The following is an 85,395-nucleotide window of genomic DNA, read 5'->3' on the forward strand; positions in this document are numbered from 1 at the left end:
GTGAAGAAGGAAAAAAAGAAGAAGTAAGCCGCGCGCGGCAATCGGAAAGAGCCACGGATCGACCGCCGTGGCTCTTTTTTATTCCGCGGCTGGTTTGTCTTCCTTCAGCGGCATGCGCACGACGAAGCGCGCGCCGCCCTCGGGCGCATCCTCGTAATGCACGGTGCCGCCGTGCAGCATCATGATGTCGTGAACGATCGCCAGCCCGAGACCGGCGCCGCCTTCCACGCTTTGTCCGTCGCCACGGAAAAAGCGCTTGAAGAGATCCGGCTGCTGATCCGGCGGCACGCCGGGCCCGTTGTCTTCCACGACCACCTCGCCGAAACGGCGGCCGTTCGCGTCGCTCCACTCCGTCACCGTCATCGTGATGCGCGCGCCTTCGTTGCGGAACGGCGGAATGTACTTGAGCGCGTTATCGATCAGATTCGCGAGCACTTCGCGCGAGAGCACGACGTTGCCGCGCACGATCATCGGATGCTCGTTCTCGGGATCGTCGAGCCGCTGGAAGCCGAGATCGACTTGCGCGGCGAGGGCGCGCGGCACCCATTCCGCGCCGGTTTCGAACGCGAGCGCGGCGAGGTCGAAATCGGCGAAACGCGCAGCCTGTTCGCCCGGCTCCGCGCGCGCGAGCGACAGCAACTGATTCGACAGACGCACCGCGCGATCCGCCGATGCGCGCAATTCCTTCACCGCTTCGATGGCCTTTGCGGGATCGCGTGAACTGAGCGCCTGCTCGGCGTGCAGCTTGACCGCGGTGAGCGGCGTGCGCAGTTGATGCGCGGCGTCGGCGATGAATTTGCGCTGCGCATCGAGCGCGGTTTGCAGGCGCACGAGCAGGCCGTTCATCGCGCTCGTGAGCGGGCGGATTTCGCTCGGCACATACGTCTCGTCGACGGGTTCGAGCGAGATATGCGTTTGCTGGTTGAGCGTGTCGGCGAGATCGGTGAGCGGATTCAACTGCTGGTTCACGACGCGCCACACGATCACCCATCCGGCGAGCAGCAGCAACAGCAGCGGCATCATGATCGCGATGAGGAACTCCACGGCGATCCGATAACGCGAACCGACGCGCTGCGCCACTTCGACGACGATCGGATTGCCGGTCGGCTGCGGCACGCGCACTTGCGCCGCGCGCACGGAGACGCCCTGAAAATGCGTCTCGAAGACATACGCGTAGTGGATGCGGCGCACGTTGGTGCCGGTCAGCGGCAGATCGGGCTCCCCGGCGATTTCCTCGTCGCCCGTGCTGATGCGGTAGATGAGCTGCTCGACGGGATCGGAGAACATCGCCTGCGCGAGCGGCGGGACGGTGACGGGCGCATCGACGCCCGCGAGCTGGATCTGCTTGGAGATGGCGGTGGCGAGATCCGCGAGCGAGCGGTCGACGACGTGCTGCGTGTACTGCCACGCGAGCCAGTACGCCATGAGCCCGCTCATCAGCGCGAGCAGCGACAGCGGTGCGGCGAGGCGGCGCAGCAGCGTGCGCCGCAGACTCGGAGGCACCGGCGTTTCGGTGGCTTTCGATCGCGCCAGATCGAGCCAGTCTTCGCGGGCGAAACGCTGATCGCCCGCGCGGCGGGTGGGAAATCGCAAGGCGGTCTACGGCAGAAGCATTACGCCGCTTGCCGGATCTCCTGAAGCAGATAGCCGAAGCCGCGCACCGTCACGATTTCCACGCGCGTGTTCTCGAGTTTCTTGCGCACGCGATGCACATACACTTCGATGGCCGTATCGCCGAGATCGCCGCCGAAGTGCGTCAGATGATCCTGCAACTGCGCCTTGCTCACCACGCGGCCATGACGCAGCAGCAGCATTTCGAGCACCGCGAATTCGCGCGGCGAGAGCTCCAGCGGACGTTCGTCGTTGAAGATGCGACGGTCGACGCCTGACAGGCGCAAGCCGCCCAGCGACACCTCGGGGCGGGGCACGTCGCCGTGCGGGCCGCTGCGACGCATCACGGCGCGGATGCGCGCTTCGAGCTCCTGCGGCTCGAAGGGCTTCAGCATGTAATCGTCGGCGCCGCTGTTCAGGCCCTGCACGCGGTCGTGCAACTCGTCGCGCGCGGTGAGGATGATCACCGGCGTGTGGCGATTGCCCTGGCGGAAACGCGAGAGCAGCGTCATGCCGTCGATGCCGGGCAGGCCCAGATCGAGAATGACGAGTTCGTGGCGGTTCTGCGCGAGAGCCTGCTCGGCGAAGATGCCGTCATGCACCATGTCGACCGTGAAGCCGGATTGTTCGAGGCTGCTTTGAATGCCGCGCGCGATGGGGCGGTCGTCTTCGATCAGAAGGATTCGCATGGAGTCGCTCAAGTACAATGGGTTGAGCTCAAGCGGGCGGGGCGGTCGGTGGCATGGTCACATGCACGACGGCGCGGCGCGGGCTCGAGCCGGTTCAAAACTCACATCTCATGCGGCGTTGCGCGACCGTATCCTGAAAGCCGCGAGCGGCCGTACACCGAATGTATTTCTGCCCGGACATGGCTGTCATCTCGATCAACGAACTCGAAGCCGCGATCAACTACTGGCGCGGCCGCTCCCCGTCTAGCGGCGACGAACTCAGCCTCTGCAAGGAGGCGAGCGCGCTGTCCAGGCCCTATGCGCTGCTGATTGTACAGCGTCAGTCCGGCCTGCCGCCCGAGCAACTGGACGACGAAGCGCGCGCCGCCTGGGAAGCTTACGAGCGCTTCAGGAATGGTAGTCCAGACTGAAAGCTAGCTGACACCAAAGCTTTCTTTTTGCTTTTCGAATGCTTCCATTTATCCCGATTTAGCGTATTCGCGTGTGATTTTCGCCTTTCGGCGATGTCATCATTGGTAACACGCAGGTTACCTTGTTTGCTACCGTAAGGAATTCGTCAAACACGCGTGAAACGGCCCTTTCGCGCGTGGGGTTTGTGAGCATGGCCGTGTGGTTGCGATAAAGTCGCATTTGTCCCGGCTCTCGCGCACGTCCGCCTCATGCTCGAACTCGATCATTTCGACCTCGCCCTCATCGATGTGCTGCAACGTTTCGGGCGCGCCACGCATCAGCAACTGGGCGAGCAGGTGCCGCTTTCGCCTTCGCAGATCGGGCGGCGTCTGCAGCGGCTGGAAGCGACCGGCGTGATCGAAGGGTATCGGGTGGTATTGCGGCCGGAGAAGCTCGGCCTGGGCGTGACGGCGTTCACGAGCCTGAAGCTGAAGCATCACGGCGATTCGATCATCGAACAGTTCCAGCAGCAGATCGAAATGCTGCCGGAAGTGCTCGAATGCCATGCGACGGTGGGCGACGCCGATTATCTGTTGCGCATCGTCGCACCGGATCTGAACGCGCTATCGGGCTTCGTAATGAAAAAGCTGATGCGCGTGCCGGGCGTCGACAGCGTGCGCTCGAACATCGTGCTGACGACGTTCAAGCGCAACGGCCCGCTGCCGCTGTCTCACCTGGCCGACGACGCCTCGGGGCTCAGCAGATCCACGTAGGCGAGCGGCACGAGGTCCGTGTGCGCGACGCCGAGACGCGCGAACATCGCGTGCGCTTCCTCTTCGCCGCCGGCTTCGTCGTCATCCTGGCCGAGCACCACTTCCAGCTCGATGAAATCGCCCAAGCCGTCCACGCGGTCTAGATGAATGCGCGTGCGCCCGACGAGATAGACATGCCGCTCTTTTGAGACGATGCCGCGCGTCGTCAGCGCCTGCGCGAGCAGCGCGTGCATCGCTTCGGGATTCGTCACCGGGCTGCGTGAGTAATACGACACTTTCGGGCCGTCGCGGTCGTCGCGCTGATAGAAGATCAGCTCGGACGGCGTGCCGTCGTCGAACTGGCGCAGCTTGAGGCGTCCCGTCGGGACGTCGTAGAAGAAGTCCTGCTGGCGGAAAACCAGCGGCGCGTCGGGGGCGAGCGCGGCCGCGCGTTCGCGCAGTTGCTCGAATTGATGCGCGCGCGCCTTGATTTCGATGTTGCGTGCCATGAAGACTCCTCGAACACAGTTGGATGGATGAGCGAGGGCTCAGCCTAGCAAACAATCGATGAAGCTCGCTTGAACGAAATGGCGCGCGGGCTCGGGATTTCCACTGAGATATCGTTTCAAACCGCCCATTGAGCGTCGATCAGTCGCAGCGCCGCCGCGATCGCCGGTTCTTCCCGGCGCTCCGCGAGCGCGACGAAGGACAACTGGGTCGGCACGGTGACGCCTTCGACGATCGTCAGCGCGTGCGCATGCGCCTCGCCGAGCGCGATCGAATCGCGAGCGAGCGAGAGGCCGACGCCCGATTTGACGAGATCGAGCATCGACGGCTCCTGATCCACTTCCGCGACGATCACGGGCGTCGCACCCGCCTCGCGGAAGATACGCGACAAAAGCCGGTGGTGCGCGGACTCCGGCGGCGTCCAGATCCACGGCAGCCTGGCGAGCGCCGCCCAGTTGCGCTTGCCCGTGTTGACGCGGTGATGCCAGCCGGCCGGCGCGAGCACGCGGTAGAGAAACGGCGTGAGCCTGACGACGTGAAAGCGCTCGCTGTCGCGCGTGCCGTCGATGGCCGGATCGCCGATGTAATAGCCGACGTCGAGATCGCGCGCCTTCACCCGCTCCAGCACCCATCCCGACATGCCGTGCCGCAACGACGTCTCGATGCGCGGATGCGTTTCCACGAGTTGCCGCAAGAAGCCGCCGAGACGCAGGAATTCGGGATCGAGAATCGTGCCGATGCGCAATGTGCCGCTAACTTCGTGTCGCAGCGCAGCAGCGGCGCGCTGGACGTCGGCGGCGGCCGCGAGTGCGCGTTCGGCGTGCGGCAGGAGCGCTTCGCCATCGCGCGTGAGCAAAAGCCCGTGCGATGTCCGCGAAAACAGCACGACGCCGAGCATCTCCTGCAGATTCTTGATCTGCAGGCTGACGGCCGGCTGCGTGAGGTGCAGCCGCGCCGCGGCACGCGTGAGATTGCCTTCGCGTGCGACGGTGAGAAAGGCGCGCAGGAGTGTGTAGTCCATCGGCTGATATTAAGGCTTCTTATATCCCAGTTGAACATATCTCATTGGATTCGGGGTGCATCCGGCAGTAGGCTCGGCCAATTACATACAAGAGAGACATCATGGGCGAGACACACCAGAGCGAAGCGCGAGTCAGTCAACTGACGCATTTCATCGGCGGCGCACGTGTCGAGGGCGAGAGCGAGCGCTTCGGCGACGTATTCAATCCCGCGACGGGCGCCGTCGCCGCGCGCGTGCCGCTCGCGGGCGCATCGGAAGTCGATGCCGCCGTCGCCGCCGCGAAAGCCGCGTTCGCCGAATGGAGCGAAACCGCGCCGATCAAGCGCGCCCGCGTGCTCTTCAAGTTCAAGCAACTGCTCGACGAACATCACGACGAACTCGCCGAAATCATCACGCGCGAGCACGGCAAGGTGTTCAGCGACGCGAAGGGCGAAGTGATGCGCGGCATCGAGATCGTCGAGTTCGCATGCGGCATTCCCAATCTCCTCAAGACCGATTTCACCGATCAGATCGGCGGCGGCATCGACAACTGGAATCTGCGTCAGCCGCTCGGCGTGGTCGCGGGCATCACGCCGTTCAATTTCCCGATGATGGTGCCGTGCTGGATGTTCCCCATCGCGATCGCGACCGGCAATACGTTCGTGTTGAAGCCATCGGAGCGCGATCCGTCGGCATCGATTCGCCTCGCGGAATTGCTGAAGGAAGCCGGCTTGCCCGATGGCGTGTTCAACGTCGTGCACGGCGATAAAGTCGCTGTCGATGCGCTGCTCGCACATCGGGATATCGAAGCGCTCTCGTTCGTCGGCTCGACGCCGATCGCCGAATACATCCACACCGAAGGCACGAAACACGGCAAGCGCGTGCAGGCGCTCGGCGGTGCGAAGAACCATCTCGTCGTGATGCCCGACGCGGATCTCGACCAGGCCGTCGATGCATTGATCGGTGCGGCATACGGTTCGGCTGGCGAGCGCTGCATGGCGATTTCGGTTGCGGTCGCGGTGGGCCACATCGCCGACGAACTGATCGAACGCCTCACGCCGCGCGTGAAATCGCTCGTCATCAAGAACGGCATGGAAAGCGATGCCGAAATGGGACCGCTCGTCACGGGCGCGCATCGCGCGAAGGTGGAGGGTTATATCGATGCGGGCGTCAAGTCGGGCGCGACGCTCGTCGTCGATGGACGCGGGCACACGGTCGATGGCCATGAAAACGGCTTCTTTCTCGGCGGCACGCTGTTCGACAACGTGAAGACCGACAGCACCATCTACAAGGAAGAGATCTTCGGCCCGGTGCTTTCCGTCGTGCGCGTGCCGGACTTCGCGAGCGCGGTCGAACTCATCAACCAGCACGAGTTCGCGAACGGCGTGTCGTGCTACACGAGCGATGGCGGCGTCGCGCGTGCCTTCTCGCGGCAGATCAAGGTGGGCATGGTCGGCATCAACGTGCCGATCCCGGTGCCGATGGCGTGGCATTCGTTCGGCGGCTGGAAGCGTTCGCTGTTCGGCGATCATCATGCATACGGCGAAGAAGGCGTGCGCTTCTATACGCGCTACAAGAGCGTGATGCAGCGTTGGCCGGACAGCATCGCGAAAGGCGCCGAGTTCACGATGCCGGTGGCGAAGTAAATTCGGTCATCGAAGGCCGCGCAAGACGGCACACAGGAGACAGCGATGAAACAGGACGCGCGCAAGCTGGAAGGCGAATTCGACTACATCATCGTCGGTGCGGGTACCGCGGGTTGCGTGCTCGCGAAGCGCCTCACCGAAGATCCCGACGTGAACGTGCTGCTGCTCGAAGCGGGCGGCAAGGACGACTATCACTGGATTCACATTCCGGTCGGCTATCTGTATTGCATCGGCAATCCGCGCACGGACTGGCTCTACAAGACGCAGGCGGAAGCGGGACTGAACGGCCGCAAGCTGTCGTATCCGCGCGGACGCGTGCTCGGCGGATGTTCGTCGATCAACGGAATGATCTACATGCGCGGCCAGCGTGAGGACTACGACGACTGGGCGCATATCAGCGGCGATCCGAACTGGTCCTGGGATTCGGTGCTGCCTGTCTTCAAACGCAGCGAGGATCATCACGGCGGCGGCAATCAGTGGCACGGCGCGGGCGGCGAATGGCGCGTCGAGAAGCAACGGCTGAAGTGGAAGATTCTCGAGACCTTCGCGCAAGCCGCGCAGCAAAGCGGCGTTCCCGCCACCGATGACTTCAATCGCGGCGACAACGCGGGCGTCGGTTATTTCGAAGTGAACCAGCGCAGCGGCATTCGCTGGAACGCGGCGAAGGCCTTTCTGCGCGAAGCGATGAAGCGTCCCAATCTCACGACGATCACCGGCGCGCATACGCAACGTCTCGTGTTCGAAGGCGCGCGTTGCGTCGGCGTGGAGTATCGCGGCGGCGATGTCGATTATCTCGCGCGAGCGCGTTGCGAAGTGATCCTCAGCGCGGGCGCGGTGAATTCGCCGCAGATCCTCGAACTCTCGGGCATCGGCAACGGCGCGCGTCTGCAGCGACTGGGCATCGACGTCGTGAAGAGCCTGCGCGGCGTCGGCGAAAATCTGCAGGACCACTTGCAATTGCGCATGGCCTACAAGGTCACCGGTGTGCGCACGCTCAACACGCTGTCGGCGCATTGGTGGGGCAAGCTGTACATCGGCATGCAATACGCGCTGATGCGCAGCGGCCCGATGTCGATGGCGCCGTCGCAACTCGGCGCATTCGCAAAATCCGATCCCGACGATGCGTCGATCACCCGGCCCGATGTTCAATACCACGTTCAGCCCTTGTCGCTCGAACGCTTCGGCGAGCCGCTGCATGCGTTCAACGCGTTCACGGCATCCGTGTGCAACTTGCGGCCGACATCGCGTGGCAGCGTCCATATCGAATCGCCGGATACGCGTGCAGCGCCGTTGATCGCGCCGAATTATCTGTCGACGGACCACGATCTCGAAGTCGCCGCGAATGCGCTGCGGCTCACGCGGCGCATCGTGAGCGCGCCCGCGCTGGCGCAGTACAAGCCCGAGGAGATTCTTCCGGGCGTCCGGTTCCAGACGCAGGAAGAGCTCGTCGAAGCGGCCGGCAATGTGGGCACGACGATCTTCCACCCGGTCGGCACATGCCGGATGGGCACGGACAACGATCCCGGCGCGGTGGTCGACAGCCGCTTGCGCGTGATCGGCGTGCGCGGGCTGCGCGTGGTCGATGCATCGGTGATGCCGACGATCACATCGGGCAACACGAATTCACCGACCTTGATGATCGCGGAGCGCGCGAGCGAGATGATCCGCGAGGACAGACGCAGCATCGAGGCGCAGGAAGTGATCGCAACCGCGCTTGCGTGACAGATCGATGAATCGCGCGCTTCACATGGTGAGATGACGCGTGCATGGCGTCTGCATGACGCGATTCATTCGATGCTTATATGCACAAAGAATAAACACGCTCCGTGCCCCGGTTGCGTGCATGCGCCGAGGCTCCAAGCAATTCGTTAGTTAGTGCAAATCCCAATGATTGCGCTGCATCATTGGCGCGACAATGGCCCCGGAATTAGTGATGCTCGGCATGCCACGTGCACACTTTGTGCGGCCGCAACAGCGGCCCGCGAAGCAAGGCAGTACCGGAATGGAGACAACGTTCGGGTGCGCGCGGAAAGAAATAATAAGGCGCAGGCGAACGGGGTTTGCCCAGCGTCTCACTTCGCATGGAAGGGGACATGATTCTCGGCGACACCATTCTCGAAACGCGAGGGCTCACGAAGGAATTCAAAGGCTTCACGGCCGTGAACGGCGTGAACCTGCGCGTTCGCCGCGGCTCGATCCATGCGCTGATCGGACCGAACGGCGCAGGCAAGACCACCTGCTTCAATCTGCTCACCAAGTTTCTCGAACCCACTGCGGGTCAGATCGTTTTCAACGGCGTGGACATCACGCGCGAACGCCCGGCGCATATCGCGCGGCGCGGCATCATCCGCTCGTTTCAGATTTCCGCCGTGTTTCCGCATTTGACGGTGCTGCAGAACGTGCGCATCGGCTTGCAGCGGCAACTCGGCACGTCGTTTCATTTCTGGCGCAGCGAGCATTCTCTCGACGCGCTCAACGACCGCGCGATGGATCTGCTTACGCAAGTCGGTCTCACCGATTTCGCCGATACGAAGACCGTCGAGCTTTCGTACGGCCGCAAGCGTGCACTGGAGATCGCGACCACGTTGTCGATGGAGCCTGAACTGATGCTCCTCGACGAACCGACGCAAGGCATGGGCCACGAGGACGTCGATCGCGTGACGGCGCTGATCAAGAAAGTGTCGGCTGGCCGCACCATCCTGATGGTCGAGCACAACATGAACGTGATCGCGGGCATCTCCGACACCATCACCGTGCTTCAGCGCGGCGAAGTGCTCGCCGAAGGCAGCTACGCGGAAGTGTCGAAGAATCCGCTCGTGATGGAAGCCTACATGGGCAGCGCCGATGCGGCGCTCACCGGAGCGCATGCATGAGTACGATCGTGGAGGAGCGCCGCTCGCGCGAGGCGAACGGCGCGGCGGGCAATGTGCCCGCGCTGGAAATTTCGGGTCTGCAGGCGTGGTACGGGGAGTCGCACATCCTGCACGGCGTGGATCTCAAGGTGAATCGCGGCGAAGTCGTCACGCTGCTGGGCCGCAACGGCGCTGGGCGCACGACCACCTTGCGCGCCATCATGGGTCTGACCGGGCGAAGGACGGGTTCGATTCGGATCGCGGGGCACGAGACCATTGGCCTCGCCACACACAAGATCGCGCATTACGGGGTCGGCTACTGTCCGGAGGAGCGCGGCATTTTTTCGAGCCTGTCCTGCGAGGAAAACCTTCTTTTGCCGCCGCTGATCGGCAGCGCGAAAGACGCGATGTCGCTCGACGAGCTCTATTCGATGTTCCCGAACCTGAAGGAGCGCCGCGCCAGCCAGGGCACGCGTCTTTCGGGCGGCGAGCAGCAGATGCTGGCCGTCGCGCGCATTCTGCGCACGGGCGCGAATCTGCTCCTGCTCGATGAAATCTCGGAAGGTCTCGCGCCGGTCATCGTGCAGACACTCGCGCGCATGATCCTGATGCTGAAGTCGCGCGGCTACACGATCGTCATGGTCGAACAGAATTTTCGTTTCGCGGCGCCGCTCGCGGACCGCTTCTACGTGATGGAGCACGGAAACATCGTCGAGCATTTCGGCGCGGGGGAACTCGAAGCGAAGATGCCGGTGCTGCACGAATTGCTCGGAGTGTAATCGATCCCGTGCGCGGCACATCGGAAGGGCAACACCAGTAACACCGCATCAAATCAAAACTCATGGAGACTGGAATGAAAAAGAAGACCCTCGCGCGCCTCTCTACTCTGTGCTTTGCGGCTGCGGCGGCGAGTGTGGCGGTGATGAGCAGCAGCGCCAACGCCGCCGACGGCAACAGCGTGAAGATCGGCTTCGTCACCGATCTGTCGGGCCTCTACGCGGACATCGACGGCCCGGGCGGGCTCGAAGCCATTCGCATGGCGATCGCGGATTTCGGCGGCAAGGTGAACGGCAAGCCCATCGAGCTGGTTTATGCGGATCACCAGAACAAGGCCGATATCGCGGCATCGCGCGCGCGCGAATGGATCGACCGTGACGGCGTGAACGTGATCATCGGCGGCACGAACTCGGCGACGGCGCTTTCCACCGCGCAGGTCGCGGCGGAAAAGAAGACGCCGTACATCAACATCGGCGCGGGCGCGGACAACCTGACCAACGAGCAATGCTCGCCGTACACGGTTCACTACGCGTACGACACGATGGCGCTCGCGAAAGGCACCGGTTCCGCGGTGACCAAGCAGGGCGGCAAGACCTGGTACTTCCTGACCGCCGACTATGCGTTCGGCAAGGCGCTCGAAAAGAACACGTCGGACGTCGTGAAGGCGAACGGCGGCCAGGTGCTGGGCGAAGTGCGTCATCCGTTGTCGGCGTCGGACTTCTCGTCGTTCCTGCTGCAGGCGCAGGGATCGAAGGCGCAGGTGCTCGGCCTCGCGAATGCGGGCGGCGACACGATCAACTCGATCAAGGCGGCAAAGGAATTCGGCATCACCAAGTCGATGAAGATCGCCGCGCTGCTCATCTTCATCAACGATATTCACAGCCTCGGGCTCGAGACGACGCAGGGCCTCGTCGCGACGGATAGCTGGTACTGGAACAAGGACGAAAACACGCGCAAGTGGGCGCAGCGCTACTTCGGCAAGATGAAGAAGATGCCGTCGAGCCTCCAGGCCGCGGACTACTCCGCCGTGACGACCTACCTGAAGGCCGTGCAGGCAGCGGGGACGACCGACAGCGACAAGGTGATGGCCCAGCTTCGCAAGACGAAGATCGACGATTTCTACGCGAAGGGGACGATCCGCGAAGACGGCGCGATGATTCACGACATGTACCTGATGGAAGTGAAGAAGCCGTCGGAATCGAAGGAGCCGTGGGATTACTACAAGATCACCGCGACGATTCCGGGCGATCAGGCGTTCGGCACGAAGGCGGAGTCGCGCTGCAAGCTCTGGAAGTAAGCGATCGGCAGTGCCTCATGGGGCAACAACGCGTTCGCGCGGCAGGCGGCTGAAGGGCCGCCTTGCCGTCGCAACCGCGTCAACACGTTTCTGACGGCAGGTTCAATGGAAATATTCGGCATTCCACTCGCCGCAATGATGAGCCAGCTGCTGCTCGGGCTGGTGAACGGCTCGTTCTACGCGATCCTGAGCCTCGGGCTCGCGGTGATCTTCGGCCTGCTCAACGTCATCAATTTCGCGCACGGTGCGCTCTTCATGCTGGGCGCGATGCTCGCGTGGATGGGCTACTCCTATCTCAACATCCCGTACTGGGCGATGCTCGTGCTCGCGCCGGTCATCGTCGGCGTGTTCGGGGTGCTCGTCGAGCGCTCGATGCTGCGCTGGCTCTACAAGCTCGATCATCTCTACGGGCTGTTGCTCACCTTCGGCCTCACGCTCGTGGTGGAAGGCGTGTTCCGCTCCGTCTACGGTTCGTCGGGGCAGCCTTACGACGTGCCGTCGCTGCTGTCGGGCGCGACCAATCTCGGCTTCATGTTCCTGCCGAACTATCGCGCCTGGGTGGTCGTCGCGTCGCTGGTCGTGTGCTTCGCGACGTGGTTCGTGATCGAGAAGACGCGCGTCGGCGCCTACCTGCGCGCGGGCACCGAGAACCCGAAGCTCGTCGAGGCGTTCGGCATCAACGTGCCGATGATGATCACGCTCACCTACGGCTTCGGTGTCGCGCTCGCGGCGTTCGCGGGCGTGCTCGCGGCGCCGGTGATCCAGGTGTCGCCGCTGATGGGCCAGTCGATGATCATCACCGTGTTCGCGGTGGTCGTGATCGGCGGCATGGGTTCGATCATGGGCTCGATTCTCACGGGCCTGCTGCTCGGCGTGATCGAAGGCTTCACGCGCGTGTTCTATCCGGAAGCGTCCGCGACGGTCGTCTTCGTCATCATGGCGATCGTATTGATGATTCGCCCGGCAGGACTCTTCGGCAAGGAAAAATGATGCAGAGAAAAGCGCTCTACGGCCTGTTGCTCATCGGCCTGATCGTGGCGCCGTTCGTCGGCGTATATCCGCTGTTCATGATGAAGGTGCTGTGCTTCGCGCTCTTCGCGGCCGCGTTCAATCTGCTGATCGGCTATACGGGATTGCTGTCGTTCGGGCACGCGATGTTCCTCGCGTCCGCGGGCTACATCACCGGCTATGCGATCCAGACGCTCAACTTCACGCCGGAACTCGGCGTGATCGCGGGCACGGCGGCGGCGACGCTGCTCGGCCTGGTCGCCGGTCTGATCGCGATTCGCCGGCAGGGCATCTACTTCGCGATGGTCACCCTCGCGCTTGCGCAGATGGTGTACTTCGTCTTTCTCCAGGCGCCGTTCACGCACGGCGAAGACGGCCTGCAGGGCGTGCCGCGCGGCAAGATGTTCAACGTGGTCGATCTCGGCAACGACATCACGCTCTACTACGTCGTGCTCGTCGTGATGCTGCTTGCGTTCGCGCTGATCGTGCGCATCGTGCATTCGCCGTTCGGACAAGTGCTGATCGCGATCAAGGAGAACGAGCCGCGCGCGATCTCCCTGGGCTACGACACATCGCGCTACAAGCTGCTCGCGTTCGTGCTCTCGGCGGGTCTCGCCGGCTTCGCGGGTGCGATGAAGACGCTCGTGCTCGGCTTCGAGACGCTCGGCGACGCCCACTGGACGATGTCCGGCCTCGTCGTCCTGATGACGCTCGTCGGCGGCATGAGCACGATGTTCGGGCCGCTGCTCGGCGCGGCGATCATCGTTGCGCTCGAAGACCGGCTCGGCGACATCGGTGCGGGCATCGCGCGGATAACGGGCGTGTCGTGGTTCAACTCGCTGGGCGAATCGGTGACGATCGTGACGGGTCTCATCTTCATCGCTTGCGTGCTGGTTTTCCGTCGCGGGATCGTTGGCGAGATCGTCGCGCGGGTCCGGCCGCTGCAAGGGTGATGCGATTTAGTTGGCGTTGCCAACGAATCGGCTTGTGGAAGATCGCCGCTGTATTGCAAGAAATACGCCCCGTTGAGGTGCTTTTGTGCACCACTAGGGTAAATGCTAGGTTGTCGCGCAATGTTTCGTTCTTTAACATGCGTCCTAGTTCTGTTGCACCCAGATTTTTTGAGGTGGAGAACGAGGAGACATGAGGCACGAAGTGCCCGACCGAAAAGCGCTGTTGGATGATTCCAACAGCGCTTTTTTATTTGCCTGTCGATAATACGAATAAATATTCGACGGCATTATAGGCGGGGTTTTCCCGAGAGTTTCGGGACTCGCGCGGCAGCGCTGCAAAAACGCTGAAAAAACAACGCTGAGGCGCGCCCAAAACCCTTCAAAATGCTTGCTGCACGATACTTTCGTCCGCTAAACTGCATTTCCCGACCCGCTGGTCGGCGATTCAGTCAAACGCGAATCACGGATTAGTCGCAAGCAATTCTTTAAGCAGAAACACGATTTACGGGGCGCAAATCGATGAAGTTGGCTTTACGCGGTAAGGCGGTCGCAATGGCCGTCGCGGCATTATCGGCGGTATTCAGCAATCAGGCTTCGGCAGACGTGAAAATCGGCGTGACGCTTTCGGCGACGGGCCCGGCGGCGTCGCTCGGCATTCCGGAAAAGAACACGGTCGCGTTGTTGCCCAAGGAAGTCGCGGGGCAGAAGGTGGAATACATCGTCCTCGACGACGCCACCGATTCCACTCAGGCCGTGAAGAACGCGCGCAAGCTGACGAGCGAAGATCACGTCGATGCGCTCGTCGGCTCCACCGTCGTACCCAATTCGCTCGCGATGATCGACATCGCCGCGGAAACGCATACGCCGATGATCTCGATGGCCGCCGCCGCGAGCATCGTCGAGCCAATGGACGGCAAGCGCGCGTGGGTCTTCAAGACGCCGCAAAACGACATCCTGATGGCTACGGCGATCGCGCAGCACATGTCGAATCACGGTGTGAAGACGGTCGCGTTCATCGGCTTCTCCGATGCTTACGGCGAGAGCTGGTTCAAGGAATTTTCGAAGGCGGCCGATCTCGCGAAGCTGAAGGTCGTCGCCAACGAGCGCTTCGCGCGCAACGACGCGTCGGTGACGGGCCAGGTGCTCAAGATGATGTCGCAGAACGCTGACGCGGTGCTGATCGCGGGCGCGGGCACGCCGGCGGCGCTGCCGCAGAAGACGCTCAAGGAGCGGGGTTACAAGGGCAAGATCTATCAGACGCACGGCGTCGCCAACAACGACTTCCTGCGCGTGTGCGGCAAGGATTGCGACGGCACGTTCCTGCCCGCGGGTCCGCTGCTCGTCGCGGAGCAGTTGCCCGACAGCAATCCGGTGAAGCAGGCTGCGCTCACGTACAAGAAGGCCTACGAAGGCGCGTACGGCGCCGGCTCGGTGTCGACCTTCGGCGGTCATGCGTGGGACGCGGGGCTCATCCTGCAGCGCGCGATTCCGGTCGCGTTGAAGAAGGGGCAGCCGGGCACGCCGGCGTTTCGCGAAGCACTGCGCGCGGCCATCGAAGAGACGAAGAATCTGCCTGCGTCGCATGGCATCTTCAACATGAGCCCCAACGATCACTCCGGACTGGACCAGCGCGCGCGCGTGATGGTGGAGATCGTCGGCGGCAAGTGGAAGCTCTCGGGCAACTGACGCAATCGCTTATGAGTTGATTCGGAAAACAAAGGCGCGTTAGCAAGACAACGCGCCTTTTTTTCTGCGCCGTGCAGTAGAAATCCGTAGCGAAGAAGAGGGCGCGAAGCCCTGCTCGCGGCGGCGCAACGGTCAGGGAAAACGAGCCTTGGCACGCAGTGACGCGGTAAATAGATTGGGGCGGCTCTTTGGCTAGCCCAGGGAAGCAGCATCGATAACAACTCGCAGCAGCGCACCGCACAGGTGCGTCTCAGCAAGTCGCGTTTGGAGACAAGCAATGAAAACGAAGAAGGCATGGATCAAGACGGGCATCGCGCTCGCCATCGCGGGCAGCGTGTTTGCAGGGGCGGGCGCGGCGTTCGCGCAAGTGAAGATCGGCGTGACGCTCTCGGCGACGGGGCCGGCCGCATCGCTCGGCATTCCGGAGAAAAATACCGTCGCGCTGTTGCCGAAGGAAATCGGCGGGAAGTCGGTCGAATGGATCGTGCTCGATGACGGTTCCGACACGAGCCGCGCCGTGCAGAACACGCGCAAGCTGATCGACGAGGATCATGTCGATGCAATCGTCGGCTCCACGGTGACGCCGAACTCGCTCGCGATGATCGATCCGGCCGCCGCGGGCAAGACGCCGATGATCTCGATGGCCGCATCGGCCGCGATCATCTCGCCGATGGACGCCAAGAAGGCGTGGGTCTTCAAGACGCCGCAGAACGACGCGCTCATGGCCGATGCGATCGCGAGCTACATGGAGAAGCACGGCGTGAAGACCGTGGGCTTCATCGGCTTCGCGGATGCCTATGGCGACGGCTGGTACAACGTGTTCAATACGGCGGCCGCGGCGCACAAGCTGAAGATCGTCACGAACGAACGCTATAACCGCACGGACACGTCCGTGACAGGGCAGGTGCTGAAAACGATGGGCGCGAACCCGGATGCGGTGCTGATCGCGGGCGCGGGCACGCCGTCGGCGCTGCCGGCGAAGGCGTTGAAGGAGCGCGGCTACAAGGGCAAGGTCTATCAGACGCACGGCGTCGCCAACAACGACTTCCTGCGCGTGTGCGGCAAGGATTGCGAGGGCGAGATCCTTCCCGCGGGTCCGGTGCTCGTGACCGAGCAACTGCCGGAAAGCAATCCGGTGAAGAAGTCGTCGGCAGCCTACAAGGAGGCCTATGAGAAAGCGTACGGCGCGGGCTCGCTGTCGACGTTCGGCGGCCATGCGTGGGATGCCGGCCAGATGCTTCAGCGCGCGATTCCCGAAGCGCTGAAGAAGGGTCAGCCGGGCACGCCGGAATTCCGCGAAGCGCTGCGCGCCGCGCTGGAAAACCTGAAGGATCTGCCGGTGTCGCACGGGATCATGAACATGACGCCGACCGACCACAACGGCTTCGACAATCGCGCGCGCGTGATGGTGCAGATCGTCGACGGCAAGTGGAAGCTGCTGAACGACTGAGCGTCGCCCGAACGCGCGTTTTCGTTTTCTATTTTCAAGACAGACGGCGCACCGGCAACGGCGCGCCGTTTGCCCATGTTTCACAGAAGCTTCGAAGAGGAAGTATGGACTTATCGATTGCGGCGATCCTCGCGCAGGACGGGATCACCACGGGTGCGATCTACGCTTTGCTCGCACTGGCTCTGGTGCTCGTGTTCTCCGTTACACGCGTCATTTTCATTCCGCAGGGCGAGTTCGTCGCGTACGGCGCGCTTACGCTGGCTGCGCTGCAAACGCAGAAGCTGCCGGCCACCTGCTATCTGCTGATCGCGATGGGCGTAGGCTGCTTCGTCGCCGAACTCGCCGGCATCGTACGGCATCCTGCGCGATATCATCAGGTCGGACGTGCGCTCGCCGTGCTGGCGGGCAAGTATCTGCTGTTTCCCGTCGCAGTCTGGGCGATCACCCAGGCGGTCTCTGCGCAACCTCTGCCGATGATCGCGCAGATCGCGCTGACGCTGCTGATCGTCGTGCCGATGGGGCCGTACGTCTACCGCCTCGCGTATGAGCCGATCGCGGAGGCGAGCACGCTGTTGCTGCTGATCGTCGCGGTGGCCGTGCACTTCGCGATGGTCGGTCTCGGGCTCGTGATGTTCGGCGCGGAGGGGTCGCGCACGACGGCCTTCTCCGACGCCACGTTCAATCTCGGCAGCGTGTCGATCTCTGGGCAGAGCTTGTGGGTCGTCGGCACGGCTGTCGTGCTGATCGTCGCGCTCTACTTCTACTTCGATCGCTCGATCTCCGGCAAGGCGTTGCGCGCGACCTCGGTGAATCGGTTGGGCGCGCGGCTGGTGGGCATCGGCACGACGCAGGCAGGGCGTCTCGCGTTCACGCTCGCGGCCGGCCTCGGCGCGCTCTGCGGCGTGCTCGTGGCGCCCATCACGACGATCTATTACGACTCGGGCTTCCTGATCGGCCTGAAGGGTTTCGTGGGCGCCATCGTCGGCGGTCTGGTGAGCTATCCGTTGGCGGCGGCGGGGTCGCTGCTGGTTGGCTTGCTCGAATCGTATTCGTCGTTCTGGGCGAGCGCGTACAAGGAGGTGATCGTTTTCACTTTGATTATTCCGGTCCTGCTGTGGCGAAGCCTGGCGAGCCCGCATTCGGATGAGGACGAGGAGTAAGCCGATGAAATTCCTGCATCGATATCGATTTTTCTGGGTGTTTCTGGTCATCGTCTTCGCGCTGCCGATCCTGCCCGGTCCGGTCGCCGTGCCCGAGTACTGGATCACGTTGCTCAACTACATCGGGCTTTATTCGATCGTCGCGATCGGGCTGGTGCTGCTGACTGGCATCGGCGGGATGACGAGCTTCGGACAGGCCGCGTTCGTCGGCGTGGGCGCATATGCGACTGCGTTTCTGACGACGCGCTACGGTGTCTCGCCGTGGCTCGCGTTGATCGCGGGCGTCGTGCTGACGGCGTTTATCGCGCTGCTGCTCGGCCTCATCACGATGCGCCTGTCCGGGCACTTTCTGCCGCTCGGAACGATCGCGTGGGGACTCTCGCTGTTCTATCTGTTCGGAAATATGGAGTTGCTCGGCAAGTACGACGGCATCAACGGCATTCCGGTACTCAGCGTGTTCGGTTGGGAGCTCGAATCGGGACGCAGCATTTACTACCTGATCTGGGTCGTCGTGCTGCTGGCGGTGATCTCCGTTCAGAATTTGCTTAATAGTCGGCCGGGCCGGGCGATTCGCGCGCTGCGTGGCGGCGGCACGATGGCGGAAGCAATGGGCGTCAATACCGCCTGGATGCGCGTGGTCATTTTCGTCTATGCAGCCGTTCTGGCGGCCATTTCCGGCTTTTTGTACGCCCACCTGCAACGTGCGGTGAATCCGACGCCGTTCGGGTTGAATCACGGCATCGAGTTCCTGTTCATGGCGGTGGTTGGAGGTGTCTCGCACGTGTGGGGTGCGATTCTTGGCGCGACGATCCTCACCGTTCTGCAAGACTATCTGCAGACGCTGCTGCCCAAGCTGATCGGTGCGAACGGCAATTTTGAGATCATCGTATTCGGCGTCGTGATGGTGCTGCTGTTGCAATATGCCCGGCAAGGAGTTTGGCCTTTCGTCGCGCGCATTTTTCCTCGCGGGCCGCGCGCGCACGTACCGGAGCATGGCGATTCTTTGCCGCAGCGCAGCAAGCCGGAGGCGGGAGAACGATTGCTGGTCGTCGAAAAGGCGCGGAAGCAATTCGGTGGACTCGTCGCAGTCAACGATGTGAGTTTCGAGGTGAAGGCGGGCGAGATCATCGGTTTGATCGGACCGAACGGCGCAGGGAAATCCACGACCTTCAATCTCGTAACGGGCGTGCTTCAAGCGACTAGCGGTGCGATCAGTTTTCACGGTGAACGCATCGAGAAGCTGACTTCGCGTGAGATCGTCAAGCGCGGCATCGGACGGACGTTTCAGCACGTCAAGATGCTTCCCGGGATGACTGTTCTAGAGAACGTCGCGATTGGTGCGCATCTGCGTGGCAACACGGGCGTCTGGCGCAGTGTCGTGCGTTTGAATGCGGCAGAGGAAGCGCGATTGATGGCCGAGGCTGCAAAGCAGATCAAGCGGGTCGGGCTGGAGAAACATATTTACAGCGAAGCCGGCAGCCTCGCGCTAGGCCAGCAGCGGATTCTTGAGATCGCGCGGGCGCTTTGTTGCGATCCAACGCTGCTGTTGCTCGACGAACCGGCCGCAGGCTTGCGTTATCAGGAGAAGCTGCAGCTTGCCGATCTGCTGCGAAAGCTGCGCGCTGAAGGCATGAGCATCCTTCTGGTCGAGCACGACATGGACTTCGTGATGAATCTCACGGATCGACTCGTGGTGATGGAGTTTGGCACGAAGATCGCGGAAGGATTGCCGACGGATGTGCAGAAGAATCCGGCGGTGCTCGAAGCCTATCTTGGCGGGGTGGAATGATGGTGAAGGAATCGAATGTAATCGGAAATCCGATTCTGCAGGTGGATGGCTTGTCGGTTCGCTACGGCAAGGTCGAAGCGTTACACGACGGAAAGCTCACTGTCGGCGCAGGGCAGATCGTCTCGGTGATCGGGCCGAACGGCGCAGGGAAGTCCACCTTGCTCAACGCGATCATGGGCGCGTTGCCGCAAACGGGTCATGCGAAGGGCGTCGTGCGCTATCTCGGCGAGGATGTATCGGCGCTGGCGATCGAGCGTCGCGTGTCACGTGGAATGTGCCTCGTCCCGGAGAAGCGCGAATTGTTCGCGACGATGGCGGTGGAGGACAACCTCGTGCTCGGGGCTTATCGACGCAAGAAGGCAGGCGAGCGGGATTACCTCGATCAACTCGATCATGTGTTTGCGCTGTTTCCGCGCCTGAAGGAGCGACGCAAGCAGGCGGCCGGAACGTTGTCGGGTGGAGAGCGGCAGATGTTGGCCGTGGGCCGTGCGTTGATGGGAAAGCCACAGCTTCTTATGCTCGATGAGCCAAGCCTCGGGCTCGCACCACTAATCGTGAAGGAGATTTTTCACATCATCAGCGCGCTGCGTCAGACGGGCGTTGCCACACTGCTGATCGAACAGAATGCGCGCGCCGCGCTTCAGATCTCCGATTACGGTTACGTCCTGGAAACGGGCGAATTCGCACTCGAAGGCAACGCGGACGCACTTCAGCACGATCCACAGGTCATCGAAACCTATCTTGGTCTGACGAAGAAGATCGCATAACCCAACGATTGCAGGGATTTCAGATGGCGTGTTTCACGTGAAACACGCCATTTTTTTCGCCATTGGCCAATCGGTCGAATTCGGGGGCGAGAAGAAACCGTTATAATTCAAAGCTATCTCCTCTTCAGGTTCGTGTCATTCGCACACGAGATCTCCGATGCTTTATCCCACAGAATTTGATGTGATCGTCGTTGGCGGCGGTCACGCGGGCACGGAGGCGGCGCTCGCGTCGGCCCGTATGGGCTGCAAAACGCTGCTTTTGACTCATAACATCGAAACGCTGGGCCAGATGAGCTGCAATCCGTCGATCGGCGGAATCGGCAAGGGCCATCTCGTCAAAGAAGTCGATGCTCTCGGCGGGGCAATGGCCGCAGCTACAGATGAGTCGGGAATTCAATTCCGTATTCTAAACTCGTCGAAGGGACCGGCCGTGCGTGCAACCCGTGCGCAGGCGGACCGTCTTCTGTACAAGCAGGCGATCCGTCATCGGCTCGAGAATCAGTCGAATTTGTGGCTGTTCCAGCAAGCCGTGGACGATTTGATGGTCGAAGGCGATCGCGTCGTCGGCGCTGTTACACAAGTTGGGCTCCGCTTTCGCTCTCGCGCTGTCGTGCTGACCGCTGGCACCTTCCTCGATGGCAAGATTCACGTCGGGCTTAATAACTACGTTGGGGGTCGCGCGGGCGATCCGGCAGCGGTGTCGCTTTCGGCACGCCTGAAGGAGTTGAAGCTGCCTCAAGGCCGCCTCAAAACCGGTACGCCGCCGCGTATCGACGGCCGCACCATCGATTTTTCGAAGCTCGAAGAACAGCCGGGCGATCTCGATCCGATTCCGGTTTTCTCGTTTCTCGGCCACGTTGAGCAGCATCCGCGTCAGATGCCATGCTGGGTCACGCATACGAACGCGCAGACGCATGACATCATCCGCTCCGGGCTCGATCGCTCGCCGATGTACACGGGCGTGATCGAGGGGGTGGGACCTCGGTATTGCCCGTCGATCGAAGACAAGATTCATCGGTTTGCCTCCAAGGACGCACATCAAATCTTCCTGGAGCCGGAAGGCCTGACCACGAACGAGTTTTATCCGAACGGCATTTCCACTAGCCTTCCGTTCGACGTCCAGCTTGATCTCGTCCGCTCGATGCGCGGTCTGGAGCACGCGCATATTCTTCGGCCGGGCTACGCGATCGAATACGACTACTTCGATCCGCGCGCGTTGAAGGCATCGCTCGAGACCAAGGCGATCGACGGTTTGTTCTTCGCAGGGCAGATCAACGGGACGACCGGCTATGAAGAAGCGGCCGCGCAGGGCTTGCTGGCGGGAATCAATGCCGGTCTGCAAGTGCAAGGGAAAGACGCGTGGTCGCCCCGTCGCGACCAGGCGTATCTTGGCGTCCTTGTCGATGATCTCGTGACGCGTGGCGTCTCGGAACCGTACCGGATGTTCACGAGTCGCGCGGAGTATCGCCTGTCGCTACGGGAAGACAACGCTGACATGCGTTTGACGGAAGTGGGCCGCGAACTGGGCGTCGTCGATGACATTCGCTGGGACGTTTTCAGCCGCAAGCGCGATGCTGTTTCACGTGAAACACAGCGCCTTCGCTCGACGTGGGTCAACCCGAAGATCTTGCCGGCGGAAGAGGCGACCGCTTTGCTTGGCAAGCCGATCGACCATGAATACAGTCTCGCAGATCTTTTACGTCGTCCGGGCGTCTTGTACGACGGAATCTGCGCACTTCGTGACGGCGCGTGCGGTCCTGAGTCGTCGCTCGCGGACGATCCGGTGCTGCTGGCCCAGATCAAGGAGCAAATTGAAATCGGTGTGAAGTATCAGGGCTACATCGATCGCCAGGCGGACGAAATCGTGCGGAACGGTGCGCAGGAAAATACGCGCTTGCCTGAAGGTCTCGACTATAACGAGGTTCGCGGTCTGTCCTTTGAAGCCCGGCAAAAGCTGGTTCAGCATCGGCCTGAGACGATCGGGCAGGCGTCGCGAATCTCCGGCATCACACCGGCCGCAATTTCGCTGCTGATGGTTCATCTGAAGCGCGGCGCGGGTCGTCGTGGCCGAAATTCACCGGGCGACGATACAGCCGCTGGTAATACATCGGTGGTTCAATGACGGAGCGCAATCCATCCTTGTCGACGACGCTCGAGAAGGGCGTCGCCGAACTCGGCCTTGCGCTGTCCTCGTCGCAAAGTCAAAAGCTGCTCGATTACGTCGCACTGCTCGGCAAATGGAATTCCGTCTATAACCTGACGGCGATCCGTGATCCGCAGCAGATGATGATCCAGCACATTCTCGACTCCCTTACGATTGTGCCGGCAGTTTCCGCGCGTAAGCCGGCCACGGCGCTGGATGTCGGCTCGGGAGGCGGGCTGCCCGGCATCGTGCTGGCGATCGCATTGCCGGATCTGCGTGTCACGTTGAACGATATTGTTCACAAGAAAACGGCTTTTCAGTCACAGGCTAAGGTGCAGTTAGGTCTGAATAATCTGTCGGTGGTGACGGGGCGTGTTGAAAGTTTATGTCCGGGCATCGAAGTGCCAGAAAAATTCGATGTAATCGTGTCGCGCGCATTCGCAGAGCTCTCCGATTTCGTTACACTTTCGCGTCACCTGGTTGCGGACAATGGGCGGATTCTGGCGATGAAGGGTGTGAAGCCCGACGCCGAAGCCGCACGCGTGCCGGCGGGCGCCACGGTGCTCAGCATCGAACGTCTGAATGTGCCCATGCTCGATGCAGAGCGGCATCTCGTCGAGATTGCCGTCGAGCCGACATGACGGTCCGACGGACGGTTTCTATTCGGCATTCCAGGCACGCTGATCTTCTGACAGCGAAGAAACGAGGACACTAAACGATGGCAAAAATCTTCTGCGTCGCAAATCAGAAGGGCGGCGTTGGAAAGACCACGACAGCGGTCAATCTCGCAGCGAGCCTAGCCGGGCTCGGGCAGCGTGTGTTGTTGATCGATCTGGATCCGCAGGGCAATGCGACGATGGGCAGCGGCGTCGACAAAGCGGCCTGCGAGAACACCGTCTATGAGGTACTCGTCGATGGCGTCACGCTGAGCGAGGCGCGCACCCGACCGGAGGCGGTCGGCTACGACGTGCTGCCGGCCAACCGCGAACTCGCGGGCGCCGAAGTCGAACTGGTGGAGATGGAGAATCGCGAGCGTATTCTTCGCGCCGCGATTGCCGAGGTAGTCGATGACTATGACTTCGTGCTGATCGATTGCCCCCCAGCGCTCTCGTTGCTGACGCTCAACGCGTTATGCGCAGCGCATGGCGTCGTGATTCCGATGCAGTGCGAATACTTCGCTCTGGAAGGTTTGTCCGACCTCGTGAACACGATCAAGCAAGTTCATGCGAACTTGAATCGTGACCTGAAGGTCATCGGCCTTCTGCGCGTCATGTTCGATCCCCGAATCACGCTGCAACAACAAGTGTCGGATCAATTGAAGGAACACTTCGGCAGCAAGCTGTTCGATGTCGTGATCCCGCGTAATGTGCGTCTTGCCGAGGCGCCGAGTTACGGATTGCCCGGTGTCGTGTTCGACAAGTCGTCGCGCGGCGCCCAGGCGTATATCCAGTTCGGCACGGAAATGATCGAGCGTCTGCGCACGCTCGACATCAATTAAGCAAACCCATTCGAAGCGGCCGGGAACGCCGATGGAGGAACCGAAATGAGCGCTGTGATGAAAAAAAAGGGTTTGGGCCGAGGCCTGGATGCATTGCTCGGCGGCAGCGTCGACATTACGGAAGCGGTACGCGGTGAGGGCACGCCCTCTGTGTTGCCGCTGGATAAACTGCAGGCCGGCAAATATCAGCCGCGGACGCGTATGGACGAGGGGGCGCTTCAGGAGCTCGCGGCAAGCATCCGCGCGCAAGGCCTGATGCAGCCGATTCTCGTGCGCTCCGTCGGCAACGAGCACTATGAAATCATTGCGGGCGAGCGACGTTTCCGCGCGGCGCGCCTTGCCGGTCTCGATGAAGTCCCAGTTCTCGTAAAAAACGTGCCAGATCAAGCCGCCGCGGCGATGGCGCTGATCGAAAATATCCAGCGCGAGGATCTGAACCCGCTGGAAGAGGCGCAGGGCATCCAGCGCTTGCTCGACGAATTCAGCTTCACGCACGAGCAGGCGGCCGAGTCGGTCGGACGCTCGCGCAGCGCGGTCTCGAACCTGCTACGTCTCTTGAATCTCGCGACGCCCGTTCAAACGATGCTGCTTGCGGGCGATCTCGACATGGGCCATGCGCGAGCGCTGCTCGCCGTCGATGCGGCCACCCAGATCCAGCTCGCCAACCACGTCGTCAACCGGCGATTGTCGGTGCGCGAAACCGAGCGCCTTGTCGCGGCGACGACGAAGGAAGCGCCTGCGACAAAAGCACGCGCCGCAAATGACGGCGGGCGTGATACGCGCCGGCTGGAAGAAGAGCTGTCGGACCTGCTCTCGGCGAACGTCAAGATCAAGCTGGGCGGCAGAGGGCGCGGTAAAGTCACGATCGATTTCGGCAACCTCGACTCGCTCGAGGGCATTCTGACGAAGCTGCGAGGCAGCATCGAAACGCCGGTACCGTCGGCCTGATTCGCACCCATCTTGTCTGAATTCAACGTCAAGCGCGCACGTTCCGACTTACGCTCGCGTGTCTGGAGAGCCGCCTCGAAAGAGCCGGTTCTCGCGATCCTCGTCGTCGCGCTCGTCGCGCTGCAGATCGCGCATCCTCGTCAGTGGACGTCGCTGCCGGGCCTCGTCGACTGGCAAACGGTGTTCACGCTCGCCGGACTCCTGATCCTGACAAAGGCGATCGAATTATCAGGATTCCTAATGTGGGCCGCGCATCGGCTCGTGCATCGCATTCATGGCGAGCGCACCCTCGCGCTCCTGCTCGTGGCGCTTGCCGCGGGCCTCTCGACGGTGCTGACCAACGACGTCGCGCTCTTCGCCGTCGTGCCGCTCGCCTTGTCGCTGCACAAGCTCGCGCCCTTGCCGATCAAGCGGCTCATTATCGTGATCGCGCTCTCGGTCAACGCGGGCTCGATTCTCACGCCGCTGGGCAATCCCCAGAACCTCTTTTTATGGCAGACGGGCGGCGTCGGCTTCCCTGCGTTCGTGTGGGCGATGCTGCCGCTCTGCGGCGCGCTGATGGCGCTGCTCGGCGTCGTCACGTTCGCGATGTTCCGCGCCGACCCGCTCGATCTGTCCGGCGATGTCGAAGAGCATCGCGTCGATGGCGTGCTGTGCGGCGTGAGCGTGCTCGCATTCGCCGCGTTCGTCGCGCTCGCCGACGCGCATCATCCCGGACCCGCGCTCGCCGTCCTCGCGGTTGCCTTCCTGTTGTGGCGTCGCGAGGTCGTCTTCAAGATCGACTGGCTCCTGCTGCTCATCTTCGTGTTGATGTTCATCGTGTTGCGTAGCGCGGCCGCATTGCCGTCGATCCACGCCGGCATCGCGCATATCGGTATCGAGACGCCGGTGCGCGCGTACGCGGCGGGCGCAGTGCTTTCCCAGGCGATCAGCAACGTCCCCGCTGCGATCGTGCTCGCGGAATTCTCCAAGGACTGGCGCGCGCTCACGTTCGGTGTCAGCGTCGGTGGTTTCGGCATCGCGATCGGTTCGCTGGCGAATCTCATCGCCGTGCGTCTGTCGGGTGAAAAGGGTATGTGGATGCCATTTCACATGGTGTCGATACCATTCTGGATCGTGGCAATGGTCATCGGTTGGGCGCTCATTTGACGCTCGGCGGATGCTTTGAAAGCGACTGAAAATCTCCTTGCAATTGCAAGAAAAGTCTCGCTTTTGAGACCGTTTTTTAAGGTTCGTCTGCTTGGCTTTTGACACACCTAAACTATTGAATCCGTGACAACAATCGCTTACAATCGCCCGGATTTATCAGCAAGGCCACCTCGAAAGCGCAGCGAAAGCGCAAGGTGATTTCCCCGGACTTTTGGTTGAAGGTTTGAAGACGGTGCGAGAGGAAAATCGAGCGCCGGACGCTCACGCAACCGGCGATGCAAAAGCCTCCGGAAATCAGCCGCGCAGTTCGTCGAGCGACTCGTGGGATGCCGAAGCGCAAGATAACAATATCGTTCCGCTCACGCGGGATCAGGCACAGAAGCTGTTTGGGCCCGAGGTGAGTCGTCCATCGCGTGTCACGCCGTTTAAGGTGGTGGCAGCGCAAATGGTTTTGTCCCTGGGTGCGACGCTGTTGTGGTGGCTGTTCTACAAGCCGCCGGGCGATGCTGCGCTGTCCGCATTTCTGGGGGGAGCAATCTGCTGGGTGCCGAGCGCTTTGTTCGCCGCGCGCCTGAAGTCGAAGAGCGGCGCGGAGACGATCATGAGCTGGATGATCGGCGAGGCGCTCAAGATGGGAGCGACGATCGCCATGTTCGTGGCGATCGCGTACTGGTACAAGAGCGCGTTGTGGTTGCCGCTGCTCGTCACGTACATCGTCGCGCTCAAGACTTACTGGATTGCAATGGCGCTACGGTGACGATTCTTGACGTCCCAGGTAAGTGCCTGCAGCACGAGTTGTAAGTAGCATCACATATGAACAGGTGCGGACCACGCTCCGCACTCGGGCCTCTCGACCCGAAGCCGCAACGCGAAGCGGCGGCTCGGAAGCGACAGGCGGCGAAAGATTTTTGACAATTTGGGTGGCTTTAACGATATGGCAGCTAGCGAAGGAACGCACGCTCTGGATCCGTCCGAGTACATTGCGCACCACTTGCAGAATCTTTCCACGCACGCACAGACGTCGATCTTCGATATTCACGTCTGGAATCTCGACACGCTGTTCTGGTCGATCTTGTGCGGTGTTGTGACCATCATCATTCTCGGTCTTGCTGCACGCAAGGCGACGTCCGGTGTTCCCGGCCGTTTCCAGTGCGCCATCGAGATGCTGGTCGAAATGGTCGAAGATCAGTCGAAGTCGATGATCCACGGCAGCCGCCGCTTCATCGCACCGCTCGCGCTGACCGTGTTCGTCTGGGTCGCCCTGATGAACTCGCTCGACTTCATCCCCGTGGATCTTCCCGGCCGCATCATTGGCTGGCTCGGTCTGTCGGAAGTGCTGCCCCATCATCGCATCGTGCCGACGGCCGACCTCAACGGCACCATCGGCATCGCGCTCGGCGTGTTCGTGCTGATGATCTATTACAACTTCAAGATCAAGGGCGCTGGCGGCTTCGTGCATGAACTGCTGTCCGCTCCGTTCGGCGCGCATCCGCTGCTGTGGATTCCGAACCTCGCGCTGAACATCATCGAGTTCGTCGCCAAGACGGTTTCGCTCGGCATGCGGCTTTTCGGCAACATGTACGCCGGCGAACTGCTGTTCCTCCTGATCGCCCTTCTGGGCAGCATGTGGACGTTCGGTGCGGACGCTTCTGTGCTCGGCTTCCTCGGCCATGTGGTCGCGGGCACGGTTTGGGCGATCTTCCACATTCTGATCGTGCTGTTGCAGGCGTTCATTTTCATGATGCTGACGCTGGTATATATCGGCCAGGCGCATGACTCTCACTGACGCGTTGCGGCACGTTCCGGAATCGTTCAGGTTTTAGCTTTTCGTTTTTTATAAATCCAGTTCCAAAGTCTTTAATCAAAGGAGTGATCATGCAAGCTTTCATCGCCAACATCCAGGGTCTGACCGCCATCGGTATCGGCATCATCATCGGCCTGGGTGCAATCGGCGCCTGTATCGGTATCGGTCTGATGGGCGGCAAGTACATCGAAGCATGCGCCCGCCAGCCGGAACTGATGAACCCGCTGCAGACCAAGATGTTCCTGCTGGCTGGTCTGATCGACGCGGCGTTCCTGATCGGCGTTGGTGTGGCAATGCTGTTTGCGTTCGCGAACCCGCTGCTCTCGAAGCTCGCAGGCTGAGGTTCCTCGGAAGTATGCGTCTGACTTTTTAAAGACGCTGAACGGAACGGGTGAGGCGCTGATCGAGCTCAACAAGCCGATGAGCGCCTTTTAACCGTTTCACCTCCGATCAAGCAACGTTTAAGGAAACACCGTGAATCTCAACGCAACCCTGTTTGCGCAAATGGTCGTGTTTCTGATCCTCGCGTGGTTCACGATGAAGTTCGTGTGGCCGCCGTTGATCAACGCCCTCGACGAGCGCTCGAAGAAGATTGCCGACGGCCTCGCCGCCGCCGACAAGGGCAAAGCGGAACTCGAAGCTGCTCACAAGCGCGTCGACCAGGAACTCGCGCAAGCGCGCAACGACGGCCAGCAACGCATCGCTGACGCTGAAAAGCGCGCCGCCGCTGTCGCGGAAGAAATCAAGGCCAACGCTCAAGCCGAAGCCGCGCGCATCGTCGCGCAAGCCAAGGCGGACGCCGACCAGCAAATCGTGAAGGCTCGCGAAGCGCTGCGTGGCGAAGTCGCGGCGCTGGCTGTGAAAGGCGCTGAGCAGATTCTGAAGCGCGAAGTCGATCAGAAGGCACATGCCGATCTGCTGAATCAACTCAAAACCGAGCTCTGATCATGGCCGAACTTGCAACCATCGCTCGTCCCTACGCAGAAGCGCTGTTCCGCGTGGCCGAAAGCGGCGATCTCGCGGGCTGGTCAACCTTCGTCGGAGAGCTGGCTCAGGTTGCGCGTCTGCCCGAAGTGGAATCGGTCGCCTCGAGCCCGAAGGTGAGCCGTCAGCAAGTGGTCGATCTCCTGCTCGCCGCGGTGAAGTCGCCGCTGGCGCAAGGCAATGCTCAGGCGAAGAACTTCGTCGGCATGCTGATCGAGAATCATCGCCTGCCGCTGCTGCCGGAAATCGCCGTCCAGTTCGACGAACTGAAGAACGCCCGTGAAGGTGCTGCCGATGCTCACATCGTGAGCGCGTTCCCCCTCGAAGGCGAACAGTTGAACGACCTGGTCGCCAGCCTCGAACGCAAGTTCCAGCGCAAGCTGAAACCGATCGTCTCAGTCGATCAGTCGCTGATCGGCGGCATTCGCGTGACGGTTGGCGACGAAGTGCTCGATACCTCGGTCCGCGCGCGCCTCGCCAGCATGCAGACGGCTCTGACCGCCTGACGCTTCCAGGAAGCGCCTAGCTGGCACGCAACAGAATTGACTATCAGGAGCGAATAATGCAACTCAATCCCTCTGAGATCAGCGAGCTGATCAAGAGCCGGATCCAGGGCCTTGAAGCGAGCGCGGACGTTCGCAACCAAGGCACCGTGATCTCCGTGACCGACGGTATCGTGCGTATCCACGGCCTGTCGGACGTGATGCAGGGCGAAATGCTCGAATTCCCGGGCAACACCTTCGGCCTCGCGCTGAACCTCGAGCGTGACTCGGTCGGCGCCGTTATTCTCGGTGAGTACGAGCACATCTCGGAAGGCGACATCGTCAAGACGACGGGCCGCATTCTCGAAGTGCCGGTCGGCCCGGAACTCATCGGCCGTGTGGTCGATGCGCTGGGCAACCCGATCGACGGCAAGGGCCCGATCAACGCGAAAGCAACCGACGCAATCGAAAAGATCGCACCGGGCGTGATCTGGCGTAAGTCGGTGTCGCAGCCGGTGCAGACGGGTCTGAAGTCGATCGACTCGATGGTGCCGATCGGCCGCGGCCAGCGCGAGCTGATCATCGGCGACCGTCAGTGCGGCAAGACCGCGGTGGCCGTCGACGCGATCATCAACCAGAAGGGCAAGGACCTCATCTGTATCTACGTCGCGATCGGCCAGAAGGCTTCGTCGATCATGAACGTGGTGCGCAAGCTCGAAGAAACCGGCGCGATGGCGTACACCATCGTCGTGGCCGCTTCGGCTTCGGAATCGGCCGCGATGCAATACCTCGCGCCGTACGCCGGCTGCACGATGGGCGAATACTTCCGCGATCGCGGCCAGGACGCGCTGATCGTCTATGACGACTTGACGAAGCAGGCTTGGGCTTATCGCCAGATTTCGCTGCTGCTGCGCCGCCCGCCGGGCCGTGAAGCGTATCCGGGTGACGTGTTCTATCTGCACTCGCGTCTGCTCGAGCGTGCTGCGCGCGTCTCGGAAGAGTACGTCGAGAAGTTCACCAACGGCGAAGTGAAAGGCAAGAGCGGCTCGCTGACGGCACTGCCGGTCATCGAAACGCAAGCCGGCGACGTGACCGCGTTCGTTCCGACGAACGTGATCTCGATTACCGACGGTCAGATCTTCCTCGAAACCGACCTGTTCAACGCGGGTATCCGTCCGGCAATCAACGCCGGCGTGTCCGTGTCGCGCGTCGGTGGTGCGGCTCAGACCAAGGTCGTGAAAAAGCTCTCGGGCGGTATCCGTACCGACCTCGCGCAGTATCGTGAGCTTGCAGCGTTCGCGCAGTTCGCATCCGACCTCGACGAAGCCACCCGCAAGCAGCTGGAGCGCGGCCGCCGCGTGACGGAACTGCTGAAGCAGCCGCAGTATCAGCCGCTGCAGGTGTGGGAACTGTCGGTGGCGCTCTTCGCGGCCAACAACGGCTACCTCGACGATCTGGAAGTTTCGCAAGTGCTGCCGTTCGAAAAGGGCCTGCGCGAATACCTGAAGACGAAGCACGCCGACCTGGTGAAGCGCATCGAAGACAACAAAGACTTGTCGAAGGACGACGAAGGCGCACTGCATGCCGCGCTGAAGGACTTCAAGAAGTCGGGCGCTTATTGATCGGGAATAAGAGGCAACGCGCGGCACTCGAACGCCGCGCGGCTTCGATCAAGGAGTAAGCAATGGCTGGAATGAAGGAAATTCGCGGCAAGATCAAGAGCGTGCAGAACACGCGCAAGATCACGAAAGCGATGGAAATGGTCGCCGCATCGAAGATGCGCCGCGCCCAGGAACGCATGCGTTCCGCCCGTCCGTATGCCGACAAGGTCCGCGCGATCGCATCGCACATGAGCAAGGCGAACCCGGAGTATCGCCATCCGTTCATGGTCGAGAACGAGGGCGTGAAGACGGCCGGCCTGATCCTGGTCACGACCGACAAGGGTCTGTGCGGCGGCATGAACACGAACATCCTGCGTGCGTCGCTGAACAAGATCAAGGAACTCGATCAGAGCGGTAACAAGGTCGAGGCATCGGCGATCGGCGGCAAGGGGCTTGGCTTCCTGAATCGCCTGAAGGTCAATGTCGTGTCGAATGTCACGCAACTGGGCGACACGCCGCATCTGGAAAAGCTGATCGGCGCGATCAAGGTGCAGCTCGACTTGTACTCGGAAGGCAAGATCAACGCGGTGTACCTGGCGTACACGCGCTTCATCAACACGATGAAGCAGGAAGCGGTGATCGAGCAGCTGCTGCCGTTGTCGGCGGAAGACCTGCACGCGAAGGACGAAAACGGCGAGACGCCGACGACCTCGTGGGATTACATCTACGAGCCGGACGCGCAAACCGTGGTGGACGAACTTCTGGTCCGCTACGTCGAAGCGCTCGTCTATCAGGCGGTCGCGGAAAACATGGCGTCGGAGCAATCGGCGCGCATGGTCGCAATGAAGGCCGCGTCGGACAACGCGAAGACCGTGATCAACGAACTGCAGCTCGTCTACAACAAGAGCCGCCAGGCCGCGATTACGAAAGAGTTGTCGGAAATCGTCGGCGGCGCCGCAGCGGTCTGACGGCCGCGTGAAAGAACACAGTATCTAAAGGAAATGCGATGAGTACTACTGCTTTGGTAGAAGGCAAGATCGTACAGTGCATCGGCGCCGTTATCGACGTGGAATTTCCGCGTGCGCAAATGCCGAAGATTTACGACGCGCTCATTCTGGAAGGCACCGAACTGACGCTCGAAGTCCAGCAGCAGCTGGGCGACGGCGTGGTCCGCACCATCTGTCTGGGTGCATCCGACGGCCTGCGCCGTGGCACGATCGTCAAGAACACGGGCAAGCCCATCAGCGTGCCGGTCGGCAAGCCGACGCTCGGCCGCATCATGGACGTGCTCGGCCGTCCGATCGACGAAGCGGGTCCGATCGAATCGGCCAACATGCGCTCGATCCACCAGCACGCGCCGTCGTTCGAAGACCTGTCGCCGTCGACGGAGCTGCTCGAAACCGGCATCAAGGTCATCGACCTGATCTGCCCGTTTGCGAAGGGCGGCAAGGTCGGTCTGTTCGGCGGTGCAGGCGTGGGCAAGACCGTGAACATGATGGAACTCATCAACAACATCGCGAAGGAGCACGGCGGTTACTCCGTGTTCGCCGGTGTGGGTGAGCGTACCCGTGAAGGGAACGACTTCTATCACGAAATGAAGGACTCGAACGTTCTGGACAAGGTCGCGCTGGTGTACGGCCAGATGAACGAGCCGCCGGGCAACCGTCTGCGCGTCGCGCTGACCGGTCTGACGATGGCCGAGCACTTCCGTGACGAAGGCCTCGACGTGCTGTTCTTCGTCGACAACATCTACCGTTTCACGCTGGCGGGTACGGAAGTGTCCGCACTGCTCGGCCGTATGCCTTCGGCAGTGGGTTATCAGCCGACGCTGGCTGAAGAAATGGGCAAGCTGCAAGAGCGTATTACGTCGACCAAGACCGGCTCGATTACGTCGGTTCAGGCCGTGTACGTCCCTGCGGATGACTTGACCGACCCGTCGCCGGCTACGACCTTCGGCCACTTGGACGCAACCGTCGTGTTGTCGCGCGATATCGCGTCGCTGGGTATCTATCCGGCCGTCGACCCGCTCGATTCGACCTCGCGTCAGATCGACCCGCACGTGATCGGCGAAGAGCACTACACCATCACGCGCGGTGTGCAGCAGACGCTGCAGCGCTACAAGGAACTGCGCGACATCATCGCGATTCTGGGCATGGACGAACTGTCGCCGGAAGACAAGCTGTCGGTCTCGCGTGCGCGCAAGATCCAGCGTTTCCTGTCGCAGCCGTTCCACGTCGCTGAAGTGTTCACGGGCTCGCCGGGCAAGTACGTGCCGCTGAAGGAAACTATCCGCGGCTTCAAGATGATCGTCGAAGGTGAGTGCGATCATCTGCCCGAGCAGGCGTTCTACATGGTCGGCACGATCGACGAAGCCTTCGAAAAGGCCAAGAAGATCCAGTAAGAGTCGCGTGTTTTTCAGGCGGACGCCTGCGCACGGCGCGGGTGTCCTCTAATGGCACAGACTCAGGAGTCGACATAAATGGCAACCATCAAGGTAGACGTCGTCAGCGCGGAAGAGCAGATCTTCTCGGGCCAGGCGAAGTTCGTCGCGCTGCCGGGCGAAGCGGGTGAGCTGGGCATTCTGCCGGGCCACACGCCGCTCATCACGCGCATTCGTCCGGGCGCGGTGCGCATCGAGGCGGAAGACGGCTCGGAAGAGTTCGTGTTCGTTGCAGGCGGGATTCTCGAAATCCAGCCGGGCATCGTAACCGTGCTCGCCGATACCGCCATCCGCGGCGCCGATCTCGACGAAGCGAAGGCGGAGCAGGCGAAGAAGCGTGCCGAGGAAGCGATTCAGAACAACACCTCGGAACTCGAGTACGCGACCGCGCAAGCGGAACTCGCATACGCGACGGCTCAACTCGCGGCGATCCAGCGTCTGCGTAAGGCGCATGCGAAGCACTGAGCGCATGACGTCGCAAGCGGCGTTCAGCGGTTCCAAGAAAAGCAGCCTTCGGGCTGCTTTTTTTATGCTCCAAATCGGCAAATCGCGCGGGCAAATCTGCATAACGGATATGCGGGTTGCCGGGAAATTTCCGTAAGTCATTGATTGAACGTCGATTTAATCGCCTGCCACCGTGGAGCATTGCGGGAAACACTCAATGCCGGTACGCGTCTTCGCGATGCACAATGGCCTCCAATTAGCCTTCATCGGGCGGCGATTTCACATTGGCGGAGACCATCGATGGCAACTGAACCGACGCAGGCCGGCGCGCAGATCACACCGCGCGACGGCGTTTCCTATGTCCGCGGCGCGACCGACATCCCGTTGAGCGACGCGACTGTTTCGCGTTTCCTTTTGCACACGGTGAATCAGTTTGCGGATCGGCCGGCCGTCGTGTTTCGCGAGCAAGACATCCGCTGGACGTGGCGCGAGTTCGCGCACGAAGTCGACGTGCTCGCGAGCGGACTGCTCGCGCTCGGCCTACGGGCGGGTGATCGCGTCGGCATCTGGTCGCCGAACCGCGCCGAATGGCTGCTCACGCAGTTCGCAACCGCGCGCATGGGCGCCGTGCTCGTGAACATCAATCCGGCGTACCGGCTCGCGGAACTCGAATACGCGCTGAACAAGGTCGGTTGCAAGGCCATCATCGCGGCCGAGCAGTTCAAGTCATCCAAATATCTGGAGATGCTGCAGGCACTCGCGCCCGAACTCGCGGACGCCGCGCCGAATGCGCTCGCCGCCGCGAAGCTTCCGGAATTGCGCGCCGTGATCCGCATGGGCGACGCAAAGACGCCCGGCATGCTGAATTTCGACGATGTGATGCGCAGCGGCCGCGAACAACTCGACGCGACCCGACTCGACGCACTCGAAGCGAAACTGAGTCCTGACGACCCGATCAACATCCAGTTCACGAGCGGCACGACCGGCAATCCGAAGGGCGCGACGCTCACACATCGGAACATCGTCAACAACGCGCGCTATATCGCGATGGCGATGCGCCTCTCCGAGCAAGATTCGCTGTGCATTCCGGTGCCGCTCTATCACTGCTTCGGCATGGTGCTCGCCGTGCTCGCGTGCGTGTCGACCGGATGCGCGATGGTGTTTCCGGGCGAAGCGTTCGATCCCGGCGCGACGCTCGCCGCCGTCCACGAGGAAGCGTGCACCGCGCTACACGGGGTGCCGACGATGTTCATCGCCGAACTCGATCACCCCGACTTCGCGAAGTACGATCTGAGCCGCCTGCGCACCGGCATCATGGCGGGTTCGCCGTGCCCGATCGAGACGATGAAGCGCGTCGTGTCGAAGATGCATCTGAGTGAGATCACGATCGCATACGGCATGACGGAGACAAGCCCCGTGTCCTTTCAAAGCTCGACGACCGATCCGCTCGACAAGCGCACGACGACCGTCGGGCGCATTCAGCCGCATCTGGAAGTGAAGATCGTCGACCCCTCGGGGAACATCGTGCCGGTCGGCGAGACGGGCGAACTCTGCACGCGCGGCTACTCGGTGATGAAAGGCTACTGGGGCGACGACGCCAAGACGCGCGAAGCGATCGTCGATGGCTGGATGCACACCGGCGACCTCGCGACGCTCGACTCGGAAGGCTATTGCAACATCGTCGGGCGCCTGAAGGACATGCTGATTAGGGGCGGCGAAAACATCTATCCGCGGGAGATCGAGGAATTCCTGTTTCGGCATCCAAAGGTGCAGTCGGTGCAGGTGTTCGGCGTGCCGGATCAGAAATACGGCGAGGAAGTGTGCGCGTGGATCGTCGTGCGCCCGGGCGAGCAGGCGAGCGAAGAGGAGATCCGCGAGTTTTGCCAGGGGCAGATCGCGCACTACAAGATTCCGCGCTATATCCGCTTCGTCGACGAATTGCCGATGACCGTCACCGGCAAGGCGCAGAAGTTCGTGATGCGGGCGCGCATGATCGACGAACTGAAGCTCGCCGAGGCGAAGACGGCCTGACTGCCCGCGCGGTCGAAGCCATGAAATGACAAAGGGAGCGCTGCGGCGCTCCCTTCTGTCGTGGGACGAAACGTTCGGGTCCTGACTTCCCATATAACGCAAACGTTTGTCCAGGCGAAAAAAAAGCGGGCCTGGAGCCCGCTAAAAACCACACGCTACGGGGTTAGCGCGAGGAGACCAAACGTGGGATGTTACGAATGCCTTACATTCGGATAACGACCCCAACACCGATGCCCCAAATATGAGAACTTCGGCCACAGCCTGTCACTGAACCACGCGGCTTTCGCACGACGCGGCCCAATACATCCGTGTTGAAACCGTTTGAACAGATTGTGGGCGAATTGATTCAGAGTCGCCGTAACAAAGTGTTTCAGGTTGTAACCCGCGCCGCATAAGGCTCAGAGGAAATTTTCTCGCGCGAATCTTCCGATTTTCATCGATATATTGTCTGTTATTCCGATGATTTATCCGATCGGCCTAACATGACCGACAAATACCGATTTTCGGGCTCGTGCGTTTATTCTGGTTTTTCGAGAAAATCGAACGTGCGGACGCATGAAATCGATGCGCACCTTCCCGATCCGGGGGCATCTATCAATCGAAACGCTATGGAGACATGCATGACCATTGACGCAGCCTTGCTCCGATACTATCGCGCCGTCGGCGAGGCTTTCCCTGCTCTGGGGCCGGATGCGGACGCGCGGGCGGTGCGCAATCGCTTCAGCGAGGTCGCTAAAGCTTACGCCAAAGACCGCGACGATCCCGTGACGGCGGAAAACATCGAGATCCCGCTGGAAGGCCGCACGCTCGCCGCGCGCATCTACAAGCCGAAAGCAGCGCGTGGCCCGCTGCCACTCGTCGTTTACTTTCACGGCGGCGGCTGGGTGGTCGGCGATCTCGATACGCACGATGGCCTCGTCGCGCGGCTTGTGCGGGATTCGCAATGCGCTGTGGCGAGCGTCGATTACCGGCTCGCGCCCGAGCACCCGTTTCCCGCGCCATGCGACGACGCGCTCGACGCGTTGATCTGGCTTGCGGAGCATCGTTCGCGGCTCGGATTTGCGACCGACCGTCTCGCGGCAGGCGGCGACAGCGCAGGGGCGCATCTGGCGGTCGTCGCGGCGCGCGGCGCGAACGAGCGCGTGGCCGGCCTCGTCAGTTTGCAGTTGCTGCTGTATCCGGTGATGCGCCGGCAGTTCGAGAGTCCGAGTTGCATCGCCAATGCAGACGGACCGGGCCTCACGAATGAAGAAATGAAGTGGTACTGGACTCAGTTCTTCTCGGGCGGAACGCCGCATGACCACGACGTTCGCGCTTTCCCGCTCTCCGAGCCATTCGAGCGCACGCCTGCACCCGCGATCGTCGTTGCGGCGGCCTACGATCCGCTCTATGACGACGCCGTCGAACTCAAGCGCTTTCTCGAAGCGAATGGCGGGCGCGTCGACATGATCGACGCGCCCGACATGACGCACGGTTTCGGGCGCATGCATTCGCAATCGGAGGCGGCGCTCGCCTGGCTGCGCAGAATCGGCGAGCGCTCGGGCGAACTCATCCGCGCGGAGCGTTGAGCGTTATTTGAGCCACTTGTCATAGACGGCCTGAAACTCGCCCGAGGAGCGGGCGAGGTGCAGCCACTGATCGACGTACTGCTGGAACGGCACGTCGCCGCGCGGCAGCAGATATGCCTTCTCGCCGAACTGAAACGGCTTGTCGGGATGGACCGAGCACAGGCCGGGATTGAGCTTCTGCTGCAGCAGCGTTTCGGAGGCGTCCGTCACCATCACGTCCGCTTTGCCGTCGAGGATCTGCTTGAAGATCGTCACGTTGTCCGGATACTCGATCAGTTGCGAGTGCGGAAAGAACTGCTTGGCGAAGCGCTCATTCGTGCCGCCCGGATTGACGATCGTGCGCACGTTCGGCTGATCGATCTGCGCGACCGTCTGATACTTTTCGACATCGTCGCAGCGCACGATGGGCGTCTTGCCGTCTTCCATGTACGGCGCAGTGAAGAACGCGCGTTTTTGCCGCTCGAGCGTGGTCGAGATGCCGCCCACGGCGATATCGCACTTGGCGACGAAGTCGTTCATAAGGTTCGACCAGGATGTCTTCACGTACTCGGCCTTTGCCCCGAGCGACTTCGCCAGACTCTCCGCGAGATCGATGTCGATGCCCTCGAACTGCCCGTCCGGGCGCAGAAACGAGTACGGCTTGTAGTCACCCGTCGTGCAGACGCGCAGCGTGTGGCGCGCGAGGACGTCGTCGAGGCGAGAAGGCGCCGCGACAGGCGCGACCACGGCGGGTTTCGCGCCGGCGACGGTGCCGGCCTGGACCGTTTGAGCGCGCGCGGCGTTCGTCAGCGCGAGCGACATAAAAAGGGCAGTAGCGGCGAGACAGACAGACGTGCGTTGCATCGATTCTCCTGGTTCTAGTTGTGTAAGCACATCGATCATAACGAGGCCGACTGCTGTCTGAAACCCGGCCAAACGACATAGGCCGCGCTGCATGAGACTTCCCGAATGGCCGGGCTCAGTCGACGAAAACGTCCTCCCCGTCCGGTAGAATGAACGATTCTTTGCCTTAAGCATCGAGCGACGTGGCACACACTCTTCTGAACGACACCTTCCTGCGCGCGCTCCTGCGCCAGCCGACCGACTACACGCCGATCTGGCTGATGCGTCAGGCAGGACGCTATCTGCCGGAGTACAACGCGACGCGCGCCCGCGCGGGCAGTTTTCTCGGCCTCGCGAAGAATCCGGACTACGCGACCGAAGTGACGCTTCAGCCGCTCGAACGCTTTCCGCTCGACGCCGCGATTCTCTTCTCCGACATCCTCACCGTGCCCGACGCAATGGGCCTCGGTCTGAACTTCGTGCAGGGCGAGGGTCCGCGGTTCGAGCGCACCGTCCGGACCGAGGACGATGTGAAGCGCCTTGCCGTGCCGGACATCGGTGCAACGCTCTCCTACGTCACCGACGCCGTGAGCCAGATCCGCCGCGCGCTCACCGACGCGCAAGGCCGCCAGAAAGTGCCGCTGATCGGTTTCTCCGGCAGTCCGTGGACGCTCGCGTGCTACATGGTCGAAGGCGGCGGCTCGGACGACCATCGCACGGTGAAATCGATGGCTTATGCGCGCCCGGATCTGATGCATCGCATCCTCGACGTGAACGCGCAAGCCGTGACCGCCTACCTGAACGCGCAGATCGAAGCCGGCGCGCAGGCCGTGATGATCTTCGACACATGGGGCGGCGCCCTTGCAGACGGCGCGTACCAACGCTTTTCGCTCGAATACGTCGCGAAAGTGGTGGCGGGCCTGAAGCGCGAGCACGACGGCGCGCGCGTGCCGGTCATCACATTCACGAAAGGCGGCGGCCTGTGGATCGAGGAGATCGCCGCGACGGGCGTCGATGCCGTCGGTCTCGACTGGACCATGAACCTCGGCCGCGCGCGGGAAAAGGTCGGGTCGCGTGTGGCGCTGCAGGGAAATATCGATCCGAGCGTGCTGTTCGCGCCGCCCGCGGCGATCCGCACGGAAGCGCGCGCCGTGCTCGAAAGCTTCGGGAATTTTCCGGGCCACGTTTTCAATCTGGGCCACGGCATCTCGCAATTCACGCCGCCGGAGCATGTCTCGGAATTGGTCGACGAAGTCCATCGCCACAGCCGGGCAATGCGCAGCGGGCAGGCCGCGCGCTAGAACGCGTTCGAGATCGAATAGCGAACGAATGCTGCAGTGCGATTTGGCTGCGTCGGAGCGCATATTCAGGGGCCGGAGCATATCGTCCGGATCGCCCGACTCAGGCGGCGTCCGACGATGTCAAGACTGAACTTATGCACATTTTGTTCGCTGCGGCGCGCCATCAGACGTATGGCCTCCGGCAATCAATAACGTGTCTCTATGTTTGCTTTAAGCCAGTGATTTATAACGAATTTCCGGAGCTTTGCCCGAAATGTGGGCTAACGCACATAAGGGTTTCGTGACATTGTTTGCAACGAGCTCGGACGCACTTCTCAACAAAGTTATCCACAGGCCTGTGGAAAGCATCGGAAATCCAAAAATAATCGGCGGTTTACAGGCGATTCTGATGTTTCACTTTAACTTCTTCCGGCTCAGGCACGTCGCAGTGTCGGCCCATTGCGCGCGGGGCCGTGCGCGGTGATTGATCTCTTCGTGCGCGTCGCTGTCGATCAGCCCATGCCGGTGCTGTACGACTATCGCTATGCGCTGGCGGACGCGCCCGCCATCGGCATGCTGGTGCAGGTGCCGTTCGGGCGGCGGGAAGTCGTCGGGCTGATCTGCGAAATCACCCGTACAAGCGACGTGCCCGCTGACAAATTGCGCCACGTCACAACAATCTGCAAAGGATGCGCGCCGCTGTCCGAAACCTGGATCGCACTGGCCAGCTTCGCCGCCGATTACTACCAACGCGGTTTGGGCGAAGTCGCGTTGCCGGCGCTGCCTCAGGCGTTGCGTGACGCGTCGCGCTGGGATCGTCTCTTCGCAATCGAGCCGCGGTTCAGGATCCTGCCGGAAGGGCGCGCGCAACTCCCCGATGCATTGCCCGCCCGCGCGAGCGCCCTGCGCAGTCTCGCCGAAGCGCTCGCGGAACAGCCATCGCTTGGTCTGTCCGAGGCGCGCGCGCTGCATCCCAAGGCAGGCGCGACGTTCGACGACTGGCTCGCACGCGGATGGATCGAAACGGTGACGGCGAGCGTCGCCGAGCCCGACGCGAGCGCGCAAGTGTACCCGACCGGCGCCGCGCCGCTACCCGTGCTGACGGACGAACAACGCGATGCCGTCGACGCGATTTCCGGCGTGGAAGGATTCGCGCCGTTCCTGCTTCACGGCGTGACGGGCAGCGGCAAGACCGAGGTCTATTTGCACGCGCTCGCCGCGCTGCTCGCCGCGCGGCCCGACGCCCAGGCGCTCGTTCTCGTTCCCGAAATCAACCTGACGCCGCAGTTCGAGGCGGCGTTCCGTGCACGATTCGCGGCGCTCGCCGACGGCGCCATCGTCGCGATGCACAGCGGTCTTGCCGAAGGCGAGCGCGCGCGCAACTGGCTCGCGGCACACACGGAAAGCGCGCGCATCGTGCTCGGGACGCGTCTCGCGATCCTCGCGTCGATGCCGAAGCTCGCGATCATCGTCGTCGATGAAGAGCACGATCCCGCCTACAAGCAACAGGAAGGGCTGCGCTACTCCGCGCGCGATCTGGCGATCTATCGTGCGAAGCAACTGGAAATTCCCGTCGTGCTCGGCTCGGCGACGCCCTCGCTCGAAACCTGGTGGCAAGCGGAGCAGGGCCGCTACACGCGGCTGCCGCTCACGCGCCGCGCCGTTGCAGAGGCCGCGTTGCCGAGCGTGAAACTCATCGATCTGGAAGAGGAGCGACGACGCGGCCGCGCATCGGTCGAAGGATTGGCGGGGCCGCTGATCGCGGCGCTGAAGACGCGCGTCGAGCGCGGCGAGCAGAGTCTCGTGTTCCTGAACCGGCGCGGCTATGCGCCGATCCTGTCCTGCGAAGCCTGCGGCTGGGTCGCGGGCTGTCCGCGCTGCAGCGCCTATGCCGTGCTGCATAAGCCGGAACGGGCGCTACGCTGCCATCACTGCGGTTGGGAATCGCGTATTCCGAAGTCGTGTCCGGAGTGCGGCAACATCGATATCGCGCCGATGGGCCGTGGCACCCAGCGCGTCGAGGAAACGCTCGCGAGCGTGGTGCCGGGTGCGCGCGTGCTGCGCATCGACGCCGACAGCACACGTCGCAAGGGCAGCGCGCAGGCGCTCTTCTCCGACGTTCACGCGGGCGAAGTCGACATTCTGGTCGGCACGCAGATGATCGCGAAGGGTCACGACTTCCGGCGCGTGACGCTCGTCGGCGTGCTCAATGCCGACACCGCGCTCTTTTCCCACGACTTTCGCGCGAGCGAGCGGCTCTTCGCGCAACTCACGCAAGTGAGCGGGCGCGCCGGACGCGCGGGCTTGCCCGGCGAAGTAATGATCCAGACGCGCTACCCGCGTCACGCGCTGTATCAGGCGCTGTCGCGGCAAGACTATGTGGGTTTCGCCAATTCGACGCTCGCCGAACGGCGCGATGCGCGCTTGCCGCCGTTCGTCTATCAGGCGATGCTGCGCGCCGAAGGGCGCACGCTCGAAGCGGCGCTCAGGTTTCTCGAAGAAGCGGCTGCGGCGTTCGCGCCTCTACCCGGCGCGGACCGCGTGACGGTCTACGACGCGGTGCCGCTCACCATCGTGAAAGTGTTCAATGTCCATCGGGCGCAATTGCTGCTGGAAAGCGCGTCGCGGGCGGCGCTACAGGCGTCGCTGCGCGCGTGGCAACCGGTGCTGCGCTCGCTCAAGGGCGTGCTGCGCTGGAACGTCGAAGTCGATCCGCTGGACGTCTGATTCAGACTTTCGCGCGTGAAACATCGCCGGCCGCGTGCCCGCCTTGATCTGAAGCGTCGTCGGACCGATGCACGTGCGGCGACGCGCCTCGCACGAACAACACGACGCAAACCGCAAACATCGCCCAAACGCCGGCTATCACCATCCAAGTGCTCATGCTCGTTTCTCCCCGAGACCGCGGCGCATCGGCCGCGAATGCGGCGCCTCAGACGGCGCTTTGCGTTTATATCGGCGGGGCCCGATGATTTACGTAGGGGTTGTCCCAAAAATATTTGAGTTAGGGAAACTACTAGGCGATAACCGCCGGCCACGATTCCGCGGTGCACCGCTGAGAGCCTTGTGCCACAAGGGTTTCATTGTGGTGCAACCTTAGCGAAAATCTCGGTTGCACCTTTTATATCAGCGGAGTACGATTCGCCAACTTTTTACGTCTCTGGCCGGCTGAGCACGACCGGCAAACGAAGGAAATATGGCGAGCACAACCCTAGGCGTCAAAGTCGACGATCTGCTGCGTTCCCGGCTCAAAGACGCCGCGACGCGTCTCGAGCGCACTCCCCACTGGCTGATCAAGCAGGCGATCTTCGCCTATCTGGAGCGCATCGAGCACGGCCAGCTTCCGCCCGAATTGTCTGGCGCGAACGGTTCGTCCGAAATGACCGATGCCGCGCCCGTCGACGGCGATGAAGACGGCGTGCCGCATCCCTTCCTCGATTTCGCGCAGAACGTGCAGCCGCAATCCGTGTTGCGCGCGGCGATCACGGCGGCGTATCGCCGGCCGGAGCCGGAGTGCGTGCCATTCCTGATCGGCCAGGCGCGTCTTTCTCCGAATGTCGCCGCCGATACCGAAAAGCTCGCCACCCGCCTCGTCGAAGCGCTGCGCGCGAAAAGCTCGGGCGGCGGGGTCGAAGGCCTGATTCACGAATTCTCGCTGTCGAGCCAGGAAGGCGTCGCGCTGATGTGCCTCGCCGAAGCGCTCCTGCGCATTCCCGACCGCGCGACGCGCGACGCGCTGATCCGCGACAAGATCAGCAAGGGCGACTGGAAATCGCACATGGGCCAGGCGCCGTCGCTGTTCGTGAACGCGGCGACGTGGGGCCTGATGATCACGGGCAAGCTCGTGACGACGAACAGCGAAGCGGGCTTGTCGTCGGCGTTGACGCGACTGATCGGCCGTGGCGGCGAGCCGCTGATCCGCAAGGGCGTCGACATGGCGATGCGCCTGATGGGCGAGCAGTTCGTGACTGGCGAGACGATTTCCGAGGCGCTCGCGAACAGTCGCAAGTACGAGGCGCGCGGTTTCCGCTACTCCTACGACATGCTCGGCGAAGCCGCGACGACGGAAGAAGATGCGCAGCGCTACTACGCGTCCTACGAGCAGGCGATCCACGCGATCGGCAAGGCTGCCGGCGGACGCGGCATTTACGAAGGCCCGGGCATCTCGATCAAGCTTTCCGCGCTGCATCCGCGTTACTCGCGCGCGCAACAGGAACGCACGATGAACGAGCTGCTGCCGCGCGTGCGTTCGCTCGCGCAACTGGCGCGCCGCTATGACATTGGCTTGAACATCGACGCGGAAGAAGCCGATCGCCTCGAAATCTCGCTCGATCTGCTCGAAGCGCTGTGCTTCGATCCCGAGCTTGCCGGCTGGAACGGCATCGGCTTCGTGGTGCAGGGTTACCAGAAGCGCTGCCCGTTCGTGATCGACTACCTGATCGATCTCGCGCGCCGCAGCCGTCATCGTTTGATGATTCGCCTCGTGAAGGGCGCGTACTGGGACACGGAAATCAAGCGCGCTCAGGTCGACGGCCTCGAAGGCTATCCGGTCTATACGCGCAAGATCTATACGGACATCTCGTATCTGGCGTGCGCGAAGAAGCTGCTCGGCGCGCCGGATGCCGTTTATCCGCAATTCGCGACGCACAACGCGTTCACGCTCTCGGCGATCTATCACCTCGCGGGGCAGAACTACTATCCGGGCCAGTACGAGTTCCAGTGCCTGCACGGCATGGGCGAGCCGCTCTACGAAGAAGTCACCGGCCGCGACAAGCTGAATCGTCCGTGCCGCGTGTATGCGCCGGTCGGCACGCATGAAACGCTGCTCGCGTATCTCGTGCGCCGTCTGCTGGAAAATGGCGCGAACACGTCGTTCGTGAACCGCATCGCCGACGAGTCGATTCCGGTGAAGGAGCTCGTGCGCGATCCGATCGACGAAGCGCAAGCCATCACGCCGCTCGGCGCGCCGCACGCGAAGATTGCGCTGCCGCGCCAGCTCTACGGAAACGAGCGCTCGAATTCGATGGGGCTCGACCTCTCGAACGAACATCGCCTGGCGTCGCTGTCGTCGGCGTTGCTGGCGAGCGCGAATCATTCGTGGCGCGCGGAGCCGATGCTCGAAGGCGGCGACATCGCCAATGGACCCCCACGCGACGTGCGCAATCCGTCGGACTTGCGCGATCTCGTCGGCACGGTCGTGGAAGCGTCGCCGGAGCAGGTGAGCGCCGCGATCGCCAACGCGGTCGCAGCCGCGCCGATCTGGCAGGCGACGCCCGTCGAAGACCGCGCCGATTGCCTCGCGCGCGCCGCCGACCTGCTCGAAGCGCAGATGCACACGCTGATGGGCCTCGTCGTGCGCGAAGCGGGCAAGTCGCTGCCGAACGCCATTGCGGAAATTCGCGAGGCCATCGATTTCCTGCGTTATTACGCGTCGCAGATTCGCGCGGAGTTCTCGAACGATACGCATCGCCCGCTCGGTCCGGTCGTGTGCATCAGCCCGTGGAATTTCCCGCTCGCGATTTTCATGGGTCAGGTCGCCGCCGCGCTCGCGGCAGGCAATCCGGTGCTCGCGAAGCCCGCGGAACAAACGCCGCTGATCGCCGCGCAAGCCGTGCGCCTTCTGCGCGAAGCGGGCGTGCCCGCGGGCGCAGTGCAATTGCTGCCGGGCAATGGCGAGACCGTGGGCGCGGCGCTGGTCGCCGATCCGCGCACGCGCGCCGTCATGTTCACCGGCTCGACGGAAGTCGCGCGCCTCATCAACAAGACGCTCTCCGAACGCCTCGATCCGGACGGCCGCCCGATTCCGCTGATCGCCGAGACCGGCGGGCAAAACGCGATGATCGTCGATTCGTCGGCGCTGGCGGAGCAAGTGGTCGCGGACGTGCTGCAGTCGTCGTTCGATTCGGCCGGACAGCGCTGCTCGGCGCTGCGCGTGCTGTGCCTGCAGGACGATGTCGCCGATCGCACGCTCGAAATGCTCACCGGCGCGATGAACCAGCTCGCGGTCGGCAATCCGGATCGCCTGTCGACGGACGTCGGCCCCGTGATCGACGCGGACGCGAAGCGCGGCATCGACGCGCATATCGCCGGGATGCGCGACAAGGGCCGCAATGTCACGCAACTGCCGCTGCCCGACAACTGCGCGCAAGGCACCTTCGTGCCGCCGACGCTGATCGAGCTCGACAGCATCGACGAACTCAAGCGCGAGGTGTTCGGCCCGGTGCTGCATGTGGTGCGATACCGCCGTTCGAACCTTGATAAACTCCTCGACCAAATTCGCTCGACGGGTTACGGCCTCACGCTCGGCATCCATACGCGTATCGACGAAACCATCGCGCATGTGATCGCGCGGGCGCACGTCGGCAACATTTATGTGAACCGGAATGTGATCGGCGCGGTGGTCGGCGTGCAGCCGTTCGGCGGCGAAGGCCTGTCGGGCACGGGTCCGAAGGCGGGCGGCGCATTGTATTTGCAGCGCTTGCTGGCGAAACGCCCGACCGGCTTGCCGAAATCGCTCGCGAGCACGCTCGTGGTCGATCAGGTCGCGTCGAAGGACACGCCCACCGCGGCGCTGACCGCATTGCGCGACTGGGCGATCGGCGAACGCGATCCGCAGACGGCCGCGCGCTGCGATGGTTATCTGCAGCACGTGATGGCGGGTGCGACGACGGTGCTGAACGGTCCGACCGGCGAGCGCAACACCTATACGCTCGGGGCGCGCGGCACGGTGCTGTGCGTGGCGGCGACGGCGAGCGGCGCGCGTGCGCAACTCGCGGCCGTGCTCGCGACGGGCAACAAGGCGTTGTTCTCGGGCTCGGCGGGCGAGCAACTGACGGCGTCGCTGCCGGCATCGCTCAAGCCTTTCGCGTTCGTGAAGAAGGCCGGCGATGCAGCCGCCGACTTCGACGCGGTCTTGTTCGAAGGCGACAGCGACGAGCTGCTGTCGCTCGTGAAGGAAGTCGCGAAGCGCCCGGGCCCGATCGTATCGGTGCAGGGCGTGGCTGCGGGAGCGTTCGCCGACGCTGGCCACGACGGCGAAGACTACGCGCTCGAACGTCTGCTGACGGAACGCTCGGTGAGCGTGAACACGGCGGCGGCGGGCGGCAATGCGAATTTGATGACGATCGGTTGAGGCACCCCTCGAGCGCTCGATTCAAGCGAATTCAAACAAGCGGCAGCAGGCACGGCGATCCCGGCACAAGCTGCCATCCACACTGGAACCAGGAGAAGCTATGAAGCACACGATGACCAAGCTGGCAGCAGCCATGACGCTCGCCGGCCTGTCGCTCGCGGGGACCGCAGTTGCACAGCAAGTCGAGGACGTGAAGGTCGGTTATGCCGGTCCGTTGACCGGTGCGCAGGCGCACTACGGCAAGGACATGCAAAACGGCATCACGCTCGCCGTCGAAGATTTCAACGCCACGAAGCCGATGATCGGCGGCAAGCCGGTTCGCATCGTGCTGAACTCGGCGGACGATCAGGCCGACCCGCGCACGGGCACGACCGTCGCGCAGCGCCTCGTCGACGATGGCATCAAGGGCATGCTCGGCCACTTCAATTCGGGCACGACGATCCCGGCATCGCGCATCTACGCGAACGCGGGCATTCCCGAAATCGCGATGGCGACGGCGCCCGAGTACACGACGCAAGGCTTCAAGACGGCCTTCCGCATGATGACCTCCGACACGCAGCAAGGCTCGGTCGCGGGTGAATTCGCGGTGAAGAACCTGAAGGTCAAGAAGATCGCGATCGTCGATGACCGCACGGCCTACGGCCAGGGTCTCGCCGACCAGTTCGAGAAGGCGGCGAAGGCCGCGGGCGGCACGATCGTCGACCGTGAATTCACGAACGACAAGGCCGTGGACTTCAAGGCGATTCTGACGAAGATCAAGTCGACGAACCCGGACCTCGTGTACTACGGCGGCGCTGATTCGCAAGCCGGCCCGATGGTCAAGCAGATGAAGACGCTCGGCTTCCGCGCGCCGCTGATGGCGGGCGAAATGGTGAAGACCGACACGTTCCTGAAGATCGCGGGCGACGCGTCCGACGGCACGGTGGCATCGCTCGCCGGCCTGCCGATGGACGAAATGCCTGGCGGCGCGGATTACTCGGCGAAGTACAAGAAGCGCTTCAACGAAGACGTGCAGACCTACTCGCCGTACGCCTATGACGGCGCGATGGCCATGTTCAACGCGATGAAGGCGGCGAACTCGACGGACCCGGCGAAGTACCTGCCGTTCCTCGCGAAGACCGACATGCAGGGCGTGACGGCGAAGCACCTGTCGTACGACTCGAAGGGCGATCTGAAGAACGGCGGGATCACGCTGTATAAGGTCGTCGGCGGGAAGTGGACGACGTTGCAGAGCGTGGGTGGGAAGTAAGGGCTTTTTGCTCTGAGTCGATGGAAAGCCTCGTGATTCAGGTCACGAGGCTTTTTTGTTTTTGGCGTCGCGTTTATTCCCCGTCAACATCGCCCGAATCAAATTCTCCCGCGTCCAGAAACTCATCAGCACGGCCGCCGCGACATGCACGCACACGCAAACCTCGACGGCAATCGCCAGCCACGCATGAATCTCCTGCGGCCAGTCCTCGCCCCAGAAAGCATCGAGCCGCATGATCCACCCCGACACCGCGAGCGCGAGAATCAGGAACCAGAGAAAAAGCGCCATCAATCCGCCGAGCGGATTATGTGACACGTGATGCATCGGCTTGCCCTTCGCAAGCGACGCCAGATATTCAAAGAGATGCGACCGCGTAGGCCACCACGCCGCAAACCGCGCATGACGCGACCCGGCGAAACCCCACACGATACGCGCGACCACGAGCCCCGCCGCGACATACCCGAGCAGCCGATGCGTGGAATCCGTCGGCCCGAACAGATTCCACAACACGATGCCCGCGACGGCCCAATGCGTGAGCCGAACCCAGATATCCCAGACTTTCACGGGCGTCGTCATCGACACATCGACGCTTACTCGACTTCCGATTTCACGACAGCCAGCGTTTTCGTGTCGTAATAGATCTCGACCTTCTTGCCATTCTTGTCATGGCCGTAGATCTCGTAGCAATTGCCGTCGACCTTGAACTTGCGGATCTTGTAGCCCTGCGCCTCGAGTTGCGCCTTGGCATCCGATTCCTTCATCCACTCGCTCTTCGGATGCGCCGTGCAGTCCGCCTTCGCGAACGCCGCGCCCGAAAAACCCAACGCCAACGACAAAGCCAGAATCTTAAGCATCGCTAACTCCCGGTGTTTTTGAACTGGCTACTCTACTGCCACCGGGAGCGCGCTGCAAGCGTGTTGAAAGTTTGTCCGTCAACGCTTGCCTTGCTGGCGAATTTGTTCGAGTGTCGCGCCCGGCGTGCTTTGATCCTGCGGAATGCGGATCTCGATGATCGCGGGCAAACCGGAATTCCGCGCGCGCTCGAACGCGGGCATGAACTGGTCCGTGGTTTCGACCAGTTCGCCGTGCGCCCCGAACGCGCGCGCAAACGCCGCGAAGTCCGGATTCGTGAGTCCCGTTCCGTGCACGCGATTCGGATAATGCCGCTCCTGATGCATGCGGATCGTCCCGTATTGCGCGTTGTTCACGACGATGAAAATCACCGCCAACCCATATTGCATCGCCGTGGCGATTTCCTGGCTCGACATCATGAAGCAGCCGTCGCCGGCGAACGCAATCACCGTGCGCTCCGGATACAGCGACTTCGCGGCGATCGCGGCGGGCACGCCGTAGCCCATCGCACCGCTCGTCGGCGCGCATTGCGACCGGAAATGCCGATATGAATAGTGCCGATGCAGCCACGTCGCGTAATTGCCCGCGCCGTTGGTGAGAATCGAGTCGGCCGGAATCGTCTCTGCGAGCTGACGCATGATCTCGCCGAGCTGTACGTCCCCCAGCATCGGGCGCGGCTTGCGCCATTCCAGATACGCGGCGTGCGCGGCTTCGGCCTCGCCGTTCCACGCGATGTTCGACGGCGGCTGAAGCGCGGCGAGCATCGACGCGATCTCCGGCATGCCCGAGACGATCGGCAGATCCGCGCTGTACACGCGCCCGAGTTCCTCCGCGCCCTGATGCACGTGGATGAGCGTCTGCTTCGTCTTCGGGATGTCGAGCAGCGTGTAGCCGCCCGTCGTCGATTCGCCCATGCGCGGGCCGAGCACGAAGAGCACGTCGGCATCGCGCACGCGCGCGGCCAGCGCCGGATTGATGCCGAGACCGACATCGCCCGCATAGTTCGGATGCTCGTTGGAGAGCGTGTCCTGATAGCGGAACGCGCAGCCCGCCGGCAGCTTCCATTGCTCGACGAAGCGCGCGAAGTCCTGCGTTGCCTCGGTCGTCCAGCCGCTGCCGCCCGCGATCACGAACGGCTTTTTCGCGTGGGCGAGCAACTCGCGCAAGCGCTCGATCTGCGCCGCCGAGGGCGATGCCGCCACGCGCTGATAACGCGGCGCGGGCGGTGCGGCGTCGACCGCTTCGGTGAGCATGTCCTCCGGCAGCGCCAGCACGACCGGACCCGGGCGGCCCGACGTCGCCGTGTGAAATGCGTGACTCATATATTCAGGCACGCGGCGCGGATCGTCGATCTGCGCGACCCACTTCGCCATCTGCCCGAACATGCGCCGATAGTCGATTTCCTGAAACGCCTCACGATCCATGTGATCCCGCGCGCACTGGCCGATGAGCAGGATCATCGGCGTGGAATCCTGAAATGCCGTATGCACGCCGATCGACGCATGGGTCGCGCCCGGCCCGCGCGTCACGATCGCGATGCCCGGTTTGCCCGTCAGCTTGCCGACCGCCTCGGCCATGTTCGCCGCGCCCGCCTCATGGCGGCAGACGATCGTCTGGATCTGCGAGGTTTCGTCGTGCAGGGAATCGAGCACGGCGAGAAAGCTCTCGCCGGGCACGCAGAACACGCGCTCGACGCCGTGATGAACGAGCGCATCGACGACGAGTCGCGCGCCGGTGGTTTGATCCTGTGAGGAAGAGACTGCGGACGCCATGCGAAGAGATCTCCTTTGATTGTCCGGCGCAGCCGGGATGCGCGCCGCTCTTGGGCGAATCGCCCTAGAGCTTACGCCCTCGCGCACGCGCGCGGAGTCGTGCGAAGCGGAATCTTTTTCCGGCGGACGCGCTCGCTCGCGCCGGGCCGCGCATTTCCATCAGCCGAAATACCCCTTTTTCTCACCGTTTATCCAGCGATGGACAAAAGACGAAGTTCGCAATAATGGCCTCACTGAAAAGCGGACACGGCCGAAGGCCCGGTGGCTCCGCCTTGCAAAGATCGCAGTCACACCTCATCGGGGGCAAGTTTGAACATTCGTAAATTCATCGGCGCGAACAGCCGCGACGCACTGCGCCAGGTTCGTGAAACGCTTGGCCCCGATGCAGTGGTGTTGTCCAATCGCACGCTGGACGACGGCTCCGTCGAGATCGTCGGTGTCGCGGACAGCGATATCGCGTCGATCTCGCCCGCCGCGAAGGAGCAGGCCGAGCGCTCGGCAGGCACGTCGCGCGCCGCGCTGGCCGCTGCCGCTGCCGCGCTGCCCGCGAAGCAGTCCGCCGCGAATCCCTACGCGAGCGGCGACGTGTTTTCGTCGGTCTTCGGCGCGAACACCGACGCCGACGATGAATTCCACGCCGAGCCGGAAGCTCGGGCAGACGACGAAGCGCCGCGCACGATGGCCGACTCGAATCCGTGGCTGATCGAGCATGCGAAGCGCATCGCGCAACAGGCATCGATGCCGTCGAACCGTCCTCTGACGGCATCGGCCGCGATCGCACGCGGCATGGGCGTGCCGGTTCCGGTCGCGGCGCAGGAAGCGCGCGCCGGGAAGACGCCCGAATCGGGCAAGTACGCGATGCACCAGCAAGCGAAGCGCGCCGAAGTACCCGTCGAACAGAAGGTCGCGACACCCGACTGGGCGCGCGAAGCCGCGCAAGTCGCCGCGCGCCGCGCCGCGCAGAAGATCAACGCCGGCGCGCCGCACGCCGATGCGCCGGCAGCGAACGCCGCGCCGGCCGCGCCGGAAGGCGCCTTCGAAGGTTTGCCCGCGAACGCGGCGGCCGTCGTCACTGAATCGATCCGCGCGCGCATGGAGCAGGTCGTCAACGAAACGGTGATGAACGAGCTCTCGTCGATGCGTTCGATGATGGAAGAGCACTTTTCCGGCCTTCTGTGGGGCGAGCGCCAGCGCCGCAATCCGACGGGCGGCCTGCTGACCAAGCGTCTTTTCGCCGCCGGTTTCTCCGCGCAGCTCGTCCGCATGATGGTGGACAACATGCCGGAGATGGAAAGCGTCGAAGGCGCGCTCGAGTGGGTGCAGCAAGTGCTCGAATCGAATATCCCGGTGATGGACAGCGAAGACGCGCTGATGGAGCGCGGCGGCGTGTTCGCACTGATGGGCCCGACAGGCGTCGGCAAGACGACCACGACGGCGAAGCTCGCGGCGCGCTGCGTGATGCGTTTCGGCGCCAGCAAGGTCGCGCTGCTCACGACCGACAGCTACCGTATCGGCGCGCACGAGCAACTGCGCATCTTCGGCAAGATTCTCGGCGTGTCGGTTCACGCGGTGAAGGACGCCGCCGACCTGCAGCTCGCGCTCTCGGAGTTGCGCAACAAACATATCGTGCTGATCGACACGATCGGCATGAGCCAGCGCGATCGCATGGTGTCGGATCAGATCGCGATGCTGTGCGGCGCGGGCCATCCGGTGCAGCGCATCCTGCTGCTCAACGCGACGAGCCACGGCGACACGCTCAACGAAGTCGTACAGGCCTACAAGAGCGCCGCGGATCAGCCGCCGCTCGCGGGCTGCATCCTGACCAAGCTCGACGAAGCGACCAATCTCGGCGGCGTGCTCGATACGGTCATCCGCTACAAGCTGCCCGTGCACTACGTGTCGACGGGCCAGAAGGTGCCGGAGAACCTGTACGTCGCGACCAAGCGTTTTCTCATCAAGAGCGCGTTCTGCATTCCGCGCGACAACTCGCCGTTCGTGCCGCAGGACGAAGAAGTGCCGGCGCTGCTCTCCGCATTGTCCGCGCGCGCGACGACCGAACTGCATGGGGTGCACTTTGGATAAGTTCGTGCTCGATCAGGCGGAAGGTCTGCGACGGCTCCTCACGCGCGCCGGTTCGCGCGTGGTGGCGGTCGCAGGCGGTCCGGCGGGCATCGGATGCACGTCGGCGGTGGTGAATCTCGGCGCGGCGCTGTCCGTGCACGGCAAGGATGTGCTCGTCATCGACGAGCATCGGAACGCGGAATCGGTGAGCCGCCTCGCGGGCATCGAAGGCGCGGGCGCGCTCGCCGCGGTGATGTCGGGCCGCCGCATGCTCGGCGATGCCGTCGAGCGCACGCCGTTCGGCTTCTCGCTGATCGCAGCGCCGCGCGACGAACGCATCGTTCACGATGCCGGTCAATGCCGCGCGTTGCTCGACGGCCCCGCGGACATCGTGCTGATCGATGCGCAACTCGATCGCCACGGCGCACTGTCGACGCTCGCGGCGCAGGCGCATGACTTTCTCATCGTGACGCGGGTGGCCGCGTCGGCGATCACCGAGGCGTATGCGTGCATGAAGCGTCTGCACTACGCCCATGCGATCGGCCAGTTCCGCGTGCTCGTCAATCACGTGCAGAACCCGGCCGACGCGGCGGTCGCGTTCGACAACCTGTCGGGGGTCGCGAGCCGGTATCTGGCCGTGTCGCTCGTGCAGGCAGGGTATGTGTCCGAGGATGCGCGCGTCACTCGGGCAAAGGAACTCTCACGCTGCGCAGTCGAAGCGTTCCCGGCCACGGCCGCGGCGCGCGACTACCGCGCGATCGCGGCGGAGCTCCTGCACTGGCCGATGCGTCCCGCGCCCTATGTGCGCGCGGCGGTCGGACAGGCAGACGCGCGAATTCCGGTTAGCGACTCTGTACAGGGCGCGCGGGAGGCGTCGCATCGTGCGGCTGCGCTTCACGACTTCGCAATGAGCAGCACGGCGTCGATGTGATCAACATAGGTGACCAAGATGTATAACGCCCAAGGCAAACTCTCACAGTCGGACGTGCTGACGAAATATGCACCGCTCGTTCGCCGGCTGGGGCTTCAGCTCGTCGCCAAGATGCCGGCGAGCGTCGATCTCGACGATCTGATTCAGGCCGGCATGATCGGCCTCCTGGATGCGGCGAGCCGCTACAAGGAAGATCAAGGCGCGCAGTTCGAGACCTACGCGAGCCAGCGCATTCGCGGCGCGATGCTTGACGAGCTGCGCGCCAACGACTGGCTGCCGCGCAGCATGCGCAAGACGTCGCGCGAAGTGGAATCGGCGGTGCACAAGGTCGAGCAGAACCTCGGCCGCTCGGCGAGCGAGACGGAAATCGCCGAGCACATGAACATGCCGCTGCCCGAGTATCAGTCGATGCTGCAGGACTTGCACGGCAGCCAGTTGATCTACTACGAAGACTTCGATCGCTCCGCCGACGACGAGCCGTTCCTCGACCGCTATTGCGTCGATCGTTCGGACCCGCTTTCGGCGCTGCTCGACGATAGCCTGCGCGGCGCGCTGATCGAAGCCATCGACAAGCTGCCCGAACGCGAGAAGCTGCTGATGAGCCTCTACTACGAACGCGGCCTGAACCTGCGCGAGATCGGCGCGGTAATGGAAGTGAGCGAATCGCGCGTGTGCCAGTTGCACAGCCAGGCGGTCGCGCGTCTGCGCGCGAAGCTGCGTGAGCAGGCGTGGACGAGCGTCGAGGCCTGACGACGCCTCCCGTTGTTCACTCAAGACAGGCAAGCGCGCGGGGTTCGGTATCCGACTCGCGCGCTTTGCTTTTTAGCGGCAGCCGGTGCTCAGCTCAGCGAATCGTTCAGCAACGTGAACCGTCCGCAACCTTCATCATCTGGTTGATGGGCCCGACCCGTTTTACCCAGAGCGAGTCATATTTCTTGCACGTAAGGGCGGTGTTTTCCCCGAGTTCCATTTCGGTCACGTTTGCCACCTCTTCATGTTGAACAGAAGTTGCCATAAGCGCGGCGACGTGCGACCGGTGACCGTACAGGCAAACGAGCGCGAGGAAGCCTTTCGTTGTCTTATTTTGTTGAAGTCGAAATCTGAGCGCGAGAGCAAGCCGGCATCAATGCAATTCGAAATCCCGAGGCTCCGCAAACACCGTCTTGCCCTGCCCCAGACTTTTCGCCCGATACATCGCGCGGTCGGCGGCGCGCAGCACGGCGGTCATGTCGGCCTGACGCGTGGTGGTCGCGCCGGGAAGCAGGCATGCGCCGATGCTCGCCGACACCGACACCGGCCGCTCCTGCACCGATGTCAGCGCGCCCAGTACCGAGTGAATGCCGTCGGCCACCAAGAGCACCGCCGCCCGGTCGCGCACCTGATGCGCGAGCACGACGAACTCGTCGCCGCCCAGACGCGCGATGGTGTCCGATTTGCGCATGCGCCTCGCGAGTTGTTGCGCGAAGGACTGCAGGAGCATGTCGCCGACGGCGTGGCCGTAGGTGTCGTTGACTTCCTTGAAGCCGTCGAGGTCGATCAGCAGGAGTGCGGTGGCGTTGTCGCCGCCTGCTGCGGGCGCGGCCATCGCGCGATTGACGATGTTCTCCAGCGCGTAGCGATTGGATAAGCCCGTGAGCGGATCGGTGGAAGCCTGGCGCGCGAGATCACGATTCGCGCTGCCGAGACGATCGACGAGCACGCTCAGATACACCGATGCCGCCAGCACGCTCAGCCCGAGCCCGATCGCGGCGGGCAGATTCGCGCGCCACCATGGCTGCCAGGTTCCAAGAGCGAGGACGACGATGAGCGCCGTCGAGCACGAGACCGCGAGCGTTTGCTTGCCGTAGCGGCATCCCGAGCCGATGAGAAACCAGAACATCACCCAGAGCATCGGCAGTGCGGTTGCGCCGCCGGCGGCGAGCGCGAGCCCGAGAATCGACTGGTCCGCGATGGTCGTGACGGTGAGCCGCGCAACGGACGGCGCACTCATGCGGCTGACGACAAGGAGCGAAAACGCGCCGTAACACACGTACAGCGCAATCACGCGCGTGAGCAGCGCGACATCGTGCGACGGATGAAACCATGCGAACGTGCCATAGGCCAGCAGAACCGCCGCTCCCATCCAGACGCGCAGCGTGGCCTGCTCGCGTTCGGGATTCCGGTGCCCGGACCATGCAAAGGCATAGGTCCGGCGTGCCGGTTGATGCGCCTGCTCCATACTGAACCCCTGGATGGTGATTTCTTGCTGTGGTCTCTTGGTCTTATGTCATGCGGCCCGTTCGCCTGGCATCGGTGGCAGGGCATTGCATCGAGTTGCACCGAAGCGAGCGAACGCTATTTTGCAACGTTTTGCGAAGACGCTGTGATTCGTGTAAGAACGGCTTTCGAACTTCTATTTCTGATTCACCGTGATGCGCGACGAATCTGTTTCTCTGGCTGGCGAATGGCTGCCGGTTTGCAATAGCGAGGACGTGCCCGAAGGCGGCGCGCGTGGTTTTGTCGTCGCCGATGAGCGGATCGTCGTGTGGCGCGACAGCATCGGCGCGGCGCACGCATGGCGTGATTACTGTCCGCATCGGGGCGCGCAGTTGTCGCTCGGGCATGTGATGCGCGACCAGATCGTGTGTCCGTATCATGGCTGGCGTTACGACATCGAAGGGCAGTGTTTGCGGATTCCGTCGAATCCGTCGCTGCGCCCTTCGAAGCGCGCCTGCGCGACGACTTTCATTTGCGAAGAGAAATACGGCGTTATCTGGATGTGCTTCGGCGAGCCCGCTCATGCGCTCGATTTCTTTCCCGAGGCCGCGATTCCCGGTGGCAGGCGCATCAATCTCGCGCCGCAGACGGTGAAGTCATCCGCGCCGCGTGTCGTCGAGAATTTTCTGGATATGGCGCACTTTTCGTTCGTGCACGAGGGCATTCTGGGCGAGCAGACGCATACGGAAGTGCCGGATTACGAAGTCGTCGCGAACGATGCCGGGCTGGAGGCACGTCAATGTCGATACTGGCAGCCCGCCGGGATGCCGGGGCAGGGCGGCGGCGCGATGATCGACTACGTGTATCGCGTGAAGCGGCCGTTGATCGCAACGTTGACGAAGATGGCGTCGGGCGGGCAGGGCGCGCTGCATATCATGCTGGCGGCGTCGCCGGTGACGCAGACGGAGACGCGCGCGTGGCTCGTTTCCATTCACGAGGATGATTCGACCCACTCCGATCAGCAGCTTTACGACTTCAATATGGAGATCCTGATGCAGGACACGCCGATTGTGGAGTCACAGTGGCCTCGACATTTGCCGCTCGATCTCGATGCGGAGTTGCATCAGCGGTGCGACCGGATGGCGGTGGCTTACAGGCGGTGGCTGGCGGGGATGGGGTTTGGATATGGCACGGTGACATCGCACAGCGATGGCGAGTGGCGATAGGACCGCCGCCGCCAAACTGCACCGAGTGAAAATTCTTGGCGCGCCCGGCTGGGATCGAACCAGCAACCCCTGCCTTCGGAGGGCAGTACTCTATCCATTGAGCTACGGGCGCATCTGAGAAGGGCTTGCGAAGGAAAATACGCCGAAAGACGGCTGCAAGGCCCATGCGAATCCGAGAGGATACCTGTTTTCCGTTACGTCGTCCATCGAGCGAGCCTGCGAGTCCTGCGCGGAAAGCGTCACGAAGCATCACACGATTCGGGTAAACGCCCGTTCCACCGCGCCGGCCACCTCGCGCCGTCAGTTAAGCGTTCCGTCTATAATCGACCGTGCCTTTCCCGAAGGCGCCTTAGCGCAATGCCCTGGCTGTCACGCTGTCACTGAACCGACTCACACCAAAAAACGGGAGACGAGACAAGCATGAGCGAAGCACCCCACGGAGCCCCGATCAAAACACCCGGCCAACTCATCGCCGCGGTCATCGCGGGATTCGGCATCCCGGTCGCCATCATCATTCTGCTCGCGGTGTACGTGAACAATTCCACGCGCACCGGCGCGGGCACGGACATCGAACAGTCGGTGAAGGAGCGCATCGCGCCCGCCGCGCAGGTCGATGTCCGCGACGCCAACGCGCCGCGCGTCTACAAGACCGGCGAGGAAGTCTTCAAGGCCGTGTGCTCCGCCTGTCACGCGGCGGGCACCGCGGGCGCGCCCAAATTCGGCGATGCCGGCGCGTGGGCACCGCGCATCGGCGAAGGCTACGACACGCTGCTGCATAACGCGCTCAACGGCAAGGGCGCCATGCCCGCACGCGGCGGCACCAGCCCCGACGATTACAGCGACTTCGAAATCGCCCGCGCGGTCGTCTATATGGCAAACGGCAGCGGCGGCAAGCTCGCGGAACCTGCGCAACCCGCGCCGGGCTCGGCTGCCAGCGCGGCCGCTCCGGCCGCCGCTCCCGCCGGTGCAAGCGCGAACGAAAACGCTCAGGCCGCAGCAGCCGTCGCGGCGCTCGCATCCGTGCCGCAGGCTGCTGCGCCGGCAGCGGGCGCGCAAAGCGCCGATGCCGCTCAGGCCGGCAAGGCGCTCTACGAGCAGGTGTGTCAGGCGTGTCACGCGGCGGGCGTGCTCGGCGCGCCGAAGTTCGGCGACAAGGCCGCATGGGCGCCGCGCCTGAAGGAGCCGATGGACACGGTCTACAACTACGCACTCAAGGGCAAGGGCGCGATGCCGCCGAAGGGTGGATCCAACGCATCGGATGCGGATGTCAAGGCCGCCGTCGATTACATGGCGAACGCGGCGAAGTAAGCCGGCCAGACGCAAAAAACCCCGCGCGAGCGGGGTTTTTCAATGGCGATGCCGAAACGCGTCAACCCTTCTGCAACATCGCCTTGAGCATCGCCATGCGATCCTTCGGCGACAAGGGCGCTTCTTCGGCCGTCGGCGGGGGCGCATCGTCGAGCAGCATCTCGGGGATGAACCGCGACGGCTCGCACACCACCGTCTCCCGCGCGCGCTTTCTCTTCTTGCACCAGTTCAGATGCAGACTGCGCTGCGCGCGCGTGATCGCGACATACATCAGCCGACGCTCTTCCTCGATACGTGAATCGTCGACCGGCGCGTCATCGTCCGAGCCGCCGCGATGCGGCATGATGCCTTCCTCCACGCCCACCAGAAACACGTGCGGATACTCCAGCCCCTTCGACGCATGCACCGTGGATAAACGCACCGCGTCCGGATCTTCCTCCTTGCCCTCGAGCATCGACATCAGCGCGACAGTCTGGATCAGGCCAAGCAGGTTCTTGCCTTCATCGGCGAAACCGTCGGCGGTGTCGAAGCCGGTCTGTTCCGTTCCGGGCGCGGCATCGGGTTTCGTGCCCTTGCGCTTCAGCCATTCGAGAAACTCGAGCACGTTTTGCCATTTGGACTGGGCCTGCCGCTCGTCGTACGCATCGTAGAGATACGACTCGTAGTGGATGGCTTCCATCATGTCGTCGAGGACTTCAGTCGCGGGATCGCGCGCGGCGCGGTCCGACAGGCGGCGAATCCATTCGCAGAACGTGCGCAACGGCTCGACCTGCCGCGCCGACAGCCGCGCCTCGATGCCGCCCATGAACACCGCCTCGAACAGCGACACCTTCGCCGCGCCGGCGAACGCGCCGAGCGCTTCGAGCGTCGTATTGCCGACACCGCGCCGAGGAGTCGTGATTGCGCGGATGAACGCGGGATCGTCGTCGGGATTCGCGATCAGACGCAGATACGCGATGAGGTCCTTGATCTCGGCTTTATCGAAGAACGACTGTCCGCCGGACAGCACATAAGGAATGCGCTCGCGTCTCAACACCTGTTCGAAGATGCGCGCCTGAAAGTTGCCGCGATAGAGAATCGCGTAATCGCGAAACTGCGTGCGCCGCTCGAACTTGTGCGCCGACAGCCGGAACACGACGGATTCCGCCTCGTGCTCTTCGTCGTTGCAGCCGGTGACGGTGATCGTGTCGCCCATGCCGTGCTCGGACCACAGCTTCTTCTCGAACAGCTTCGGATTGTTCGCGATGACGTTGTTCGCCGCCGTCAGAATGCGCACCGTCGAGCGATAGTTCTGCTCCAGCTTGATGACGTGCAGCCTCGGGAAATCCTTGCCGAGCTGCGCGAGATTTTCGATGGTCGCGCCGCGCCAGCCATAAATCGCCTGGTCGTCGTCGCCCACGGCTGTGAATGCCGCGCGCGGGCCGGCCAGCAGCTTCACCAGCTCGTACTGGCACGCGTTCGTGTCCTGGTACTCGTCGATCAACAGATAACGCAGACGGTTCTGCCACTTGTCGCGCACCTGTTCGTTCTGCGCGAAAAGCTGCGCGGGCCGCAGGATCAGATCGTCGAAATCGAGCGCCTGGTACGCGTGCAGCGTCGCCGCATAGCTGCGATAGACGATCGCCGCCTGATGCTCGTCTTCGTTGCTCGCGAGCACGGACGCCTGATCGGGCGACACCATCGCATTTTTCCACAGCGAGATGATCGACTGGATCTTCCGGATCAAGCCCTTGTCCGTCGTGCCGAGTTGCTCCTGCACCATGCCGAAGCAATCGTCGGCATCCATGATCGAGAACTGCGGCTTGAGCCCGACATGCTCCGCTTCCTGGCGCATGATCTGCACGCCGAGCGAATGGAACGTGCAGATCGTCAACTGATTGACGGGGATCTTGCGGCCTTCCTTGCCGGGCGTCGTGAGCGTCTTGCCTTCGAGGAGCTTCGCCGTGCGCTCGCGCATTTCGAGCGCGGCCTTGTTCGTGAAGGTGAGCGCGGCGATGTGCTTCGGCTCGAAGCCGCGCCCTTCGATCAGATGGGCGATCTTCTGCGTGATCACGCGCGTCTTGCCGCTGCCCGCACCGGCGAGCACGAGACAGGGACCATCGAGATAGCGCACGGCTTCGCTTTGCGCGGCGTTCAGACCTGCGGACATCGTTTTGGGCTTTTGGAGTTGGGGCGCGCTTAGCTGAAACCCGCGCGCGGAGGAGAGCGCGATGTTAACACGATCGTCGCGGCGCGGTTCCGGCCCTCGTTCGTGCCACAATATCCGATCGATTTCCCAACAGGACGATGCCCGCATGGAAACAGCACTGAAAGTCGGCGTAATGGGCTACGGACTCGCGGGCGCGACGTTTCACGCGCCCGTCATCGAGCACTGCGGCCGCGCCGAAGTGACCGCGATCGCGACGAGCCAGGCCGAGCGCGCGCAGGCCGATTATCCGAACGCACGGATCGTCGCGGATCTCGACGCCTTGCTCGCCGTCGACGAGCTCGAATGCGTCGTCGTCGCGACGCCGAACGACACGCACTTCGATCTCGCGCATCGGGCGTTGTCAGCGGGCAAGCACGTGGTCGTCGACAAGCCGGTTACGCTGTCCGCGCGCGATGCCCGCACGCTCGCCGATCTCGCCGCGCAACGCGGGCTAGTGTTCGCGCCGTTCCACAACCGCCGCTGGGACGGCGATTTCATGACGGTGCGCGCGCTCATCGAAAGCGGGCGGCTCGGGCGCGTCACGCATTACGAATCGCATTTCGACCGGTTCCGTCCCAAAGTGCCGCAACGCTGGCGCGAGGAAGCGGAGCGCGGCGGCGGCCTGCTTTTCGATTTGGGGCCGCATCTGATCGATCAGGCGCTGACGCTTTTCGGCGCGCCGCAGACGGTGACGGCGTTCGTGAAAGCGCATCGCGATCACGCGCACGCGCCGGATTACGTGCATCTCGTGCTCGGCTACGACGACAAGGAAGTGATCCTGCATGCGAGCGCGCTTGCGGCGCTGGAGCCGCCGCGTTTCGCGATCCACGGCACGCGGGGCAGTTATGTGAAGTACGGGCTCGATACGCAGGAAGATCAGTTGCGTTCCGGCATGCGGCCGGGCAATCCGGAATTCGCGAAGAATCCGCCGGGCGTGCTGCGCGAAGTCGATGGCGACCTCGATCTGCGTCACGAATTCGCCACGAAGGACGGCGCGTATGTCGAGTTTTACCGGGCGCTGGCGGCATCCATTCTGGATGGCAAGCCGTTTCCGGTGTCCCCGCAGGACGCGGTCGATACGATGACGGTCATCGAACTGGCGATAGAGAGCGAGAAGGAAGGGCGGCGGGTGGCGTTCCGGCGCATCGGCTGAACACGGTTCAGCGTTCTCGTGCGCTGTCCATCAGCCGTACCCGAATCCGTTTGACAACCCCAATTCGGTCGCGTAAATTCTGCCGCACGCGTCGGGAGAGCGCGTGGCCGCTGTTGTCTTCAGCATGGCCGCGCCGCCGAAGGGGCATACCCGCAAACTCTCAGGCAAAAGGACCGACGGCGTCGAGGAAAGCAATTTCCTCGCACTCTGGAGAGCGGCAGCGGCTTCATCGATGAAGCCAGTTGCCCACCGAAGGGGCGCGCGATGAACCGTCAGTCACGCTGAGGTTCGCGCAATCTCTCAGGTACCGAGGACAGAGGGGTCACGCATCGCAACCGCTACGCGGCATGGGCCTTGCGCGCTGCTTCCGGCAGCACGAAAGGCGCATTCGGCAGGCGAATTGTGCGCTGCGTGGCCTTTTTTGTTCTGCGAACCGAGGCCCCGATGACTTCTCTTCAACACACGCCCTTGCACGCTGCTCACCTCGCGCTCAATGCGCGCATGGTCGATTTCGGCGGCTGGGACATGCCCGTCAACTACGGTTCGCAGATCGACGAACACCGCGCGGTGCGCACCGACGCCGGCATGTTCGACGTGTCGCACATGCGCGTCGTCGATTTCGAGGGCGAAGCTGTCCGCGAATTCTTCAAGTACGCGATCGCCAACAACGTCGACAAGCTCACGACGCCCGGCAAGGCGCTCTACTCGTGCCTGCTCAACGGCGACGGCGGCGTGATCGACGATCTGATCGTCTACTACTTCTCCGAAACGAGCTTTCGCGTTGTCGTGAACGCGGGCACGGCCGAAAAGGACATCGCCTGGTTCGGGCAGTTGAATGCCGAAGGCGAATTCAATCTCGCCATTACGCCGCGCCGCGATCTCGCGATCATCGCCGTGCAGGGCCCGAACGCGCGCGAAAAGACCTGGCAAGTGCTGCCCGACACGCGCGCGCAGACTCAGGACATCAAACCCTTCAACGCAGTCGTTTTCCCGTCCACACACTATGGCGAGCTGATGCTCGCGCGCACCGGCTACACCGGCGAGGACGGCTTCGAGATCGTCGTCCCGGCGACGCACGTCGAAGCGCTGTGGAACGCATTGCGCGACGCGGGCGTGAAGCCTGCCGGACTCGGCGCGCGCGACACGCTGCGGCTGGAGGCCGGCATGAACCTCTACGGTCAGGACATGGACGAAACGGTCTCGCCGCTCGACGCCGGCCTCGCGTGGACCGTCGATCTGAAGGCGGAACGCGATTTCGTCGGCCGCAGCGCGCTGGAGGCGCACGGCTCGAAGGCGAACTTCGTCGGGCTCGTGCTCATCAAGGAAAACGGCAAGGCGGGCGGCGTGCTGCGCGCGCATCAGAAGGTCGTCACGGAACACGGCGACGGCGAGATCACGAGCGGCACGTTTTCTCCGTCGATGCAGGAATCGATCGCGTTCGCGCGCGTGCCGACGGCCGTTGCCGTCGGGGACACGGTGCAGGTCGTCATCCGCGACAAGCAACTTCCGGCGCGCGTGGTAAAACTTCCGTTCGTGCGCAACGGCAAGGTTTTAGTGGCTTTGTGAAGCCGTCGCGCCCGTTCCCTCCGATCAAGAACCTCACGAAAGAACCACGAAGGAGCATCCAATGAGCATCCCGGCCGATCTGAAATACACCGAATCGCACGAATGGGTCCGCACCGAATCCGATGGCACGCTGACCGTCGGCATCACCGATCACGCGCAGGAAGCGCTCGGCGACATCGTCTTCGTCGAACTGCCCGCGGCGGGCAAGACCGTCGCGGCGGGCGACGCGATCGCGGTGATCGAATCGGTGAAGGCCGCATCCGATATCTACGCGCCGGTCTCGGGCGAGATCGTCGCGGCGAACGACGCGCTGACGTCGTCGCCCGATCAGGTCAACGGCGCGCCGTACGAAAGCTGGCTCTTCAAGATCAAGCCGGCGGGCGACGCCGGTCTCGACAAGCTGCTCGACGCCGAAGGCTACGGCAAGTCGATCGGCGAATAACCTATCTCAATGACGATGGCGGCTCCTTCAAGCGAGCCGCATCGCAGGAATTCACATGAAGCTCGAACACCCGGATCGCCTGATGAACCGCACCTCCCTGTCACTCGCCGCGCTCGAATGCCACGACGCATTCGCCGAGCGGCACATCGGCCCCGATGAGGCGGACCAGCGCGCGATGCTCGACGCGCTCGGTTTCGCGTCGCGCGCGGCTTTCATCGACGCGGTGATTCCTGAATCGATCCGCCGCAAGGAAACGCTGCCGCTCGGCGCGTTCACGCAGCCGAAGAGCGAGGCGGAAGCGCTCGCGTCGCTGCGCAAGCTGGCGGACGAGAACCTGGTGTTTCGAACCTATATCGGCCAGGGTTACTACGGCACGCACACGCCGGCGGTGATCCTGCGCAACGTGCTCGAAAATCCGGCGTGGTACACGGCTTACACGCCGTATCAGCCGGAGATTTCGCAAGGGCGTCTCGAAGCGCTGCTCAATTTCCAGCAGATGGTGATGGACCTGACGGGCCTCGCGATGGCGAACGCGTCGCTGCTCGACGAAGCCACCGCCGCCGCCGAAGCGATGACGCTCCTGCAACGCGTCGGCAAGCCGAAGTCGAACGTCTTCTATGTCGCCGATGACGTGCTGCCGCAAACCATCGAAGTCGTGCAGACGCGCGCGAAGCCGGCGGGCATCGAGGTGAAGGTCGGTCCTGCCGCCGATGCCGCGAATGCAAACGCGTTCGGCGTGCTGCTGCAATATCCGGGCGCGAACGGCGATGTGCGCGACTATCGCGCGCTGGCCGAGGCGATCCATGCGGCGGGCGGCCACGTCGTCGCGGCGGCGGATCTGCTCGCGCTGACGCTCATCACGCCGCCGGGCGAGTGGGGCGCGGACGTCGCGATCGGCAATACGCAGCGGTTCGGCGTGCCGATCGGCTTCGGCGGTCCGCACGCGGCCTACATGGCCGTGCGCGATGAATTCAAGCGCCAGATGCCGGGCCGTCTCGTCGGCGTGACCGTCGACGCGCAAGGCCATTCCGCGCTGCGTCTCGCGCTGCAAACGCGCGAACAGCACATCCGTCGCGAGAAGGCGACGTCGAATGTCTGCACGGCGCAGGCGTTGCTCGCCATCATGGCGAGCATGTACGCGGTGTATCACGGCCCGCGCGGCCTGAAGACGATCGCGCTGCGTGTGAACCGCGTGGCGTCGGTGTTCGCGGCGGGCCTGAAGAAGCTCGGCTATGCGATCGCCAACGACAGCTTCTTCGACACCGTCACCGTCGACAGCGGCGCGAGCACGACCGCGCTGCATCAGGCCGCTTACGCCGCGCATATCAATCTGCGCCACGTGAGCGCGAGCCAGGTGGGCGTGTCGCTCGATGAAACCACCACGCGCGACGACTTGCTCAAGCTCTTCGCGCTGTTCGCCGAAGTGGCGGGCAAGACCGAAACGTTCGATATCGACGCGCTCGATCAGGCCGCCCCCGATTCGCTTCCGGCGGAACTGCACCGGACGAGCGATTACCTGACGCATCCGGTTTTCAATCGCCACCACTCGGAACACGAAATGCTGCGCTACCTGCGCAGCCTCGCCGACAAGGACCTCGCGCTCGACCGCACGATGATCCCGCTCGGCTCGTGCACGATGAAGCTCAACGCGACATCCGAAATGCTGCCGGTCACGTGGCCCGAGTTCGCGCAGATTCATCCGTTCGCGCCCGCCGAGCAGACGGTCGGCTATCGCACGATGATCGATCAGCTCGAACAGATGCTCGTCGCCTGCACGGGCTATGCGGCCGTGTCGCTGCAGCCGAATGCCGGCTCGCAGGGCGAGTACGCGGGCCTGCTGATCATTCACGCGTATCACGAGTCGCGCGGCGAAGGGCATCGCAACGTGTGTCTGATTCCGGCATCCGCGCACGGCACGAATCCGGCGTCAGCACAGATGGCGGGCATGCAGGTCGTCGTCGTCGCGTGCGATGCGAACGGCAACGTCGATATCGAAGATCTGAAGGCGAAAGCCGGCAAGCACTCGGCGAATCTCGCGGCGATCATGATCACGTACCCGTCGACGCACGGCGTGTTCGAGCGCAACGTCCGCGAAATCTGCGACATCGTGCATTCGCACGGCGGTCAGGTGTATGTCGACGGCGCGAACATGAACGCGATGGTCGGTCTCTGCGCGCCCGGCCAGTTCGGCGGCGACGTGTCGCATCTGAATCTGCACAAGACCTTCTGCATTCCGCACGGCGGCGGCGGGCCGGGCGTCGGCCCGGTCGCGGTCGGCGCGCATCTGGCGAAGTTCCTGCCGAATCAGGCGTCGACCGGTTACAAGCGCGACGAAGCGGGCATCGGCGCGGTGTCGTCGGCGCCGTACGGCTCGGCCGCGATCCTGCCGATCTCGTGGATGTACATCGCGATGATGGGCGCGCAAGGTCTCACGGCCGCCACCGAAAGCGCGATTCTCGCGGCGAACTATGTCGCGAAGCGCCTCGCGCCGCACTTTCCGGTGCTGTACAGCGGCGCGGGCGGCCTCGTCGCGCATGAATGCATTCTCGACGTCCGTCCGATCAAGGAATCGAGCGGCATCTCGGTGGAAGACGTCGCGAAGCGCCTGATCGACTACGGCTTCCACGCGCCGACGATGAGCTTCCCGGTTCCCGGCACGCTGATGGTCGAGCCGACGGAATCGGAATCGAAGGAGGAACTCGACCGCTTCATCGACGCGATGATCGCGATCCGCGAGGAAATCCGCGCAGTGGAAGAAGGCCGCGCGGACCGCGAGGACAACGTGCTGAAGCACGCGCCGCATACGGCGGCTGTCGTCGCATCGGACGACTGGGCGCACGCGTACACGCGCGAAGCGGCGGCATATCCGGTGAAGTCGCTGGTGGCGCGCAAGTACTGGTCGCCGGTGGGCCGCGCGGACAACGCTTACGGCGATCGCAACCTGATGTGCTCGTGCGTGCCGGTGTCGGAATACGCGGACGAGTAAGACGCCGAGCAGGAACCTGAGAGAGGGCCGCCCGAAAACGTAAAGCTTCGTCGGGCGGTTTTGCGGCACGTTCCAGAACAGCTAACATCTCACCCCGGACCAAAAAGCCAAAACAGGGAGTTCACATGGCGCTCAAGGTGCGAGAGGTGAAAGGGACGTACCGCGCGTGCGTGGCGCTGGCGATGCTCGGGGCGATGTCGATCGCTGCATCGCCCGCGCAGGCCGCGATGAATTTCTGCGCCGCGCCCGCGATGCAGACGAGCGAGCGCACCAACGCCGATCCCGGCGTGAAGGCGCTCGTGAAGATGGTGCAATCGCACGTGAACGATCAGCCGAAGCCGCGCGCGAGGCTGCACACCGAAGGCACGCTGCCGCACGAAGGCATCTACGACGAGAGCGTCGAAGCGGAGAAGGACCTCGGCCTGATGCGCGACGCCGCGCTCGCATGGCGCGCGACCGGCGACGAGCGCTATCTGCGCCTCGTCGACCGTTTCCTGTTCGCGTGGACGACGACCTATCAGCCGAGCTTCAATCCGATCGACGAAACGAATTTCGAGTCGCTGATCCTCGCGTACGACCTCACGGCGAGCGCCTTGCCGGTCAAGACGCGCAATGCGGCGAACGCGTTCATCACGAAGATGGTGAGCGGTTATATCGCCGATATGGACAAGCAGCCGCGCCCGCTCACGGGCAACTACCGGAACAACTGGCAGAGCCATCGCGTGAAGCTGGTGGCGATGGGCGCGTTCACGATCGATGACCGCAAGCTCGTCAACGCGGCGCAGCGGTTGTTCGTCGAGCATATCGGCGACAACATCGCGCCGGACGGATCGACGGTCGACTTCGCCGAACGCGACGCGCTGCGCTACGTCACCTACGATCTTCAACCGCTCGTGACGGCGGCGCTCGCCGCGCGGCGGCACAACCGCAACTGGCTGCCCGAGCGCGCGCAGTCGGGCGCGACGCTCGCCGAAGCGCTCAACTGGCTCACGCCGTATGCGCTCGGCACGAAGACGCACGATGAATTCGTGAAGTCTTCCGTGCCGTTCGACGCCAAGCGTCGCGAGGCAGGCTTGCCAGGATTCTCGGGTCAATGGGATCCGAAGAACGCGGCGGAACTCTTTCATCTGGCGGCGCGGCTTGACGGCCGCTACACGCCGGTGGCGCTGCGGCTCGCACCGACGCCGCCCGCGTGGCTCGCGGTGTGTCTGCCGCTGCCGGCGCGCTAACTTTCAAAGTCAGGAACCATCATGGCAGTCAGCGTATTCGACCTTTTCAAGATCGGCATCGGACCTTCGAGCTCGCACACCGTCGGACCGATGCGCGCGGCGTTGATGTTCGCGCAGGGGCTCGAGCGCGACGATCTGCTGGAATCTACGGCATCGGTGAAATGCGAGCTCTACGGTTCGCTCGGCGCGACGGGCAAGGGTCACGGCACCGACCGCGGCGTGATGCTCGGCCTGATGGGCGACGCGCCCGATACCGTCGATGCGTCGAGCATCGTGCCTCGTCTGGAGCAGGTGCGGACATCGAAGACGCTTGCGCTGCTCGGCGCGCACAAGATTCCGTTCACGCTCAAGGAGAACATCGCGTTCTACCGGCAGGCGCTGCCGGAGCATCCGAACGGCATGAAGCTTTACGCCTTCGATGCAAGCGGCGCGCTGCTGCGTGAGGCGACGTATCTGTCGGTCGGCGGCGGCTTCGTCGTGACGGCGGGCGCGGCGAACACGGCGGTTCTGACGGCGCACGAGCAATTGCCGTATCCGTTCCAGACGGGCGACGAACTGATGAAGATGTGCGCGGAGTCGGGCAAATCCATCGCGCAACTGATGTGGGAAAACGAGCGCGTCTGGCGCAGCGAAGAGGAGATTCGCGCCGGACTCTTGCGCATCTGGGACGTGATGCAGGACTGCGTCGCGCGCGGTTGCGGCATCGGCAATCCGGAAGCGGAGGGGCATTTGCCCGGGCCGTTCCAGGTGAAGCGTCGCGCGCCGCAGCTTTACAAGGCGTTGGCGGGCAAGCCGGAGCAGGCATTGCGCGATCCTTTGTCGATGATCGACTGGATCAATCTCTACGCGATCGCCGTGAACGAGGAGAACGCGATCGGCGGGCGCGTGGTCACGGCGCCGACCAACGGGGCGGCAGGGATCATTCCGGCAGTGCTGCATTACTACGACCGGTTCGTGCCGGGATCGAACACGCAGGGCGTGATCGATTTTCTGCTGACGGCCGCTGCGATCGGCATTCTGTACAAGATGAATGCGTCCATTTCGGGCGCGGAAGTGGGGTGTCAGGGCGAAGTCGGCGTCGCTTGTTCGATGGCGGCGGGCGCGCTGGCCGCGGTGCTCGGCGGGACGCCGGCGCAAGTCGAGAACGCCGCCGAGATCGGCATGGAGCACAACCTGGGGCTGACCTGCGACCCGGTCGGCGGGATGGTGCAGATTCCGTGCATCGAGCGCAACGCGATGGGTTCGGTGAAAGCCGTCAACGCGGCGCGCATGGCGATGCGCGGCGACGGATCACACTACGTTTCGCTCGATTCGGTCATCAAGACCATGAGAGAAACCGGCGCGGATATGAAGACGAAGTACAAGGAGACGTCGCGCGGCGGGTTGGCGGTGAATATCGTGGAGTGTTGAGGGATTGATGCCTTCGCGCAGACATCGCCACGACGACTGAAACATTCGGTGCATGGCGATCAAGGCGCTGAATGGAGCGGTTAGCATCGGTAGAACAAGAACGATTCTATCGATCGCTATCTCGAACCGGTGCGCTCGGTAGACATACCTGAGAGCATCGCTTTGGAACCGAAGGAACTTGTCGCGCATAGAAAGGTGCGCAAAACGCTGAACGGCGCACCGCAGTTCAAGCCAATGAACAAAAGCAGGTGGCCCAAGCCCTTCAACAGAATGGCGCGGCCGCGCGTTCATGCTACGGATCTCATTCGTGTCTCCTGCGACCATTCCGTGCTTTTCATGTGGCGCGATGGAGAGGAACTCGAAGATCGCTCGTTTTATGGGCATCTGATCTGTATGTTGCCGCGCGGCGAGATGTACCCGCTGTTCGAGTTTCACTACCATCCCAGTCACAAGGGTCTGCATTGCAAGATGCCCTGCCGGACTGACTTCGACTATCGGAATCGCTTGCTGCCCGGCGCGCCCGAGCTTAACCTCAAGTCTTCGAGACGCTTCGATCCGGCTGTAGCCGAAGACCGCGCCGCACTGATCGTGCTGTTCTGCCAGACGGCGGACATATCCATTTCAAACGAACATAACGGCCAAGGCGACCTGTTGTGCTGACCGACATTCTCAAGCGAACGATCTGCACGCTGTTCGAGGTGCATGCCGATGGCAATGGCGTGCAGCGCATTGTCACGCCGCTGCGGTATCCGGGAACGGGTGATCACGTGGTCGTTCGCATTCGCCCGCGCGACGACGGATGGGTCATAGACGAAAACGGAGAAGCCTGCTTTTCGGCGAGTTTGGCGGGGGCAGACGTCGAATCAGGCGTCGTCGAGCATTGGTCGCAGGAGCACGCACGACTCAGCCCCGCGCGGCTGTGCGAAGACGAAGTGATTCGCGCGGAAACCACCGACGAGCGGCTTCTTGCACCGTATGTGTTTCGCGTAGCCGAAGCAGCTCAGCAACTTTATGCTGTCGCGACTTCGAAGGTGGAACGTCAATCAACCAACGATTTCAAGGAACGACTGACTCGTACCATCGCCGAAATAGCTGCCGAGTTCGGTGTCGGATACCAGTCGGACGTCGAGTTGCCGATTTCGGGCGGCCTGACAGCGGATCACCTGATCGACACGCCCACGCCATCGATCATCATCGCCGCGACGAGCGCGAAGCGCCTGCTCGAGGGCGAGCTCATCCACTTGCAGTATCGCGCCGTGCACATGCCGGGACAGGTACTCGCCATCGCTGAAAATCAACAGGCAGTCGGCAAGACCGAGTTCGAACGCGCCAACTACTACACGTGGAAGACAGTCGTCTTCGACGCGCGAAACCTTCGGAGTCTCATCGGCTCCGTGCTTCACTGAAGCACACCATCACGCCCCGATCAAATTCACCACCTTCACGTTCCGCGTATCCGGCACTTCCGCGTAAGACAACACCTTCAACTGCGGCAAGCTCCTGCGCAGGAACCGCGCCAGCATCGCGCGCAGCGAATGCTGCACCAGCAACACCGGCGGCAAGCCCAGATTCTGCTGACGCATGATGGCGTTCTGCGTCGAGTTCATCAGCGTCTGCGCGAGGCCCGGCTCCAGCCCCGGATTCGCGCCCGTCGACAAAGCCTGCGATAGCACGCGCTCCAGCGTCGGATCGAGGCCCATCACCTGCAGATCGTCGGTGCCCGGATACCACTGCTGCGTGATCGCGCGTCCCAGCGCGAGACGCACCGCCGCCGTGAGATCGTGCGGATCGGACACGCGCGGCGCGTGTTCCTGCAAGGCGTCGAGGATCGTGCGCATATCGCGGATCGGCACGCTTTCGTCGAGCAGGTTTTGCAGCACCTTCTGCAGCGTCGTGAGCGACAGCACCTTGGGCACGAGATCGTCCGTGAGCGAGGGCGTGTCCTTGCCGATGCGTTCCAGCAGCGCCTGCACTTCCTGACGTCCGAGCAACTCGGCCGCGTGCGTCACGACGAGATGATTCAGATGCGTCGCGACCACCGTGCTCGCATCGACGACCGTGTAGCCGTAGACCTGAGCCTGCTCGCGCAGATTGGTATCGATCCACACGGCCGGCAGACCGAACGCCGGATCCTGCGTCTGCGCGCCGGGCAGCGCGGCCGACACCTGTCCCGGATTGATCGCGAGCCACTGCCCCGGAAACGCTTCGCCGACGCCGACTTCCACGCCCTTCAACGCAATGCGATACCCATTCGGCCGCAGTTCGAGATTGTCGCGGATGTGAATGACCGGCGGCAAAAAGCCGATTTCCTGCGCGAACTTCTTGCGAATGCCCTTGATGCGCTTGAGCAACTCGCCGTCGCTGTTGCGATCGACGAGCGGAATCAGGCGATACCCCACCTCCAGCCCGAGCGGATCGATGAGCGACACGTCTTCCCAGCTCGCCTCCGCATTCTCCGCCGACGCAGCCGCCGCGCTCGCCTGGAGCGGCGTGACATCGGTGACGGCGCTTTTCTTCTTCGCTTCGGCACGCTTGTTCATCGTGCGCGCGGCATAGACGAGGCCGCCGCCGAGCAGCATGAACGCGAAGTGCGGCATGCCCGGAATCAGACCCATCACGCCGATGATGACGCCCGTGATCATCAGCACGCGCGGGTTCTGGAACAACTGTCCGGTCAACTGCGTGCCGATGTCTTCCTCGGTCGCGACGCGCGACACGATCACGCCCGCCGCCGTCGAGATGATGAGCGACGGAATCTGCGCGACGAGGCCATCGCCGATCGTGAGCAGCGTGTAGTTGGTCGCCGCGTGCCCGAAGTCCATGTCGTGCTGGAGCATGCCGACGATCAGTCCGCCGACCACGTTGATCACCATGATCAGCAGGCCCGCGATCGCATCGCCGCGCACGAACTTGGAGGCGCCGTCCATCGATCCGTAGAACTCGGCTTCCTGCGCCACGCTCTGGCGGCGCTTTTTCGCGGTTTCCTCGTTGATGAGGCCGGCGTTCAGGTCGGCGTCGATGGCCATCTGCTTGCCGGGCATCGCGTCGAGGGTGAAGCGCGCGCCGACTTCCGCGATACGTCCCGCGCCCTTCGTGATCACCATGAAGTTGATGATCATCAGAATCACGAACACGACGATGCCGACCGCGAAATTCCCGCCGACGAGAAAGTGCCCGAACGATTCGATCACCTGACCCGCCGCGTCCGGGCCGGTGTGACCTTCGAGCAGCACGATACGCGTCGACGCGACATTCAGCGACAGGCGCAGCAGCGTCGAGAACAGCAGCACGCTCGGGAACGCCGCGAAATCGAGCGGCTTTTGCGTGTACATGCTGACGAGCAGCACCATCACCGACAGCGCGATGTTGAAGGTGAACAGCAGATCGAGCAGGAACGACGGCAAGGGCAGAATCATCATGCCCAGGATCATGCAGATCAGGATCGGGCCGGCGAGGGCTCGCAAGTTCTGCGTGCCCAGCGCGTCGGGCCGTTTGGCGAAAAATCCAGCGCGCGCGTTCATGCTGCGGCTCCATTGTCAGTGTTGTCGCCGGACAGAGCCTCTGCGGCTTCCCTGTCGGCGTCGGCGTCGGATACGCCGCCTTTGTCCAGTTCCTTCGGCACGTCGAGATCGGACGGTTCGTCCGGCTCGATGCCGCCATCTTCCCGGTAGCGCTTGAGCTGATAGACCCACGCCAGCACTTGCGCGACCGCGCCGTAGAGCGCGCCTGGAATCTCGCGGTTGATCTCGACGTTGTGATACAGCGCGCGCGCGAGCGGCGGCGCTTCGAGCAGCGGCACGTTGTTCTCCCGGCCCAGCTCGCGGATGCGCGCCGCGACCAGGTTCACACCCTTCGCGACGACCTTCGGCGCGCGCATCTGGCCGTCGGTGTATTTCAGCGCGACGGCGAAGTGCGTCGGGTTCGTGACGATCACATCGGCGGTCGGAATCGCCTGCATCATCCGGCGACGCGCCGCCGCGCGCTGCTGCTGGCGGATCTTGCCCTTGATGTGCGGATCGCCTTCGCTTTCCTTGTGCTCGCGCTTCACTTCTTCCTTGCTCATGCGCAGCTTCTTCGCATGCGAGTAGAGCTGATACGGCACGTCGACGGCGGCGACGAGAAACAGTCCGCCGATCGCCATGCCGCAGCACACGAAAATCAGATGCATCGCGTCGGCGAGCGCCAGACCGAGCGGCTTCGTCAGGAGACCAAGCACTTCGGCCTTGCGGCTCCAGATCGCCGAGCCCGCCATGCCGCCGACGACGATCGTCTTCAGCATCGACATGCCGAGCTGAACCGGCCCTTGCGCGGAGAAAATCTTGCCGAGGCCGCTGATTGGATTCAGGCGCCCGAAGTTCGGCGCGAGCGGCTTCGTCGTGATGAGCCAGCCGCCGAGGGCCATCGGTGCGGCGAGCGCGGCGAAACCGGCGAGCGCGAGGACCGGCAGCACGGCGAGCATGCCTTCCCTGCCCGCGTTCGCCGCGCCGATCATCATCTGGCGCGTGTCGAGCACGGTCGCGTGATCGAAGGTGAACGCGCCGCGCAGAATAGACTGCAAATGCTGGCTGATCGGCCCCGACAGACCCCACACGCCGAAAAATCCCGCCGCGAGCAGCGCGAAAGACGCGAGTTCCCGCGAACGCGCGACCTGACCTTCCTCACGCGCCTTTTCCAGGCGCTTGGGAGTCGCTGATTCGGTTTTTTCGAGATCGCTTTCTTCTGCCACCGGGCCTTGCTCCGTTGCTTCCGTCGTTTTCAGATGCGAGCGGCGCGAAGCCGCTTTTTGATGAAAGCGATTATTGCGGAATGCGTCGAGCAGCTATCGGCGGATAAAGCCGGAGAAAAGGGGGTTATTCGGCCGATGAAAGCGCGGCAAAGAAAAGCGGCGCGCGCCCCATGCGAAGCGCGCGCCGTGCGAGAGGCGAAATGTGGCGATCAGGCGCCCGGAACGCGGCCGTCCGGGCCGTAGAAGCCGCTCTTCGACGGAGCGACCTGCAAGGCGGCCAGGGCCTTCCGGTTGTATTCCATGCGGGTGCGGATCAGCACGCCGTTGTTGTTGTTGCCCTGCTTCGCGCGGCGGGCGGCGGCGGTGAGCAGCGCCCATTGCTCGGCGATCGCGTTGTCGTCCGCGGCCGCCGCTTCCATGCCCGCGAAACCGGCAGGGAAACCGAGCGCTTTCAACTGTTCGTCGCGCGCTTTTTCGAGGACGGAGATGCGCTCCGTGAGCGCGGTCTTGTTCTGAACGATCTCGGGCAGCGCCGGAAGCGGCTGCGCGGCGATCAGCGCTTTTTCCTCATCGGCGAGGAGAGTTTCGAAGGCCTGAACAGCGGCGACTTCTTCGGTGACAGTGGCAAGCAGGGCGTCTTTCATTGCATCGCTCATGAAGCAGAAGCGGTTTCAAAAAGCCGCCCGGTTTCGCGAACGCCCGCCGTCACGCGCTCATCGCACGCCAGGGAAGCGCTCAGCCGCCGGTCGGCGGGGTTCTCGTTTGCAGCAGATCGCGGGCGGTGCTCAGAATGCCGTCGGCGATCTTGCTGGTGTCCATCTTCAGGCTGCCGTCGCGGATCGCGGACTTGATCGACTCGACTTTCGCCGTGTCGATGTCCGATCCGTTCGACGCGCGCAGGTCGCTCGAAAGCGACGACAGGCTCACCGTCGAATTCTTCGCGGGGCTCGCGCCGGTTTGCGATTGCTGCACGGCGCCCCCGGCACCTTTTGCGTCGCTTTGCGACGCGCGTTGCAGGTTGTCTTGAAGGCCTGCCATGGAGGTGTTGCTATTCGTTTCGATCTTCACGATGTCCATTCCCGAACGTGTTGAGTCCTTTAACGGCGACGGGTCTTGAAAACTTTACCCTGCCGGAGAACCGCCAACCGCCGTTCGCTGCGCTTATTGCCTTCAAAGCCTTATCTGGCGGGCGTCAAGCGCATTTGCAACAAAATGAAACAAGTGTGGGGGACCGAACAAATGCCTTTTTACAGCGACACTTCCACCGTCTGACTGTCCTTCACGATGCCGCTGATGATCTGGCCACCGGCAGTTTTTACACGTATTTGCTGACCCGGCGACGCGTTGTTCATCGCGGTGCCTTCGGCCGAAATCGAAAAGCCGGAGCCGCCGGCGACCACGCGCACGTTTTGGCCGATCGACACCGAGCTCGCCGCGCGCAACATGTCGGTGCGCAGCGGCAGGCCGGCGGGCACGCGCGACAGCGCGACCGCGCCGACGGCCTGCGCCGGATCGGTGACGATGGCCTGCGGCATCGCGGTGATGTCGCCGTCGCGGGCGACCAGATCGGCGTTGCTCAGCACTTCGCCCGGCGCGATCGCGCGCGCGGCCGAATAGTAAGTGGCGTTGATCGACACCCGCGCCTGCACGTAGAGCGTCCACGGACGCTCGCCGACACAGCGCACGCCGACGGTCAGGCGGCCCCAGAGCCGCGCGCCCGTCGGCATGAACGGATCGAGCGCGGAGCAGGCGGCGAGGCCGCGCGGAAAAACCGGCGTGACGGTGATATCGACCTTGCCCGGCAACCCCGCGGCCTGCTGCTGCAGAAAGTTGAGCGCGGCGACGCGGATCGATTCGCCGTCCTGCGTCGTCGCGGACGCGCCAGCAGCGGGCGGCAACGTGGCGACCGCAGCGGCCGATGGATTGAAGCTCACGCGCCGCATCGGCGATGCGGCGACAGGCGTCGCTGGGCTGGCCGCGACGGGTCTCGCATTCGCGTTGCGGGCGACACCATCGTCGCGCGTCACGACGACGGGCATCACATCGCGGGAAGCGGAAGCAACCGGCGCTCTCTGGAGCACGGGCGCCGGCGCGGGAGCCGGTGCCGCCGCGGTCGCGCGCGCGGGCTTCGCTTCGCTCGGCCCGGGAATGACGATCATGCCGCTCGCGTCGTTCATCGAGTCGTCGGCGGCGTCGGCGCGGGCGTCTAGTTCGAGTGCGGCGTTGCGCATCGCGGCGTCGGCGGCGCGGGCAGCGGCGCGATATCCGCTCGGGCGCGCCGTGTCGGGCGCGGGCGTCGTCGCGACCGGCGCCGGCGCACGCGAAACGGGCGCATTCAGGCTTTTCGCCATGTCGGCCGCGGCGGCTGGATTGGTTTCCGCGTTCCCCGGAATGACGATCGGGCCGTCGCCCTGCTGCGCATGCGCGCCCGCGACGGCCATGAATAGCGACACGCCGGCCAGACCGCACAGCGTGCGGCGCGCGAACGTTGCTGCGGCGCGAGCCGTAGGGTTCGATGCACGCTTCGCGGACCTGCTCATGGACTTTCTCCGTACCTGATTCGATCGGGCCGCACACGATGCGGCGACTGCCTTGATCCGATGACGGCACGTAAGCGCACCCGCCATCGGCTACGAAACGAATTCTAGATATCGGCCCGCCGACGCAAGCGCCGAATAGAGGCCCCGTTTCCCGGTTATTCGTCGGATTAGTTATTGCGCGCCGCTCCTAAGATGCGTGTCATGCAAAAAGGCCTCGGCGCTGCCGACAGGAGAAACCGCAATGCTAGACAGACTCGACAAGGAATTCGCATTTGGCCGTGAGGCGCTCGATGTGCGCGCTTACCGGCAGGAATTGCTGTCGTCGAATATCGCCAACGCCGACACGCCCGGCTACAAGGCGCGCGACGTCGATTTCTCGAGCGCGCTCGCGGGCGCGCTCAAGCAGGGCGGCGGCGCCTCGAACAACGCGACGCTGAAGATGGCGCAACCCGTCAGCGTGAGCGTGAGCGGCGGCATGGCGGCGACGGCCAAGGGTCACATGAGCGGCACGTCGACGCTTTCCGCGTCGGGCGGCTCGAGCGACGACTACGGCAAGCTCGCCTATCGCGTGCCGAGCCAGCCGTCGCTCGACGGCAACACGGTCGACCTCGACGCCGAGCGCGTGCAGTTCGCGGACAACGCGCTGCACTTCGAGGCGGGCATGACTGTGCTGTCGTCGCAGATCAAATCGATGTTGTCGGCGATTACGTCGAATAGTTGAGCGCAGCAGGAGAACACATGCCCTCTTTGATGAACATCTTCAACGTCGCCGGCTCGGCGATGTCCGCTCAGGCGCAGCGCCTGAACGTCACCGCGTCGAACCTCGCGAACGCGGACAGCACGACCGGCCCGGACGGTCAGCCGTACAAGGCGAAGCAGGTCGTGTTCGCGGTCGATCCGCTCGGCGGCGCGCGCACCGCGTCCGGCCAGCAGGTCGGCGGCGTGCAGGTGACCGGCGTGATCGACGATCCGAGCCCGATGAAAACCAGCTACGACCCGAGCAACCCGGCGGCAAACGCGGACGGCTATGTGACGCTGCCCAATGTCGATCCGGTGCAGGAGATGGTCAACATGATTTCCGCGTCGCGTTCCTATCAGGCGAACGTCGAAACGCTCAACACCGCCAAGCAATTGATGCTCAAGACCCTGACCATCGGAACCTGATCAAGACATTCAAGGAACACAACGTGACGACCAGCACAACCATCGGCAGCAACGGCACCACGGTGTCGCAGACGCTGCTCGACACCATGAACGGCGCGTCGTCGAGTTCGTCGACGTCGTCGTCGAGCTCGGCGACGGGCACGCAATCGGCGTCGGATCTGCAGAACACCTTCCTCACGCTGCTCGTGACGCAGTTGAAGAATCAGGATCCGACCAACCCCGCCGACAGCTCGCAGATGACCTCGCAGCTCGCGCAGATCAACACGGTGACGGGCATCGGCCAGTTGAACACGTCGCTGTCCTCGCTCGCGACGCAGCTTTCCGCGGGCCAGCAGACGCAGGCCGCGCTGCTAATCGGCTCGAACGTGCTCGCGGCGGGCAACAGCGTGACGGTGTCGAACGGCGCGTCGTCGAGCTTCGGCGTGCAACTGGCGAACGACGTGAGCGATCTCCAGATCGTCGTGAAGAACGCGTCGGGCCAGATCGTCAACACGCTCGACCTCGGCGCGCAGGGCGCGGGCGTCGTGCCGGTGACGGGCTGGACGCCGGTCGATTCGAAGGGCGCCACGCTCGCCAACGGCAGCTACACGATCACCGCGCAGGGCACGATCAACGGCCAGCAGGCGACCGCGACGACCCTGTCGGCGGCGCAGGTGCAGAGCGTCGTGCAGATGTCGGGCGGCGCTCCGGGCCTCAAGCTCTCGAACGGCTCCACGGTAGCGCTGACGGGCGTCGCGTCCATCCTTTAATCACCCAATTTCAGGACGAGCGCGGACTCGTCACCGGAGAAAGACATGAGCTACCAACAAGCACTGAGCGGTCTGGGCGCCGCATCGAGCGACCTCGACGTCATCGGCAACAACATCGCGAACGCGAATACGGTCGGCTTCAAGCAGGGCGCCGCGCAATTCGCCGACATGTACGCGAACTCGATGGCCACCGCCGTGAGCAACCAGATCGGCATCGGCACGCAACTCGCCGAAGTGCAGCAGCAGTTCTCGCAAGGCACGATCACGACGACCAATCAGGCGCTCGACGTCGCGATCAACGGCAACGGCTTCTATCAGTTGTCGAACAACGGCTCGACCGTGTACTCGCGCAACGGCGTGTTCCACCTCGACAACCAGGGCCGCATCGTCAATTCGGCGGGCTTGCAGCTGATGGGTTACGCGGCGAACGCGAACGGCGTGGTCAACAGCGCGAGCACCGTGCCGCTGACGGTGCCGACGTCCAACGTCGCGCCGACCGCGACCAAGAACATCACGGCTGCGTTCAACCTGAACTCGCAGGACACCGCGCCGACGGGCACGTTCGATCCGACCGACTCGACCACCTTCAACCATTCGACTTCCGTCGACGTGTACGACTCGCTCGGCGGCACGCAGAAGGTGTCCGTGTACTTCGCGAAGAGCGCGACCGCGAATACCTGGCAGGCGTACGCGACCTACGGCGACCCGGCCGGCTCGCCGATTTCGCTCGGCACGATGACGTTCAACTCGTCCGGCACGCTGACCTCGACGACGGACTCGAGCGGCGCGGCGACGGCGGCATCGGGCAAGTTCACCTTCTCGATTCCCAACGGCGCGGACGGCGGCGCGACGCAGCAGGCGCTCACGATCGACCTCAACGGCACGACGCAGTACGGCGCGAAAGACGGCGTGACGAACATCGTGCAGGACGGCAACAGCACGGGCGAGCTGACGGGCTTCACGGTCGGCAGCGACGGCACCCTGACGGGCAACTACTCGAACGGCGAAACGAAGGCGCTCGGGCAGATCGCCATCGCCAACTTCAACAACCAGAACGGTTTGCAGGACCTCGGCGGCAACGTCTACGCGCAGACCGCGGCGTCGGGCGCGCCCCAGGTCGGCGTGCCGGGCTCGACCAACCACGGCACGCTGCAGGGTGGCGCGGTGGAGAACTCCAACGTCGACCTGACGAGCGAACTCGTGAATCTGATCACCGCGCAGCGCAACTATCAGGCGAACGCGCAGACGATCAAGACGCAGCAGACCGTCGATCAGACGCTGATCAATCTGTAATCGGCGTGCCCACGCGAATTTGACGCAAGAGAAGAAGGAAGCGATTCATGGACCGTCTGATCTACACCGCGATGACCGGCGCAAGCCAGGCGCTCGAGCAGCAGGCCGTCGTGGCGAACAACCTCGCGAACACGTCGACCACGGGTTTCAAGGCGCAGCTCGCGGCGTTCCGCCAGGTGCCGATGTCGTTCGAGAACCAGTCCGCCGATGGCACGACGCGCACCTTCGTGCTGTCGTCGACGCCGAACGCGGACTACTCGGCAGGCCCGATCCAGCAGACGGGCAATCCGCTCGACGTCGCGGTTCAGGGCCAGGGCTGGCTGTCGGTGCAGGCCGCGGACGGCAGCGAGGCGTACACGCGCGCGGGCAATCTGCATGTGGATCAGAACGGCCAGCTCGTCACGGCCAACAACCTGCCGGTGCTGGGCAACAGCGGGCCGCTGTCGATTCCGCCGGGCGCGGAAGTGACGGTCGGCAAGGACGGCACGATCTCCGCGCTGGTTCCGGGCGACCCGCCGACGGCCATCGCGGTCGTGGATCAGCTGAAGCTCGTGAATCCCGATCCGGCGACGCTCACGCGCGGCGATGACGGACTCTTTCGCACCGCGACGGGCGATCCCGCCGACGCGGACCCGAACGTCGTCGTGACCGGTGGCGCGCTCGAAGGCAGCAACGTGAATCCGGTCTCCGCGATGGTCTCGATGATCACCAACGCCCGGCAATTCCAGATGCAGACGAAGCTGATGGAATCGGCCGACCAGAACGAACAGTCGGCCAACAAGCTGCTCAACTTCTCTTAAGCGGCGAACGCCAGCAACACAGGATACGAAACAAGATGAATCGCTCTCTCTACATCGCCGCGACCGGCATGAATGCGCAGCAGGCGCAGATGGACACCATCTCGAACAACCTCGCCAACGTGAGCACGAACGGCTTCAAGGGCTCGCGCGCGGTGTTCGAGGATCTGCTGTATCAGACCACGCGCCAGCCGGGCGCGAATTCCACGCAGCAGACCGAGCTCGCCTCGGGCGTGCAGCTCGGCACCGGCGTGCAGCAGGTCGCGACCGAGCGCCTCTACACGCAGGGCAACCTGCAACAGACCGGCAACTCGAAGGATGTCGCGATCAACGGCCAGGGCTTCTTCCAGGTGACGATGCCCGACGGCACGACCGCCTACACGCGCGACGGCTCGTTCCAGACCAATTCGCAGGGCCAGCTCGTCACGTCGAGCGGCTATCAGGTCAACCCGGCGATCACGATTCCGCAGAACGCGACGGCGATCACCATCGGCTCGGACGGCACGGTGTCGGTGACGACCGCGAGCAGCTCGACGAGCACGACCGTCGGCCAGATCACGCTCGCGACGTTCATCAATCCGGCCGGCCTCGATGCGCGCGGCGAGAACCTGTTCTCGGAGACGAGCAGCTCGGGTGCGCCGAACGTCTCGCAGCCGGGGCTGAACGGCGCGGGCTCGCTGCAGCAGGGTTACGTGGAAGCGTCGAACGTGAACGTCGTGCAGGAGCTGGTCAACATGATCCAGACCCAGCGCGCGTACGAGATCAACAGCAAGGCCGTCACCACGTCCGACCAGATGCTGCAGACGCTTTCGCAGATGCAGGTTTGAAGTCACGCTCAACCAGAGTCACCACGATGTCGCCTACTCAAATTCTTTCGCGCGTTTCGATGGCCGCGCTCATTGCGGCGGTCGCCGCGTGCGGCCTCGTGCCGAAAGAGCCGATCATCCAGCAACCGATGACCGCGCGTCCGCCGCAGCCGCCCGTCGGCACGCGTTCGCCCGGCGCGATCTACAACGCGGGCTACGCCGGACGGCCGCTGTTCGAAGACCAGCGTCCGCGCAACGTGGGCGACATCCTGACCATCGTGATTTCGGAAAACGTCAACGCGACGAAGTCGTCGGCGGCGAACACCAATCGCGGCGGCAACGCGTCGTTCGCGGTGCCGACGGTGCCGGGCGTCTTCGGCGGCCTCTTCAACAACACGAACCTGTCGGCGACGGGCGCCAACAAGTTCACCGCGACGGGCGGCGCGAGCGCGGCCAATACGTTCAGCGGCACGCTGACCGTCACCGTCACGGACGTTCTGCCCAACGGGAATCTGATGGTGAGCGGCGAAAAGCAGATGCTCATCAACCAGGGCAACGAATTCGTGCGCTTCTCGGGCGTCGTCAATCCGACGACGATCTCGGGCAGCAACACCGTGTTCTCCACGCAAGTCGCCGACGCGAAGATCGAGTATTCGGCGAAGGGTTATATCGACGAAGCTGAAAACATGGGCTGGCTCCAACGCTTCTTCCTCAACGTCGCGCCGTTCTGATCATGAATCCGTTTCTCCGTTTCGTTTCGTTCTCGCTCGCAGCCGCGCTCGTCGCAATCGGTTCGGCGCAACATGCGCACGCCGAGCGCCTGAAAGACCTCGTCTCGTTCCAGGGCGTGCGGGACAATCCGCTGATCGGTTACGGTCTCGTCGTCGGTCTCGACGGCACCGGCGATCAGACCATGCAGACACCGTTCACGACGCAGTCGCTCACCAACATGCTCGGCAACCTGGGCATCACGGTGAACTCGGCGACGGCTTCGAACATGCAGTTGAAGAACGTCGCCGCCGTGATGGTGACGGCGACGCTGCCGCCGTTCGCGCGCCCCGGCGAAGCGATCGACGTGACCGTGTCTTCGCTCGGCAACGCGAAGAGCCTGCGTGGCGGCACGCTGCTGATGGCGCCGCTGAAGGGCGCCGACGGCCAGGTCTACGCGATGGCGCAGGGCAATCTCGTCGTCGGCGGAGCGGGCGCGAGCGCGAACGGCAGCAAGGTGCAGGTCAACCAGCTCGCGGTGGGCCGCATCTCGGCCGGCGCGATCGTCGAGCGCGGGGTGCCCTCGGCGCTGCAGCAGCAGGGCGGCGTCATGCAGATGGAACTGCGCGAGATGGACTTCGACACGACGCAGCGCATCGTCGCCGCGGTGAACAACCAGTTCGGCTCGGGCACGGCGCTCGCGCTCGACGGCCGCACCATTCAGCTGCGCGCGCCGCAGGACGCGAGCGAGCAGGTGTCGTTCATGGCGCAGTTGCAAAACATCGACGTGCGTCCGGCGCAGGCCGCCGCGAAGGTGATCCTGAACGCGCGCACCGGCTCCATCGTGATGAACCAGATGGTCACGCTGCAGAACTGCGCGGTCGCGCACGGCAATCTGTCGGTCGTCATCAACACGAAGACGGCGGTGAGCCAGCCGGGCGCGTTCTCGAACGGCCAGACGGTCGCGGCGAAGGAATCGTCGATTCAGCTCAAGCAGGACAGCGGTGCGCTCAAGATGCTGAGCGCGGGCGCGAATCTCGCGGATGTCGTGAAGGCGCTCAACGCGCTCGGCGCGACGCCGGCGGATCTCATCTCCATCCTTCAGTCGATGAAGGCCGCGGGGGCGCTGCGCGCAGACCTCGAAATCATCTAAGGAACAGGGCTCATGAACTCGAACACGACCGGCATCGCCAGCACCGCGTTGGCATCGACCGATACGACGAGCGGCTTGTCGAGCCTGTCGAACCGTTTCGCGCTCGATACGCAGGGCTTCGACGCGTTGCGCGCACAGGCCGGCGCGAACCCGCAGCAGGGACTCAAGGAAGCGGCCAAGCAGTTCGACGCCGTATTCACGCAGATGATGCTCAAGAGCATGCGCGACGCGACGCCGTCGGACAGCCCGTTCGAATCGAACGATTCGAAGTCGTTCACGTCGATGCTCGATCAACAGTTGTCACAGCAGATGTCGTCAAAGGGCATCGGCGTCGCGGACATGATGCTCAAGCAACTGATGCGCAATTCGGGCGCGCAGACCGGCGACAGCGCCAAGGCCGGCGGCACGATGAACGCGATGCAGGCGCTCGGCGGCATGGCGGGCGGCAGCGGCGATCTCGACGCGAACGCGGGCAATCTCGCCGCGATGAACGCGATGGCGAAGGCTTACGCCGCGGCGCAAGCCAACAAGAGCAGCGCGTCGCTGGCGGGCAAGGGTTATTCGGCGGCGGATTCGCTCGAAGCGCCCGCGCGTGGCAACGGCTCGGACAAGGTCAACGCGTTCGTCGACCGCCTGGCGGTGCCGGCGCAGGCCGCGAGCGCGGCGACGGGCATTCCGGCGCGCTTCATCATCGGACAGGCGGCGCTCGAATCGGGCTGGGGCAAGCGCGAGATCAAGAATTCGAACGGCTCGACGAGCCACAACATCTTCGGCATCAAGGCGAATAAGGACTGGACGGGCAAGACCGTCGATTCGGTCACGACGGAATACATCAACGGCCGTCCGCAGAAGGTCGTGGAACGCTTCCGCGCCTACGATTCGTACGAGGAAGCGCTCACCGATTACGCGAGCGTGATCAAGAACAATCCGCGCTATGCGCCGGTGATCCAGGCTTCGCGCGATGTCGCGGGCTTCGCGCACGGCATGCAGAAGGCGGGCTACGCGACCGATCCGCAGTACGCGAAGAAGCTCATCTCGATCATGCGTCAGATCGTCTGACGGCGATGCGCGGTCCGCGCGCGCAATCCGCCGATGTTTGCGGCCGCATTTTTGCTGGAAAGAGCATCGCGCGCGCATCTTTGCGATAGTCGGGCGCGCATTTGTTCGGATCTTTTACGGCAGCAAACGTTTTACGTTCGTAGGGACGGCGCACCACATACATTTTTCGCGCGGCGACCCTAAACTTTCGAAGAGGTATGCCGCTAACCTGAATAATCGAGGTGCCGGACCAATTCGGTTCGGACCGACGCGCGATGTTCGGGGATTTGAGCGGCGCGCGAGCACAATGAACACGGCTAGCACCATGAACACCAATCAAATGCATGACGTTGCCGACGAGGACATCGCGCCGATCGTGGATTTCGGCCGGCGTAATCCGCTTGAAATCGGCGTGGCTTTGCGCAATCTCGCCAATCGCGGCGACTTTCTGACGGCGCAATACGGCGACGGGCAAATCGTTACGCGTTTGCTCGACGTCGATGTGACCGCGCACCGTTTCACTTTCGACTGGGGCGGTCTCGAAGCGCAGAACCGCGGCGTGCTCGCGTCGCAGAGGCTGATTTTCAGCGCTGCGCCGGATGGCGTGCGCGTCGAGTTCACGACGCCGACGCCGCGCGAGACGATGTTCGACGGCCGCCCGGCGTTCGAAGCCGAGTTTCCGCCGGTGCTGTATTACATGCAGCGGCGCGAGTATTTCCGCGTCGAGGCGCCGGTGCTCGATCCTTACATTTGCACGGGCACGCTGCCGGATGGCGAACGGTTCCGCTTCGAGGTGCATGATCTGTCGTTGGGCGGCGTGGCGTTGCGCACGACCGACGAGCGCGTGGCGGACCTCGAAATGGGCATCGTGCTGCAGGATGCCGAATTGCATTTCAGCGCGAATGGCAGGGTGACGCTGGATATGAAGCTGGTGTCCCACCGGGAGTCGACGACGGCGAAGGGGGATCGTCGATATACCATCGGGTTCAAGTTTGTTTCCATGCCGGGGTCGGCGGAGAATACCCTCCAGCGGTTGATTACTCAGCTGGAGATGAAGCGGCGGTCTTTGGCGAAGTAGGGTTTTGCTTTTGCTTTTGCTGTTGCTTTCGCCGGATCCCATTTTCGCGTCGGTCTATTGGCACTGCCCCTGTGCGGGGCGGCAGTCACTTTCTTTGCTGCTGCAAAGAAAGTA

General features: G+C 63.2%; 73 protein-coding genes, 1 tRNA gene and 2 riboswitches (1 of these 76 cut by a window edge). Of the genes, 58 read left to right on the top strand and 16 right to left on the bottom strand.

Annotation, left to right across the window (positions count from 1 at the left end):
* A protein-coding gene (locus U4Y90_RS18380) for an SET domain-containing protein (RefSeq protein ID WP_321796608.1) crosses the window boundary here: on the top strand, window positions 1–27 show its 3' end. It extends 438 nt beyond the left edge of the window; only the last 27 of its 465 coding nucleotides appear in the window; the start codon falls outside the window, past its left edge; it ends in the stop codon at window positions 25–27.
* 51 nt (window positions 28–78) lie between these two features.
* Here the strand turns inward: U4Y90_RS18380 and U4Y90_RS18385 are convergent, their stop codons facing one another.
* Together U4Y90_RS18385 and U4Y90_RS18390 are read right to left on the bottom strand one after the other, a co-directional pair.
* The gene (locus U4Y90_RS18385; RefSeq protein ID WP_321796705.1) at window positions 79–1,533 is read right to left on the bottom strand and encodes a sensor histidine kinase; all 1,455 of its coding nucleotides are present in this window, start codon (window positions 1,531–1,533) and stop codon (window positions 79–81) included.
* Between the two features lie 80 nt (window positions 1,534–1,613).
* Window positions 1,614–2,300 (bottom strand): response regulator transcription factor, encoded by a 687-nt coding sequence (locus U4Y90_RS18390; RefSeq protein WP_008352418.1) that lies wholly within the window; start codon window positions 2,298–2,300, stop codon window positions 1,614–1,616.
* A 179-nt stretch (window positions 2,301–2,479) separates the two neighbouring features.
* Between U4Y90_RS18390 and U4Y90_RS18395 the strand changes: the two genes are divergently transcribed.
* On the top strand, window positions 2,480–2,710 hold the full coding sequence (locus tag U4Y90_RS18395; protein ID WP_321796707.1) for a DUF3717 domain-containing protein: 231 nt from the start codon (window positions 2,480–2,482) through the stop codon (window positions 2,708–2,710).
* A 249-nt stretch (window positions 2,711–2,959) separates the two neighbouring features.
* Window positions 2,960–3,463 carry an Lrp/AsnC family transcriptional regulator gene (locus U4Y90_RS18400; protein ID WP_321796611.1) on the top strand — a complete coding sequence of 168 codons (504 nt, stop codon included), beginning with the start codon at window positions 2,960–2,962 and terminating at the stop codon, window positions 3,461–3,463.
* Here U4Y90_RS18400 and U4Y90_RS18405 read toward each other — a convergent pair.
* On the bottom strand, window positions 3,421–3,951 hold the full coding sequence (locus U4Y90_RS18405) for a class IV adenylate cyclase (RefSeq protein ID WP_321796613.1): 531 nt from the start codon (window positions 3,949–3,951) through the stop codon (window positions 3,421–3,423). The genes U4Y90_RS18400 and U4Y90_RS18405 overlap by 43 nt on opposite strands.
* Before the next feature lie 116 nt (window positions 3,952–4,067).
* The gene (locus tag U4Y90_RS18410; protein ID WP_321796614.1) at window positions 4,068–4,970 is read right to left on the bottom strand and encodes a LysR family transcriptional regulator; all 903 of its coding nucleotides are present in this window, start codon (window positions 4,968–4,970) and stop codon (window positions 4,068–4,070) included.
* A 101-nt stretch (window positions 4,971–5,071) separates the two neighbouring features.
* Between U4Y90_RS18410 and U4Y90_RS18415 the strand changes: the two genes are divergently transcribed.
* From U4Y90_RS18415 to U4Y90_RS18550, 28 genes are all read left to right on the top strand, one after another.
* Window positions 5,072–6,595: a CoA-acylating methylmalonate-semialdehyde dehydrogenase gene (locus U4Y90_RS18415; protein ID WP_321796616.1), complete on the top strand. Its 1,524-nt coding sequence runs from the start codon at window positions 5,072–5,074 to the stop codon at window positions 6,593–6,595.
* Window positions 6,596–6,640: 45 nt separating this feature from the next.
* Window positions 6,641–8,317 carry a GMC family oxidoreductase gene (locus U4Y90_RS18420; RefSeq protein ID WP_321796618.1) on the top strand — a complete coding sequence of 559 codons (1,677 nt, stop codon included), beginning with the start codon at window positions 6,641–6,643 and terminating at the stop codon, window positions 8,315–8,317.
* A 371-nt stretch (window positions 8,318–8,688) separates the two neighbouring features.
* Entirely contained in the window at window positions 8,689–9,468 is a 780-nt protein-coding gene (locus tag U4Y90_RS18425; RefSeq protein WP_321796620.1) for an ABC transporter ATP-binding protein, read from the top strand.
* On the top strand, window positions 9,465–10,226 hold the full coding sequence (locus tag U4Y90_RS18430) for an ABC transporter ATP-binding protein (RefSeq protein ID WP_321796622.1): 762 nt from the start codon (window positions 9,465–9,467) through the stop codon (window positions 10,224–10,226). The genes U4Y90_RS18425 and U4Y90_RS18430 overlap by 4 nt, the downstream gene beginning before the upstream one ends.
* A 74-nt stretch (window positions 10,227–10,300) precedes the next feature.
* Entirely contained in the window at window positions 10,301–11,521 is a 1,221-nt protein-coding gene (locus tag U4Y90_RS18435) for an ABC transporter substrate-binding protein (RefSeq protein ID WP_321796623.1), read from the top strand.
* 105 nt (window positions 11,522–11,626) lie between these two features.
* Complete coding sequence (locus U4Y90_RS18440; RefSeq protein ID WP_321796625.1) at window positions 11,627–12,511, top strand: branched-chain amino acid ABC transporter permease; 885 nt, start codon at window positions 11,627–11,629, stop codon at window positions 12,509–12,511.
* Window positions 12,511–13,482 carry a branched-chain amino acid ABC transporter permease gene (locus U4Y90_RS18445; RefSeq protein ID WP_321796709.1) on the top strand — a complete coding sequence of 324 codons (972 nt, stop codon included), beginning with the start codon at window positions 12,511–12,513 and terminating at the stop codon, window positions 13,480–13,482. The genes U4Y90_RS18440 and U4Y90_RS18445 overlap by 1 nt, the downstream gene beginning before the upstream one ends.
* A gap of 519 nt (window positions 13,483–14,001) precedes the next feature.
* On the top strand, window positions 14,002–15,168 hold the full coding sequence (locus U4Y90_RS18450) for an ABC transporter substrate-binding protein (protein WP_321796627.1): 1,167 nt from the start codon (window positions 14,002–14,004) through the stop codon (window positions 15,166–15,168).
* Between the two features lie 277 nt (window positions 15,169–15,445).
* The gene (locus U4Y90_RS18455) at window positions 15,446–16,618 is read left to right on the top strand and encodes an ABC transporter substrate-binding protein (RefSeq protein ID WP_321796629.1); all 1,173 of its coding nucleotides are present in this window, start codon (window positions 15,446–15,448) and stop codon (window positions 16,616–16,618) included.
* 104 nt (window positions 16,619–16,722) lie between these two features.
* Window positions 16,723–17,778, top strand: coding sequence for a branched-chain amino acid ABC transporter permease (locus tag U4Y90_RS18460; protein ID WP_321796630.1), 1,056 nt, complete (start codon window positions 16,723–16,725; stop codon window positions 17,776–17,778).
* 4 nt (window positions 17,779–17,782) lie between these two features.
* Entirely contained in the window at window positions 17,783–19,567 is a 1,785-nt protein-coding gene (locus U4Y90_RS18465) for a branched-chain amino acid ABC transporter ATP-binding protein/permease (protein WP_321796632.1), read from the top strand.
* Window positions 19,567–20,334: an ABC transporter ATP-binding protein gene (locus U4Y90_RS18470; protein ID WP_321796711.1), complete on the top strand. Its 768-nt coding sequence runs from the start codon at window positions 19,567–19,569 to the stop codon at window positions 20,332–20,334. The genes U4Y90_RS18465 and U4Y90_RS18470 overlap by 1 nt, the downstream gene beginning before the upstream one ends.
* Window positions 20,335–20,491: 157 nt before the next feature.
* Entirely contained in the window at window positions 20,492–22,456 is a 1,965-nt protein-coding gene (gene mnmG / locus U4Y90_RS18475) for a tRNA uridine-5-carboxymethylaminomethyl(34) synthesis enzyme MnmG (protein ID WP_321796633.1), read from the top strand.
* Window positions 22,453–23,118, top strand: a complete 666-nt coding sequence (gene rsmG, locus U4Y90_RS18480) for a 16S rRNA (guanine(527)-N(7))-methyltransferase RsmG (RefSeq protein ID WP_321796634.1) — start codon at window positions 22,453–22,455, stop codon at window positions 23,116–23,118. The genes mnmG and rsmG overlap by 4 nt, the downstream gene beginning before the upstream one ends.
* A gap of 77 nt (window positions 23,119–23,195) precedes the next feature.
* Window positions 23,196–23,975, top strand: coding sequence for an AAA family ATPase (locus U4Y90_RS18485; RefSeq protein ID WP_321796635.1), 780 nt, complete (start codon window positions 23,196–23,198; stop codon window positions 23,973–23,975).
* A 45-nt stretch (window positions 23,976–24,020) separates the two neighbouring features.
* On the top strand, window positions 24,021–24,923 hold the full coding sequence (locus U4Y90_RS18490) for a ParB/RepB/Spo0J family partition protein (RefSeq protein ID WP_321796636.1): 903 nt from the start codon (window positions 24,021–24,023) through the stop codon (window positions 24,921–24,923).
* 12 nt (window positions 24,924–24,935) lie between these two features.
* The gene (locus tag U4Y90_RS18495) at window positions 24,936–26,072 is read left to right on the top strand and encodes an SLC13 family permease (RefSeq protein ID WP_321796637.1); all 1,137 of its coding nucleotides are present in this window, start codon (window positions 24,936–24,938) and stop codon (window positions 26,070–26,072) included.
* 211 nt (window positions 26,073–26,283) lie between these two features.
* On the top strand, window positions 26,284–26,829 hold the full coding sequence (locus U4Y90_RS18500) for an ATP synthase subunit I (RefSeq protein WP_415749380.1): 546 nt from the start codon (window positions 26,284–26,286) through the stop codon (window positions 26,827–26,829).
* Between the two features lie 177 nt (window positions 26,830–27,006).
* Window positions 27,007–27,858, top strand: a complete 852-nt coding sequence (gene atpB, locus U4Y90_RS18505) for a F0F1 ATP synthase subunit A (protein WP_321796639.1) — start codon at window positions 27,007–27,009, stop codon at window positions 27,856–27,858.
* An 89-nt stretch (window positions 27,859–27,947) separates the two neighbouring features.
* Window positions 27,948–28,217 carry a F0F1 ATP synthase subunit C gene (gene atpE / locus U4Y90_RS18510; protein WP_007180033.1) on the top strand — a complete coding sequence of 90 codons (270 nt, stop codon included), beginning with the start codon at window positions 27,948–27,950 and terminating at the stop codon, window positions 28,215–28,217.
* 133 nt (window positions 28,218–28,350) lie between these two features.
* Window positions 28,351–28,821, top strand: coding sequence for a F0F1 ATP synthase subunit B (locus U4Y90_RS18515; RefSeq protein WP_008352476.1), 471 nt, complete (start codon window positions 28,351–28,353; stop codon window positions 28,819–28,821).
* Window positions 28,822–28,823: 2 nt separating this feature from the next.
* Window positions 28,824–29,366, top strand: coding sequence for a F0F1 ATP synthase subunit delta (locus U4Y90_RS18520; RefSeq protein WP_321796641.1), 543 nt, complete (start codon window positions 28,824–28,826; stop codon window positions 29,364–29,366).
* Window positions 29,367–29,422: 56 nt separating this feature from the next.
* Window positions 29,423–30,964: a F0F1 ATP synthase subunit alpha gene (atpA, locus tag U4Y90_RS18525; RefSeq protein ID WP_321796643.1), complete on the top strand. Its 1,542-nt coding sequence runs from the start codon at window positions 29,423–29,425 to the stop codon at window positions 30,962–30,964.
* A 62-nt stretch (window positions 30,965–31,026) separates the two neighbouring features.
* Window positions 31,027–31,911: a F0F1 ATP synthase subunit gamma gene (atpG, locus tag U4Y90_RS18530; RefSeq protein ID WP_321796645.1), complete on the top strand. Its 885-nt coding sequence runs from the start codon at window positions 31,027–31,029 to the stop codon at window positions 31,909–31,911.
* A gap of 38 nt (window positions 31,912–31,949) precedes the next feature.
* On the top strand, window positions 31,950–33,344 hold the full coding sequence (gene atpD, locus U4Y90_RS18535; protein WP_321796646.1) for a F0F1 ATP synthase subunit beta: 1,395 nt from the start codon (window positions 31,950–31,952) through the stop codon (window positions 33,342–33,344).
* Window positions 33,345–33,422: 78 nt separating this feature from the next.
* A complete protein-coding gene (locus U4Y90_RS18540) occupies window positions 33,423–33,848 on the top strand; it encodes a F0F1 ATP synthase subunit epsilon (protein WP_029672474.1) in 426 nt (141 codons plus the stop codon).
* A gap of 279 nt (window positions 33,849–34,127) precedes the next feature.
* Window positions 34,128–35,858, top strand: a complete 1,731-nt coding sequence (locus tag U4Y90_RS18545; protein ID WP_321796651.1) for an AMP-binding protein — start codon at window positions 34,128–34,130, stop codon at window positions 35,856–35,858.
* A 620-nt stretch (window positions 35,859–36,478) separates the two neighbouring features.
* Window positions 36,479–37,426 (top strand): alpha/beta hydrolase, encoded by a 948-nt coding sequence (locus tag U4Y90_RS18550; RefSeq protein WP_321796653.1) that lies wholly within the window; start codon window positions 36,479–36,481, stop codon window positions 37,424–37,426.
* Between the two features lie 3 nt (window positions 37,427–37,429).
* Here U4Y90_RS18550 and U4Y90_RS18555 read toward each other — a convergent pair whose 3' ends face one another.
* Complete coding sequence (locus U4Y90_RS18555; RefSeq protein WP_321796654.1) at window positions 37,430–38,269, bottom strand: transporter substrate-binding domain-containing protein; 840 nt, start codon at window positions 38,267–38,269, stop codon at window positions 37,430–37,432.
* A 182-nt stretch (window positions 38,270–38,451) separates the two neighbouring features.
* Between U4Y90_RS18555 and hemE the strand changes: the two genes are divergently transcribed.
* The 4 genes from hemE to U4Y90_RS18575 all read left to right on the top strand — a co-directional run bounded on the left by hemE (window position 38,452) and on the right by U4Y90_RS18575 (window position 47,909).
* Window positions 38,452–39,549 (top strand): uroporphyrinogen decarboxylase, encoded by a 1,098-nt coding sequence (gene hemE / locus U4Y90_RS18560; protein WP_321796655.1) that lies wholly within the window; start codon window positions 38,452–38,454, stop codon window positions 39,547–39,549.
* Between the two features lie 459 nt (window positions 39,550–40,008).
* Complete coding sequence (locus U4Y90_RS18565; protein ID WP_321796657.1) at window positions 40,009–42,255, top strand: primosomal protein N'; 2,247 nt, start codon at window positions 40,009–40,011, stop codon at window positions 42,253–42,255.
* A gap of 469 nt (window positions 42,256–42,724) precedes the next feature.
* Complete coding sequence (gene putA / locus U4Y90_RS18570) at window positions 42,725–46,660, top strand: trifunctional transcriptional regulator/proline dehydrogenase/L-glutamate gamma-semialdehyde dehydrogenase (RefSeq protein ID WP_321796659.1); 3,936 nt, start codon at window positions 42,725–42,727, stop codon at window positions 46,658–46,660.
* Between the two features lie 100 nt (window positions 46,661–46,760).
* Window positions 46,761–47,909, top strand: coding sequence for a branched-chain amino acid ABC transporter substrate-binding protein (locus U4Y90_RS18575; RefSeq protein WP_321796660.1), 1,149 nt, complete (start codon window positions 46,761–46,763; stop codon window positions 47,907–47,909).
* 42 nt (window positions 47,910–47,951) lie between these two features.
* On the opposite strand, the gene U4Y90_RS18580 is transcribed toward U4Y90_RS18575, so the two are convergent.
* From U4Y90_RS18580 to U4Y90_RS18590, 3 genes are all read right to left on the bottom strand, one after another.
* The gene (locus tag U4Y90_RS18580) at window positions 47,952–48,485 is read right to left on the bottom strand and encodes a cytochrome b/b6 domain-containing protein (protein WP_321796661.1); all 534 of its coding nucleotides are present in this window, start codon (window positions 48,483–48,485) and stop codon (window positions 47,952–47,954) included.
* 14 nt (window positions 48,486–48,499) lie between these two features.
* Window positions 48,500–48,763, bottom strand: a complete 264-nt coding sequence (locus U4Y90_RS18585) for a PepSY domain-containing protein (RefSeq protein ID WP_044041758.1) — start codon at window positions 48,761–48,763, stop codon at window positions 48,500–48,502.
* A gap of 78 nt (window positions 48,764–48,841) precedes the next feature.
* On the bottom strand, window positions 48,842–50,533 hold the full coding sequence (locus U4Y90_RS18590; protein WP_321796665.1) for a thiamine pyrophosphate-binding protein: 1,692 nt from the start codon (window positions 50,531–50,533) through the stop codon (window positions 48,842–48,844).
* A gap of 309 nt (window positions 50,534–50,842) precedes the next feature.
* On the opposite strand from U4Y90_RS18590, the gene flhF reads away from it, so the two are divergent.
* The 3 genes from flhF to U4Y90_RS18605 are packed head-to-tail and all read left to right on the top strand — an operon-like array spanning window position 50,843 to window position 54,275.
* A complete protein-coding gene (gene flhF, locus U4Y90_RS18595; protein ID WP_321796666.1) occupies window positions 50,843–52,615 on the top strand; it encodes a flagellar biosynthesis protein FlhF in 1,773 nt (590 codons plus the stop codon).
* Window positions 52,608–53,525 carry a MinD/ParA family protein gene (locus U4Y90_RS18600; RefSeq protein ID WP_321796667.1) on the top strand — a complete coding sequence of 306 codons (918 nt, stop codon included), beginning with the start codon at window positions 52,608–52,610 and terminating at the stop codon, window positions 53,523–53,525. Before flhF ends, U4Y90_RS18600 begins: the two co-directional genes overlap by 8 nt.
* Window positions 53,526–53,543: 18 nt before the next feature.
* Window positions 53,544–54,275, top strand: a complete 732-nt coding sequence (locus tag U4Y90_RS18605) for an RNA polymerase sigma factor FliA (RefSeq protein ID WP_321796668.1) — start codon at window positions 53,544–53,546, stop codon at window positions 54,273–54,275.
* Between the two features lie 373 nt (window positions 54,276–54,648).
* Here U4Y90_RS18605 and U4Y90_RS18610 read toward each other — a convergent pair whose 3' ends face one another.
* Window positions 54,649–55,743 (bottom strand): GGDEF domain-containing protein, encoded by a 1,095-nt coding sequence (locus U4Y90_RS18610; protein ID WP_321796669.1) that lies wholly within the window; start codon window positions 55,741–55,743, stop codon window positions 54,649–54,651.
* A gap of 193 nt (window positions 55,744–55,936) precedes the next feature.
* Here U4Y90_RS18610 and U4Y90_RS18615 point away from each other — a divergent pair, with 193 nt between their 5' ends.
* Entirely contained in the window at window positions 55,937–56,947 is a 1,011-nt protein-coding gene (locus tag U4Y90_RS18615; RefSeq protein WP_321796670.1) for an aromatic ring-hydroxylating dioxygenase subunit alpha, read from the top strand.
* Between the two features lie 36 nt (window positions 56,948–56,983).
* Here the strand turns inward: U4Y90_RS18615 and U4Y90_RS18620 are convergent.
* A tRNA-Arg gene (locus U4Y90_RS18620) sits at window positions 56,984–57,059 on the bottom strand.
* Window positions 57,060–57,367: 308 nt separating this feature from the next.
* Between U4Y90_RS18620 and U4Y90_RS18625 the strand changes: the two genes are divergently transcribed.
* Entirely contained in the window at window positions 57,368–58,255 is an 888-nt protein-coding gene (locus U4Y90_RS18625) for a c-type cytochrome (RefSeq protein ID WP_321796672.1), read from the top strand.
* A gap of 61 nt (window positions 58,256–58,316) precedes the next feature.
* On the opposite strand, the gene U4Y90_RS18630 is transcribed toward U4Y90_RS18625, so the two are convergent.
* Window positions 58,317–60,404, bottom strand: coding sequence for a UvrD-helicase domain-containing protein (locus U4Y90_RS18630; protein WP_321796673.1), 2,088 nt, complete (start codon window positions 60,402–60,404; stop codon window positions 58,317–58,319).
* A 145-nt stretch (window positions 60,405–60,549) separates the two neighbouring features.
* On the opposite strand from U4Y90_RS18630, the gene U4Y90_RS18635 reads away from it, so the two are divergent.
* The 8 genes from U4Y90_RS18635 to U4Y90_RS18670 all read left to right on the top strand — a co-directional run bounded on the left by U4Y90_RS18635 (window position 60,550) and on the right by U4Y90_RS18670 (window position 70,635).
* Window positions 60,550–61,596 (top strand): oxidoreductase, encoded by a 1,047-nt coding sequence (locus U4Y90_RS18635; protein WP_321796675.1) that lies wholly within the window; start codon window positions 60,550–60,552, stop codon window positions 61,594–61,596.
* A gap of 82 nt (window positions 61,597–61,678) precedes the next feature.
* A riboswitch (glycine riboswitch) is annotated at window positions 61,679–61,782 on the top strand.
* Window positions 61,783–61,793: 11 nt separating this feature from the next.
* A riboswitch (glycine riboswitch) is annotated at window positions 61,794–61,923 on the top strand.
* A gap of 117 nt (window positions 61,924–62,040) precedes the next feature.
* Window positions 62,041–63,162 carry a glycine cleavage system aminomethyltransferase GcvT gene (gene gcvT / locus U4Y90_RS18640; RefSeq protein WP_321796676.1) on the top strand — a complete coding sequence of 374 codons (1,122 nt, stop codon included), beginning with the start codon at window positions 62,041–62,043 and terminating at the stop codon, window positions 63,160–63,162.
* Between the two features lie 61 nt (window positions 63,163–63,223).
* Window positions 63,224–63,604 carry a glycine cleavage system protein GcvH gene (gcvH, locus tag U4Y90_RS18645; RefSeq protein ID WP_321796677.1) on the top strand — a complete coding sequence of 127 codons (381 nt, stop codon included), beginning with the start codon at window positions 63,224–63,226 and terminating at the stop codon, window positions 63,602–63,604.
* Between the two features lie 55 nt (window positions 63,605–63,659).
* Window positions 63,660–66,590, top strand: a complete 2,931-nt coding sequence (gene gcvP / locus U4Y90_RS18650) for an aminomethyl-transferring glycine dehydrogenase (RefSeq protein WP_321796678.1) — start codon at window positions 63,660–63,662, stop codon at window positions 66,588–66,590.
* A gap of 182 nt (window positions 66,591–66,772) precedes the next feature.
* On the top strand, window positions 66,773–67,819 hold the full coding sequence (locus tag U4Y90_RS18655; RefSeq protein ID WP_321796712.1) for an alginate lyase family protein: 1,047 nt from the start codon (window positions 66,773–66,775) through the stop codon (window positions 67,817–67,819).
* A gap of 21 nt (window positions 67,820–67,840) precedes the next feature.
* On the top strand, window positions 67,841–69,229 hold the full coding sequence (locus U4Y90_RS18660; RefSeq protein WP_321796679.1) for an L-serine ammonia-lyase: 1,389 nt from the start codon (window positions 67,841–67,843) through the stop codon (window positions 69,227–69,229).
* A 162-nt stretch (window positions 69,230–69,391) separates the two neighbouring features.
* A complete protein-coding gene (locus tag U4Y90_RS18665; RefSeq protein ID WP_321796680.1) occupies window positions 69,392–69,889 on the top strand; it encodes a hypothetical protein in 498 nt (165 codons plus the stop codon).
* Window positions 69,883–70,635 (top strand): hypothetical protein, encoded by a 753-nt coding sequence (locus U4Y90_RS18670; RefSeq protein ID WP_321796681.1) that lies wholly within the window; start codon window positions 69,883–69,885, stop codon window positions 70,633–70,635. Before U4Y90_RS18665 ends, U4Y90_RS18670 begins: the two co-directional genes overlap by 7 nt.
* A 9-nt stretch (window positions 70,636–70,644) precedes the next feature.
* Here the strand turns inward: U4Y90_RS18670 and flhA are convergent, their stop codons facing one another.
* From flhA to flgA, 5 genes are all read right to left on the bottom strand, one after another.
* Window positions 70,645–72,750 carry a flagellar biosynthesis protein FlhA gene (gene flhA, locus U4Y90_RS18675; RefSeq protein ID WP_321796682.1) on the bottom strand — a complete coding sequence of 702 codons (2,106 nt, stop codon included), beginning with the start codon at window positions 72,748–72,750 and terminating at the stop codon, window positions 70,645–70,647.
* Window positions 72,747–73,955, bottom strand: coding sequence for a flagellar biosynthesis protein FlhB (flhB, locus tag U4Y90_RS18680; protein ID WP_321796683.1), 1,209 nt, complete (start codon window positions 73,953–73,955; stop codon window positions 72,747–72,749). Before flhB ends, flhA begins: the two co-directional genes overlap by 4 nt.
* Before the next feature lie 209 nt (window positions 73,956–74,164).
* Window positions 74,165–74,599, bottom strand: a complete 435-nt coding sequence (locus U4Y90_RS18685) for a flagellar protein FlgN (RefSeq protein WP_321796685.1) — start codon at window positions 74,597–74,599, stop codon at window positions 74,165–74,167.
* A 91-nt stretch (window positions 74,600–74,690) separates the two neighbouring features.
* Window positions 74,691–75,032 carry a flagellar biosynthesis anti-sigma factor FlgM gene (gene flgM, locus U4Y90_RS18690; RefSeq protein WP_415749381.1) on the bottom strand — a complete coding sequence of 114 codons (342 nt, stop codon included), beginning with the start codon at window positions 75,030–75,032 and terminating at the stop codon, window positions 74,691–74,693.
* A gap of 170 nt (window positions 75,033–75,202) precedes the next feature.
* Window positions 75,203–76,495 (bottom strand): flagellar basal body P-ring formation chaperone FlgA, encoded by a 1,293-nt coding sequence (flgA, locus tag U4Y90_RS18695; RefSeq protein ID WP_321796689.1) that lies wholly within the window; start codon window positions 76,493–76,495, stop codon window positions 75,203–75,205.
* A 241-nt stretch (window positions 76,496–76,736) separates the two neighbouring features.
* Here flgA and flgB point away from each other — a divergent pair, with 241 nt between their 5' ends.
* The 10 genes from flgB to U4Y90_RS18745 all read left to right on the top strand — a co-directional run bounded on the left by flgB (window position 76,737) and on the right by U4Y90_RS18745 (window position 85,281).
* The gene (gene flgB / locus U4Y90_RS18700) at window positions 76,737–77,216 is read left to right on the top strand and encodes a flagellar basal body rod protein FlgB (RefSeq protein ID WP_321796690.1); all 480 of its coding nucleotides are present in this window, start codon (window positions 76,737–76,739) and stop codon (window positions 77,214–77,216) included.
* Window positions 77,217–77,233: 17 nt separating this feature from the next.
* The gene (gene flgC, locus U4Y90_RS18705; RefSeq protein ID WP_035499295.1) at window positions 77,234–77,659 is read left to right on the top strand and encodes a flagellar basal body rod protein FlgC; all 426 of its coding nucleotides are present in this window, start codon (window positions 77,234–77,236) and stop codon (window positions 77,657–77,659) included.
* Between the two features lie 23 nt (window positions 77,660–77,682).
* A complete protein-coding gene (locus tag U4Y90_RS18710; protein WP_321796692.1) occupies window positions 77,683–78,408 on the top strand; it encodes a flagellar hook assembly protein FlgD in 726 nt (241 codons plus the stop codon).
* A 45-nt stretch (window positions 78,409–78,453) separates the two neighbouring features.
* Window positions 78,454–79,701, top strand: a complete 1,248-nt coding sequence (flgE, locus tag U4Y90_RS18715; RefSeq protein WP_321796693.1) for a flagellar hook protein FlgE — start codon at window positions 78,454–78,456, stop codon at window positions 79,699–79,701.
* Between the two features lie 47 nt (window positions 79,702–79,748).
* The gene (gene flgF, locus U4Y90_RS18720; RefSeq protein ID WP_321796694.1) at window positions 79,749–80,501 is read left to right on the top strand and encodes a flagellar basal-body rod protein FlgF; all 753 of its coding nucleotides are present in this window, start codon (window positions 79,749–79,751) and stop codon (window positions 80,499–80,501) included.
* 35 nt (window positions 80,502–80,536) lie between these two features.
* Window positions 80,537–81,325 (top strand): flagellar basal-body rod protein FlgG, encoded by a 789-nt coding sequence (gene flgG, locus U4Y90_RS18725; RefSeq protein WP_321796696.1) that lies wholly within the window; start codon window positions 80,537–80,539, stop codon window positions 81,323–81,325.
* Between the two features lie 59 nt (window positions 81,326–81,384).
* Window positions 81,385–82,035, top strand: a complete 651-nt coding sequence (locus U4Y90_RS18730) for a flagellar basal body L-ring protein FlgH (protein WP_415749383.1) — start codon at window positions 81,385–81,387, stop codon at window positions 82,033–82,035.
* 2 nt (window positions 82,036–82,037) lie between these two features.
* Window positions 82,038–83,165, top strand: coding sequence for a flagellar basal body P-ring protein FlgI (locus U4Y90_RS18735; RefSeq protein ID WP_321796698.1), 1,128 nt, complete (start codon window positions 82,038–82,040; stop codon window positions 83,163–83,165).
* Between the two features lie 12 nt (window positions 83,166–83,177).
* Window positions 83,178–84,224: a flagellar assembly peptidoglycan hydrolase FlgJ gene (gene flgJ / locus U4Y90_RS18740; RefSeq protein WP_321796700.1), complete on the top strand. Its 1,047-nt coding sequence runs from the start codon at window positions 83,178–83,180 to the stop codon at window positions 84,222–84,224.
* 304 nt (window positions 84,225–84,528) lie between these two features.
* Window positions 84,529–85,281 (top strand): flagellar brake protein, encoded by a 753-nt coding sequence (locus tag U4Y90_RS18745; protein WP_321796713.1) that lies wholly within the window; start codon window positions 84,529–84,531, stop codon window positions 85,279–85,281.
* Window positions 85,282–85,395: the final 114 nt, after the last annotated feature.

Origin of the sequence: Caballeronia sp. J97 (assembly GCF_905220305.1) — a bacterium.
Classification (GTDB): Bacteria; Pseudomonadota; Gammaproteobacteria; order Burkholderiales; family Burkholderiaceae; genus Caballeronia.

Coding starts and splice junctions, on each gene's coding strand:
- mnmG (WP_321796633.1), top strand. CDS start 20,492: ATGCTTTATCCCACAGAATTTGATGTGATCGTCGTTGGCGGCGGTCAC.
- atpB (WP_321796639.1), top strand. CDS start 27,007: ATGGCAGCTAGCGAAGGAACGCACGCTCTGGATCCGTCCGAGTACATT.
- U4Y90_RS18455 (WP_321796629.1), top strand. CDS start 15,446: ATGAAAACGAAGAAGGCATGGATCAAGACGGGCATCGCGCTCGCCATC.
- U4Y90_RS18615 (WP_321796670.1), top strand. CDS start 55,937: ATGCGCGACGAATCTGTTTCTCTGGCTGGCGAATGGCTGCCGGTTTGC.
- U4Y90_RS18410 (WP_321796614.1), bottom strand. CDS start 4,970: ATGGACTACACACTCCTGCGCGCCTTTCTCACCGTCGCACGCGAAGGC.
- U4Y90_RS18610 (WP_321796669.1), bottom strand. CDS start 55,743: ATGGAGCAGGCGCATCAACCGGCACGCCGGACCTATGCCTTTGCATGG.
- U4Y90_RS18550 (WP_321796653.1), top strand. CDS start 36,479: ATGACCATTGACGCAGCCTTGCTCCGATACTATCGCGCCGTCGGCGAG.
- flhA (WP_321796682.1), bottom strand. CDS start 72,750: ATGAACGCGCGCGCTGGATTTTTCGCCAAACGGCCCGACGCGCTGGGC.
- U4Y90_RS18450 (WP_321796627.1), top strand. CDS start 14,002: ATGAAGTTGGCTTTACGCGGTAAGGCGGTCGCAATGGCCGTCGCGGCA.
- U4Y90_RS18440 (WP_321796625.1), top strand. CDS start 11,627: ATGGAAATATTCGGCATTCCACTCGCCGCAATGATGAGCCAGCTGCTG.
- U4Y90_RS18730 (WP_415749383.1), top strand. CDS start 81,385: ATGGCCGCGCTCATTGCGGCGGTCGCCGCGTGCGGCCTCGTGCCGAAA.
- U4Y90_RS18540 (WP_029672474.1), top strand. CDS start 33,423: ATGGCAACCATCAAGGTAGACGTCGTCAGCGCGGAAGAGCAGATCTTC.
- U4Y90_RS18425 (WP_321796620.1), top strand. CDS start 8,689: ATGATTCTCGGCGACACCATTCTCGAAACGCGAGGGCTCACGAAGGAA.
- putA (WP_321796659.1), top strand. CDS start 42,725: ATGGCGAGCACAACCCTAGGCGTCAAAGTCGACGATCTGCTGCGTTCC.
- U4Y90_RS18655 (WP_321796712.1), top strand. CDS start 66,773: ATGCTCGGGGCGATGTCGATCGCTGCATCGCCCGCGCAGGCCGCGATG.
- atpG (WP_321796645.1), top strand. CDS start 31,027: ATGGCTGGAATGAAGGAAATTCGCGGCAAGATCAAGAGCGTGCAGAAC.
- U4Y90_RS18630 (WP_321796673.1), bottom strand. CDS start 60,404: ATGTCCGCAGGTCTGAACGCCGCGCAAAGCGAAGCCGTGCGCTATCTC.
- U4Y90_RS18465 (WP_321796632.1), top strand. CDS start 17,783: ATGAAATTCCTGCATCGATATCGATTTTTCTGGGTGTTTCTGGTCATC.
- U4Y90_RS18490 (WP_321796636.1), top strand. CDS start 24,021: ATGAGCGCTGTGATGAAAAAAAAGGGTTTGGGCCGAGGCCTGGATGCA.
- flgJ (WP_321796700.1), top strand. CDS start 83,178: ATGAACTCGAACACGACCGGCATCGCCAGCACCGCGTTGGCATCGACC.
- U4Y90_RS18625 (WP_321796672.1), top strand. CDS start 57,368: ATGAGCGAAGCACCCCACGGAGCCCCGATCAAAACACCCGGCCAACTC.
- flgM (WP_415749381.1), bottom strand. CDS start 75,032: ATGGACATCGTGAAGATCGAAACGAATAGCAACACCTCCATGGCAGGC.
- flgF (WP_321796694.1), top strand. CDS start 79,749: ATGGACCGTCTGATCTACACCGCGATGACCGGCGCAAGCCAGGCGCTC.
- flgG (WP_321796696.1), top strand. CDS start 80,537: ATGAATCGCTCTCTCTACATCGCCGCGACCGGCATGAATGCGCAGCAG.
- U4Y90_RS18400 (WP_321796611.1), top strand. CDS start 2,960: ATGCTCGAACTCGATCATTTCGACCTCGCCCTCATCGATGTGCTGCAA.
- U4Y90_RS18635 (WP_321796675.1), top strand. CDS start 60,550: ATGGAAACAGCACTGAAAGTCGGCGTAATGGGCTACGGACTCGCGGGC.
- U4Y90_RS18685 (WP_321796685.1), bottom strand. CDS start 74,599: ATGAAAGACGCCCTGCTTGCCACTGTCACCGAAGAAGTCGCCGCTGTT.
- U4Y90_RS18575 (WP_321796660.1), top strand. CDS start 46,761: ATGAAGCACACGATGACCAAGCTGGCAGCAGCCATGACGCTCGCCGGC.
- gcvH (WP_321796677.1), top strand. CDS start 63,224: ATGAGCATCCCGGCCGATCTGAAATACACCGAATCGCACGAATGGGTC.
- U4Y90_RS18605 (WP_321796668.1), top strand. CDS start 53,544: ATGTATAACGCCCAAGGCAAACTCTCACAGTCGGACGTGCTGACGAAA.
- U4Y90_RS18405 (WP_321796613.1), bottom strand. CDS start 3,951: ATGGCACGCAACATCGAAATCAAGGCGCGCGCGCATCAATTCGAGCAA.
- flgA (WP_321796689.1), bottom strand. CDS start 76,495: ATGAGCAGGTCCGCGAAGCGTGCATCGAACCCTACGGCTCGCGCCGCA.
- U4Y90_RS18555 (WP_321796654.1), bottom strand. CDS start 38,269: ATGCAACGCACGTCTGTCTGTCTCGCCGCTACTGCCCTTTTTATGTCG.
- U4Y90_RS18390 (WP_008352418.1), bottom strand. CDS start 2,300: ATGCGAATCCTTCTGATCGAAGACGACCGCCCCATCGCGCGCGGCATT.
- flgC (WP_035499295.1), top strand. CDS start 77,234: ATGCCCTCTTTGATGAACATCTTCAACGTCGCCGGCTCGGCGATGTCC.
- atpA (WP_321796643.1), top strand. CDS start 29,423: ATGCAACTCAATCCCTCTGAGATCAGCGAGCTGATCAAGAGCCGGATC.
- flgB (WP_321796690.1), top strand. CDS start 76,737: ATGCTAGACAGACTCGACAAGGAATTCGCATTTGGCCGTGAGGCGCTC.
- U4Y90_RS18470 (WP_321796711.1), top strand. CDS start 19,567: ATGGTGAAGGAATCGAATGTAATCGGAAATCCGATTCTGCAGGTGGAT.
- U4Y90_RS18520 (WP_321796641.1), top strand. CDS start 28,824: ATGGCCGAACTTGCAACCATCGCTCGTCCCTACGCAGAAGCGCTGTTC.
- gcvP (WP_321796678.1), top strand. CDS start 63,660: ATGAAGCTCGAACACCCGGATCGCCTGATGAACCGCACCTCCCTGTCA.
- U4Y90_RS18745 (WP_321796713.1), top strand. CDS start 84,529: ATGAACACCAATCAAATGCATGACGTTGCCGACGAGGACATCGCGCCG.
- gcvT (WP_321796676.1), top strand. CDS start 62,041: ATGACTTCTCTTCAACACACGCCCTTGCACGCTGCTCACCTCGCGCTC.
- flgE (WP_321796693.1), top strand. CDS start 78,454: ATGAGCTACCAACAAGCACTGAGCGGTCTGGGCGCCGCATCGAGCGAC.
- U4Y90_RS18435 (WP_321796623.1), top strand. CDS start 10,301: ATGAAAAAGAAGACCCTCGCGCGCCTCTCTACTCTGTGCTTTGCGGCT.
- U4Y90_RS18420 (WP_321796618.1), top strand. CDS start 6,641: ATGAAACAGGACGCGCGCAAGCTGGAAGGCGAATTCGACTACATCATC.
- rsmG (WP_321796634.1), top strand. CDS start 22,453: ATGACGGAGCGCAATCCATCCTTGTCGACGACGCTCGAGAAGGGCGTC.
- U4Y90_RS18415 (WP_321796616.1), top strand. CDS start 5,072: ATGGGCGAGACACACCAGAGCGAAGCGCGAGTCAGTCAACTGACGCAT.
- U4Y90_RS18460 (WP_321796630.1), top strand. CDS start 16,723: ATGGACTTATCGATTGCGGCGATCCTCGCGCAGGACGGGATCACCACG.
- atpD (WP_321796646.1), top strand. CDS start 31,950: ATGAGTACTACTGCTTTGGTAGAAGGCAAGATCGTACAGTGCATCGGC.
- atpE (WP_007180033.1), top strand. CDS start 27,948: ATGCAAGCTTTCATCGCCAACATCCAGGGTCTGACCGCCATCGGTATC.
- U4Y90_RS18580 (WP_321796661.1), bottom strand. CDS start 48,485: ATGACGACGCCCGTGAAAGTCTGGGATATCTGGGTTCGGCTCACGCAT.
- U4Y90_RS18590 (WP_321796665.1), bottom strand. CDS start 50,533: ATGGCGTCCGCAGTCTCTTCCTCACAGGATCAAACCACCGGCGCGCGA.
- U4Y90_RS18485 (WP_321796635.1), top strand. CDS start 23,196: ATGGCAAAAATCTTCTGCGTCGCAAATCAGAAGGGCGGCGTTGGAAAG.
- U4Y90_RS18395 (WP_321796707.1), top strand. CDS start 2,480: ATGGCTGTCATCTCGATCAACGAACTCGAAGCCGCGATCAACTACTGG.
- U4Y90_RS18430 (WP_321796622.1), top strand. CDS start 9,465: ATGAGTACGATCGTGGAGGAGCGCCGCTCGCGCGAGGCGAACGGCGCG.
- U4Y90_RS18585 (WP_044041758.1), bottom strand. CDS start 48,763: ATGCTTAAGATTCTGGCTTTGTCGTTGGCGTTGGGTTTTTCGGGCGCG.
- U4Y90_RS18735 (WP_321796698.1), top strand. CDS start 82,038: ATGAATCCGTTTCTCCGTTTCGTTTCGTTCTCGCTCGCAGCCGCGCTC.
- U4Y90_RS18545 (WP_321796651.1), top strand. CDS start 34,128: ATGGCAACTGAACCGACGCAGGCCGGCGCGCAGATCACACCGCGCGAC.
- U4Y90_RS18445 (WP_321796709.1), top strand. CDS start 12,511: ATGCAGAGAAAAGCGCTCTACGGCCTGTTGCTCATCGGCCTGATCGTG.
- U4Y90_RS18660 (WP_321796679.1), top strand. CDS start 67,841: ATGGCAGTCAGCGTATTCGACCTTTTCAAGATCGGCATCGGACCTTCG.